At 49.0% G+C, this 115343-nt stretch carries 109 protein-coding genes, 9 tRNA genes and 1 pseudogene (1 of these 119 running past the window's edge); 16 read left to right on the plus strand and 103 right to left on the minus strand.

Features of this window, described 5'->3' with window-relative positions; all coding sequences use genetic code 11:
- Positions 1–463: 463 nt before the first annotated feature.
- From EKM96_RS01555 to EKM96_RS01590, 8 genes are all read right to left on the minus strand, one after another.
- Positions 464–2521 carry an LTA synthase family protein gene (locus EKM96_RS01555; RefSeq protein WP_125638827.1) on the minus strand — a complete coding sequence of 686 codons (2058 nt, stop codon included), beginning with the start codon at positions 2519–2521 and terminating at the stop codon, positions 464–466.
- Positions 2522–2657: 136 nt separating this feature from the next.
- Positions 2658–2894 carry a YkuJ family protein gene (locus EKM96_RS01560; protein WP_011668252.1) on the minus strand — a complete coding sequence of 79 codons (237 nt, stop codon included), beginning with the start codon at positions 2892–2894 and terminating at the stop codon, positions 2658–2660.
- Between the two features lie 75 nt (positions 2895–2969).
- Positions 2970–4004: a lysylphosphatidylglycerol synthase transmembrane domain-containing protein gene (locus EKM96_RS01565; protein ID WP_125638830.1), complete on the minus strand. Its 1035-nt coding sequence runs from the start codon at positions 4002–4004 to the stop codon at positions 2970–2972.
- A 4-nt stretch (positions 4005–4008) separates the two neighbouring features.
- A complete protein-coding gene (locus EKM96_RS01570) occupies positions 4009–5031 on the minus strand; it encodes a glycosyltransferase family 4 protein (protein ID WP_125638832.1) in 1023 nt (340 codons plus the stop codon).
- 12 nt (positions 5032–5043) lie between these two features.
- On the minus strand, positions 5044–6222 hold the full coding sequence (locus tag EKM96_RS01575; RefSeq protein ID WP_125638835.1) for a glycosyltransferase family 4 protein: 1179 nt from the start codon (positions 6220–6222) through the stop codon (positions 5044–5046).
- Between the two features lie 195 nt (positions 6223–6417).
- Positions 6418–8148 (minus strand): phosphoenolpyruvate--protein phosphotransferase, encoded by a 1731-nt coding sequence (gene ptsP, locus EKM96_RS01580; protein ID WP_125638838.1) that lies wholly within the window; start codon positions 8146–8148, stop codon positions 6418–6420.
- On the minus strand, positions 8148–8414 hold the full coding sequence (locus tag EKM96_RS01585; protein ID WP_125638841.1) for a phosphocarrier protein HPr: 267 nt from the start codon (positions 8412–8414) through the stop codon (positions 8148–8150). Before EKM96_RS01585 ends, ptsP begins: the two co-directional genes overlap by 1 nt.
- Positions 8415–8581: 167 nt before the next feature.
- Entirely contained in the window at positions 8582–8782 is a 201-nt protein-coding gene (locus EKM96_RS01590) for a hypothetical protein (protein WP_125638844.1), read from the minus strand.
- A 288-nt stretch (positions 8783–9070) separates the two neighbouring features.
- On the opposite strand from EKM96_RS01590, the gene EKM96_RS01595 reads away from it, so the two are divergent.
- Complete coding sequence (locus EKM96_RS01595; protein WP_125638847.1) at positions 9071–11302, plus strand: ATP-dependent Clp protease ATP-binding subunit; 2232 nt, start codon at positions 9071–9073, stop codon at positions 11300–11302.
- 136 nt (positions 11303–11438) lie between these two features.
- On the plus strand, positions 11439–12533 hold the full coding sequence (locus tag EKM96_RS01600; RefSeq protein ID WP_125638850.1) for a MucBP domain-containing protein: 1095 nt from the start codon (positions 11439–11441) through the stop codon (positions 12531–12533).
- A gap of 64 nt (positions 12534–12597) precedes the next feature.
- Here EKM96_RS01600 and EKM96_RS01605 read toward each other — a convergent pair whose 3' ends face one another.
- Positions 12598–14031: a C69 family dipeptidase gene (locus tag EKM96_RS01605; protein ID WP_125638853.1), complete on the minus strand. Its 1434-nt coding sequence runs from the start codon at positions 14029–14031 to the stop codon at positions 12598–12600.
- A gap of 235 nt (positions 14032–14266) precedes the next feature.
- On the opposite strand from EKM96_RS01605, the gene EKM96_RS01610 reads away from it, so the two are divergent.
- The gene (locus EKM96_RS01610) at positions 14267–15622 is read left to right on the plus strand and encodes an FAD-dependent oxidoreductase (RefSeq protein ID WP_125638856.1); all 1356 of its coding nucleotides are present in this window, start codon (positions 14267–14269) and stop codon (positions 15620–15622) included.
- A 120-nt stretch (positions 15623–15742) separates the two neighbouring features.
- Here the strand turns inward: EKM96_RS01610 and EKM96_RS01615 are convergent, their stop codons facing one another.
- Positions 15743–17872, minus strand: coding sequence for a lectin-like domain-containing protein (locus EKM96_RS01615; RefSeq protein ID WP_125638859.1), 2130 nt, complete (start codon positions 17870–17872; stop codon positions 15743–15745).
- 177 nt (positions 17873–18049) lie between these two features.
- Positions 18050–19627: a peptide chain release factor 3 gene (locus tag EKM96_RS01620; protein WP_125638862.1), complete on the minus strand. Its 1578-nt coding sequence runs from the start codon at positions 19625–19627 to the stop codon at positions 18050–18052.
- Positions 19628–19812: 185 nt separating this feature from the next.
- Here EKM96_RS01620 and EKM96_RS01625 point away from each other — a divergent pair, with 185 nt between their 5' ends.
- A complete protein-coding gene (locus tag EKM96_RS01625; protein WP_125638865.1) occupies positions 19813–20370 on the plus strand; it encodes a hypothetical protein in 558 nt (185 codons plus the stop codon).
- A gap of 23 nt (positions 20371–20393) precedes the next feature.
- Here EKM96_RS01625 and EKM96_RS01630 read toward each other — a convergent pair whose 3' ends face one another.
- The 7 genes from EKM96_RS01630 to recX all read right to left on the minus strand — a co-directional run bounded on the left by EKM96_RS01630 (position 20394) and on the right by recX (position 27972).
- On the minus strand, positions 20394–22418 hold the full coding sequence (locus tag EKM96_RS01630; RefSeq protein WP_125638868.1) for a CDP-glycerol glycerophosphotransferase family protein: 2025 nt from the start codon (positions 22416–22418) through the stop codon (positions 20394–20396).
- Between the two features lie 14 nt (positions 22419–22432).
- A complete protein-coding gene (locus tag EKM96_RS01635) occupies positions 22433–23317 on the minus strand; it encodes a hypothetical protein (protein ID WP_125638872.1) in 885 nt (294 codons plus the stop codon).
- Between the two features lie 66 nt (positions 23318–23383).
- The gene (gene tagD / locus EKM96_RS01640; protein WP_125638875.1) at positions 23384–23800 is read right to left on the minus strand and encodes a glycerol-3-phosphate cytidylyltransferase; all 417 of its coding nucleotides are present in this window, start codon (positions 23798–23800) and stop codon (positions 23384–23386) included.
- 122 nt (positions 23801–23922) lie between these two features.
- Positions 23923–25065: an AI-2E family transporter gene (locus EKM96_RS01645; RefSeq protein WP_125638878.1), complete on the minus strand. Its 1143-nt coding sequence runs from the start codon at positions 25063–25065 to the stop codon at positions 23923–23925.
- Positions 25066–25169: 104 nt separating this feature from the next.
- The gene (gene ntdP, locus EKM96_RS01650; protein ID WP_125638881.1) at positions 25170–25727 is read right to left on the minus strand and encodes a nucleoside tri-diphosphate phosphatase; all 558 of its coding nucleotides are present in this window, start codon (positions 25725–25727) and stop codon (positions 25170–25172) included.
- 252 nt (positions 25728–25979) lie between these two features.
- Complete coding sequence (locus EKM96_RS01655; RefSeq protein WP_125638884.1) at positions 25980–27152, minus strand: serine hydrolase domain-containing protein; 1173 nt, start codon at positions 27150–27152, stop codon at positions 25980–25982.
- Between the two features lie 34 nt (positions 27153–27186).
- Positions 27187–27972, minus strand: a complete 786-nt coding sequence (gene recX / locus EKM96_RS01660) for a recombination regulator RecX (protein WP_164510963.1) — start codon at positions 27970–27972, stop codon at positions 27187–27189.
- Positions 27973–28200: 228 nt separating this feature from the next.
- On the opposite strand from recX, the gene EKM96_RS01665 reads away from it, so the two are divergent.
- On the plus strand, positions 28201–28650 hold the full coding sequence (locus tag EKM96_RS01665; protein WP_125638890.1) for a flavodoxin: 450 nt from the start codon (positions 28201–28203) through the stop codon (positions 28648–28650).
- 35 nt (positions 28651–28685) lie between these two features.
- On the opposite strand, the gene EKM96_RS01670 is transcribed toward EKM96_RS01665, so the two are convergent.
- The 3 genes from EKM96_RS01670 to wecB are packed head-to-tail and all read right to left on the minus strand — an operon-like array spanning position 28686 to position 31605.
- Positions 28686–29606 (minus strand): YihY/virulence factor BrkB family protein, encoded by a 921-nt coding sequence (locus EKM96_RS01670; RefSeq protein WP_225417551.1) that lies wholly within the window; start codon positions 29604–29606, stop codon positions 28686–28688.
- A gap of 21 nt (positions 29607–29627) precedes the next feature.
- Positions 29628–30479: a nuclease-related domain-containing protein gene (locus EKM96_RS01675; protein WP_125638893.1), complete on the minus strand. Its 852-nt coding sequence runs from the start codon at positions 30477–30479 to the stop codon at positions 29628–29630.
- Positions 30472–31605 (minus strand): non-hydrolyzing UDP-N-acetylglucosamine 2-epimerase, encoded by a 1134-nt coding sequence (gene wecB, locus EKM96_RS01680; protein WP_125638896.1) that lies wholly within the window; start codon positions 31603–31605, stop codon positions 30472–30474. The genes EKM96_RS01675 and wecB overlap by 8 nt, the downstream gene beginning before the upstream one ends.
- Positions 31606–31863: 258 nt before the next feature.
- Between wecB and EKM96_RS01685 the strand changes: the two genes are divergently transcribed.
- Positions 31864–32805, plus strand: a complete 942-nt coding sequence (locus EKM96_RS01685) for a glycosyltransferase family 2 protein (protein WP_125638899.1) — start codon at positions 31864–31866, stop codon at positions 32803–32805.
- Positions 32806–32846: 41 nt separating this feature from the next.
- Here the strand turns inward: EKM96_RS01685 and EKM96_RS01690 are convergent, their stop codons facing one another.
- From EKM96_RS01690 to EKM96_RS01710, 5 genes are all read right to left on the minus strand, one after another.
- Positions 32847–33974 (minus strand): glycosyl hydrolase family 8, encoded by a 1128-nt coding sequence (locus EKM96_RS01690; RefSeq protein ID WP_125638902.1) that lies wholly within the window; start codon positions 33972–33974, stop codon positions 32847–32849.
- A 186-nt stretch (positions 33975–34160) separates the two neighbouring features.
- Positions 34161–34613 carry a universal stress protein gene (locus tag EKM96_RS01695; protein WP_125638905.1) on the minus strand — a complete coding sequence of 151 codons (453 nt, stop codon included), beginning with the start codon at positions 34611–34613 and terminating at the stop codon, positions 34161–34163.
- Between the two features lie 164 nt (positions 34614–34777).
- A tRNA-Arg gene (locus EKM96_RS01700) sits at positions 34778–34850 on the minus strand.
- Between the two features lie 46 nt (positions 34851–34896).
- On the minus strand, positions 34897–36267 hold the full coding sequence (locus EKM96_RS01705; protein ID WP_125638908.1) for a DEAD/DEAH box helicase: 1371 nt from the start codon (positions 36265–36267) through the stop codon (positions 34897–34899).
- Positions 36268–36278: 11 nt separating this feature from the next.
- Positions 36279–37283, minus strand: a complete 1005-nt coding sequence (locus EKM96_RS01710) for a Gfo/Idh/MocA family protein (RefSeq protein WP_125638911.1) — start codon at positions 37281–37283, stop codon at positions 36279–36281.
- 169 nt (positions 37284–37452) lie between these two features.
- Between EKM96_RS01710 and EKM96_RS01715 the strand changes: the two genes are divergently transcribed.
- Entirely contained in the window at positions 37453–37821 is a 369-nt protein-coding gene (locus EKM96_RS01715) for a DUF4828 domain-containing protein (RefSeq protein WP_125638914.1), read from the plus strand.
- Between the two features lie 49 nt (positions 37822–37870).
- On the opposite strand, the gene EKM96_RS01720 is transcribed toward EKM96_RS01715, so the two are convergent.
- Positions 37871–38632: a GH25 family lysozyme gene (locus EKM96_RS01720; protein WP_125638917.1), complete on the minus strand. Its 762-nt coding sequence runs from the start codon at positions 38630–38632 to the stop codon at positions 37871–37873.
- 84 nt (positions 38633–38716) lie between these two features.
- On the minus strand, positions 38717–39601 hold the full coding sequence (locus tag EKM96_RS01725; protein ID WP_125638920.1) for a MurR/RpiR family transcriptional regulator: 885 nt from the start codon (positions 39599–39601) through the stop codon (positions 38717–38719).
- Positions 39602–39720: 119 nt separating this feature from the next.
- On the opposite strand from EKM96_RS01725, the gene gnd reads away from it, so the two are divergent.
- The 4 genes from gnd to EKM96_RS01745 all read left to right on the plus strand — a co-directional run bounded on the left by gnd (position 39721) and on the right by EKM96_RS01745 (position 45157).
- Positions 39721–40626 carry a phosphogluconate dehydrogenase (NAD(+)-dependent, decarboxylating) gene (gene gnd, locus EKM96_RS01730; protein WP_125638923.1) on the plus strand — a complete coding sequence of 302 codons (906 nt, stop codon included), beginning with the start codon at positions 39721–39723 and terminating at the stop codon, positions 40624–40626.
- 30 nt (positions 40627–40656) lie between these two features.
- The gene (gene gntK / locus EKM96_RS01735) at positions 40657–42204 is read left to right on the plus strand and encodes a gluconokinase (protein WP_125638926.1); all 1548 of its coding nucleotides are present in this window, start codon (positions 40657–40659) and stop codon (positions 42202–42204) included.
- Positions 42205–42346: 142 nt separating this feature from the next.
- Positions 42347–43705: a gluconate:H+ symporter gene (locus EKM96_RS01740; RefSeq protein WP_125638929.1), complete on the plus strand. Its 1359-nt coding sequence runs from the start codon at positions 42347–42349 to the stop codon at positions 43703–43705.
- Positions 43706–43882: 177 nt separating this feature from the next.
- A complete protein-coding gene (locus EKM96_RS01745; RefSeq protein ID WP_382336199.1) occupies positions 43883–45157 on the plus strand; it encodes an APC family permease in 1275 nt (424 codons plus the stop codon).
- Between the two features lie 39 nt (positions 45158–45196).
- Here the strand turns inward: EKM96_RS01745 and EKM96_RS01750 are convergent, their stop codons facing one another.
- Together EKM96_RS01750 and EKM96_RS01755 are read right to left on the minus strand one after the other, a co-directional pair.
- On the minus strand, positions 45197–46711 hold the full coding sequence (locus EKM96_RS01750; protein WP_125638935.1) for a gamma-glutamylcysteine synthetase: 1515 nt from the start codon (positions 46709–46711) through the stop codon (positions 45197–45199).
- Positions 46712–46957: 246 nt separating this feature from the next.
- Positions 46958–47203 carry a helix-turn-helix transcriptional regulator gene (locus EKM96_RS01755; RefSeq protein ID WP_125638938.1) on the minus strand — a complete coding sequence of 82 codons (246 nt, stop codon included), beginning with the start codon at positions 47201–47203 and terminating at the stop codon, positions 46958–46960.
- 154 nt (positions 47204–47357) lie between these two features.
- Here EKM96_RS01755 and EKM96_RS01760 point away from each other — a divergent pair, with 154 nt between their 5' ends.
- Complete coding sequence (locus tag EKM96_RS01760; RefSeq protein WP_125638941.1) at positions 47358–47726, plus strand: helix-turn-helix domain-containing protein; 369 nt, start codon at positions 47358–47360, stop codon at positions 47724–47726.
- A 107-nt stretch (positions 47727–47833) separates the two neighbouring features.
- On the opposite strand, the gene rlmD is transcribed toward EKM96_RS01760, so the two are convergent.
- The 11 genes from rlmD to EKM96_RS01815 all read right to left on the minus strand — a co-directional run bounded on the left by rlmD (position 47834) and on the right by EKM96_RS01815 (position 62110).
- Entirely contained in the window at positions 47834–49201 is a 1368-nt protein-coding gene (gene rlmD / locus EKM96_RS01765; RefSeq protein WP_125638944.1) for a 23S rRNA (uracil(1939)-C(5))-methyltransferase RlmD, read from the minus strand.
- A 73-nt stretch (positions 49202–49274) separates the two neighbouring features.
- Positions 49275–50291 (minus strand): diacylglycerol kinase, encoded by a 1017-nt coding sequence (locus EKM96_RS01770; RefSeq protein ID WP_125638947.1) that lies wholly within the window; start codon positions 50289–50291, stop codon positions 49275–49277.
- Positions 50292–50306: 15 nt separating this feature from the next.
- A complete protein-coding gene (gene gatB, locus EKM96_RS01775) occupies positions 50307–51728 on the minus strand; it encodes an Asp-tRNA(Asn)/Glu-tRNA(Gln) amidotransferase subunit GatB (RefSeq protein WP_125638950.1) in 1422 nt (473 codons plus the stop codon).
- The gene (gatA, locus tag EKM96_RS01780; protein ID WP_125638953.1) at positions 51728–53197 is read right to left on the minus strand and encodes an Asp-tRNA(Asn)/Glu-tRNA(Gln) amidotransferase subunit GatA; all 1470 of its coding nucleotides are present in this window, start codon (positions 53195–53197) and stop codon (positions 51728–51730) included. The genes gatB and gatA overlap by 1 nt, the downstream gene beginning before the upstream one ends.
- A gap of 3 nt (positions 53198–53200) precedes the next feature.
- Positions 53201–53509 carry an Asp-tRNA(Asn)/Glu-tRNA(Gln) amidotransferase subunit GatC gene (gene gatC, locus EKM96_RS01785; RefSeq protein WP_061776058.1) on the minus strand — a complete coding sequence of 103 codons (309 nt, stop codon included), beginning with the start codon at positions 53507–53509 and terminating at the stop codon, positions 53201–53203.
- A 155-nt stretch (positions 53510–53664) separates the two neighbouring features.
- Positions 53665–54810: a CamS family sex pheromone protein gene (locus tag EKM96_RS01790; protein ID WP_125638954.1), complete on the minus strand. Its 1146-nt coding sequence runs from the start codon at positions 54808–54810 to the stop codon at positions 53665–53667.
- A 22-nt stretch (positions 54811–54832) separates the two neighbouring features.
- On the minus strand, positions 54833–56863 hold the full coding sequence (gene ligA / locus EKM96_RS01795; protein WP_125638958.1) for an NAD-dependent DNA ligase LigA: 2031 nt from the start codon (positions 56861–56863) through the stop codon (positions 54833–54835).
- Between the two features lie 22 nt (positions 56864–56885).
- On the minus strand, positions 56886–59111 hold the full coding sequence (gene pcrA / locus EKM96_RS01800; RefSeq protein WP_263853534.1) for a DNA helicase PcrA: 2226 nt from the start codon (positions 59109–59111) through the stop codon (positions 56886–56888).
- A 172-nt stretch (positions 59112–59283) separates the two neighbouring features.
- Complete coding sequence (locus EKM96_RS01805) at positions 59284–60426, minus strand: ATP-grasp domain-containing protein (RefSeq protein ID WP_125638962.1); 1143 nt, start codon at positions 60424–60426, stop codon at positions 59284–59286.
- A 109-nt stretch (positions 60427–60535) separates the two neighbouring features.
- Positions 60536–61111 (minus strand): xanthine phosphoribosyltransferase, encoded by a 576-nt coding sequence (locus EKM96_RS01810; protein ID WP_125638965.1) that lies wholly within the window; start codon positions 61109–61111, stop codon positions 60536–60538.
- A 90-nt stretch (positions 61112–61201) separates the two neighbouring features.
- Complete coding sequence (locus tag EKM96_RS01815; protein ID WP_125638968.1) at positions 61202–62110, minus strand: 1,4-dihydroxy-2-naphthoate polyprenyltransferase; 909 nt, start codon at positions 62108–62110, stop codon at positions 61202–61204.
- 106 nt (positions 62111–62216) lie between these two features.
- On the opposite strand from EKM96_RS01815, the gene EKM96_RS01820 reads away from it, so the two are divergent.
- Positions 62217–63194: a polyprenyl synthetase family protein gene (locus EKM96_RS01820; protein WP_125638972.1), complete on the plus strand. Its 978-nt coding sequence runs from the start codon at positions 62217–62219 to the stop codon at positions 63192–63194.
- A 77-nt stretch (positions 63195–63271) separates the two neighbouring features.
- On the opposite strand, the gene cydC is transcribed toward EKM96_RS01820, so the two are convergent.
- The 4 genes from cydC to EKM96_RS01840 all read right to left on the minus strand — a co-directional run bounded on the left by cydC (position 63272) and on the right by EKM96_RS01840 (position 69302).
- Complete coding sequence (cydC, locus tag EKM96_RS01825) at positions 63272–65011, minus strand: thiol reductant ABC exporter subunit CydC (protein WP_125638975.1); 1740 nt, start codon at positions 65009–65011, stop codon at positions 63272–63274.
- A complete protein-coding gene (gene cydD, locus EKM96_RS01830) occupies positions 65008–66741 on the minus strand; it encodes a thiol reductant ABC exporter subunit CydD (RefSeq protein WP_125638977.1) in 1734 nt (577 codons plus the stop codon). Before cydD ends, cydC begins: the two co-directional genes overlap by 4 nt.
- 106 nt (positions 66742–66847) lie before the next feature.
- Positions 66848–67858: a cytochrome d ubiquinol oxidase subunit II gene (gene cydB / locus EKM96_RS01835; protein ID WP_125638980.1), complete on the minus strand. Its 1011-nt coding sequence runs from the start codon at positions 67856–67858 to the stop codon at positions 66848–66850.
- A complete protein-coding gene (locus tag EKM96_RS01840; RefSeq protein WP_125638983.1) occupies positions 67851–69302 on the minus strand; it encodes a cytochrome ubiquinol oxidase subunit I in 1452 nt (483 codons plus the stop codon). Before EKM96_RS01840 ends, cydB begins: the two co-directional genes overlap by 8 nt.
- A 284-nt stretch (positions 69303–69586) precedes the next feature.
- Here EKM96_RS01840 and EKM96_RS01845 point away from each other — a divergent pair, with 284 nt between their 5' ends.
- Positions 69587–70534 carry an NAD(P)-dependent oxidoreductase gene (locus tag EKM96_RS01845; RefSeq protein ID WP_125638986.1) on the plus strand — a complete coding sequence of 316 codons (948 nt, stop codon included), beginning with the start codon at positions 69587–69589 and terminating at the stop codon, positions 70532–70534.
- 69 nt (positions 70535–70603) lie between these two features.
- Here EKM96_RS01845 and EKM96_RS01850 read toward each other — a convergent pair whose 3' ends face one another.
- The 44 genes from EKM96_RS01850 to rpsL form a co-directional block, all read right to left on the minus strand.
- Positions 70604–71662, minus strand: a complete 1059-nt coding sequence (locus EKM96_RS01850; protein ID WP_164510952.1) for an LCP family protein — start codon at positions 71660–71662, stop codon at positions 70604–70606.
- Between the two features lie 205 nt (positions 71663–71867).
- Complete coding sequence (locus EKM96_RS01855) at positions 71868–73298, minus strand: APC family permease (protein ID WP_125638991.1); 1431 nt, start codon at positions 73296–73298, stop codon at positions 71868–71870.
- 222 nt (positions 73299–73520) lie between these two features.
- The gene (locus EKM96_RS01860; RefSeq protein ID WP_125638994.1) at positions 73521–74183 is read right to left on the minus strand and encodes a potassium channel family protein; all 663 of its coding nucleotides are present in this window, start codon (positions 74181–74183) and stop codon (positions 73521–73523) included.
- 10 nt (positions 74184–74193) lie between these two features.
- On the minus strand, positions 74194–75543 hold the full coding sequence (locus EKM96_RS01865) for a TrkH family potassium uptake protein (protein ID WP_125638997.1): 1350 nt from the start codon (positions 75541–75543) through the stop codon (positions 74194–74196).
- A 262-nt stretch (positions 75544–75805) separates the two neighbouring features.
- Complete coding sequence (locus tag EKM96_RS01870) at positions 75806–76354, minus strand: hypothetical protein (RefSeq protein WP_125639000.1); 549 nt, start codon at positions 76352–76354, stop codon at positions 75806–75808.
- Between the two features lie 362 nt (positions 76355–76716).
- Entirely contained in the window at positions 76717–77109 is a 393-nt protein-coding gene (gene rpsI, locus EKM96_RS01875; RefSeq protein WP_125639003.1) for a 30S ribosomal protein S9, read from the minus strand.
- A gap of 13 nt (positions 77110–77122) precedes the next feature.
- On the minus strand, positions 77123–77566 hold the full coding sequence (gene rplM / locus EKM96_RS01880) for a 50S ribosomal protein L13 (RefSeq protein ID WP_061776041.1): 444 nt from the start codon (positions 77564–77566) through the stop codon (positions 77123–77125).
- Positions 77567–77703: 137 nt separating this feature from the next.
- On the minus strand, positions 77704–78501 hold the full coding sequence (truA, locus tag EKM96_RS01885) for a tRNA pseudouridine(38-40) synthase TruA (RefSeq protein WP_125639006.1): 798 nt from the start codon (positions 78499–78501) through the stop codon (positions 77704–77706).
- A 9-nt stretch (positions 78502–78510) separates the two neighbouring features.
- Complete coding sequence (locus EKM96_RS01890; RefSeq protein WP_125639009.1) at positions 78511–79311, minus strand: energy-coupling factor transporter transmembrane component T family protein; 801 nt, start codon at positions 79309–79311, stop codon at positions 78511–78513.
- Positions 79304–80125: an energy-coupling factor transporter ATPase gene (locus EKM96_RS01895; RefSeq protein WP_382336202.1), complete on the minus strand. Its 822-nt coding sequence runs from the start codon at positions 80123–80125 to the stop codon at positions 79304–79306. The genes EKM96_RS01890 and EKM96_RS01895 overlap by 8 nt, the downstream gene beginning before the upstream one ends.
- Before the next feature lie 26 nt (positions 80126–80151).
- Positions 80152–80988, minus strand: a complete 837-nt coding sequence (locus EKM96_RS01900) for an energy-coupling factor ABC transporter ATP-binding protein (protein WP_125639015.1) — start codon at positions 80986–80988, stop codon at positions 80152–80154.
- Between the two features lie 477 nt (positions 80989–81465).
- Positions 81466–81849: a 50S ribosomal protein L17 gene (gene rplQ, locus EKM96_RS01905; RefSeq protein WP_125639018.1), complete on the minus strand. Its 384-nt coding sequence runs from the start codon at positions 81847–81849 to the stop codon at positions 81466–81468.
- 31 nt (positions 81850–81880) lie between these two features.
- Positions 81881–82831 (minus strand): DNA-directed RNA polymerase subunit alpha, encoded by a 951-nt coding sequence (locus EKM96_RS01910; protein ID WP_061776035.1) that lies wholly within the window; start codon positions 82829–82831, stop codon positions 81881–81883.
- A gap of 88 nt (positions 82832–82919) precedes the next feature.
- Positions 82920–83309, minus strand: a complete 390-nt coding sequence (gene rpsK, locus EKM96_RS01915; protein ID WP_061776034.1) for a 30S ribosomal protein S11 — start codon at positions 83307–83309, stop codon at positions 82920–82922.
- A 17-nt stretch (positions 83310–83326) separates the two neighbouring features.
- Complete coding sequence (gene rpsM / locus EKM96_RS01920; RefSeq protein WP_061776033.1) at positions 83327–83692, minus strand: 30S ribosomal protein S13; 366 nt, start codon at positions 83690–83692, stop codon at positions 83327–83329.
- A gap of 26 nt (positions 83693–83718) precedes the next feature.
- The gene (gene rpmJ, locus EKM96_RS01925) at positions 83719–83838 is read right to left on the minus strand and encodes a 50S ribosomal protein L36 (RefSeq protein WP_011668476.1); all 120 of its coding nucleotides are present in this window, start codon (positions 83836–83838) and stop codon (positions 83719–83721) included.
- A gap of 30 nt (positions 83839–83868) precedes the next feature.
- Positions 83869–84087: a translation initiation factor IF-1 gene (infA, locus tag EKM96_RS01930; RefSeq protein ID WP_061776032.1), complete on the minus strand. Its 219-nt coding sequence runs from the start codon at positions 84085–84087 to the stop codon at positions 83869–83871.
- Between the two features lie 162 nt (positions 84088–84249).
- Positions 84250–84900, minus strand: a complete 651-nt coding sequence (locus EKM96_RS01935) for an adenylate kinase (protein ID WP_318531038.1) — start codon at positions 84898–84900, stop codon at positions 84250–84252.
- 93 nt (positions 84901–84993) lie between these two features.
- Positions 84994–86304: a preprotein translocase subunit SecY gene (gene secY / locus EKM96_RS01940; RefSeq protein ID WP_125639024.1), complete on the minus strand. Its 1311-nt coding sequence runs from the start codon at positions 86302–86304 to the stop codon at positions 84994–84996.
- Positions 86304–86738, minus strand: coding sequence for a 50S ribosomal protein L15 (gene rplO, locus EKM96_RS01945; protein WP_125639027.1), 435 nt, complete (start codon positions 86736–86738; stop codon positions 86304–86306). Before rplO ends, secY begins: the two co-directional genes overlap by 1 nt.
- Before the next feature lie 35 nt (positions 86739–86773).
- Positions 86774–86956, minus strand: a complete 183-nt coding sequence (gene rpmD / locus EKM96_RS01950) for a 50S ribosomal protein L30 (RefSeq protein WP_061776028.1) — start codon at positions 86954–86956, stop codon at positions 86774–86776.
- 14 nt (positions 86957–86970) lie between these two features.
- Entirely contained in the window at positions 86971–87474 is a 504-nt protein-coding gene (rpsE, locus tag EKM96_RS01955) for a 30S ribosomal protein S5 (RefSeq protein WP_061776027.1), read from the minus strand.
- A gap of 22 nt (positions 87475–87496) precedes the next feature.
- Positions 87497–87862 (minus strand): 50S ribosomal protein L18, encoded by a 366-nt coding sequence (gene rplR, locus EKM96_RS01960; RefSeq protein ID WP_318531036.1) that lies wholly within the window; start codon positions 87860–87862, stop codon positions 87497–87499.
- Positions 87863–87896: 34 nt separating this feature from the next.
- Positions 87897–88433, minus strand: a complete 537-nt coding sequence (rplF, locus tag EKM96_RS01965) for a 50S ribosomal protein L6 (RefSeq protein WP_125639033.1) — start codon at positions 88431–88433, stop codon at positions 87897–87899.
- Positions 88434–88463: 30 nt separating this feature from the next.
- The gene (rpsH, locus tag EKM96_RS01970; RefSeq protein ID WP_061776024.1) at positions 88464–88862 is read right to left on the minus strand and encodes a 30S ribosomal protein S8; all 399 of its coding nucleotides are present in this window, start codon (positions 88860–88862) and stop codon (positions 88464–88466) included.
- Positions 88863–88895: 33 nt separating this feature from the next.
- The gene (locus tag EKM96_RS01975) at positions 88896–89081 is read right to left on the minus strand and encodes a type Z 30S ribosomal protein S14 (RefSeq protein WP_061776023.1); all 186 of its coding nucleotides are present in this window, start codon (positions 89079–89081) and stop codon (positions 88896–88898) included.
- 20 nt (positions 89082–89101) lie between these two features.
- Positions 89102–89644, minus strand: coding sequence for a 50S ribosomal protein L5 (rplE, locus tag EKM96_RS01980; protein ID WP_125639036.1), 543 nt, complete (start codon positions 89642–89644; stop codon positions 89102–89104).
- A gap of 25 nt (positions 89645–89669) precedes the next feature.
- Complete coding sequence (rplX, locus tag EKM96_RS01985) at positions 89670–89981, minus strand: 50S ribosomal protein L24 (protein ID WP_061776021.1); 312 nt, start codon at positions 89979–89981, stop codon at positions 89670–89672.
- Positions 89982–90016: 35 nt separating this feature from the next.
- Positions 90017–90385, minus strand: a complete 369-nt coding sequence (rplN, locus tag EKM96_RS01990; RefSeq protein WP_061776020.1) for a 50S ribosomal protein L14 — start codon at positions 90383–90385, stop codon at positions 90017–90019.
- 50 nt (positions 90386–90435) lie between these two features.
- Positions 90436–90702, minus strand: coding sequence for a 30S ribosomal protein S17 (rpsQ, locus tag EKM96_RS01995; protein ID WP_061776019.1), 267 nt, complete (start codon positions 90700–90702; stop codon positions 90436–90438).
- A gap of 28 nt (positions 90703–90730) precedes the next feature.
- Entirely contained in the window at positions 90731–90925 is a 195-nt protein-coding gene (rpmC, locus tag EKM96_RS02000) for a 50S ribosomal protein L29 (RefSeq protein ID WP_061776018.1), read from the minus strand.
- Positions 90915–91349 carry a 50S ribosomal protein L16 gene (gene rplP / locus EKM96_RS02005; protein ID WP_061776017.1) on the minus strand — a complete coding sequence of 145 codons (435 nt, stop codon included), beginning with the start codon at positions 91347–91349 and terminating at the stop codon, positions 90915–90917. The genes rpmC and rplP overlap by 11 nt, the downstream gene beginning before the upstream one ends.
- Before the next feature lies 1 nt (position 91350).
- Positions 91351–92010 carry a 30S ribosomal protein S3 gene (rpsC, locus tag EKM96_RS02010; protein ID WP_061776016.1) on the minus strand — a complete coding sequence of 220 codons (660 nt, stop codon included), beginning with the start codon at positions 92008–92010 and terminating at the stop codon, positions 91351–91353.
- A 3-nt stretch (positions 92011–92013) separates the two neighbouring features.
- Positions 92014–92370 carry a 50S ribosomal protein L22 gene (rplV, locus tag EKM96_RS02015; protein ID WP_125639039.1) on the minus strand — a complete coding sequence of 119 codons (357 nt, stop codon included), beginning with the start codon at positions 92368–92370 and terminating at the stop codon, positions 92014–92016.
- 16 nt (positions 92371–92386) lie between these two features.
- Entirely contained in the window at positions 92387–92662 is a 276-nt protein-coding gene (rpsS, locus tag EKM96_RS02020) for a 30S ribosomal protein S19 (protein ID WP_125639042.1), read from the minus strand.
- A 79-nt stretch (positions 92663–92741) separates the two neighbouring features.
- A complete protein-coding gene (gene rplB / locus EKM96_RS02025) occupies positions 92742–93590 on the minus strand; it encodes a 50S ribosomal protein L2 (RefSeq protein ID WP_125639045.1) in 849 nt (282 codons plus the stop codon).
- A 26-nt stretch (positions 93591–93616) separates the two neighbouring features.
- Positions 93617–93904, minus strand: coding sequence for a 50S ribosomal protein L23 (gene rplW, locus EKM96_RS02030; protein WP_061776012.1), 288 nt, complete (start codon positions 93902–93904; stop codon positions 93617–93619).
- On the minus strand, positions 93904–94527 hold the full coding sequence (gene rplD, locus EKM96_RS02035) for a 50S ribosomal protein L4 (protein WP_125639048.1): 624 nt from the start codon (positions 94525–94527) through the stop codon (positions 93904–93906). Before rplD ends, rplW begins: the two co-directional genes overlap by 1 nt.
- Before the next feature lie 21 nt (positions 94528–94548).
- Entirely contained in the window at positions 94549–95199 is a 651-nt protein-coding gene (rplC, locus tag EKM96_RS02040) for a 50S ribosomal protein L3 (RefSeq protein ID WP_125639051.1), read from the minus strand.
- A gap of 41 nt (positions 95200–95240) precedes the next feature.
- Entirely contained in the window at positions 95241–95549 is a 309-nt protein-coding gene (gene rpsJ / locus EKM96_RS02045) for a 30S ribosomal protein S10 (protein WP_003638059.1), read from the minus strand.
- A gap of 404 nt (positions 95550–95953) precedes the next feature.
- Positions 95954–97279, minus strand: a complete 1326-nt coding sequence (locus EKM96_RS02050) for an MATE family efflux transporter (RefSeq protein WP_125639054.1) — start codon at positions 97277–97279, stop codon at positions 95954–95956.
- A 156-nt stretch (positions 97280–97435) separates the two neighbouring features.
- Positions 97436–99535, minus strand: a complete 2100-nt coding sequence (gene fusA / locus EKM96_RS02055; RefSeq protein WP_125639058.1) for an elongation factor G — start codon at positions 99533–99535, stop codon at positions 97436–97438.
- 187 nt (positions 99536–99722) lie between these two features.
- A complete protein-coding gene (rpsG, locus tag EKM96_RS02060; protein ID WP_020090150.1) occupies positions 99723–100193 on the minus strand; it encodes a 30S ribosomal protein S7 in 471 nt (156 codons plus the stop codon).
- A 78-nt stretch (positions 100194–100271) separates the two neighbouring features.
- The gene (gene rpsL, locus EKM96_RS02065; RefSeq protein WP_061776007.1) at positions 100272–100685 is read right to left on the minus strand and encodes a 30S ribosomal protein S12; all 414 of its coding nucleotides are present in this window, start codon (positions 100683–100685) and stop codon (positions 100272–100274) included.
- 279 nt (positions 100686–100964) lie between these two features.
- Here rpsL and EKM96_RS10795 point away from each other — a divergent pair.
- Positions 100965–101210, plus strand: a pseudogene (locus tag EKM96_RS10795) (prepilin peptidase); the annotation flags it as partial.
- Complete coding sequence (locus EKM96_RS10745; RefSeq protein ID WP_263853528.1) at positions 101211–101606, plus strand: hypothetical protein; 396 nt, start codon at positions 101211–101213, stop codon at positions 101604–101606.
- A 59-nt stretch (positions 101607–101665) separates the two neighbouring features.
- Here the strand turns inward: EKM96_RS10745 and rpoC are convergent, their stop codons facing one another.
- From rpoC to serS, 14 genes are all read right to left on the minus strand, one after another.
- Entirely contained in the window at positions 101666–105313 is a 3648-nt protein-coding gene (gene rpoC / locus EKM96_RS02075) for a DNA-directed RNA polymerase subunit beta' (RefSeq protein ID WP_125639063.1), read from the minus strand.
- A 21-nt stretch (positions 105314–105334) separates the two neighbouring features.
- A complete protein-coding gene (gene rpoB / locus EKM96_RS02080) occupies positions 105335–108958 on the minus strand; it encodes a DNA-directed RNA polymerase subunit beta (RefSeq protein WP_164510953.1) in 3624 nt (1207 codons plus the stop codon).
- 228 nt (positions 108959–109186) lie between these two features.
- Positions 109187–109792, minus strand: a complete 606-nt coding sequence (locus EKM96_RS02085) for a TetR/AcrR family transcriptional regulator (protein WP_125639069.1) — start codon at positions 109790–109792, stop codon at positions 109187–109189.
- Positions 109793–109927: 135 nt separating this feature from the next.
- Positions 109928–112417, minus strand: a complete 2490-nt coding sequence (locus EKM96_RS02090) for an ATP-dependent Clp protease ATP-binding subunit (protein WP_125639071.1) — start codon at positions 112415–112417, stop codon at positions 109928–109930.
- 18 nt (positions 112418–112435) lie between these two features.
- A complete protein-coding gene (locus EKM96_RS02095) occupies positions 112436–112903 on the minus strand; it encodes a CtsR family transcriptional regulator (RefSeq protein WP_125639073.1) in 468 nt (155 codons plus the stop codon).
- A 198-nt stretch (positions 112904–113101) separates the two neighbouring features.
- Positions 113102–113175: transfer RNA gene (locus EKM96_RS02100), tRNA-Pro, on the minus strand.
- 35 nt (positions 113176–113210) lie between these two features.
- A tRNA-Pro gene (locus tag EKM96_RS02105) sits at positions 113211–113284 on the minus strand.
- A 35-nt stretch (positions 113285–113319) separates the two neighbouring features.
- Positions 113320–113393 (minus strand) — tRNA-Arg (locus EKM96_RS02110).
- Positions 113394–113413: 20 nt separating this feature from the next.
- A tRNA-Leu gene (locus tag EKM96_RS02115) sits at positions 113414–113499 on the minus strand.
- 11 nt (positions 113500–113510) lie between these two features.
- A tRNA-Gly gene (locus EKM96_RS02120) sits at positions 113511–113582 on the minus strand.
- Between the two features lie 27 nt (positions 113583–113609).
- Positions 113610–113682 (minus strand) — tRNA-Thr (locus tag EKM96_RS02125).
- A 38-nt stretch (positions 113683–113720) separates the two neighbouring features.
- Positions 113721–113802, minus strand: a tRNA-Leu gene (locus EKM96_RS02130).
- A gap of 37 nt (positions 113803–113839) precedes the next feature.
- Positions 113840–113912: transfer RNA gene (locus EKM96_RS02135), tRNA-Val, on the minus strand.
- Between the two features lie 293 nt (positions 113913–114205).
- Positions 114206–115343, minus strand: partial view of a serine--tRNA ligase gene (gene serS / locus EKM96_RS02140; RefSeq protein ID WP_125639076.1) — the 3' portion only. Its footprint extends 134 nt past the window's final position; the window shows 1138 of its 1272 coding nt (coding positions 135–1272); its start codon lies off the right edge, out of view — the gene reads right to left on this strand; it ends in the stop codon at positions 114206–114208.

The raw sequence follows: 115343 nt of genomic DNA on the forward strand, positions 1-115343 counted from the left end.
TGGGTTTGATATAAATATCAAACCGCCCTACACATATTTGGTTTGTCGAAACAATGTTCAGTTTTCAAAGGTCTACCTTGCCAACGACTTACTCGCCGTGACAACTTTTAAAGTATAGCATGTCGTCAAAACCCTGTCAACAACTTTTCAAACATCTTTTTGAATAAATATCGACGTTTTGAGAAGCCGGTGAATAAATATTCTTAACAACACATCTAACTATATCAATAATTAATTAGACCGTCAAGCCTTTTATTGAATTATCGGTATGGCGTTGATGCCTCATCATCGACCGTGTTTCCACGAATTGACAACAAAAAATAGTTTACCAATATCTGACCAAATGGTCAAGAACAAAATGAATAATTACTTGAATTTCTTCCACCAGGCCACCAATACCACCTAAAAAAGCGCCAACCCCTGCTATATACAGGAATCGACGCTTCAACCGAACAACAACCACCTATTTCAACTCTGGTGCATCCGTCTTGTAATCAATATTCTTATTACCGTTCTTCGACATGACACTGGTCTTCTCTTTCTCCTGTGCCTCTGCCAATTTCTCCATTGCTGGCTTTAACTTGTACGTAAAGTCAGTCTTATTCACCTTCGTAAAGCCCTTAGGCGTGTAGAACCGTAGTAAGTCACCATAGATAACCCGATCAGACAGAGAGAGTTCAGTTGTCACATGGTTCTGCATCTGATCAACGGCCTGCTTTTGCTTAGCCGTTAACGTCAGGACTTTCCCCGTCTTAGTATCATAGACAGTACTTCCCAACTTGGTATACTTCGGTGAAACGAAATTCCCGTTTCGAAAGGCAACCGTCTGGTTCCTATTCTTAGCCAATAGGTCTTGGCCAAACTGAATCGTATCCGTATTCTTCACACCCAACAAGTCTAGTAACGTTGGCAAGACATCGATCTCCCCACCATAGGTATGACTGATGCCACCCTTGAGCCCCTTAGCATGAATCATGAATGGAACCTTTTGGAATTGCGCAAGATCAAAGCTTGTGACCTTGTCCTTGCCTAATAGTTGAGCAATTGCTGCCCGGTGATTATTAGAAATCCCATAATGGTCCCCATAGGCCACAATCACACTGTTCTTGTCGAGTCCAGCCTTCTTGAGGTAGCTCAGGAACTCAGCGAATGCCTGATCCAAGTAATGGGCTGTCTGGACATAAGGATCCACCGTCTTATCCCCAGTCTTGGTAGCAGGGAAATCCGTGTTCTTCTTGTCCAATTCATATGGATAATGGTTGGTCAACGTAATGAGCTTCGCGTAAAACGGCTGTGGTAATTGATCGATATACTTAGCCGACTGTTTGAAGAAGATCTTGTCCTTCAAGCCATAACCAACACTGTACCCCGGTTTCTCGGTATAGTAACTGGAGCTAAAGAAGTACTGGTACCCCCATGACTTATAGGTATTGTCCCGGTTCCAGAAACTTGGCACATCCCCATGGAAAGCCGCCGTCGTGTACCCCGCCTTCTGACTCAACAACGCTGGTGCCGCCTGGAACGTGTTCTGTGTCCCATAGGTCGTCATCGCTGACCCTTGAGGGAGTCCAAACAGAGAGTTTTCTAGCATCATCTCAGCATCCGAGGTCTTCCCCTGGGCAACTTGATTATAGAAGTTGTCATACGACAACGTGTTCTTACTATGATAGAACTTGTTCAGAGTTGGGGTAACCTCCTTACCGTCCACCTTGTAATCCAGTAGGAACTGCTGGAAACTTTCCAGGTGAATGATGAAGACGTTCTTCCCCTTCTCCTTGCCATAGTAAGAGACATTCGGACTTACCTGATTTTGTTTCAGGTATTTCCGGACACTCTTCATATCACTAGCGTTCGCACTCGCCCGCGTGGCACTTTCCTTCTGCGTTTGATAGGCATTGAACGCTGCATATTCATTGAGACCCAAGTATTTAACAATATAGTTATTATCAAACGTCCGCGTCAACAAACCGGAACGGTCAGCATTGGCCATCCCAAATTCGGCAAACATCAAGCCAAACGACAACACGGTGATCGACAGCGCGTACCGACGTTTGAACGGCCGTGGGTCAATTCGAATCACATGCATCACCAGTAACACGATCAAAATAACGATATCGACGTAAACAAAGAAATCATAGACATGGGTAATCTGAGCCAAACTCTTTCCCAGATTATTGCCAACGTCACTAGACCCCTTCATAATCCCAAAGGACAAGAAGTCAGAAAATTCACGATAATAGAGGATATTGGCAAAAATCCAAGTGGATTCTAATACATTGATGATAAGCATCAGCCAATAAGAGAGTCTGCCCCTAAAGTATAAAGCAATCCCGAAGACCAATAAGGTAGCCGGAATCGGGTTAATGAAGAGCAAGAACTGTTGTACGCTGCCCTTCGCGCCTAAAGAAAATTCAGTTTGATAGGCGATGTAAGTCTTCACCCAGAATAAGACGACAACTAACAGGAAGAACCCCATACGGGTATTCAGCCAATTCGTCTTGTGTTTAAAAAAATTCGCCATGAGACAGCCTCCAGAAAATAATTAACATTACTACAGTATAGCTGATATTGGCGGTGAATCAATTCTTAGAAATAACCTTTGAAAAAATTCAACCTTTAGTCTATAAAAAAACAAAACTATGGAACCCATAGTTTTGTTAGTTATCCGTCAATAAATCAAATAATTCGATGGCTACTAAATCAATGTTATCGAATTCAAAAGTTGTTTCCGGATTGTGTTCAGTTAACGTGTAGGTGTGGGTTGCTTGGTTAAAGACGACCAAGGCTTGTTCCACGCCTTCTTTTTCAAAACGACGGGGCTGTGGCTCGTCGGTGGCATCTTCTTGCATCGCCTTAAGACGATTGATGATACCAATCAGTTGAGATTCTTCCATGGTTAATCCCCTTTCTAGCTTCAAATCAATTTTACCAAACTTAGGTCCCGTTGACACGACCTATTCGATAAAAACTCAGCCATTTGGTAAATTATCTTTCTCGATCACCTTATCAGGACGCATGACCATCGCCACGAGCCCCGCTAACATGCCCAAGTAGTAGGTCAATAGCCGCCAAAGAATCATTGCGAGCACCAATTTACTATTTGAAGAAATATAACTCCTAAAAATCATTTCAAAACTGTATTCCGCGCCACCGGAACCCCCAGGGATTGGAAACAGTGAGATGACCATGACAATTAAGATATGCAGACTGGTCACCATAACAATATTCGCCGAGGTATAGCCCAGTGCCAACATGATGAAGTATGGAATCAGATAGTAAAACATCAGTTGAACAAATGTAATGCCAAAGACTCGTAACATCAGCTTCCATTGGCCACTAATGCGGACACTTTCGGCATAGAACGAATCGATCTTGCCGTTAATGTTGTCTTCCATCCGGCTGAATCGATCAGCCTTCATCACCCAGCGCATAGGGGTCAACACGACCTTCACCATCTTCTTGGTAAAAGCATGCCAGAACATCACCATGAGTAACCCGACGATGACTGCCAAATGAATCGTGAAACCAAAGACAACCAGCCAGGCCAAGGCATGTAACTTGTCCTGAATGCTGTGAAAGCCAATCACCAAGGCAAAAAGAAAGTTGATGACAATCATCGATTGGTAAACCACGAACTTCATCAGCAGGACGGAGCTAGCCTTACCGGCGTCTACCCCAGTCTGCATGAGTGCAATCAGTTGGGCGGGTTGGCCACCCGATGAAAATGGCGTAATCCCATTGAATAGTTGCTCAACCATTGGGATTCGGATGGCATCTTTAAAAGTAAAGCCCTCAATTCGGTCCGAGATAAAGACCTTGACGATAACCCCTTCCAACGCCAGGTAGGCCAGCATACAAAGCACGGCCACCCCGAACCACCAGAAGTTAATATGAACAAAGTCATCGACTAAAATTGAAAATTTAATGTCACGCATTGAAAAAGCCATAATGCCAATGCCTAAGAGTAACATCAACGCTAAAACCCATTTATTTCGTCGTGACATTCAGTTACCCCTCTTTTGCCTGTTGCTGATAAAATTCCCGCCAGATATCGGTCAGGTGCTCCTCGGAATAGCGGTCAGCCGCCTTGATGCTGCGGTCGTGCCAATGGGCCATCGCCGCCGCATCCGTTGGCAATTCATGCAACAAGTCATTCATTTCTGCATAATCTTTGGCCGGTGCGTAATCGCCACTAATAATCGCGTGATAGAGCTCCAGGTCACGAAGCATGACGGGTGTTCCCGTGCTAAATGCCTCCAACACAGACATTGGAAACAATTCATTAAACGAGGGCAATAAAAACAGGTCGGCCAGATTATAATAATCCACTAGTCGATCACGGTCGACAATCCCCGGGAAACTCAAGTTAGCCGGTGGATCGTCCACAACCTTCTTCAATTTTGCATAGCCATCCGTCATTCGACCAAAGGAAAAGCCACCGGCCCAGATAAATTGTAGATCCGGATTCTCACGCGCCAGCTTAATGAAATCAAACAGGCCTTTACGCTCCTGAATCTGACCCGTTCCCAGAATGGTAAACGTCTGCGGATCAACGTGATATTGTTTCCGTAACGCTAGCTTACGTTCCGCATCAACCGGGTAAAATTCTTGGCGGCTGACAAAGTTGGGAATATAGGTCACCTTCTCCTCCGGAATGCCATAAGCCACCAGCTTCGGAATGAAGGTGGGATTAACCACCACGATATGGTCCATCCGCTTGTAAAAGGCAATCACATATCGATAAAAGATCGCCCGAAACGGCTGGGGAATGGTCAAACTTCCCTCTAGTGTCTCTGGCAAAAAGTGAACATAACCAATCTTACGGCCACGTCCCGGAAGAAATGTGGATAAGTAGTAAGAGAAGTTAATGGTATGGTAGTGCGTTAAGTCCGCGCGCCCATACTTGTTAACGGTCACCGAGAACTCCTTGGTCAGGCGCGTACGCAGTAAATTCATCAATTCATTATAGGCACTACCAACACCCTGTCCCTTAACGGAATCAGCTGCGGAAAACATATTGATTTTTAACATCCAATAACTCCTCTAATTACTAAAGTCTGGTGAATCCTCATGCGTCCGTTCATAACTGGTCTGAGCATCCTGATAAAACGCCAGGATATGCTGGCCAAAGGTATCCGCTGAGATCTCTGAAAGCTTTTGGGCCAAGAGATCAGGGTCCTGTTCTTCATCCCCATGAAGGAGATAATCAACGACATTGGTAATCATGGTCTCGGGGTCCTTAAAGGTCACCCCAAGCGCCCGACTAGATAACAATTCATCCGTATAGGGGCTCGTCATCACCACGATCTTGGTCCCGGCCGCCATCGCCTCAATATAGGTTAACCCTTGCGATTCCGAGTCGGACGAGGATAGGAAGACATTCGCCATATGATAGTAACGAAAGACTTCATTGTTATCAACCTCACCCGTAAACGACACGTGGTCATCCAACGCCATCGTCTTCACTTGTTCCTCGAGATCTTCTTTAGCCGGGCCATCCCCAACAATGAGCAGCTGAGCGTTGGGAACCTGTTCCAAGATTTTAGGCATCGCATTGATACTTTCAGAAATGTTCTTTTCATAGGCTAATCGACTGAGGGACAGAATAACTGGCGTCTCGTCATCGAAGCCCAACTGACGTCGTAGGTCAGCAGTGTCCGGTTGTTCGTATTGATGGAGGTTAACCCCCGTTGGAATAACCCGGATTGGTGCCTTAACACCATAATCAGTTAAGGTCGTTAATACCCGGTCACTTGGGGCGACTACACCCGTTAAGTGATAACAGAAGGCCAATGTTCCCTGCTTAACGTGAACGGGCTTCAAGATTTTCCCATTAGCCACGTAATGCAAATAGTCCTCATACATGGTGTGATAAGTATGTAAACAAGGAATCTCCAGATTCCGCGCCACAAACTTCCCGATCCAGCCCATCGAAAACTCGGTTTGCGTATGGACCACATCCAGATTTAATTCCTTAGCGATTTGGTACGCCTGAAACAGTCCCCTAACTGCAATACGGCGTTCTGTAAACGACACGAACGGGATGCTTTGAAAACGAAAGACGTTTCGCTCATAAACATTTCGTTCTACCTGTGGATCGGTGGTAGTAAAGATGTAGACCTGGTTACCCTGCTTCTCCAACTGATCCCGCAACGTTTTAATCGATGTTGCGACCCCACTCACTTGAGGGAAATAGGTGTCCGTAAATATACCAATGTTCATCGCCAATCCCCCTTACTTTTAAACGTTCTTATGACTACTAAATCGGTTCATAGCATACAATCAGTACAATTATATGGGTTTGCCAAGTTGATTGCAAACCTCAACGCCAATCGCTAGGAAAAATAAAAGAGTCGTTAACCAGTCAGTAACGACCGGTCAACGACTCACGTTCGGTTTCATTTATTCACTCATAGACTATGAAACGATGCCAGGAACGGCAGCCTGCACCATCGTCACGACTTCCTGGCTCGTGCTAGCCGAGTTCAAGGCCGTTTCTGCTAAAGCTCCCAGATCGGCAGCGGTCAGCTGACCAATCAGCTCCCGCGTCTTTAGGATTGTTCCAGCACCCATCGAAAACTCGTCCAAGCCCATCCCCAACAACAATGGAACGGCTATGGGGTCTCCAGCCATTTCGCCACACATCGCTACGGGAATTCCCGCAGCATGTCCCGCCGAAATGACTTGGTTAATCAGGCGCAAGACGGCTGGATGATAAGGCTGATAGAGATACGCCACATCCTGGTTAGTCCGGTCTGCGGCCAAGGTATACCCAATCAGGTCATTGGTCCCGATACTCATAAAGTCGGCCTCCTGGGCAAATCGATCGGCCAACATGGCCGCGGCCGGTACCTCGACCATCATCCCAACCTTAATCTCACCCAACGGCACCTGCTTAGTGGTAAGCTTCGATCGCTCATCATCATAGATCGCCTTTGCCTGACGGAACTCGTCAAGCGTGGCAATCATCGGAAACATAATCCGGAGATGGCCGTACGCCGAAGCCCGCAATAACGCCCGCAACTGGCTACGGAAGATTTGCTGGTGCGCCAAGCTCTGACGGATCGCTCGCTCCCCAAGGAATGGATTTGCCTCGGGATGCTGATGCAGATATGGCAACGGCTTGTCGCCACCAATATCCAACGTCCGAATGACCACCGTCTTAGGCGCTAAGGCCTTAACAACCTCGCGATACACATCAAACTGTTCATCTTCGGTTGGCAACTTGTCGCCATTCATATAGAGAAATTCCGTTCGCATCAATCCAACGGCCTCAGCACCATTATGCAAGACGCTAGGTAAATCACTCGCATTCCCAATATTAGCCGCCAGCGTGACGCCGCGACCGTCCTTGGTTGTCGTCTTATGGTTTCTAAACGCCGCTAAGTGGTCCAGATTTGCCTGGCGATCGGCCATGGCCTGTTGTGCCATCTGCCATGTCGCCGCATCCGGTTCGATGGTCACCGTGCCTTGAGTTCCATTAATCACCAGCTGGTCCCCCGATTTAACGGCCTGGGTCACCGTCTGAGTTCCCACCACGGCAGGAATATTCAGCGACCGAGCAAGAATCGATGAATGCGAGGTCCGTCCGCCAACATCCGTCACAAACCCGAGAATGAACTGCGGATTTACTGAGACCGTATCGCTAGGGATGAGATCATGGGTAACAACAATCACCGGTTGGTCGATCAGGGCCAGGTCTGGCAACGACACTCGAAGCAGGTGAGCTAACACACGCTTGTTAATATCATGGAGATCCGTCACCCGTTCCTGCATATACGGATTGTCGGTTAATTTTTCAAGCGCCGTCTCGTATTGGGCGACAGCACTGGCCCAAGCGGACTCCGCATTGACCTCTTCCTTGCGAATGGTCTGGTCGACCGTTCCAATGAGTTCTGGGTCCTGGAGCATCGTTATATGGGTACTAAAAACCTGGGCACCATCAGTACCCAGGCTTTTAGTTGCACGCATTTTGATCGTCTCGACGTCGGAGACTGCTGCCTCAAGGGCCTGATGGAATCGTTCCAATTCGTTATCAAGATTTGATACCTGCTGTCGCTGGAAGCTAAGGTCCGGTTCAACTAGTCGGTAGGCCCGACCACAAACCAAGCCATCACTTGCGGCAATTCCCTTGAGATTCACAGTCATTAGTCAGACAAGCCCTCTTTTTTCAGCGTTTCGGCAACGGCGTTCATCGCATCCGCTTCGTCTTCACCATCAGTCGTGATTGTGATTTCGGCATTTTGACCAACACCTAATGACATAACACCCATGATGGACTTTAAGTTAACGGACTTGTCTTGGTACTGCAAGCTGACTTCTGAGCTGAACTTGCTAGCAGTTTGAACTAACAATGTTGCTGGACGTGCATGAATACCCGTTTCTGCTGTAACATGAAATTCGCGTTTTTCCATAATTGATCGATCTCCTTTAAGCTTAGGTTGAATTCTATCTGGTCGTGATACTCCCTGACCTTGCGCATTGGCCAAACAACCATTCCGAGTATTACGCCTACTCATTAAGAATATCAATCTCACCTCTAAATTACAAGCGCATTGTGAAACGCTTACATCAAAAAAACTTATTGATCGCTGTTTCCGGCTTCATAATCATAATGATAAATAAGTTTACCGCCCTTTTCAGCCTGGCCAATCACCCGTTTACGGGTGTCGAAGGCCATAAAGGCTTTTTGAAACTCGGGAAACTCCTCCGGTGTGACTTCAAATGTTGATAATTGCTTGTCCTTCAGTTGATTCATGAGGGCTGTAAAATCCTTTGCCAAGTCGCCACTTCCTTTTCTATCAATACCTTATTTTACGGTGAAAAACACCAACGGTCAAAAATTTTTAATGTTTCCAAGAAGTCTGTTTAGCATTCTATAGGATAGAGTGCTAAAATAAGGGCGTTCGTGAGTAAAACCCACGTGGCGCCCCGTTTTATTGGGGCAAGCTAAATACTTGCAACCCTGCCGGACCGCGCTATAATGTAATCAATGGTCAAGAAAGGTCAAACTATTCTTGACAGTCGCGGGCAACTGCGATAACTTTCCGGCACGAAAGGAGACGACAAGATGCTATGTCAAAATTGCCACCGCAATGAAGCCACTATTCACCTCTATATGAGTGTTAATGGGCAGCGGCAACAAGTTGACCTGTGCCAAAATTGCTATCAGCTGCTGAAGCAGCAACAATCAAACGATTCTGGAAATGGAGGTGGCCGTATGGCACAAGATCCATTCGGCTTCGGTAACCTGGACGATATCTTCCGGGCCATGCAAGGTGGTCAGGGGTCGCCTAACGATTACCGGCAAGCAGCCGCACAAAATAACCAGCCAACACAGCCTGCGGGCAACCAAGGCTCTGGGAATAATGGCCTGCTCAATCAATATGGGTTGAACCTGACTCAGTTGGCCAAGGACGGTAAAATTGACCCGGTCATTGGCCGGGACAAGGAAACTGCCCAGGTCATTGAAATCCTTAACCGTCGGACCAAGAACAATCCAGTTCTGATTGGTGAAGCCGGGGTCGGTAAGACGGCCGTGGTTGAAGGATTAGCAGAACGTATCGTTGAAGGTAACGTTCCGCAAAAGCTTGAAAATAAACAAATCATCCGTTTGGATGTCGTTTCACTGGTTCAAGGCACCGGTATCCGGGGCCAATTTGAACAACGGATGCAACAATTGATGAAGGAAGTCCAGAGCAATCCGGACATCATTCTGTTCATCGATGAAATCCATGAAATCATGGGCGCAGGTAACGCTGAAGGCGGGATGGACGCTGGTAACGTGTTGAAACCAGCTCTTGCCCGGGGCGACTTTCAATTAATTGGGGCCACCACTTTAAACGAATACAGAGATATTGAAAAGGACCAAGCGTTAGCCCGTCGGTTCCAACCCGTTACGGTTGATGAACCGAGCGCCGATGAAGCCATCAAGATTTTAAAGGGCATCCAAAAGAAGTATGAGGATTACCACCATGTCCACTACGCTGACGATGCGATTGAGGCTGCGGTTCGGTTATCCGACCGCTACATCCAAGACCGCTTCTTACCCGACAAGGCCATCGACTTACTCGATGAGGCCGGGTCACGGAAGAACTTGACCATCAACGTTGCCGATCCAAAGGCCATTGATGAAAAGATCAAGAGCGCCGAGGACCAAAAACAAGCCGCCCTTAAGCAGGAAGACTACGAGAAGGCCGCCTACTACCGCGACCAAGTCACGAAGTTGGAAAAGTCTAAGGAGTCCGCTAAGAACGCCGACGCCACCACTTCGGCCGAGGTCACGGTCAAGGACATGCAAGACATCGTGGAAGAAAAGACCGACATTCCAGTTGGCGAATTACAGGCCAAGGAACAGCATCAACTTAACAGTTTGGCTGGCGACCTGGAGAAACACGTCATCGGTCAAAATGAAGCCGTTGATAAGGTGGCTCGAGCCATTCGGCGTAACCGAATCGGTTTGAACGGTACCGGTCGACCAATTGGTTCCTTCCTCTTCGTTGGCCCTACTGGGGTTGGGAAGACCGAGCTTGCCAAGCGGTTAGCCAATGAACTCTTTGGATCTACCGATGCCATGGTTCGTTTCGACATGTCTGAGTACATGGAGCCACATTCAATTTCCAAGTTGATCGGGTCACCACCTGGCTACGTCGGCTATGAAGAAGCTGGACAACTGACGGAACAAGTTCGCCGGCACCCATACACGTTAATCCTGTTGGACGAAATCGAAAAGGCCCATCCAGACGTTATGAATATGTTCTTACAGATTCTTGACGATGGTCGCCTGACTGACTCGCAGGGCCGGACGGTTTCCTTTAAGGATACGCTGATCATCATGACCAGTAACGCTGGGACCGGTGATGCCGAAGCCAACGTTGGTTTCGGTGCTGCCGCCGAGGGAACAACGCACTCAGTCCTCGGTAACTTAACCAACTACTTCAAGCCTGAATTCTTAAACCGTTTTGACGACATCGTTGAATTTAATTCCTTGTCTAAGGATAACCTGATGCACATCGTCGACCTGATGATCAACGATGTTAACACCATGTTGGCTGGTCAAGGCATTCATATCCATGTCACGGAACCCGTTGAAGAACAACTGGTCACTAAGGGCTACAACCCAGCAATGGGTGCGCGGCCACTGCGGCGAGTTATCCAAGAAGAAATTGAAGACCGCATTGCGGACTACTACCTGGATCACACGGATACCAAGAACCTCGTTGCCCGGATCGAAGATGGCAAGATTGCCATTGCCGCCGACAACGATGCAGCGGCACCCGTTACGGACTCAGATAAAGACTAAACAATTTTTAAAGAGACAGGACGTTGGTCCTGCCTCTTTTTTATTGGTCATTTCTAAATCGCTTTCAGTAAAATTGCCTCGTGGCCGCGGATTGCGGTATACTAAAAATAATAAACTACCTAGGAGGTGAAAGGTCATGGCATTCTTTAACTGGTTACGGCAAATAATTGCCCCACGAAATAACGCCGTGAAGCACCGGCCTCGTCATGCGACGCATCGGCCTAGCCAGCCTGAAGTCCAACCTTCCCCTCTCCCAGCAACACCCGAGCCAGCAGCCATCGTCCAGCCAGTCGAACCCACCGCTCCCCGGCCCGAACCCGTTAAATTAGGGCCAGCGGCCACCCTCGTGGTTCGGCTGGTCGATCAACGCGATCGGCCCTTACAGCCGGCACTCATCTTGACGGGGTATCAATTTGGCCCTGTTCACGGCGAAATTCCAGAGATTGAAGGCTATGTTCTCGTCGATATTCAGGGATTCACCCAGACCTTTCTTGCTGAATATGGCCTCATGACGCTGACGTATGCCAAGGAGCAAGGACAACCGCTGTTAACCTACTTCCTGGATTACGATAATGGTCACCTGCTTAGAAAGCCTGAAATCAAGAAGGGGTTGCTTGGTGCCCCCTACGCTTCGGTTCCGCCAGAATTTCCTTTTTATCGAATCTTTCAGGCCCACGGGGATCATAAGGGCCATTATTCCCGGCAATCTAACCAAATGACCTATTTTTATCGCCGCAACGATTGGGAGACCGTCCAACAGGTTCACCAGTTCATGGAGCTTCTGGTGGATCACGTGATCTACGACGCCCCGGCAGGTGAGCCCTACAGCTATCAATTCCCGGCAACCTCCATCTGGCGGGTCTTCACCATTATCACTCGACAAAATCATGAAAAATGGTTAAATCTGGGTGGTGCGCAGTGGATTCCGATGACCGATGTTGAACGACGCGATGGTCCTATCCGTCCCGAACTCCCTCACCGCACCTGGCAGCCAGAACCCTATGACCGGCTGGGGATTGTCGACTATGTCGCCCATCAGGCCGTCACCGTCTTCGAGGAACCCTATGGGGCATCCAATGGTGAAATTGAAAATGGCGCCACGATCGAAATTCGCGGCCGCATCATTGATGACCAACAACTCATCTGGTATCAGATTGGGCCGGACACCTATATCAACGCCCGGTACACCCGACTGCTACCAACAGCTACCAACAGCTACCATTTAGAATAATTTCTTTAACCTAAAAAACCACCAGCAATCATTTAAAATGATTGCTGGTGGTTTTTAATTGGCCTTAAAGGTTCTTATCCATGTTGAAGGTTAACTTCGACAGGTTCAAGCCCTCTTCGATTAGTTCATTGGTAAACTTAGTGGTATCAGCCTTCATCGCTTTAACGATCGCATAGTTTTGCGCAGTTAAGTAAGCGGTTAGGTCATCCCCAGATAACGTCTTAGCGTGGGCCTGCGTGGCGGCCACGTGAGCCCGGAACGTTTCCTTGGCAGCCGTGATGTAATCCGTATCCCGTTCGATGAAGTTGCGGTAATGAGATTCAACAATCATCGACAGCTTACGGTACATCCAGTAGGCACTCTTGTCATCCAAGTGAACGGGCGTGTCACTATACGATGGGTCTGTATCCGTCGCGTTGGCGAAGAATGGCACGTATGGTGAGAACGCTGGGACACCAAAGCATAACCACATGATGGCAGCACTGGCTGCGGGCACATCGTTACGAATCTGTAAGACGTGGGAATTTTGGGTCCGGTTCATGGAGATTGGCCGGAACTTCTTCCGGTCGGCTTCACTCCCCTGACCGAATGGATCATAGGGCGTTTCGTTGTAGTGTGAGCTCAAGATGTATTCAACATCTTCCACGCTGATCTTGTGACTGGTCCGGCAAATGAATGGCAGGTCACTGGATTGTGGATCTTGGTCGATCTCTGGATTCAAGACCCGTTGGCCAAACCAAACCCGTGGCGTGTTGTAATGCCGATCCTTTTCGTTGCTGGTACCGAAGATATGCCGGAAATTCCAGCCATTCTGATCCGGATTCAAATGGTTAACCTTAACAAAGTCCTCAATGCCTTCAGAAAACATGAAGTTATCGGGATCGTCAAAGGTAACCTGTTGAATGGCAACTTGGTTAGCAGCGATGGCGTAGGCATCGTCTGGAATACGTTGGGCAACCCAGTGGTGGCCAGTGACAATTTCCATATACCACACTTCGTCGTTGTCAGAGAATAAGACCCCATTGCCTTCAGGTGACCCGTACTGCTTGATCAGGTTGCCCAGGTAACGAACACCGTCACGAGCAGAAGTGATGTAAGGCAGAACGAATGTCTGCAGTGAATCTTCGGCCAAGCCATTGGCCACCAAGGGATCACAGGCTAAAGCTGCCGGATTTCCATAAACACTTTCGGTGGCACTCATGGCAACGTTGTGGTCGTTAAAGCCACTTTCGGCATAGACCCCTTCCTTATCGACTTCCACGTTAGGGGTTGCCTGATAACGATAACCGTCATGTGGAATTGGGGCCGTGAACCCATTTTGGTTAGAAACCCAAGTCCGATCTGGCTGATCATGCTCAGCGGGATGCATAACGAATCGTTGAGGTGTCAGGGGTAAGAACGTATCGTCATTTCTGGCAATCAAGGTTGACCCATCAACCGTTGCCTGTTTGCCGACTAATACGGTCGTACAAGCAGATAAATGTTTTGCAGCTTTCATTTATTGACCACTCCTTTTAATTTCCTACATGCAATAGTGTACCTCTTTTACGCGGTTCCGACTAGTTTCGGTTTTTTCATCTATCGGGTGCTAAATGGTTACACATTCAAGAAAGTGTTGACATTAATCCCGAATTGCTTAAAATAGAGTTGTATTCAATTGAAATGGCTTTCATTTGGATCATCTTGTGAAAGAAGCTTCAAAGTCAAAATCTTGTTTTGGGAGGCAACATATTATGAAAGTCACAGTTGTAGGTTGTACGCATGCAGGAACCTTTGCCATCAAGCAAATCCTGGCAGAACACCCAGACGCTGAAGTCACCGTCTACGAACGTAACGATGTCATTTCATTCTTATCCTGTGGTATTGCCCTGTATCTTGGCGGCAAGGTCGCAGACCCTCAAGGCTTATTCTATTCAAGCCCAGAAGAACTTAAGGGCTTAGGGGCCAATGTTCAAATGAACCACAACGTCCTAGACATCGACCCAGATGCTAAGACGGTCACGGTGGAAGACTTAAACAGCCACGAAAAGACGACCGATACTTATGACAAGTTGGTCATGACCTCCGGCTCATGGCCAATTGTTCCTAAGATTCCTGGGATCGACAACGCTAAGGTTAAGCTTTGCAAGAACTGGGCCCACGCTCAGGCCTTGATCGAAGACGCCAAGTCCGCTAAGCACATCACCGTTATTGGTGCTGGATACATTGGTGCTGAATTGGCAGAAGCCTACTCCACGACCGGTCATGACGTGACCTTGATTGATGCCATGGATCGGGTGATGCCAAAATACTTTGACAAGGAATTCACGGATGCCATCGAACAAGACTACCGGGACAATAACGTTCAGTTGGCCCTGGGTGAAACCGTTAAAAGTTTCGATGATGCCGGCAATCGGTTAAAGATCACCACCGACAAGGGCAGCTACGATACTGACCTGGCCATCCTGTGCATCGGATTCCGGCCAAACACCGACCTCTTAAAGGGTAAGGTTGACATGGCTCCTAATGGCGCCATCATTACGGATGATTACATGCGGTCATCCAATACCGACATTTTTGCCGCCGGTGACAGTGCCGCCGTTCATTACAACCCAACTCACAAGAATGCCTATATTCCACTGGCAACCAACGCCGTTCGCCAAGGGATCCTCGTTGGTCAAAACTTGGTTAACCCAACGGTAAAGTACATGGGAACGCAATCAACCTCTGGCTTGGCACTCTACGGCAAGACCATTGTTTCGACTGGACTAACCTTAGCCGCTGCTGAGGACCAAGGAATTAAGGCTGATCAAGTGATTGTTAAGGACAATTACCGGCCTGAATTCATGCCTTCGACAACGCCTGTCCTGATGTCTTTGGTCTTTGACCCAAGTACTCACCGGATCTTAGGTGGTGCCCTGATGAGTGAATACGATGTTTCTCAATCAGCCAACACCCTCTCCGTCTGCATTCAAAACGAAAACACAATTGATGACCTGGCCATGGTTGACATGCTCTTCCAACCTAACTTCGACCGACCATTCAATTACTTAAATATTGTGGCCCAAGCTGCCCAAGCCAAGGTGGCTAAACTCGACGCTGTCGACTAAGCATCTTGACCAACACAAAAAAACCGACCAATTGGTCGGTTTTTTTGTGTCTCAGACTAACAAGCCCTAGTCACTTGCCCAGCTCCGAGGCCTAATGTTTTTTATCGTACATGCCCTAGTCTAGGATGGCACATCGTTTAAAGTCCACGTTAATTTGGCTTCATAGTCGCCGTGAACGGCTGCGCTATTGAGTTCCAGCATCAACCCCTGGTCATCGTCCCAGTTGCCGGCAACATCGGTTAAATCATCACCATCCGTGGCCGTCCCGGTCCCAACGGTCGTGGCAACGTCCGTTATGGGGGTCTGGTCGCCACCATCAAAGTAGAACAGGTTTCCGGCTAACTTAGCCCCATCGGACCGTTTGAAATCCGTCCCGGTCACCTGTAGACTCCACTTGGCACCAGCCTCACGAGTGTCCAACACCTCAACCTGCCACCCCTTTAGGCGACGAACCTTCTGCTTCGTACCGGTCAGGGTGGTGTCGGCAAAGGCACCCGTGCCATCGCCAGTCTGCAATAACAATTGCCGGTTAACATCGATGGTATAAGTCACTTCGTTCGAAACGTTGCCAAACGGGTCTCCAACCACAAAGGTCAGCTGATTGCGCCCCGATTTTAGCTTGGCAGCAGGAACCGTTACCGTAAAAATCCCACTGTCATCGCCCTCGCCTTCAGGAATTTGGAAGCTCGGCAGATCCTCGCCATTAATCTTAGGCTTGACGGTCATGTCAGAGTTTCCCAGACCCAATCCTTCCGGAATCACCACTAGCCCCCGCATGCTAACATCCTTACCCGCTTCGACCGCTGTACCTGAACCGGATAGTGAGAGAGCATACAATTCTAACGTTGGATTTAAGACCAGCGAAGGTGTTGAGGTGGTGACAACCCCGTTCACGGCAGCAAACGTGCTGACACTAGAATCGATCGGCGTGGCGCCCTTAACATCCTCCGCCTTCCCGGTGAAGGAAATCACGGCGGACTTGTTGGTGTCCGAGAGGGCCTCCGTTAGCGTGTAATGCACCTTGTTATCACTGAGATCATCCAGGCTAACATCGGCAGTGGTCCCATCGCTATACGTAATCTTGGCCGACTTGTAGTCGATATGATCGGGTAGTTGAATCTGAGCATCAACGTCCTTCCACGTCTGCTTTCCCTTGAGATAATCCAGTTGATAGTCGACTTGCACTTGATGGGTTCCCATCAGGGATTCCCCGTCGCCGACGGTCTTGCCCGTCGTCGTATCAGTGACCTTGGTCTTAGCCGTCGCGTCGACCAATCCGGGAACCTCTTCAAAGAGCACTAAGTTATTTTCATAACTCTCACCAGTGGCCCCCGTGAACCCCCAGCGAACCTTGTTGGTTCCCTTAGGGTCAATCTTGGCGAGATCTAAAGGCACCGTTTGGGTTGTTCCCGTCTTTTCCTCGCCAGTATTCGGGTCCTTGTCATCAAAGGTGTACGTCATCTCCTGGGCCTTAGCCGACCAGTTCAAGCTTAAATGATGCCACGCCCCGTTGGCTAGCATCGTGTAGTCCCCACTGATAACCCCTTCGTGGGCCTGCGTCGCATAGTAACCAACCCCATAAATAGGAATGTAGGTGACTGTTCGGACCATCTCATAGGTTTCCGGTGCTCCTGGATAATTGCTGGCAATGTGTGGCCCCTTAATCGAAACGTCAAAAGAGTCCGCATCGCCAGAATTACCATAACTGGTCGAGTTGTTTAAATGCGTATCAAACTCCAGTGCCCAGCTATTTTGAATGGCCAATGAGGCAATGGTCCCCGGGTCAGTGTTCTTACGGTTGTTGTCGACGCCCCAAACCCCCAAGGTTTCACCGGAGATGGTCTTGCCGAACTTTGGCGAGGCCGCCAGGCCATTCTCGTCATTTTGGAAAACCAGTGCCATGCCGTCGGCGGCCTTTTTCCCGGTATTCCCAAAATACATCCACATCGAGGCCGAGTGATCCTGGGTTAAGTCGAAAACGTTTTCATTAGTAGACCATAGGGCCCCGAATTGCTTCTTCCCATTGTTCACCCGCGCGGCCTGCGTCCCCTTGACGTTGGGATTGGTCACGTCGACCACTTGGGCCTGGTTGTTACCTGCGGTTCCCGGTGTAAAAACATTCTCGAGGGCAATCCCTTGAGGGGCGGTCTTCAGTGCCTGGTCGTAGTCAGCATCGGCCCTGGCCACAGTGCCTCCTGCGCCCATTACCCCTAAGCTCACTAGAATGCCCAACCATACCTTCAGTTTCATCACAACCACCCCTCTCCGTCCCATAAAATGTTGTGGGACTTAATCAAGTCGTCATCTTTCTCCTACAGGCATAGTAGCATATATTAAACTATCAATTGATAAAACATCATTTTTTGACGTTAATTCTTTGAATTTTGACTACAAAAAAAGCCGCCCCTTATGGGGACGGCTACACTATTATAATTTAGACGTTAGTTCAACATCAGGATACTTGTCCTTGAACCAGCGTTCTGCAAATTGATTTTCGAATAAGAAGAGTGGTTCCCCCTGGTTATCCTTAACCAACAGATTTCGGGACGACGACATCCGTTCGTCGAGCTGGTCGGGATTAATCCACCGAGCCGTCTTCTTACCCATTGGTTCCATAATCACTTCCGAATTGTATTCATTCTGCATCCGGAACTGGAAGACCTCAAACTGCAGTTGACCAACCGCACCCAGGATGTAATCGCCAGTCGAATACGAGGTGTACAGCTGAACAGCCCCCTCTTGAACCAGTTGATTAATCCCTTTGTGGAAGGACTTTTGCTTCATCACGTTCTTCGCCGTGACCCGCACAAAGAGTTCTGGCGTGAATTGTGGTAACTTTTCAAACTTGATCGACTGCTTGCCGGTGTAGATGGCATCGCCAATCTGGAAGTTACCGGTATCATATAGCCCAATAATGTCCCCGGCGACCGCCGTTTCCACATTTTCCCGGGTATCAGCCATGAACTCCGTCACGTTGGACAAACGGAGTTTCTTCCCCGTCCGTTCCTGCATAACATCCATGCCGCGATCGAATTCCCCGGAACAGATCCGCACGAAGGCAATCCGGTCCCGGTGATTAGGGTTCATGTTCGCTTGAATCTTAAACACAAAACCTGAGAATTCTGGATCGGTCGGCTTCACTGTATCTCCAGCCTCGGTCGTGTGTTCGGCTGGCTTAGGCGCGTACTGGAGATAGGTTTCTAGGAATGTCTTGACCCCAAAGTTCGCCAAGGCTGACCCGAAGAACACGGGCGTCTGGTCCCCACTAGCAATCTTGGCCTCGTCAAAGTCGTTACCGGCCTCTTCAATCAATTCCATATTATCACGGGCATCTTGGTACCAGCCGTCGTTTTCCAAGTCGTTGGGTTCGGCGAGATCACCCGCCTCGTCCAAAGGAAGGTATTGTTCGCCATCGGCATCGGCCCGGTACAGGGCAACGCGATGATGATGCCGGTCGTACAGGCCCTTCAATTCCTTACCCATCCCAATGGGCCAGTTCATGGGATAACCCTCGATGCCCAAAACGTCTTCCAATTCGGCAATCAGGTCCATGGGATCACGACCATCACGGTCCAATTTGTTCATGAACGTAAAGATCGGAATGCCCCGCATCTTACAGATTTGGAACAGCTTCTTGGTTTGGGGTTCAATCCCCTTGGCGGAGTCAATAACCATGACCGCAGAGTCCACCGCCATCAACGTCCGGTACGTATCTTCGGAGAAGTCTTCGTGTCCTGGGGTATCCAGGATGTTAATTCGCTTACCTTGATAGTTGAATTGCATCACGGAACTGGTAACGGAGATCCCCCGCTTTTGTTCAATTTCCATCCAGTCGGACTTGGCGAAGTTGCCACTCTTACGAGCCTTCACGGTCCCGGCCTCACGAACCACACCACCAAACAACAATAATTGTTCCGTGATGGTCGTCTTCCCAGCATCGGGGTGAGAAATGATGGCAAAGGTGCGTCGTTTGTCGACCGCTGGTGCTAAAGTTTTTTCACTCATAGTTTATCCTCACAAAAATTTATTTTCGGTTTAATTAATTTTAAGTCTTTTTATTTTTTACACAGCGCTTTGATTTTAACACACTTGACCCAACAATTCACGGTTGCTACTAAGCCCATCCCGTAATTGGTTATTTCGTGGTATGATAGAGGAATGAAGTTTATCAATTAGAAACGGGTGAAAGTATGTCGGCTAGTTCTGAAGCCATCCTGATCGAAAGTTTGTTTGGACTGGGAGCACTGATTGTTATCGGTGGCCTAGTCACCTTGGTTATCGCCCGCAAGCGGCAACAGACGCTGCGTTCGCCGATGACCATTATCATCTGTGGCGCCGGAATCGCCATCATCGCGATCCTGCTCAACGTCTTGATGTTTAAGACTTACGACAACGTGCGGCTTAAAAAAAATCAGTATTATGAAGCCACCAGCCTAACCAGCAACATGCGGCAATCGTTGGCTAGCTCGCGAAGCGCGAACCAACCGGTGGCACCAAACGACAAGAAGGCCAGTAAGAATGTGACCTATCTGGTTAAACATACCAATCAAACGAAAACGGCTCTTAAACGGGCCCAAGATGCCCAACAACAGTTGGAAACCAAGCGTCATCCCGATATTCAACGCATTCATCGGGATTATCGGGTCGTCCTTCAAAGTTACTTCGATAAGATCGTCACCGGCAAGGACGCGGATCGCTTAACCAAACACGCCTATCGGCAAGTGCTTCATTTCAATAAAAACGCCTGAGAGACAATCTCAGGCGTTTTTTGCTAACCATTTTTCTGAATTTGTTGAATCACGTAGTTGACAATCTTCAGGGAACTTAACCCATCATCAATCGAACAGAAGCGCCGATAGAAGGCCATGAACTTCTTATTGTCACTCATGTCTGGCGTAGCAAGCTTGTCGCCGATCAACGATAAGAGTTGATCTTCATTCTGGGCAATCTCACCGGGCAGGTCCTTCTCGTAATCGAGATAGAAGCCCCGTAATTCATCCTTATACATATGATAGTCATAAGGATAGAACAGGATGGGCCGCTTCAAGTAAGCGAAGTCGAAGAAGACGGAAGAGTAATCCGTAATCAACATATCACTAATCAAGTAAAGGTCAGAGATATTGGGGTGGTTGGAGAAGTCGAAGACCACGCCTTCGTACCCACTAATATCCAAGGCATTGGAGATCAGGTAGTGCATCCGTAGGACCAGCACCGTGTCATCCCCATACTGCTTCCGAAACTCATCCAGTGAGAATGGCAATTCGAAGGTATACTTCCCCTTCTCGGCAAACTGGTTATCCCGATAAGTTGGGGCGTACAAGACCACCTTCTTATCCAACGGAATCCCCAACTGTTGCTTCAACGCAGTCACATCATCCGGCGTACTGTTAATCAGTTCGTCGTTCCGTGGATAACCAACCTTCAGGATCTGGTTGTTATAACCAAAGGCCGACCGGAAGATCCGTGTTGAATAGTCGTTAGGTGAAACCAAGGCGTCCCACCGATTGGCCTCACGCACGAAGTTCACGTGATACTTAGCCGTGGTTGTCCCCGGCATCGACACGTTTTCGATGTCCAGCCCCAACTTCTTCAATGGCGTCCCATGCCAAGTCTGGATGTAAGTCAGGTATTGTGGCTTCTTAACCCATGATGGGAACCGGGCGTTACTAATCCAGAAACTGGCCTTCCCAAGAACCCGCACCCACTTAGAGGTCCGCCGAATGACATATGAAATATCATTTTCCTTACAGAAATGTTTCTGCGAGCGGTCAATGGACCAGATAAAGTTAAACCCGGGATACAGTTGTTTAAATAAGAGATAAATCGCATAAGGTGAATCACTGACCTGGCGTCCACCAAAGCTTTCAAAGACAATCGTTGGTTGGTCATATGGCCGATGACCCCGCCTGAATAACCGGCGCATGTAAACCAAGTTGGCCTTATCCATCAACGTGCTCAGGATGCGGGTTACCCCACCGACCTTACCAGGAACGGCAGCAATTCTTTCGGGAACGGTTAGTGCGGCCGTCTCTTGGACGCGAATACCGTTATCATACCGTTTCTCAAGCATGACCAGCCGATGGCCAGCCGTAATGGTTTGCGTGACCTGTCCGGCCAAAGATTGGGACATAACGACTCGTTGCTCAAGGTCCTGACCATTCACGGTCGACCGAATGAAGAGTTGTTGCGTGGTATCCATGGCCAGGTCAGACAAGGGGATGACCCCTAGAAACAGCCCATGTAGGCTCATGTGAGTAATGGGCCATTCTGCCGTGCTGTCGGCCGAGGTGTTCTTTAACACCAGTCGCTGGTTTTCGATCGGCTGATTGTTAATCCGACTGGGACCAGTAATCTGAAGCTGATCGTCCTGCAAGTTAATGGCCTTGATCGTGAATTCATTGTCGGCCTGCTGAGTATGCATATTGAAAACGGCCATCCCGTTGGCATCGCTATTAACTTGATAATAGCTGGTCAACGTCAGTTGATGCCGATCACTCAGGTATTCACTCTCGACCTGAATCAGCCCGCGAGTATGTTGTTGACGAAGGTTCAGATACATTTCCCAACTGAACTCGCTCTGGCTCCCTGCCTGGTACTGCAAATCGTTTGCATCCACCTTGATCCGCACAACGTCCGCACTAACGGCCTTGCTAATCGGAATCGTGAGAGAAGCCTGCGATTGCTTTTCCAGGAAGGTGACGGCTAAATCGTCAAAGGGTTCCGGAACGTCAATGAGTTCCAGTTCCAACTCCTGTATATTCTTTTTATGATGTAATCCAGATAAAATCGCACGCACGATGGAAAAACTCCTTAGTAGTTAAAAATCAGCTGGTTCGGCATTTGCGGTGAAAAGGCCGCGTTGATTCCCAGATCCACGTAAAGACAGGTCTTGGGCGTCATCATTTTGTTCAGGACCTCTTGATAGAAGGCGTACAGGTTATTGAAGCGCCGGTAGTTTGCGTAGACCAACACGCCAAAGTAGGTTTCCGTCGTGGAAACAATCGATGTATGGTCAATCGCCTCTTCATTGGCCTTATCGCGGTCACGTTGCGTCATATTGGCAATGCTGGCATTCTGCTTGGCATCACCGAACTTAGTCGCTAGCATGGCCGAAGTGGTACTCAAATTATAGACCTGTTCCACTGGTCGGTCGTGTCGAACGAACCGCAGCACGGCCTCTCCCTTTTCATTCAGGAGGTAACTCGTTTGTGCGACCTCATCGTGAACCTTTTCGATGCCAATGACCTTGCCATCTAATCCATAGGTATCAATCTGGTCGAGTTGGTCACTGTGATACTGGCGAAGGACCATGGGTGTCTCATTGTCCAATTGCCGTAGCTCGGCCACCAGGTGTCCTGCTTGCAAGTAACGCTTGACCTGTTCCTCACTGTCCGCAAACAACCGCTCGTCAAGCTGGTCGAGTTGCGCCGCATTCCGTTCCTCAGCGGTTAACGCCAGCCCAGATTCCTGGCTGAATAAATCCGCCAGAGTCACCAATTTCACGTTGGCCACGGCCGCATGCTTCTTCACCAATCGGTTCAGGTATTCCCGAACCGTCCAGGTTGCGGCAAAGTCCATGACCGTCACCAGTAGCGTGACGGGGACTTGCTCTTGCAAGGCCTTTAATAGCTGTTTGGAAAAATTAGGCTTGTGAATGCTATCTAAAGACGTCACTAAAAAGATAATCTGCTGCATTGCTTTGCCTCCATCTATGCCGATTACGAAAAAATCCCTAGTCTGCGACTAAGGATTGTTCTCACGCTACTCTTCTTCCTTCCAGTCGTCTTCTTCCGTCAAACCAAGATCATGCTTAATCTTAGTGGTTGAGATACCTTCAGTCCGTGGTAAGTAAACCACTTCACAATAATCTTTCAGGAAATCAAACTTACCCTTCCAGTCGTCGCCCATAACAAAGATGTCGATATCATTGTCTTGAACGTCCTTAATCTTCTGATCCCAAGACTTTTCAGGAATCACGCGATCAACGTATTTAATTGCTTCAAGAATGTACTTCCGGTCTTCGTAAGAGGTGTAAGCCCGCTTACCCTTTTCGACGTTAAATTCATCGGATGACACGCAGACGGTCAAATCATCACCGAGTGCCTTGGCCCGTTCTAACAACCGAATGTGTCCTTTATGTAAAAGGTCGAACGTTCCGTACGTAATTACTTTTTTCATGTAGAATCTCCTACTTTATCTGGTTAGTCTCCCGGCCACTTGGGCAAGGGTGCTCGTAAAAATCCAATAACAAGTTAAATACTAGCATATTCAGCGGTCACGTCAACTTGAAACCACAAACGTTAGTCTTTTCTTGATAACTTTTCTGCCGGAACTGCCACTGGCTTTTCCGGATGTTCCAATTGCCAAATGCTATAGAGGTATTGTACCACCGTCTTCACCACGGCATACAACGGCACAGCCAGGATCATCCCCAACAGGCCGGCAATGTTCCCGGCTGCCAATAAAATGATTATGATCGTTAATGGATGAATTTGTAAAGAACGACCAATGATGTTGGGATAAACCAAGTTACCATCAATCTGTTGGACCACAATGACCACGATGACCACGTAGATGACCATATTAGTACTCATGGTAAAGGCAACAATCATTGCCGGTAAAATACCAATGTACGGCCCGACGTAAGGGATCAGGTTACACAGGCCCCCGAAGACTCCGAGGAGTAACGCATACTTTTCCCCGATTAGGAAGTAGCCAATGGCCGTGAAACTCCCGACGAAGACACACTCCAGAATTTGGCCGCCAACGTAGCGGGCAATCGTGGCGTTCATCTTGCCGAGTAACTCTACCGTCTGATCGGCATGCTTAGCCGGCAGCCACTTTTGGATGGCCGGCATAAAGCGTTCGCCGTCCTTTAACATGTAGAACAACATTACGGGCACGGTAACCACCGTAACGGTCACGGACGTCACAGTGCCAATGATTGTCCCAATACCGTTCGTTAGGCCACTCATGAAGCTCTCAGCGTACTTGGAGAAGGCACTTTGAATCTGAGTAAGATACTTGGAAAAATCAATGTTATGGAACATCGGCCGGTCAATGACCTTGGACAGGACGGATTCACTGGCATGGGCAAAGTCCGGAATGTTGCCAATCAAATTGGTAATCTGATTAACTAACCGGGGAACCACCCACATGCCACCGGCAACCAACACGCCGACTAATAATAGAAAGACGATGGTGACGGCCCCGGTTCGGTTGATCCGAAACTTCTTCCACCGAACCTTTTCCAATAACCGAACGATTGGGTTTAAAAGATAGAAGAGCACCCCTGACAAGAGTAGCGGCGCAAAGATGGTGGAGAGAAAGACCCCAATCGGTGAAAACATGAAGCTAATCTTCGTACAGACCCAGATGATCGTGGTCACAACCAAAATTTCCAATGACCAAAACATCAGCCGCGAATTTGCCACCCATTTCATGGCACTGCCTCCTTTCGCAAAACAAGTTTTTTTATAGACACGTATTTTCTAAAAAAGGAGCCAGCCACGAATGGACTTGCTCCTGGTGATGCGGAAGACAACCCTTACTGATCATTCGAGCGGCGGAGTAACTCTTGGTATCGTTGATACCAAAGGTCGACATAAGCCTGGGAAAAGGGCCCCTTTTGATGATTAATCCAATCGACTAACGTTAAGACATTGGCCTTCAATATCCGGTCGGTCTCCGCGCCATAATGCCACCGTTGACTGAAATCCTCGTACTCATCAACGTCGAGCAGACGCTTCTCCCCATCCGGAAAAACCTTTACGTCGAGATCATAATCAATGTATTTGAGCGCTTCTTTATCCATAACATACGGGGAAGCCAGGTTACAGTAATACGACACCCCGTTGTCCCGAATCATCGCAACAATGTTAAACCAGTAATGCTTGTGAAAATAAACGATTGCGGGCTCACGAGTCACCCACCGGCGGCCATCGTCTTCTGTGACCAAGGTATGGTCATTGACGCCGATGACGGCGTTTTCGCTTGTTTTGAGTACCATGGTGTCGCGCCAAGTTCGATGCAAACTTCCGTCGTGCTTGTAGCTTTTGATCGTAATGAAGTCGCCTTCCTTAGGTCCTCTAGCTTCGCGCGTCATGTATTAACCCTACTTTCTAAGTAACGGGTAACTATAAAAATTCACTCAATATTATACCAGATTCACCCGTATTTGGATAGGCGGCATCCCCTCTCACCCATAAAAATCTTGGGTTCCCATAAGTTACTGCCTAACGATCTCGGCTCCCATGACCTAATCGACCAACTAATGACTGGCAAGATTGGGACGAATGGTTAGCCATCAACACCCAAAAAGGCGTCCCAACAACGTCGGGGCGCCTCACTCATCACTTTATTTTAATTGGCCACTCTCCAGTAGGTTCCAAATATTTTCCGCCGGTACCTGAGACAATTGATTTGCCCGATAATAATTACTGAGCAAGATGACGCCATCTTGACCATCGCGACTCACCAGCGCCGTCGCCTCATAGCCGTAAGCCAGGCCATGCACACGAATGTACCCAGGGTACGCGTAAGCACCGCCACCGTACATCGATGCCGTGCCCGGGTTTAACAGGACTGCGGCATCTGCTTGCGGATAAAGCTTGCCCAATAACATGTTCCGTTCGCCAACAAATAGATCATGAACGGACATGTAGACCTGCCCCGTCCCAAATTGATAGAACATGGACGCCTTAGATTCGCCATATAGCCGATTATAATTAGGCACAACGTCATTGATATCAGTATTTTGATAGCCTTGAGAATAACTGGAACGGTGCCGCATATTGAAGACAAAACCGGTATGGTTTAAATGCCACGGCCGAATAATATTCTCCGTAAAGTATTGGCGATAGCTTTGGCCACTCACTTGTTCAATAATCCCCGCAAGCAACATGAAGTTTACCGGTGAGTAGTTCCATTTGCCAATTTTCTTTGGTTGGCTATTCACGTTCTGTAGGACGAACTTCAGCATCCCATTTTCCGATTCCAACTTATCCGGAAAGGCCGACAGCGTTAACCCACTCTTCATATCCAACATGTCTCGCAGTGTAATGAGCTTGGACCCAGCAATCTGTGGATAATAGGTCGATAAGGGATCGGTTAAGGCCAGCTTGCGACCCGCCGCTAGTTTCATAATCATCCCGGCCGTAAAGGACTTTTGAACGGAAGCCAATTGATAAATCGAATTAGGCCCATTCTTTTTTTGTTGCGTGGCGTCGGCATACCCGTAACCCTGATCAAAGATGACCTTGTTTTGATGCATGACCAGTGCCGTCCCTACAAACCGGTTGGCTCGTAAGATGGCATCAATTTGCCGAGCGGCCGCCGTTTGCTTTGGTTTAGCCACCGGCTTTTTCTTGACTGGTTTAGGCTTCTTAGGCACCACCTTACGCTTGACCACCGACGAGCTAACCGCCGCCGGTTTGGCCTGTGTCTGGCCGTTAAACCACCAGGCTAGGCCCCCGCCAATTCCCAATACAGCTGCCAAGGCAACCACTGTCCCCCAAGTCTTTGGCTTCATTTCTGAGTCCCCCTTACTCTTTTAACGGCTAGGGCTAATCCGCCGATTCCCCTAAATCAGCGAGCCACTGACTGATGTCATCTAGCTTAAACCCTTTCCGATACAACGCCTGTTTCGTTTTATAACGCCGTTCACTATCACGCAATGTCCGATAGCGATGCCACATTTTCTCACCCTGCTTGGCCAGCAAAACCTGTTGCTCGTCGATGTCCGGTGTGAGGTCTAAGGCCGCCAACATTTGTGTGGCCTCATCAACCGCAAACCCCCGGGTGATCAACCCCTGTCGAATCTTTTGTTTCTGGGTGCCAAAGGCCTGGCGTCGATACCGTTTAGCCAGCTTTTCGGCCACCGCCGTCCCAATCTCTAACCGATCCTCGGTTGTGTAGACTTGTAACGCGTCGTCAATCAGCTTCTCCCCAATTCCCTTTTGTCGCAGATGTTGCTGAATGACCCGTGGTCCCTTATCGCCCGTATGCATCATGGTCCGGACGTAACTGACGGCGTAGTGACTGTCATCAACGAGATTCAACTCTCGGAGCCGTTTCATCGTCTTTTCCACGGTTAACGGTTCAATGTCCAGACTGATCAGCTTATCATTAATTTCTTTTTCCGTTCGGAGCTGATGGGACAAATAGTCCAGCGCGCGATTGTAGGCCTTGGAGACGTCATCGGCCGAAACCAACTGCTCCTCTAACGCCTTATCAATCTCCATCCCCTTGAACAATCGGAAATCAATCAAGACATTTTCACTAACGGGGAAGGCATAATGGCCATCCACATAGATGTTAAACCGGCCCTGTCGTTTTTGCGCTTCAATCATGGTAATAATTGCCAATGTTACCGTCACACCTTTCGTTAAGAACAGCAATCGCTGCTCTCAAAATTTATTCTAACAGCTCCGCAGACCCAACGTTTCATTAATGGATAGATTAGTTAGTCGATCATCTTTTCGCCGGCATCATGGTGTGCCCATCTAACGATTCCTAGCCAGGACGACTCTCGCCTGGTATAATGAGGCCGCAATTCAAACTCATTGAGGAGGCGCGCTATGCTCACAGCCCATGTCGTTTATGCCACCATTACCGGCAACAATCGCCAAGTCGCCGACATCGTCACCCAACAGTTAAGCAACCAAGGCTGTCGGGTCACCGAAACCGAGATTTCGCAAACAGATGCCGCAGACCTGAAGCACGTCGACATCTGTGTGGTCTGCGCCTATACCTACGATAACGGTGCCCTGCCCGATGAAGGCCTCGACTTCTACGAAGACCTACAGACCACTCGCCTAACGAAGCAAGTTTACGGCGTGGCAGGTTCCGGTGACACCTACTATGGTGATGACTACAATACCACCGTTGATCACTTCGAGACAGCCTTTCAACTTACGGGTGCGCGCCAAGGTGCTCTGCCGGTCAAGATTGACCTGGCGCCGGACGCAACCGACCGCCAAAGACTCGCCAGCTTTACCACAGCATTAATTCACACCGCTCAGGGTTAATAAAGGCCGGGACACAACTGTCCTGGCCTCTTTTTTTACTTTTCATCATCGTCATCGTCTTTTTCCTTGCCATGACGTTTCAATAACGCCTGCAGGGTCGTTCGTTCCTCAATATTCCCCGTGACCAGCTCTTGGATCGCGGCGTTCAACACGGCCCCAAACATCAAAATGAGACCGGTAAAGTCTAACCAAAACATCAGGACGATAAAGGTTCCGATGGTCTTATAACTATCGATATTGTGGATAAAATATTTAATATAGAGTGTAAATGCTTGGGACAGGAACAACCAACCGATGGTTGCCGTCAATGCCCCGGGCCAGACAAACCGCAGCTTTAACTTAGCACTGGGGACCAAATAAAACAGGATCATCAGCACAAAGAAGACCATGGTAAAGGTCACCGGCCATTTCACTGCGTTGACTGAGGCCAACACCACGTGTGGAATCCGCAGTAACGGTGTCAATTGTTCCAGCACCAGTTGCCCGAAACTAAAGAACAGCATCACCAGGAATAGCAACACAATTAAGGCCACCATCCAGAAGAAGGCCAGCCCCCGATTAATCAATGCATTCTGATCCTGCGCAACCCCATAGGCCCGGTTAACCGTCCGCTGAAACGCCGCAACGGCCTTGGAGGACGACCAGAGGGCCACAATGACCCCGATCGACAAGACGCCGCTACTTCGATTATTTAAGAAGGAGTGAACCGCCGGGGCCAGCATGTCAAAAATACTCTCCGGCACCATGGGTTCAATATTATTGAGCACCGTACTTGTTTCAATATGAAGATACGGTAACAGGCTGGCTAGTACCAGCAACGCCGGAAACAGGGATAACAGAATATAGTAGGCGAGCACAACTGCCGAATCCCCCACGTTTGCCATTTGATAGTGTTTGATGATTGTCTGGAGCACGTGCTTAACCGGCCCCATGAGTTTTCGCCAACGATTATACAAGGCCAGTCGCGCCCCTTTCGCTTAAAACGACCCGTAGTCCTCTGCGAACTTCAACGTACCGATCATTTTTTCTAGAGTTTTTCGGCTGAACCGCACTCGCTTGGCCTCACGGAACGTCTCAATAAACGTTTTTAAGTCGTGATAGTTTCCAACCGCCGTACAGTTGTAAGCATCGTTTGGATTCAGCTTCGTCTTATTCCCAACTACGAGTGAATTGGTTCGGTCGTAGCGGTCATAGTAGTTGTAATACACCAGTGGCTTAACGAAATCAATCGTCCGGTCATTCTTGTTCTCCAGCTTACGGTGCATGGTTAACTCGCTATTGATATAGCGCACCAACAGCTTAGACGATAGTTCAGCCTGAGTTGCCGGATTGCTAATGCCCGTATGGAGTGTAATCGACCGTTGCCCCCGACCCTCTTGTTCCAGGCTCATGGTATACCCCTGCGTTAAGGACTCGTTTTCTTCTGATAGATTCGGCAAGAAGAAACGATCCAGTTGCTTCGTGAGCGTTTCCGCGGTGTCCTTGGACTGACGCTTCAAGTTCACGGCAGAAAATTCGTCAAGACTCGACGAAAAAATTTCATCAGATAAATCGTGAAAAATCATGCCTCGCCAGTATTTACTCTCCACATTGATCACGCCGAATGAGGTCACCAACAGGTTATCAATCTGCATCACCCGCCATGAGTCGCCGTCATTCATTTCCTGCGTAATGGGATTCTTGACCTTATTGGCAAAGTGCACATTTCGCAAGATTTTATAATCAAAGCGTTCATTGTTCTTGCGGGCTGCTTCGTGAATATCCCGCATAATTTCTGATAACTGTTCTGTGGTCTTAATTTCGGCCCGGTCATAAGCCGTCTCAGCCATTCAAATTGCCCCCATTGATTTTGTTGTCGATTGCCGTTAAAATTCGTTCGGCAGCATGGCCATCGCCGTATGGGTTCTTGGCCATTGCCATCTTTTGATAAGCCTGGTCATCATTAAGCAGCGTTTCCATTGCCGTCGTCACCTTGTCTGGATCAGTCCCCACTAACTTCAGGGTCCCATTAGTCACGCCTTCGGGCCGTTCCGTCGTATCCCGCAGAACCAGCACCGGTTTATTCAACGATGGGGCCTCCTCTTGAACCCCACCAGAATCCGTCATAATGAAGTAACTCCGGGCGGAAAGATTGTGGAAGTCAACGACATCCAAGGGATCAATCAGGTGAATCCGGTCCATGCCATCCAGCTCTGCGTGCGCGACCTTTTGAACGGCCGGGCTTAAGTGAACGGGATAGATGACCTCAACGTCCGGATGCTGCTCGACCTCACGACGAACGGCCTTCAACACGGCATGCATGGGTGCCCCCTGATTCTCTCGTCGATGCATGGTCAACAAGATCAGGCGATGCCCCGGTTTAACTTGGTCGAGGACCGCGTGATGATAATCCGGGTCCACCGTTTGGGCCAGGGCATCGATGGCCGTATTCCCGGTAATATAAATATGGTCGTCCGGATGAGCCTGCTTCAACAGGTTTTCCCGTGAGAGCTCCGTGGGGGCAAAATACAGGTCGCTCAGGATGTCCGTCAATTGGCGATTCATTTCCTCGGGATAAGGAGAGTACTTGTCCCACGTCCGTAAGCCGGCCTCCACGTGGCCCAACAGGGTCTGGTGGTAGAAGGCACTGACACTCGCCGCAAACGTGGTTGTGGTATCCCCATGAACCAGCACAATGTCGGGTGCCGCCGTGGTCAAAATGTCATCGAGCTGGTTAAGGACGCGGGTGGTAATGCCACTCAACGTTTGATTGGGCCGCATGATATTCAAATCGTAGTCCGGTTTGATGTGGAAAATGTCGAGCACCTGGTCCAACATTTCTCGATGCTGGGCCGTCACCACCGTGATCGGTGTGAATTTATCGGGTTGTTGTTGCATAGCTAAGATAATTGGGGCCATCTTAATGGCCTCCGGACGGGTTCCAAACACCGTCATTACTTTAATTGGTTTCGTCACAATGTTCCCTCCAACGGAGAATTATTTAAGCTCAATTATAGCAGATGCCATTCACTCATGTTATTATATCCGGCGATTCTTAGGAAATTCACGCCGCTATGAACCGTTTATTTCAGGCTACCACCCGTTCCTTTACCAACCAAATCCCATAAACCCCCGAACATTCGCGAACCTGGTACAGTAATGTAAAATAATTTTAATAGTCAACCACCTGAATTTGAGGTAAAATTAGAACGTTGTGTGAAAGGAATGTCAGTGATGAAAAAGCTTAGTCTGGTCGTTCCTTGCTATAACGAGGAGGAGTCAATTCCACTATTTTACCGAACCGTTAGCAAGGTGATCGAGTCAATGAATACACCTACTCCGACGGTAACGCCGGAATATATTTTCGTAGATGATGGCTCGAGTGACCACACCTTAGACGAAATGAAAGAGTTACACCAGAGTCATCCGGAGACCGTTCACTTTCGGTCGTTCTCCCGAAACTTTGGTAAAGAATCGGCACTTGCTGCTGGCTTACAAGCCACGACCGGGGACATGGTGGCAGTCATGGACGTCGATCTTCAGGATCCACCGGAGTTGTTACCTAAAATGGTCAGCTTAATTGAAAATGATGGTTACGACTGTGTCGGTACCATCCAAAAGGAACGTCGCGGTCAAAGTAAGTTCCGTGCCTTCCTATCTTCAAGTTTTTACAGTGTCATCAATAAGATTTCTGAAGTTCGGATCGAGCCCAACGCTCGTGACTATCGCTTAATGACCCGGCAGTTCGTGGATACTGTCATCTCATTACCCGAATTCAACCGATTCTCCAAGGGAATCTTTAGTTGGGTGGGCTTTAAGACCACCTATCTTGAATACGAGAGTCAACCCCGTGCCGCCGGGACCACGCACTGGAGTATCAGTCAACTGTTTGCCTACTCAATTGAAGGCATCATCGACTTTTCAAACGTGCCCTTACGTCTCGCAACTTGGATCGGGAGTTTGTCTTTCATCCTTTCCATCGTGGGCCTCATCTTCGTCATTGTTCGCGCATTGACGGTTGGCGGGTCCGTTGCAGGTTGGCCGTCACTTGTCGTTATCCTCTTATTGGTTGGTGGCATTCAATTATTCTGTTTAGGAATTTTGGGTCAATACATCAACAAGATTTATCTGGAAACGAAACACCGACCACAATACATCGTCCGCGAAGAAAAATAGGAAAACGCCATCGAGATTTGATCTCGATGGCGTTTTTTGCGCTATTGTAAGGCCGTCACCACTTGTAACGTTGCCGAGAAATAGTTGTTTGTCTCAATCTTCTTTGGCAGTTGCTTGGCCGTCTTCTTAGCTAGACTCGACTTTCTCATGGTGATCGCCGCCACGTGAATCGGCGCGGTGAAGGCGGTATTTGCATAATGGTTGACCGCCTTACCGCCCAGCGTGTACACCGCCGTAATCCGCTTCTGCTTATTGAAGAAGGTCAGTTGCTTATTCAGGGCCCGCTTGGTCACCCCATTGTGGGTGAGCTTGACCGTCTGGGCCAACCGCCATGGCACCCGGCAGGCATTGTACCCCACCTGATTATCCGTCGCCGACTCAATCGAAAATGGTTTGACCGCTCGCAACTTGATGCTCTTACCTGTGGCCAAGATAAAATCCGGGAAGAGACCCGTCTTCTGTCGCGCGCTGAGTTTCTTAACCGCCAACTGACTGCGGCTAGCCACGGTATTCCAACTCTTGTCATGGCTAAAGGCCGCAAACTGGCGAAAATACCCCATGGTTAGATCCGCTGTCCGGAGCTTCTGCTGATCATAAGCCGACGTCGCCCAGTTGCCCATCATAGGGAGCTTCGTCGTTGAATTGATTTCCTTTTGTTTAATGGCCTTGAGGAGTTTTAAGGCAGCCTGATGATAATTTACTTGCCGACTTCCCCACTTCTTATCTGCCAATATCAAGGAGTAGGCAATATCTAAATCCCCATCTGTCGCAGAATTTCTCTGCGATCCAGTACTCTTCAACTTGCCGTTTTGCATCGTCTGTTGCCATTGCATCAAGGGGTATTGACTGGATACCCGGTGCGATCGGTAATACCGATACATTTGATTATAAGTACCATGGGCATTGGCACCTTTCTTGGCCGCCAGAACCGTGGCCAACATCCCATAGCCCTGCCCCTCGGACAACGTCGTTGTGGGGCCTTGACCATTGTTCGACCGCACATACTTCTGGGCCTTCCCGCCAACGTAGGCTCTCTTCCACTGGTTATACCAGGTCATCGACTGACTGGTCTTCGCTGCGGCAGGGACCGGTATACCAAACACCAAGCCACCCAACAAAGCCCCTGCAACGGTCAGGCTCAGCAAACCTTTCCAATCATACTTTTTCATTTTTCCATCATCCTCGTCTATGGCATTCAATCCAATGACTATCCGGTCACTCCCGAATCACTTCAGTTCAATTATAACGCGTGCCAACACCAGTTAATGCCAGGTTCATTGACCACTTCACTCATTGTGCCCCGTAATCGTGATTACCCGTACATAAAAAGGCAGCCTAGGCTGCCTTGACGAGTCTTATCGAACAATCATAACTGAAATGGGCGCATACTTGGCCATGTAGGCCGCTTGGCTACCAAAGTACTTTCGCACGCCACCCTTAGACAATGAGCCAACCACTAGTAGGTCGGGTTTAATCTTGGGAATAATCGTCTTAACAATCGTTTCACCGGGATCACCTTCACCAATGACGATACTGACCTGCTTAATACCAAACCGTTCGGCAAGGTGTTGATATTGAAGTAAATGTTCCTGCAAATCAGCTCGCTGGCCATGAACATAGTCCTTGCTCAGGGCTTGGTAAATGTTCATCGTATCCGATTCCAAAACAGAACAGATCACGAGTTCCGCCTGGTCAAACTTGGCCCGGTTCATGGCATACCGAAAGGCTAACTGGGCATCGGGTGAATCATCCACACCCACCAGAATTCGCGTGAACTTCTTAGGATTCATTGATTCCACGTCGTCCATTGCACATTCCTCCTTGGTCACTATCCCTATTATAAAGGAATTGACCACGTTTAGGTATCGTAAACCATTAAAACCCGGCTTTTTCAATTCCGCCAAGGACCCCCTGGGAAAAATTGCCAATCAAAAAAGCCGAGACCTTCGTCTCGACTAATCAAGAATCATACTGTCCCCACCCGGACTCGAACCGGGATCATTCGCTTAGGAGGCGAGTGCCCTATCCAGTTGTGCTATGGGGACGCAATCCGCTCTTAATTTTGACACGGATTACAATAATTGTAAAGGATCATTCTGATTGTTGGGCATCCCGATCACGCCACTTCTTCCGCATCCCCTTGTTTTTGGAATGACGATTCTTATGTTTCTTCTTTTTACTGGGATTTGGCGTCACTGGCCCCGCGGCTTGAGCCTTGGCGGCCGGCTTGGTCGTGGACTTGGACTGTCCCTTGACCGTGACTGATTTTATGTCGACCTTGGCCGTTGGCTTGCTCGTGGTTTGCGTGCCCGCGTTTGTTCCTGGGGTTGGTGTCTCCTCAGGCTTAACCGTGGCAACCGGCCGTTCCGTCGTTAATTTACGACCATTAAAGTAAAGTGGAACCAAGTCGTAATCCGTCTCCTTCAGGAGTTTCTTCAGATCACGGAGGTCATGGTCATCCCCCAGGCTGATCACCTGCCCGGGTTCACCCATTCGGCCTGTCCGGCCAACCCGGTGAACGTATTCATTCACACCACTAGGGAGGTCGTAATTGATCACGGCCGGCAGCTTAGGAATGTCTAATCCCCGGGCCGCCACATCAGTCGTCAATAGCAGGCGGGTCCGACCGAGGCGAAAGTCCTGTAAGGCCTTCTCCCGTTGCACTTGCCGCAGGTCGCTGGTCAGACTCGTGGCGGAAACGTGGTCATGATAGAACTTCGTGGCCGTATGCTGTAACGCATTGGTCTGCTTAAAGAATACCAGCGCCCGGAAGTTGGGAATCGCCAACAATCGTTTGAGCATCTGGTCCCGTTTGCCCATCCCCACTTGGAGCATGCCGTGGCGAACCTTCCCTTGTGTCTGGTCTTGCTCGCGCACATCAATCCGTTCGACGGTCTGGCCAAACCATTGGTCAAGTTCATGTAGGATGGGGGTGTCGGTTGCGGAGAAGAACCCCAGTTGAACATCAGCCGGCGCTGCCTGGGCAATTTCCCTGACCGTTGCCAAGGTATCCCCATTCAACAGGTCATCCGCCTCATCAATGATCAGCATTGAGACCAGGTGAAGTTTGAGCTTGCGGTCATTAACCAGGTTCAAGACCCGTCCCGGTGTTCCCACCACAATTTCGGGCCGTTTCTTCAGCCGTTCGGTTTGCCGCTTAACATTGGCCCCACCGGTTAGGGCGGCTACCTTCAAATCAAGTAGCTTGGCCCAGTCCCGCATCACCCGACTGGTCTGAATAGCCAGTTCTTGCGAGGGCTCCAACACAATCAACTGAATTCCGTCCCCAGGGAGCAGATTAGCCAAGGCTGGTAACGTAAAGGCCACCGTCTTTCCGGAACCCGTTGGCGCTAAGCCTAACACGTTGTGATCACCCGCCATTGGGCCATACACGGCGTCTTGAATGGCCGTGGGCTCTGAATAACCGAGCGCTTTAAAGTGTGTTTCAAATTGTTTTAACATAGTTTTCCTTCCTATTCGTGGTCATCAGCCGGGAAGCGTAAATTACCGGCTACCCGCAGACCGTATAACACCTGGTTGACCTGTTGACTCCAGAGCAACCACCGGTGATAATCGGCAACATTAGTCTCTGCGACAGGGTCTTCTAGCACCCTGGCAAAGTCTTGGACCTCTGGTAACATTGGGTTGACCAAGGGCTGGGCACTAAGATCCGTCAATTTCTGACCATCTTGACGCAATCCCACCTGCGTTAACTCGCCCGCACTATCCATCTCCACCGTTTCCTTGAGCCCATAAATTTCTGATGGGGCCACTGAGTTACTGGTTTTGCCAAAATTAACGGTAACATCGTAAGTTCCGTAGCGTAAGACGGCGACACCCTTGCCGTCCACCCCCGTTTGAATCAGGGTTGGGAAATAGTTCACCTGGGCCGGCACCCCGAAGAGGGCCACGGCCAGGTAGACAGGATAGACCCCTAAGTCTTGGAGCGCGCCACCCGAGAACTCCCGGGTGAACACATTGGGTTCGCCCCCATCCAGGACCTGGTCATACCGTGAAGAATATTTCATATAGGTCAGACTGGCGCCCTGAACCGCGGGTAACCCACTCAAGGCCCGCGCCACCGCATGAAAGTTTGGCGTGTGGACATTACGTGCGGCCTCGAACAACTTGGCCTGGGGGTGATCGGCTAATGCCGCCATGATGGCAGCCATTTCTTGTGGATTGCTGAATGCCGGTTTCTCGACAATGACCGTGATATTTTGCCGAATGGCCTTCAAGGCTTGGTTGAAATGCAGACTATTGGGTGATGCCAAGTAGACAACATCCAGTCCCTTAAGGTCCAGTAACTCTTGATAATCCGTGACAGCTTGCTCCGCCTGGTTCTTACGGGCAAAGGCCTGGGCCTTCTCGACACTTCGAGAATACACGCCGGCCAGTTCAAAGCGCCCCGACATGGCTGCGGCCTCGACCAATTGCTGGGTAATCCATCCCGTTCCGACCGTTCCTAATCGCAACATCCACGATTCCTCCATTCCAAATTCAATGACTTTTAATCTATTTTAACAGTCGCCATCCCTCCGCGATAGTCTGACCTTAAAATTCCTTTATGAACAGGAAGGTTAGACGAGCAATTTCACAGAAAAATGTTATATTAAAGAAGATAAGCAATTCAAGGGAGGGATTACGGTGAAACGCAAAGAGATGGCATTATTTGGACTCTCGCTTGTTGCCGGACTGACTAGCGGGTTGTCCTTACGAAAATCAAAACCTACCCCCAAGAATGATTCGCCATTATTCTACGTGGGGACCTGGCAATTCATCGATCCAAACAACCAACGTCGGCATCGACTCATCATCAGTCCGAGCCTTGACGTGCAGATCGACAATCATCCCCTCCACGTACAGGTTAAAAATCTCAGTGAACAACAACTCACCTTTCAAGACAAGTTTGGCTATCACTTAACGATTCACGCCAATGAACGGCGACCAATCTCATTCTTCGATGAGGCCGATGACTGTACATACCCCATTGCCGCCTCATCTGACAATGCCTAAAAACAAAACGCTCCTCACGATCTAACGGATCGTGAGGAGCATTTTTATTTTATTGAGAGAACGACTCCCAGTCGGACTTACGACCGTTAAATACCGAGAAGCCCACCGTCTGGCCCTGACCATTCTGATTGATGGTGCCATCGGCCTGGTATTCCACAAACTTCGCGTGATCCGCATGATCGCCCAGCTCCCCATCGGCAATCCAACAGGTTTGCTCGGGCAAGACCGGCTTAACAAATTGGTCGAGAACCGCTTGCTTCGCATAAATCACGACCCCTTGACGGTAATGGGCCTTGAGTAACTGAACTAACCGTTCGAGCTTCTGACCCTGGGCCGCCATCTGCGGGTTTTTACTATTATATTTATCATAATAACCAACATTAATCATAATCGGTAGGGTTCCCGTATCATGCCCCGTTGTCGCGGTGAAATGTTGATACTGTCGTTTCGCGGAACTGGTAAAACTAAAGGTATGGGTCACCCCTACCAGAATATCGGCGCCCTGAGCTCGCGAATAATTGTCGCTATAATCATCATCCGTATAGGTGGCACCGGACGTCGCCTGGAGATACGCAAACTGATAGTGATTGGCCAGCGATTGGTAATCCAAGTAGCCACTATCCTGACTGATGGTGACCCCCCGAACGGGATAGTTTGCCAGCCGCTGTCGTTCGTAATGCTGCCAACGTTGCCAACCGAAGACCCCTAGGCCGACCAATAAGCAGACCAGCAGCCAAATTTCCCAGCGACGAACGCGACGGTTACGCCGGAAGGTATTGTCATATATTGGTTGATAGTCTCGTCGCTTCACCGTCAGTCCCCGTTTCGTCGTCAGCTAGTCTTAAATGCCACGCTTGGTTAGCCGCAAAATTTAATTACCATTATAACATGCCAACTAAGATTCGTGACGGGTCTGTTCAATCACGTCACGAACTCGGGTCAGCACCCGTTCCGTCCGTGATGAAATCCGTAGGACGGTCATCATGAACAGGCTGTCCAGAATCGTCAATTGCGAGAGCAGTGAATACATGCCTTCCGCCCGATACTTGACCTCATCCGTTAAGGAGAGAAAGGTCACATCGGCCGCCTGAGCTAATGGTGACCCACTGTAGCTGGTGATGGCAATGATGGCAACGCCATTGCGTTCCAACTCTGCGACGACCTTTAAGGTTTCCTGATTGCGACCGGAATGTGAAATAACGACGGCACAATCTTCTTCTCCCAACTTGGCGGCCTGCATGAGCTGAATATCAAAGTCCGGGTGATAGATCACGGACAACGAGGTCCGTAAGAATTTATGATACCCGTCCAGGGCAGCAATCGACGAGCCACCAAGGCCGAAGAAGCCCACCGTCTTGGCATTGATTAGTTTTAACACGGCGCGCGCCAAGTCCTTTTCATTTAAGGCCTCATTGGTTGCCTCCAAGGAACTAATGGAGAAATGGAACGTTTTGTTGGCAATCGTTGCCAGCGAGTCGCCTTCGGCTAGCTCTGGAAACGAACTAGGGGCCGCCGGTTCATCCACACTGCTGTGAACCAAGGACATCGTAAATTCCCGATAATTCGCGTAGCCGAGGCGCTTCACCAATCGAGAAACCGTGGCTGTTGAGACGGCCGCAGCCCTTGCCAGTTCCTTAATCGTCATTTCCCCCGTCGTTGCCGGCTGATCCAAGACCAGTTCGGCAACTTTTTTTTCGGTGGGCGATAACTGATCATAACTCCCCCGAATCTGTCCAATCGTCGACCGTGCGATGACCAACGCCTCCCTTTCAACGGTCATTTTGACCGGTTATTTCATGTTTTGTAAATATTTTACATCATCCCACTTGAAATGTGAAACTTTTTTACATATAATAACCTTGTCAGAAAAAATAAGGTCTCGCAAAGGAGAAAGAATTTATGAAACTCGGATTGATTGGTTTAGGTAAGATGGGATTAAGCCTTGCTCAAAACGCAATGGATCACAACCACGAAATCGTCGGTTTTGATTTGAACAAAGACTTCGTCAACAAGGCCGTTGAGGCTGGTGCTGAGGGCGCAACCGACTTAGAAAACATGGTTGCTAAGTTACCTTCACCAAAGATCGTTTGGGTCATGGTACCTGCAGGCAAGCCAACGGATTCAACCATCGAATCCTTAAGCAACCTCTTAGGCAAGGGCGACATCTTAATTGATGGTGGGAACTCTTACTACAAAGACTCACTGCGCCACAACGAACTTCTTAAGGCCAAGGGCATTGACTTCTTTGACTGTGGAACTTCAGGTGGTATGGAAGGCGCTCGTTCACACGGGAACTTCATGATCGGTGGCGACAATGCCGATGCTTTCGAAACTCTGCGTCCCCTTTACGAAGACATTTCCGAAAAGGATGGTTACCTTTACACCGGCCGTGCCGCTTCAGGTCACTACTTGAAGATGGTTCACAACGGGATTGAATATGGTGAAATGCAAGCCATCGCCGAAGGCTTCGAGGTCCTCGAAGCTTCCGACTTTGACTACGACAACGAAGCCGTTGCCAAGGTTTGGAGCCATGGTTCCGTTATCCGCGGCTGGCTCATGGAACTTGCTGAACAAGCCTTTGCCGAAGATCCTGAATTGGAAAAGATTGCTGGTCGGATGCATGCTTCCGGTGAAGGTCAATGGACCGTCCAAGAAGGTTTGGACAGCCACGTACCAACGCCAGTTATCGCCTTATCATTAATGATGCGTTACCGTTCAATGCAAGACGACACCTTCACGGGTAAGGTTGTTTCCGCATTACGGAATGGTTTTGGTGGCCACGCCATGGACAAAGCCGACAAATAATTAAGCGTTAAACAGGAAAGGAAGATCACGATGGATTACATGATTGGTGTCGACATTGGAACGACCAGTGTTAAGACAGTATTGTATGACACGGCAGGGAAAATGCAGGGGTATTCAAATAACCTCTACCCTCTTTACCAGGACGTTCCTGATATGGCCGAAGAAGATCCAGATGAAATCTTTTCTGGCATCATCGATGGCTTGACAACGGTCATGCGGAAGGCTGACTTAAAGAATGGTCAGATCCGCGGGGTTTCCTTTTCCGCTGCCATGCACAGTCTGATTTTGCTTGATGAGAATCACAAGCCATTGACCCGGGCCATTACCTGGGCCGATAACCGGGCGGTCAAGTACGCCGATGAATTACGCGAAAACGGTCTTGGTAAACAACTTTACGAGAAGACCGGGACCCCCATTCATCCAATGACGCCGCTCAGCAAGTTAATCTGGCTGCGCAACGAACAACCCGACCTCTTCAAGCAGGCGCGTTGGTTCGTTGGAATTAAGGAATACGTCTTGTACAAGCTCTTCGGTGTTTTACAAGAAGACTACTCCATTGCCAACGCGACTGGATTGTTTAACATCTTCAACATGGACTGGGATGACCAGGCCTTGGAAGTTGCCGGGGTTACTCGCGACCAGTTACCTAAGCTCGTTGACACGACCGATACCATCTCTGGTATGAACAGTGACTATGCTGGCGTCATTGGCATGGATCCGGAGACGCCATTCATCATGGGCGCTTCCGATGGTCCCCTGGCCAACTTGGGGGTTAACGCCATCAAGCCCGGTGTCGTTGCCGTTACCATTGGGACATCTGGTGCCGTTCGGGTTGTTACCGACAAGCCAAAGATTGACCCTAAGGGCCGTGTATTCTGTTACTACCTTTCCAAAGACCATTGGGTTGTTGGTGGGCCAGTTAACAACGGTGGGATTGTCTTCCGTTGGGTCAGAGACCAACTCTTCGCTCCTGAAAAGCTGACCGCTGAACAACTTCAGATTGATTCCTACGACCTGTTAACTGAAATTGCTGCCAAGGTTCCCGCCGGTTCCGACGGCTTGATCTTCCACCCATTCTTGGGTGGCGAACGTGCCCCTATCTGGGATGCCAACGCTCGCGGGTCATTCTTCGGCCTGACGCGGACACATTCACGGGCTCACATGGTTCGTGCCGCCCTGGAAGGCATTGTTTACAACCTCTACACCGTCATGTTGGCGTTGGAAGAAGTGGTTGGAAAGCCTACCAGCATCCAAGCAACCGGTGGCTTCGCCCGTTCCGAGCTCTGGCGTCAAATGTTGGCTGACATCTTCGAGCAAGATGTTACCATCCCAGAAAGTCCTGAAGGGACCGCTCTGGGGGCGGCCACATTAGGGATGTATGCTTTAGGCATGATTGATGACCTGAGCGCCGTTAAGAACTTTATCGGGGTTGCTAACGTTCACCATCCTAACCCAGAAACCTTTGACGCCTACCGGGCCCTGGTTCCCATCTATATTCGTTTAAGTCGGCAGTTACAATCCGAATACAAGAATATTGCGGAATATCAACGGACCCACGTGCACAAGACAACGAAGTAGTTTCAAGACTTTCTTAGTCAGGCGCGAAACTAAATCGTAGTCAAATGTTATTAATTAAAGTACAATGTGTTTACTTATTCCTGGGAAGCCAGCGCCCGTCGTTGGCTTTTCAAAATTTCATTGATGAAAGGGCTTACTGATTATGGAACTTATAGCTTTACTCATCGGGGTCATTTTCTTATTGGTCTTGATTATTCGCTTCAAGATCAACACGTTTGTTTCCCTGATTTTAACCTCTGTCCTAACGGCTATGCTGTTAGGCATGGACCTCACGAAAATTGCCACCACGATTGAAGCCGGGATCGGGAGCCAATTAGGCGAACTGTCACTGGTCTTCGGTTTCGGTGCCATGCTGGGTCGGTTAGTTGCCGATGCCGGTGGGGCCTACATGATTGCCACGACGCTGATTGACAAATTCGGGAAGAAACGCCTGCAACTTGCTATTATGTTGGCTTCATTTATTCTCGGGATCGCCCTCTTCTTCGAAGTTGGGATGGTTCTGTTAATTCCTATCGTCTTTGCCATCGCGGTTGAAGCCCAAGTGCCAATCCTCTACTTAGGGATTTCCATGGCTGCCGCATTGTCCGTTACGCATGGGTTCTTACCTCCTCACCCCGCACCAGTTGCCATTGCGCAAGTCTTAGGTGCCAACGACGGTAAGGTCCTCCTCTTCGGTTTAGTTGTTGCGATTCCTGCCGCAATTATTGCCGGTCCATTGTTCACCAAGTTGGCCCAAAAGTTTGCGCCTAAGGCCTTTGAACAAAAGGGTAACCTGTCTTCATTGGGTGAAGTTAAAACTTTTAAGCCTTCCGAAGCTCCAAGCTTTGGTCTGTCCGTTTTGACTTCCCTCTTTCCAGTTATCTTGATGGCCATCACGACCATCTACAAGATGACCGTTGATGGTGGGGCAACACCTACCAAGAACGCTTCAATGCTAGACCAAATCGTTGCCTTAATCGGTGACCCAGCCATCGCCATGTTAATCTCTCTGATGGTTGCGATGTTCACCATGGGTTGGGGTCGGAAACGTAAGACCGCTGACATCATGGCAACATTGGAAAACGCCGTTAAATCAATCGCTATGCTGCTGTTAGTTATCGGTGGTGGTGGGGCCTTCAAGCAAGTCCTCATCGACGGTGGTGTTGGTAAGGAAGTCGCTAAGCTCTTCATCGACTCCAACATGTCACCACTTATCTTAGGGTGGTTAGTGGCCGTTGTTCTCCGGGTTGCTTTAGGTTCCGCAACGGTTTCTGCATTGACCGCCGCCGGGATCGTCGCCCCATTGATGGCCGCTTCCGGTGTTGACCCTGCCCTGATGGTTCTGGCTATCGGTGCTGGTTCATTAGCCGCATCTCACGTTAACGATGCTGGTTTCTGGATGTTCCGCGAATACTTTGACTTAACGGTTAAGCAAACGTTGAGCATCTGGACGGTACTTGAAACGGTTATTTCCATTGTCGGGATCCTGATTGTTCTGCTCCTAAACATGGCCTTCCACTAGACAAAATTGAACAAGAAATGAAGCGTCGCACCATTGTTGGTGCGGCGCTTTTTTTGTTCAACTTACCAGTCGCCGTGCTATAATAGTTAAATCAGTTTTAAGAGAGAAAAGAGGATTTACGTTTTGGCAAAAGAACTCCGCCGGGAAATCGGCACCTTTACTGCACTCGCAACCGTCATGGGAACGGTTATCGGTGGTGGGGTCTTCTTCAAGACCGCCAGCGTCGTTGCCGCCAACCATTCGGCCAATATGACCCTACTGGCATGGCTACTCGGTGGTCTATTAACTATTTGTGCTGGTTTGACCAGTGCCGAGCTTGCCGCCGCCATTCCCCGCACAGGGGGCGCGATGCGTTACCTAGAATACGCCTATGGGAAGCCGGTCGGTTTTCTAATGGGCTGGGCCCAAATGTTGGTCTACTATCCGGCCAACATCGCGGCACTATCCATTATCTTCGGCATTCAGTTCGTCAACCTGTTTCGGTTGGGATCCGGCTGGCAGTTACCGATTGCCATCATCTGTGGTGTCAGCATCACCGGTTTGAATTTCCTTGGCGCCCGGGTTGGTGGCGCCGTTCAGACAATCGCCCTGGTGTTCAAACTGATTCCAATTGTGATTATCGTTGGCTTCGGGCTCTTTGCTCCCGCTGCGAATACGCCTATTTCCATTTGGCCCATTGCCACCGGCCATCATCTAGGCTGGGGCGGGGCCTTTGCCTCGAGTCTGCTAGCGACTATGTTCGCCTACGATGGCTGGATTAACATCGGTAACATTGCCGGAGAAATGAAGCATCCTGAACGAGACCTGCCCCGAGCCATCATCCTGGGACTGGCCTTGATCACGGTCATCTACACCCTGGTCAATTTAGTCTTCTTAAAGACCTTGCCGATTGAAGCCATTGCCGGCAACCAAAACACGGCTGCTGATGCCTCGATGCGCCTCTTCGGTCATCTAGGGGGCAAGCTCGTGACAATTGGCATCCTGATCTCCGTCTACGGGGCCATCAATGGCTACACATTGACCGGGATGCGGGTCCCTTACGCCATGGCCAAGGAAGATAGCCTGCCCTTTTCGAAATACCTGAGTCGGCTGTCCAACCGGACCTCCGTTCCCTATGTTGCCGGTCTGGTTCAACTGGGCATTGCCCTAATCATGATGCTGATGGGCAACTTTGACATGTTAACCGACATGTTGGTCTTCGTTATGTGGGTCTTTAACTGCCTGATCTTCTTGGCCGTCTTTCGACTGCGGCGACGGGAACCGGAACTGCTTCGCCCCTATCGCGTGCCCTTCTTCCCTGTCATCCCGGTCATTGCCCTCATCGGTGGTCTCTTCATCCTGATTACCACCCTTGTAACCGAAACCGGATTGGCAACGGCCGGTCTGGCCTTAACCGCCATCGGACTGCCCATCTACCTTTACCATCAGCGACATCTCGCAAACAACAATTAAAAAAATTCCAATCGGCTAATCCGATTGGAATTTTTTTAATTAGCCTTGATGGACCACCAGTGGTGGCAACTCTGGGAATAATTCCCGTAGCCGTTGTTCCGGATGGCGACCACGCATCTCCTTGTCCTGCAGAATCTGCGTGATGCCATCGTAAGTAAACATCAGCAGATCGCCCTCAGACCCATCGCTAATTTCATAGAACCGCACGCCGGCTTGAATGGCCGCCATCACGAATCGCTGGGTGTGATCATTCAACATGGTCAATCGGGGTAAAAGTGGTTTCGTCGTCCGCCGCTCAAGCGTCCACGTATTCGCAACGTCCGCACCAAATGCCATCAGGCTGCCATCTTTCATTTGGGCGACCAATTTGGCCGCCGGCGTCAGCTCGGGACGAACTAGGCGTTGTTCCAAGTCGTCCAGCACGGCCCCATCCACCGGATTACCTAAATGGTCCAACATTTCCCGCATCTCCAGGAATAGTGCCTGACCTTCCGCCAGGAACGCCGTTGGCCGATCCGGTGCCTCCAAAGCGACCAGTTGATTTCGCTCTTGCGCCGCCGTCAACGTGGTCGTTAACCCCTGATTGGATAATGGCTTTGTGAGCAGATAAGCGAGAAAGATTTTCAGAAAACGCAACCCCTGCTGACTCACCCCGTCCGGAGCAAATGGCGAATTATCAAAATTACGCAACTCAAGGTAGCGGACGCCGCCCATCAAGAAATCTCGTTCGTTCGCCTGCCCCCGTAGCCGAACCGGGCCATAAAATTCCTGAGTTGAGGCAAACGTCCCATTATCAATATTCCGCTGCAAGTGTGTCAGATAACTGGCCAGTGAAGCGTAGGTCACCCGCTCCTGGGCGCGATTGACCCGTCCATAGGGGCTATTTAAAATGCTGCGAACTGGCCGGCGTAATGGTGCCGGAACGGTGTCAAAGAACCCCTCTTCGGCAATCGGACTGGCCCCAAACAAGTAGGTAATCAACCATTGGTAGCGCACGTAATTTTGGGCCAGGCGGAAGTATAAGGCATTCTTGAATGCTACTAACGAATGAAACTCCTCGGTATAGTGGAAATAGAGCCGATGAATCACTGGATCGGGCAAGCGAAAGTTCACGTGAACGGCGGTTAAGCAGCCCTGGGTCACGCCATACTTTTCCATTAAATAGGGCTTAATTGCCGCTTCAGCCGACCAATGAGTATCCCCCATAATCTGTTGCCGATCATCCTCAGACAGCCGTGGTGGCATGCTGAGCGGCCAAATACGGTCGGCTGGGTCCAGGGAACGATACAAGACCGTCTGCAAGGTTGCCAGATCATCCAGGTTTTCCGCGACCGTGGCCGCAGAATCGGTACTCACGACCACTTGCATATCGGCGTAACGCGTCTGAAAATACGGGTGCAAAGCGGGCGCGCCCAGCACCTCCGGATGCGGTTCCCGGCTTAGCCGACCAGCCCGATCTACCCGTCGTTCTTCAACGTTAAAACTCATTAAACTATGAAATAATTGTGTCGCTAAATCTTCATCATGAATAATCCCAAGTAAGTTATCTAACATCTCTAGGACCTCCCCCAAAGTCTTGAGTCGCTTAAACTCACCCCAGATTTTACCCACTTTCGCCCCCACTGTCAGGCACTAAGCACAGAATTAGACGAACTTCTGGTCATTATCTGGGGCCGGCTTGGCGCATGAACTAATTAACTAACGGCATAGAAAAAGCCCTGGGAAAATTCCCAGGACTCATGTCGAATAATCTGTTTTATTAGCCGGACCAGCCCGGACCCCATTGACGCGTTATCTTGCTTACTCTTCGGCCGCTCGCTGCCGCAGCAAACGAATAAACTCGTTTTTATTCCCAAAAAAGAGGTTATCTTTAGGAATTTGATAGAGCTGCGATAGCCGTTCGATCGTTTGAAATCCTAAATCAGAACTGTCTTTTTCCCAGGCAGCTAAGGTTTGGTAATGAATGCCTAGATGGGCAGCCGCCTCTTTTTGAGAATAGCCAGCATTGTGGCGAGCGGCGTCAAGTGTAATTTGAAGTCGATCCATGACGCACACCTCCTCATAGCACTTAAGTATCATAAACGAGTTTATTCGTTTTGCCAATAAAGCATTAAGGCGGTGTCCTTTCGTTCGATTTGCTTGTGTCCAATCGATTCGTTATAATGACGACAGCAGGTATCTTTATGAAGGAGTGAGTGTGGTGCCCCGCCATGAATTATCCCCGTTTGAACGTAACATTCGTCGAATCATTGCTCAGAACCTTAAGATTGCTTGCCAAGGCATGACACAGAATGACTTGGCGGTTAGGACTGGAATCCCCAACTCGACGTTATCCGGCTACTTCGCCGAACGGTCGACACCGAGTCCCGGTAATGTCCAAAAGATTGCCAATGCGCTGGGCATTCATAAGTCTGACATTGACCCGCGCTTTGGTCACAGTGAACTCGCTAATGATGCCTGTCTCCAGGCGGCCTTTGGTCAATTAAGCGATAACCGGCAGCTCGCCGTCATTCGCTATGCTGAAAACCAGTTGCAACGACAACGTTCCGACAATCTGCATCAACCTTAACCCAACCAAAAAGGAGCCATGACATCCGTCATGGCTCCTTTCATTTCGACTTATTTTCCGACCACGTGACGTGGACGGCGGTCCTCGTCACATGACTGGTCACTAAATTACTTTTTAACCAGGACCGTCACACTTTCAACGTGTGGCGTTTGTGGGAACTGGTCAACGGGTTGAACTGGGCCGTCAATCTCATAGCCCAATTCATTGAAACGAGCCACGTCACGAACCAAAGTAGATGGGTTGCAACTGACATAGACCACTTTCTTAGGCCCCATCTTAGTGGCACTTTCAATCAGACTGTCAGCCAGACCCTTACGTGGTGGATCGACGACAATGACATCCGGCTTCACGCCGGCAGCTTGCCACGTTGCCATCTGGTCTTCGGCCTTACCAACCTCAAAGGTGACATTGGTCAAATGGTTCTTCTGTGCATTGACCTTAGCATCCTCGATGGCCTCGGGCACGATTTCTACCCCATAGACTTGAGCCGCATGCTTAGCCAAGGCTAAGGAAATGGTCCCAATCCCACAGTAGGCATCGATAACGGTTTCTTTACCAGTCAATTCTGCCTTGTCGATAGCCATTTGGTAAAGCTTTTCGGTTTGTTGAGGGTTCACTTGGTAGAATGACCGTGCCGAAATGGCGAAGGTCAGTCCTAACAGTTCGTCCTCAATCGTTGGCTTACCATAGAGCACCCGCGTCACGTTACCCATGATCACATTGGTCTTCTTGGCGTTAACGTTCAAGATGATGCTGGTAACTTCTGGCAAGGCCTTGTGGATCTGGTCAACCAGTTGTGCCTGACTAGGAATCTTCTGTTGCCGACTGATCAACACAATCATCATCTCATGGCTGTAGTAGCCCCGACGAACCATGACGTTACGGATAACACCCTTGTCATTGATTTCATCATACGCGGGAATTTCAAATTGGCGTAACAGGTCACGAACCTTCACGATGGCCGTATCAATGGCTGGATCCTGAATGTAGAAGTCCGTTAGCGGAATCAATTCGTGGCTGTGTTGCCGGTAAAAACCCGTCTCTAGTTGACCTTTAACCTTGCGGACGGGAACCTGTGCCTTGTTCCGGTATTGCGTTGGGTTGGCCATCCCTAAGGTTGGGGCAACTGTGACGTCTTGATGAGCCTTGTTGAAGAGCTCTTCCAATTGATGTTGTTTAAACTTTAATTGGGCTGGGTAGGCCAAATGTTGCAGAGGGGCAATCCCGGTTTGCCGGTATGTCTTGTCGATATCGACCACCCGATCCGCAGATTCAACGGACCACTTGGTGACCCGAGCGAAACCGTAATGCTTCTGTACCTTAGTGACTTGGACGGTGACTTCTTCACCAGGTAAGGCATTCTCGATGAACAATGGAAAATCGTCCACCTTGGCCACACCTAACCCTTGGTAGGTCAGGTCCATAATCTTAACGTCTAACTGCTCATTCTTTGCTACTGGTGCTTTAATTTTCATAATAACCTCAATTTCTGTGCTTAATGACAAAGGGATTTTGCCGTGAAAAGTCTAAGCAAAATCCCTCTCGTCCTTAATCTTCCGTTGTCTGATCCGCGTCTTCTGGTAACTCTTCAACCTGTTTAACAAACTTTTGTTCCGCTTCCAAGAATTCGGCAGTTTCATTAGTCACCGCTGAATCCGGAATGGCATCCAAGTTGGCAAACATTTCAATGTGCTGCCGAAGGTTATGGAACTTCATTGGTGCATCGCCACCATATTCTCCATCCAGGTTGATCATCATTCGGTCCTCAACGGGACGGGCAATGACCTTACTGGTCTTTTTGTAGATAATATGGGGGTCGTTGATGTGTTTCCCGCCATTCAGGACCAAGCCCATCAGGCGTAAGATCTCCGGCATGCTGGCCGTCTTCACAATAATCATGGTAAATTTACCATCATCTAAGGCAGCATCCGGCACAATCTGTTCGAAGCCGCCGATTGAATTGGTCAAAGCCAATAAGAACATCGAGGCCTTCCCACGGAAATGACCGCCATCGTAGGTCAAATCCATCTCAATCGGTTTAATCCGTGGCAGAATCTCGGCGCCCTTTAACAGGTAAGCCAGGTAACCAAAGATTGACTTCAAGTTAGATGGCACGTCATAGGTTAACTCAGTCAAGAGTCCCCCACCAGCGATATTAATAAAGTACGTATCGCTAGCCTGGCCAATATCCATCTTAATGGTTTGATTCTTTAACACAACTTTAGCGGCCGCCAATGGGTCCTCACGAGGAATGTGCAACGCACGTGCATAGTCATTCGTGGTCCCGGCGGGGATAATCGCCATCATTGGTCGGTGCGGCAAGCCGGCAATCCCATTAACCACTTGGTTAATGGTCCCATCGCCACCGGCCGCCACAAGTAATTCGAACCCGGCCTTGGCTGCGCGAGTTGCCTCATCCTGGGCTGAGTTAGGCGCAGCAGTCGTGGCGTAGGCGCTGGTTTCGTAGCCTGCCTGTTCGAATACCGCTAGTATATCAATTAGGTCCTTCTTCAATGCCTCCCGGCCAGAAGTTGGATTATAAATAACCCGTGCCCGTTTACGCATGTCGTTCCTCCAATGCTAGCCCTTCAGAGAAGCAATCAACAGTTGGTTAACCACCGTTGGGTTTGCTTGTCCATGGGTCTGTTTCATAATTTGTCCCACTAAGAACCCGACGGCCCGTTGCTTACCGTTGTTAAAGTCCTCAATCGATTGTGGGTTGGCAGCCAAAACATCATCGATGATTGGTTGCAGCTTAGCAGGGTCGGACAATTGAACCAACCCATGCGCTTCAACGTACGCCTTAGGTTCCTCACCATCGGTCAGGGCCTTGAAGACCTTCTTGGCCATCTTCGTTGAAATAGTTCCATCGGAAATCAAGTTGATCATTCCAGCCAGGTTCTCAGGCGTTAACTTCGTTTCGCTCAGGTCCACCTGATTGTCGTTTAAGTAAGCATTAACATCCCCTTGCAGGTAGTTAGATGCCATCTTAGGGTCGGCCTTCAAGGCAACAGTCGCATCAAAGAAATCTGACATTTCCTTGGTTTGCGTTAAGACCATGGCATCGTAATCCGTCAGCCCAAGATCGTTAACGTAACGGTCGCGACGCTTACCAGGCATTTCTGGCATGTTGTCGTCCAGTTCCTTAATCCAGTCATCACTGATGTTCAATGCTGGCAGGTCAGGTTCTGGGAAGTAACGATAATCATCGGCACCTTCCTTAACCCGCATCAGAATCGTTTCACCAGTCGTCTCGTCGAACCGACGCGTCTCTTGGCGGACACTGCCACCGGACATGAGAACCTTTTGTTGCCGTTGCTCCTCGAATTCAAGGCCGCGGCGAACGTAGTTAAATGAATTCAAGTTCTTCAATTCGGCCTTCGTCCCAAATTCCTTTTGACCGATTGGCCGAACGGAAATGTTGACGTCAACCCGCATAGAACCCTCTTCCATCTTCACATCAGAGATCCCAGTAAATTGGATCCGTTGGCGCAGGGCTTCAAGGTAGGCATAGGCCTCGGCTGGAGACGCAATGTCTGGCTTCGACACGATTTCGATTAAAGCCGTGCCCTGCCGGTTAAGGTCCACGTAAGAGTAATCCTTTTCGTGGGTGTTCTTCCCAGCATCCTCTTCAATGTGCATTTCTTCAATACCGACTTTTTTCTTGACGCCGTCGACATCGATTTCAATCCAGCCATCATGACCAATTGGCTTTTCCGCCTGAGTAATTTGGTAAGCCTTAGGGTTATCAGGATAGAAGTAGTTTTTCCGGTCAAAATGCGTGTGCTTTTCAACCGTGGCATGAAGAGCCAGCGCTGCAATAATTCCATCGGCGACGACACCCTTGTTGGTCGTTGGTAAGACCCCAGGGTACCCCCAGTCAATGACGTTAGTATTGGCATTAGGGTCAACCCCAAATTCTACTGCTGAGGGACTAAAGATCTTTGAATGAGTCTTCAGTTCCACGTGGACTTCAAGTCCAATCGTTGTTTCAAAGTTCATTAGTTTTGGCCTCCTAACTTGGGTAATTGTGAATGGAAGTCTGTATTTTGTTCAAAGGCATACCCTGCCTTGTACAGCGTCCCCTCATCAAATGGCCGCCCAATCAATTGCATCCCAACCGGCAAATTGTTGCTAAATCCGGCAGGAACTGCCAACCCTGGCAACCCAGCTAAGTTAACGGGAATCGTCAAGACGTCATTCATATACATGGTAATTGGGTCCATCAGTTCATCACCAAGGCCAAATGCTGGCGTAGGGGCGACGGGGCCCATGATGAAGTCGTGGTCCTTTAAGACCGCCTTGAAGTCATTCATGATGACCGTCCGCACCTTGGCAGCCTTCAGGAAGTAAGCATCATAGAATCCAGCGGACAATGAGAACGTCCCCAACATAATCCGACGCTTAACTTCGTCGCCAAAGCCTTCGGAACGAGACTTCACATAGACGTCTTCCAGGTTCTTCACGTCTTGAGCCCGGTAGCCATACCGAATACCATCGAACCGTTGCAGGTTAGATGAGGCTTCGGATGAGGCAATGATGTAGTAAGCCGCCACCCCATACTTGTTATGTGGCAAGGAGACTTCATCAACCGTGGCGCCTAATTGACGATAAGTGTCAGCGGCAGCCAGAATGGCGTTGCGGACGTCATCGTCGACCCCTTCGGCCAGGAATTCCTTAGGCAAGCCAATCCGCATGCCCTTCACGCTGGTACCCTCATTCAGGCCGGCAGCAAAGTCCGGAACGGCCTTATCTGAGCTGGTCAAATCGTGCTTATCATGGCCGGCAATCGCACTCAAGACCGTAGCATTGTCCTTAACGGTCCGTGTCATTGGCCCGATTTGGTCCAAGCTGGACCCAAAGGCAATTAAGCCCCACCGAGAAACCCGACCGTACGTTGGCTTCATCCCAACAATCCCGTTGAATGAGGAGGGTTGGCGAATGGAACCACCCGTATCGGAACCAAAGGCAACGGGCACTTGACCCGAAGCCACGGCAGCCGCAGAACCACCCGATGATCCACCAGGAACCTTCGTCTGGTCCCAAGCGTTTTTAGTCGTCTGGAAGGCAGACGTTTCCGTTGACCCACCCATGGCAAATTCGTCCATGTTCGTCTTCCCAATGGTAATCGTCTTGGCAGCCGTCAACTTTTCAACAACCGTGGCGTCATAGACTGGCGTAAAGTTAGCCAAGATTTTGGAACTAGCAGTCGTCTTCAGGCCCTTGGTGACGATGTTATCCTTCACCCCAATAGCAATCCCTGCCAATGGATCATCGGCAGCAACGCCCTCGGCATCGATAGCATCAGCCTGCTTCAAAGCAGCGTCTTCATTTAACGTCAGGAAGGCCCCAATCTTAGGATCCGTTGCCTTTACATTGGCGAACGTCTCCTGGGTTAATTCCCGGACACTCATCTTTTTATTAACTAAATCATCATGGAGGCTAGCGAGATCTTTGTCAAAATAATTCATCGCTTAATCATCCTCGCTTTCATCAATGATGGCAGGCACCTTAATGTACCCACGTTCGGCGTCTGGCGCGTTGTCTAAGAGAGCCGCACTTTGGCCCCAGTCCTCGGCAACGTCCTCCCGCATAACGTTCAGTTGGTCAGAGACGTTGGTCGTCGCTTCGACGCCCTCCGTATCAACTTCACTCAAGGTTTCAAACAACCCAATAATGTCATCTAATTGTGGCGTAAAGGCATCCAATTGAGTATCCGTAAATTCGAGCTTTGCTAATCCAGCAACGTGTTGAACTTGTTCTCGAGTAATTCGATCAGCCATCAATATCCTTCTTTCCGTATCATTCACTTCTCACCGTTCGACTCCCATTTCGGGAATAAAACATACAAGACCTATTTTACCATATATCCCCCGTACACCAAGGGATCTAACAAAAAAATCGGCGGCCTTCGAGAACGAAAACCACCGACAGAATCTTAGTAACTGTTAAAGACGTGACTGCTAAACTTCTTCTCGCCACTTGCTCGTGATAAGAAGCTTTGAACCCCGTCCGTTGAGGACACCGTAATATCAATTGGCACGCTTGAAGGTAAGTACTTCTGAGCGGCCGTTTGCAGATACTGCGTAAAGTTAATGATTTCAGTCTGACTGTAGAACTGCGTCGTAATGTTGACGTGCATCCCGGTCAGCGTCTTGCCATTGTAGTGAGCTTGAGCCGTCACACCACTTAGGTTAGGGAAGAAGTTTTCAACCTCATTCTTGAAGTTGGTGAATGAACTCTCGTCGTTGCTGTTAGGGCTGCTAGAACCACTTTCGATTGGGAAGACATAGTTCTTCTCATCCAACGCTTTCCAACTGGACACACTCGTCGATCCCGCCTTATTTTCTGAATAAGACAGGAAGCTCCCACCAACCAAGCTATCGTTAGAAGCCTGACGATAGACCGCAATCACAATCGGCACGTTCTTCAGGCCTGATTGCTTACGCAACCGTTGCAGAACCGTATTGGCCGCCTTCTTTGCGTAGGCTTCACCCTCGGCCTTGGTAATCTTGGTCTCGAAGGTAGCCCCGTACTGAGTCTTCTTGTAATAGTCGACCGAGTTCACGGCAATCCCAACGGTAATCCCGCCTAAGGATAACTTGTTGTTCTTTTGGATCATGTAGTCTTGTTCTTCCAAGGCCTGAATGTAAACAGGATTTCGTTTAGTTGGGGAAGTTGACCCATTGCTGGCAGGATTCAAACCATCGGGGTTCGACTTGGACTTACGATCAAGCCAGTTTTGAACTGTCGATGTCTTCAGATACTGCCCTTCTTGGAACACATACTTTTTGGTAGAGAAAACGTTCTTGGAAACGCCTAACATGCCGTTTTCAAAGCTTTTAACGTTATAAGTATTGCCAGAGTCTTGACTATTGGTGACCCCACGCGACTTACTCGTTTGATAATGACCACTCTTAATAACCCCTTCGTAGTCACCATCAGTGCTTTGTCCGGTTAACTGAGTGCCACCAGAATTCGTGGAGCCAGAACCGGAAGACATGCTGGAACTATTCAAGTTCCCACATGCCGCTAAAAATAAGGGGACTGCGGCTAAGGCAATCCAGATTCGTAACCGTTTCACGACTTGTTTCCTCCTAAAGTCTTCATTTCGTTTCGTTCATAGCCGCTTGTAACTGCGTCTCATCCCATATTGGAATGTTCAGTGACTGGGCCTTGGTCAATTTGCTCCCGGCGGCTTCACCAGCAATCAGGAGATCGGTCTTCTTCGAAACACTACCCGTCACCGTTGCACCGTGGTCTTCCAACCATGCCGTGGCCTCTGGTCGCGTCAGTTCTTGCAGCTTACCGGTCAAAACAACCCGTTGCCCGGTGAACTCACTGGGCTCAGCACTCTCAGTGGCGCCACTGGTATAGGTGAGGTTAACCCCCACTGCCGCCAAATCATCCACCAATTGCTGAACATGTTCGTCAGCGAAGTAGGTCACCACGCTATCCGCAATGATGCCCCCAACCGTATCAATCGCCGAGATTTCCTCGTTGCTGGCCGCCATCAAGTGCTCTAAGTCACCAAAGGCCGCCGCCAACGAACGAGCTGCCTTCGCACCGACATGCCGAATACCAAGACCAAATAACAAACGTTCTAATGAATTATTGCGACTATTATCAATGGCTGTCAAGAGGTTTTGGGCCGACTTCTCACCAAATTTATCTAAAGTTAACAATTGGTCCGCCGTCAACCGGTAAAGACTAGCAACATCGTCAACCAATTGGCGTTCAAATAGTTGTGCCACAATCTGGGGGCCTAGGCCCGCGATGTTCATGGCATTCCGCGATGCAAAGTGATTCATGCCCTCGGCCAGCTGTGCTGGACAACGAGGGTTAATGCACCGCAGGGCGACCTCTTCGTCCAGATGGACCAGCTCGGCGCCACAGGATGGACAGGCCGTCGGAATGGGATAGGGCTCAGCGTCGGCAGGCCGCTTGTCGGCGACGAACTGAGAAATCTCGGGGATGATGTCCCCAGCCTTATGCAGCAAGACCGTATCGCCAATCCGAATGTCCTTGGCCTGCAGGTAATCGGGATTGTGCAGAGAGGCCCGCGCAACCGTACTCCCCGCTAAGGCCACCGGTTCCATCACGGCGGTCGGCGTCACGATACCGGTGCGACCCACTGTCCATTCGATGTCTAGGACCGTGGTCTCAACCTCTTCGGGTGGAAATTTGTAGGCGATCGCCCAACGAGGGACCTTCACCGTGGCACCAAGCGACCGCTGCAGTGGCAGCGAATTAGCCTTAATCACAATGCCATCAATCCCATAGGCCAAGTCAGAGCGTTGCCCCTGATAGTCGGCGATGTACGCCGCAACGTCTTGCATGTTGTGTGCCACCCGATAACTCGGGTTCGTGGTAAAACCGAGCGCCGCCAATTCATCCAGCAGACCACTTTGTGTCCGCGTCTCTAGCGGCTCGTAGTCGGCGATGTTGTACATGAAGGTGGCCAACTTTCGGTCTGCCGTCACCTGCGTATCCAACTGCCGGAGGCTTCCGGCGGCGGCATTCCGCGGATTAGCAAACGGCGCCTGACCCGCTGCCTCACGGCGTTCATTTAGAGCTAGGAACGCCGCCTTAGGCATGTAACATTCCCCCCGTACCTCGATGGTTAAGGGGCGACTCAACTTCTTAGGTATCGAGTCAATGGTTTTCAGATTGGCCGTAATGTCTTCCCCAATCTGACCATTGCCCCGCGTTGACCCTTGGACAAAGACGCCGTCCTCATAACGCAAGGAAACCGCCAGTCCGTCAATCTTTAATTCACAATTATAATCAAAGTCTTCTTCAACATTGGCCCGTAAGCGTTCGTCAAATTCCGTCAATTCCTCGATGGAGAACACGTCTCCCAAAGATAACATGGGAATTGGGTGAGCCACCTTGGGCAGATCCCCTCGTGAACTCCCACCAACGTGTTGCGTTGGTGAATCCGACGTCATGACCTCTGGAAAGGCCGTTTCTAGGGCCACCAGCCGGGCATAGGCCCGATCATAGACGTCGTCTTCAACCGACGGCGCATCGGCATCGTAGTACTGCTTCCCCCACTGCGTTAATTGGGGACGCAACTTGGCCGCTTCATCCGCCGCAGCGGCGGCCGTTAAGGATTTAATGGGTTTATCAGTCATTAATATTCCCTCCCACAAGAACCTAGTCGACTCGTTTGATTGGTGCAAAGGCTGCTAACAATCGCTTAACCCCTTGTTCAGGGAAGGCAATATCCAGTTCAGCATCCTCACCGGTGCCGTTGACCTTGACAACGGTCCCAATACCCCATTTCTTATGACTGGCCTTATCGCCAACCGTCCAGCTGACGGAACCGGCACCGGTCCCTGTATTCGTGGTCACGCGGCCGGTCTTACCCGTGTAAGGCTTGGCAACGGCACTCGCCGTCCGCCGGGCAAACGGCACATCCCGCCGTCCGGGCGTCAATCCGGATTGGGTTTCGCTATAGTCTAGATGTAACAAGTCCGGCGCAATCTCAGTGACAAATCGAGATTCGGGATTGTTTTGCCGACGACCATAGAGCATCCGTGAATAGGCATTTGTCAGGTAAAGTTTCTCTTGAGCACGGGTGATCCCAACGTAGGCCAACCGCCGTTCTTCTTCCAATTCGTCCTCTTCCAGCATGGCACGCGAGAGTGGGAAGATCCCCTCTTCTAGTCCCATCAGAAAAATAACGGGAAACTCGAGTCCCTTGGCGGCGTGTAAGGTCATCAAGGTCACCTCTGCCGGTTCTTCATCCACATCGTCTTGAGCGGAAACCAGTGCCAAATCTGCTAGGAACTCAACCAGTCGGTCTTCGTCCTCATCGTGATCGGCATTATCCCAGTCCGTATCAAACTTTTGGGTTACGGACAAGAATTCCTCGATGTTCTCGACCCGTGTCTCGGCCTCTAGGCTCTTGGAGGCCTTAAGGGTGGACAAGTACCCTGTCTTATCTAGCAGCGCCTCAGTGATGTCTGAGACACTCATGGTTGGGGCATCCGTGGTCACACTCTGAATCGTTAGGCCAAACTTCTCCATCGCATTACGAATCCGGGTGCCCAGGTTATTGGCCAGGCTAACATTTTGGGTGGCCTCGAGTTCCGACCAGCCGTTAAATTCTGCAAACTCACGCAGCTTCTCAACACTGGTGGCCCCGATGCCTCGCTTAGGCTCGTTGATAACCCGTTCCAGGCTCAACGAATCGGCCGGATTGGCCACCAGCGTCAGGTAAGCGAGGACATCCCGAATTTCTTTACGATCGTAGAACTTGTGACCCCCAACCATCGTATAAGGAATGTTGGCCTTAACCAAGGTTTCTTCGATCACCCGTGATTGGGCATTGGTCCGATAAAGTACCGCGAAGTCACCGTAGCCCCGGTGATGTTGCTCGCGCTCCTCTTGAATCTTGGCCACAACGTAATGGGCCTCATCGTTTTCATTTTGCCCCCGGTAATAAGAAATCTTTTCCCCGTCGGGATTTTCCGTCCACAGGTCCTTTTTCTTCCGGTTAACATTCTTTTGAATCACGTCATTGGCCGCCTGCAGAATAGTCTTGGTCGACCGATAGTTCTGCTCCAACAGTGTCACGTGGGCATCTGGATAATCATGCTCAAAATTCAAGATGTTTTCCATGTTAGCCCCACGCCAACCATAGATACTTTGGTCACCATCCCCAACAACACAGAGATTGCCATGCTTTTTTGCCAGCATGTTGACCAGCGTGTACTGGGCATCGTTGGTATCTTGGTATTCATCGACGTGAATGTATTGGAACTTTTCTTGATAATGTTCCAGCACATCGGGTTCTTGATTTAACAATTTGATGGTCAACATGATCAGATCATCGAAGTCCATCGCTTGATTGGACTTCAGCTCACGTTGGTAGCTTTCATAGACCGTTGCAACCGTTTCTTCAAACGGATTGCCGGCAGCCTCACGCATCATGGCCGGCGTCTGCAACGCATTCTTGGCATTCGAAATGGCGCCCAGAACGGCGCGGGGATCAAACTTTTTGGTATCCAAGTTTTGCTGTTGCAGCACCCGCTTAACCAAGGTCCGTTGTTCACCTGAATCGGCGATAGTGAAGGCCCGGGTATAGCCTAATTTGTCTGCATCCCGCCGTAGAATCCGCACACAGAGGGCATGGAACGTTGAAACCCAGACGTCACTGCCATCCGGTCCCAACAACTTGATCACCCGTTCGCGCATTTCCTTGGCGGCCTTATTCGTAAAGGTAATGGCCAAGATCCGCCATGGCATCACACGTTCATGCTCGATCAGGTACGCTACCCGGTGGGTTAGCACCCGGGTCTTGCCACTACCGGCACCTGCCAAAACGAGCAGCGGCCCTTCCGTCTGTAGAACGGCCTCCGTTTGTTTATCATTCATACCTGTCAACAATTCTTCTCCTGCCACCGTGAACTCAATCCTCTCTGTCATTAGTCTTGACCATTATAGCAAAAAAACATACGTTCCGCTGAGATGACTCCGCCAATTTTTTTGAACCCTTTTCATAGAAAAAGCGATTCTCGTTAATCGAAAATCGCTCCCTGTCGCTACTCTATTCAGTATCCGTCGTTGCCGTCCAGATACCGGTATCATCCAATTGGTCTAATAATAATTTAGTCGTATTGCCTTGAACGGTGATGTGACCCATCGTCTCGTCATCGGCTTGTTTCCGCAAATGGTAGAAGGTGAAATGCCAATCCGGCTTCAACTGCCACTGGGTGCGAATGGCACTCAGCTGGACCGTCGTAAAGGACGCCGTGACGGCCGGCGTCATCAGCTTAGGCTCGGCTAGAGGTAACCCGGCAATGGCTCGCAGATGCTCCTCAAATTCATCAACGGTCGTGGCATCCGCGAAGATATACCCCGTTTCACTCGGTGCGGGCACAATCTTTTTAACGTAAAGGGCCCCGCTCGCCGTGAGGTAGAACGACACTTCAAAGACCCCAACGTAGTTAACATGCTTGGCAACCTCGCCAGCGATTCGCCGCATCTCACCAGCAACCGCATCGTCAACCTGGGCGGGTACCCAAGTCATCTGCGGACGATCGTCGACGGACTGAACCTCGGTAATTGGGAAAGCCTGTTGGTCGCCCGCTTGATCTCTGGCAACCAGAATTGAGTATTCGCGTTCGTAAGCAATCTGTGACTCAAGGATATAAGTTCCCCAGTCCAGTAGACCAGCCGCCTTGGCAATATCGGTTTGCGTCCGAATCACGAGTTCACGGCCATGGGACCATTCCTTTTGAATTGGCTTCAAGACACAAGGATACCCAATGGAGTTGACCGACTGATAGACATCGTCAAGGTTAATAATCGTTGCATAGGGCGCAATGTTGACGTTGAGCTGTTCGAAGAAGGCCCGTTCAAGCAAGCGGTCTTGCATCATTTCCAGCATATCGCCACCCTGTGGGACCTGCGTGTAACCACTCAGAAAGTTCACCACACTGGTACTAACCTGTTCTGAGTCATAGACCACGGCCGAACAGCTTTCAGCAAAGTGCTGTAGCTTGTCGCGATCTTTATTGCTACCAACGGCTTTGAAGTCTGCCAATTGCAGCGCTTCACTGGTTTCATCGGCACCATAAGCCCCAACACGAAGCCCCATTTTCCGGGCCGTTGTCACTAACATTGCGGCGTTGGCACTACTACCAATCACGCCAATCGTATCTCCAGGATATAAGACTGTGTTCGCCAATTTGCTCCCTACTTTCTCGCTTTAATAAATGTCGTCAATAAATGATTAACAACTGTCTTTATGATTAATTCTAAAGTTAAATAACGGTTTAGACAAGGCGTGCTGTCAACTAATTCTCTGAAAAGACAACCTGACCATCTTCGAATGCCGCGATACTGGCCAACGCCACCAATGGGACGCCGGCTGCCTTAACCAATTCGTGACCCTTTTGGAATCGTTTCTCAATGACGACGCCCACCCCAGCAACGGGAATTTGAGCGGCATTCGTGATGTCCAACAAGCCCTGTACGGCTTGACCATTGGCCAAAAAGTCATCGATGATGAGCACCTTATCAGTCGTCGATATGAACCGCCGATCGATAGAAATATCATTCGTCACGCGCTTTGTATAGGAATAAACCTTCGCCGTGTACAGGTTATCCGTTAACGTTAAGCTCTTGTGCTTACGGGCAAAGATCACGGGCACCTTCAAGTGCAATCCCGCCATCACGGCCGGGGCAATCCCAGACGACTCAACCGTCAGAATCTTGGTCACGCCGGCATCTTCAAAGTATCGGGCAAACTCGGCACCGAGCTCATCCATCAATTGGGGATCAATCTGATGATTCAAAAAATTATCAACCTTTAAAACATCTCCGGGTAATACCGTTCCATCACGACGAATCCGTTCTTCCAATATTTTCATACTGTCATTGACCCTCCAGTTTGGTTTAATCCTATTTTACCCGATTGACCCTTAAAAAAACAATGTGAACCCCCTGACATTTACCAATGCTTAACCGAACCAGAGTCCTAAGGCCTCGGCGATCACCGTTGTCAGTGCCAGGATCGCTAGGTTACGAACGGCCAGGATGAAGGTCTCGCGCTTCACTTGCCGTTGAAAGAATCGTCGAATATTCTGGGCTACCGGCAAAATGCTAATCAGTGCCAGGTAACTCCAGCGTGGCAAATCCCCTCGCCAAATACTTAAGATCAACAGGACATAGCCGACAATATAAAACCCGGCAAAGAGCCATAGTGAACGTTGCTTCCCCAGATAATAGACGATCGTCCGCCGGGCCAATTGACGGTCCTCACCCTCATCGCAGATATTATTGGCCAGCAACAAGGCGGCGATGGCCATCACGGCCACACCGGCTGCCAAGAAGACGCGACCGGCCAGCGACCAGGAGAGGCCACCCCGATTATATATATTCAAGTATACCGTGATTAACATAATCATATAACCCATCGTGAATCCGGCAAAGAATTCCCCTGTCGGGGTGCTCGACAAGGGTCTCGGGCCGCCAGCATAGGCGTACCCGACGGCGAAGCAGAAGATCCCCATTGTCAGGAGCGGCCAGCCGGTCATCCAAACAAGTCCTAGGCCAATCACGGCGGCAACCCCGGCAAACGTCACCATCAGGCCGCCAACCAGGCGCATAGACAGGCCATGCACACCGATGATGTTGGTCCGCTTCTTCCAATCTGCCGCTTGCGTTCCGGCCCGCCGATAATCTTGAAAGTTATCATTGATGTCTACGGCCATGTTAAACAGGACCATTGCCAAGAAGAACCAGCCCGAGGTCGCCCAATCAATCCGTCCCAAATTGGCTTGGACGAAGATGAGTCCAAGGAGAAACGGCCAGATCGACGCAATTTTCGCCTTAATCTCGACCAACTCCAAAAAGGTTTGCCATGTCATGTTACTTCCCCCTAATAACGAATTCTAAATGAATCATAACCTTTATTTGACAACGTTTCCACTTGTCGGTAAGATGAATTTTATCGGGGATACAGGGAGGTAGCGTATGGATCGACAACTTTGGCAACAATTTCCAATTGTGGCACCCCAACTAACCGCCTTACAAGGTTACTTGTTGGATGCGATCCAGTTGGATAACCCACCAATCCATCATAAAATACTCGCACTACTGGAATCCGGCGGAAAGTTTCTCCGCCCGGGTTACTTTTACCTGTTCGCCAGTCTCGGCACAGGGGCCACGCCAGGCCAACTTCAGGCGGGCGCCGCGGCACTAGAGATTCTGCACGTCGGGACGTTGATTCATGACGATGTGATCGATGACTCGTCTACGCGACGTGGCGTACGGACCATTCAGATGAAGTACGGCCAACGAAATGCCATCTATGCGGGTGACTTCATGTTCACGGTCTACTTCAACCAGGTTCTGAAGTCCACTAGTGACCTCAAACTCGTCCAGATCCACATCGATGCCATGCATCGCATCCTTCAGGGAGAGCTGGCACAAATGGCCCTCAACTACCAGGAAAAGACGACCCTCGCCGAGTATCTCCGTGAAGTTGCCGGCAAGACCGCCGAACTCTTCTCACTGAGTTGTTTCCAGGGTGCGGCCCTGGCAAAGACCAGTCCCGAGGTTCAACAATTAGCCAAAAAAATCGGTGAGGCCATTGGTATCGCCTATCAAATTTTGGATGACATCTTGGACTATGCCGGCGACCCGGCCAAGACCCGAAAACCCGTGCTGGAAGATCTACGATCCGGGGTCTATTCGTTGCCACTCATTTTGGCTATCCCGGAAGCTCCCAAGGACTTCCATCGCCTATTGAAAAAGAAACATGACCTCACGGCGGCCGACATCACCACCATTCAGGAAATGGTCCTTGCCCATCACGGTGTCGCCGCGAGTCATCAGCTGGCCAAGGAAAAGACTGAAGAGGCTCTTAGCCTCATCGACCGCCTCCCCGCTGGTGACCCGCAAACCGCGTTACGCCAGCTAACAACGAAACTGCTTAACCGCGACCATTAGCCGCACCGCATTTCATCTCACTAACCCCAAAGCGCCAACCTGAAGTTAATCAGGCTGGCGCTTTTTATATATATCGTTTATTTCTGTCCGCGATCAAGGTTATACAACGCTTGGAATCGGGTGTTATCCCGATACAATTCTGCTGGCGACCCTTGCATATCAAAATGGCCGTCCTCGATGAACCGGACTTGGTCGACATGGTCAATCCCAGCCAAATGGTGGGTTACCCAGATAATCGTCTTGTCCTTTAGAACCCGAAAAACCGTATCAAGCAGATCTCTTTCCGTAATCGGATCGAGACTCACCGTTGGCTCATCCAGAATGATAATCGGTGCGTCTTGCAAAAGGATCCGGGCCAACGACAACCGTTGCCGTTCACCACCGGAGAAACGGCTACCCGCCTCATGGACCTGCGTGTCCAGGCCCGCCGGCAACCGTTCAATCAACTCATCTAACGCAACGGCCTTTAACGCCGCACGCACCTGGTCATCCGTGGCCGTTAGATTACCTAGGCGCACATTGTTCATCACCGTGGTATCGAAAAGATAAGGTTGTTGGTCTAACACCCCAAAGAGTTGCGACCGCTGTTCCTGCAAGTGCTCAATGCCGACACCATTCAGGCTAATGCTACCGGCATCCGGCGTTTCATCCCCCAGTATTAGCTTCAACAAGGTGCTCTTCCCGGTCCCACTGGGCCCAAGGAGCGCGAGCTTTTCCCCCGGCTTCAGGCGTAACGACAGGTCATCGATCACCTGTCGCTCGGCGCCAGGATAAGTAAACGCGACGTGATCCACGGTCAGATCCGTCAGTTGCCCAATCTTCTGTTGGTCAACCTCTTTAACCGGCTGGCCGTCCAAATGATTGACCCGGCGAATAGAGTCGCGGTAAACCGGCCATTCACTGACGCCTTGACTCATGTCGGCGAAGGGTTCAATCGTGGGAAACAGTGCCAGCCCAAAGGCGGCCACCCAGTTGGCCTGGGCCTGACTGTGCGTAAAGGTCAGACCGGCCCACCAAACGATCAGAATAATGGCGGCGCCAAAGACCAATTGAATGGCCAAGTTACGCCACCATTGAAAGTGGTGGTCCGCTCGCCGCAGGTCGGCAATCTTGTCGATGGGCTGATCCTGTTGAGCCAGAAAATCCTGACGCCGACCGGAGATTAACCAGTCACCGAGCCCCAAAACGGCGTCGGTCAGCTGCGTATAAAAGGTCCGTTGAACCTGCCGCGCCTGAAACTCACGGCGGCCATTCGCGGCGACCGAAATTAAAGGCATCACAATGACGATAACCCCCAGCAGTAACAGCATTAGGAGACCAAAGGCCCAGTTAAAGTAGCCAATGCCTAACACCACGAAGAGGTAGAGAAGCCAGCCAATAACCAGTGGAAAGACGGTCCGCAAATATAAATTTTCGATGTGATCAATATCCTCCGCCAGAATACTCAAGACATCCCCCGTCTGGTGATTTTGCCGGATCGCAACCGCCTGCCGCTCAACCGATTGGTAGAGCCGCTTACGAAAATCCGAAACAATCCGTAGCACCCAGTTATGACTCGTTAGCCTTTCGGCATAGCGGAAGGCTGGCCGGCCAATCCCAAAGGCTCGAGCTAAGACGATCGGGACGTATATCATCAAGATATTATAGGGATGCGTCGCCGCTCGACTGATCAGGTAACCGGAATTAAACATCAGTGCCGCCCCACAAAAGAAGGTCATGAACCCCAGGAACAAGACCAAAACCAATAAACGACGGTACCGCCGTAAATACGGCATAACCCAATGATCATGCTTGAATGTTTCTAAGAAACCCTTCATGGTTCGACACCTCCTCCCATTTCGGCCCGTAACCGAACGTAGGCCCCATTTTGTTGGGCCAGTTCCGCCGGCGTCCCTTGCTCGATAATCTTACCGTGGTCCAGGACCAGGATATAATCCATCTCATTCATCCAATGTAGTCGGTGGGTTGCAAAAAAGACCAGGTGATCATCGAAGACCGGCATCATCGCCTGCTTCAATTCAATTTCAGTTTCAATATCCAAATGGGCTGTGGGTTCGTCGAACAGCAAGACCCGCCGACTGTCGTCGAGAAAGGCCCGGGCCAGGGCAATTCTTTGCGCCTGCCCGCCACTGACGCCACGGGCGCCTTCGCCAATGGCAGTATCTAGGCCCTCCGGCAAGGTCGCAATCCAGTCACTCAACCCCGCTCGTTTGGCCGCCGTTTGAATCTCGGCCAGGTCGGCTTGCGGATGGTAAAATGCCAGATTATCGCGGAGGGATGCATGAAACAGATATGGGGCCTGTGGTATGTAGACAAAGCTCTTACGCCAAGCTGCTTGGTCCAAGTGTGGCAGCTGCGTTCCGCGGGCCTGAATAGTCCCCGATGCGGGGCTCAAGAAGCCGCCCAGCGTATTGATCAGGGTCGACTTACCAGAACCGGAAGCCCCAATAATACCGACCTTTTGAAATCCTTTGACGCTGAAGTTCAGATCCGTTAATGTCGCGTCACCATCGCCATAGGCCACGGAGACATGGTCGAAACGTAACTCGTCATCTCCTGTCCACACTGGAGCCTTTTCGGGCAAACGGTTACGATCCTTAGGAACCGGTTGCTGCAGGATGTCCAGAACCGCCGTCAAGGCATTCTTACCGTTTAGTGTTGCGTGATAATCATTGGCAAAGTTGCGGATCGGTGCAAAATAATCCGGTGCCAGGGTCAAAATGATTAGGGCTGGCAACAGCTGCAAGGTGTTGTTCATCAACCCAAAGCCAAGGAACACGGCAATAATGGCGATCGACAACGTGGTAAAAAAGTCCAGGGCAAACGTCGACGTCATGGCGATGGTTAGCGTGGCCATGGTCTTCTTGCGGTAGTCCTCGCTGACATGATAAACATTATCCGCGTATCGTTTATTTAAACCTAACTGCTTCAGCGTCGGCAGCCCACGTAAGGTATCAACAAAGTGATTCGACAGGCGTTGGTACCCCGCATATTGCCGATCGGCCTTGGCCTGAGCCGCCAGTCCTAAAATCACCATGAACAAGATAATGAGTGGATAGATGGCCAACAGGAAGACGGCCGCCTGCCAACGAATCGTGGCGATATAAATCAAAACGATCCATGGCGTCAGGCTGAGATCCAAAACCTTGCCGACGATCATCATGAGATAGGTTTGAATCTTGTCGATACCCTCCAAGCCCATCGTCACCACATTACCCGTGCCGTTTTCGGCGACGACCTGTGGGCCCAAATCAAATAGCTTGCCCATAAATTGCTGCCGTAAGGTTTTGGTCGTTTGTTCGACGAATGGGTACAGCGTTCGACTCTTCATAATGGTCAGCAGGTGGCGGGCCAGAAAGGTTATCGCAAATAGCGCCAAGGGCTGAACAATCGTGCCGATGGCTTGTTGATGCCAAAGATGAACAATCGCTTCTGATAAATATTTGGCCTGTAAGATAATCATTATTGCTTGAATCAGGGTCAGGACCGCCACAATTGCGGCCGTCGGCTTAACTCCTGGAAACTTAAACACTCGTTGATCGATCAAAAAAAGCGCCCCCCTCGAACCGTGATAACTCTTAATGCCATAATACTGCTTTTCTAGGCATATATCGAGTATCGACAGCCGCGGCTGACGCTTTCATAACGCGGGTTTAGGCCTCTTGCTTCGGCGATGACAACCGCTTATAAAAGACCCAGTAACTCCAGATGAAGTAGATTAACACAATTGGTAAAATACTAAAGGCTAAAATCGTCATCAGGTGCAGTGTATATGGTGAGTTAGAAGAATTCTTAATTAATAACGAATTGACTGGATTGTTGGCAATCATGACCCGTGGGAAGAGCCCATTGAAGATGAGCACCACGACACTGACCAAGGAAAGCCCACTACCAATGAATGATAGCCACTCGTGGTTCTTCAATACACCCCAGTAAGCCAAGGCCGTGAAGATAACCAGTGCGACAACAATTCCGGTCGTGCTGACAGGCTTCTTGGCGAAGAAGTCCGTGGAGAAGAATAACAGGACAGCGAACAACACTTCGCCAGCAAATAATACTGGATACAAAACCTTGTTCCACGTTCTCGCCCGGTCGCGCAGTTCGCCTTCCGTCTTCAACCGAATGAAGTTCAGACCATGGACGAGACAGAGAACCGTCACCGCAATCCCGCCAACTAAGGAGAATAGGTTAACGTAGTCAAAGAAGTGCGCCGTCATATCGCCATTCTTGTCGATAGGCATCCCGGCAATCATCGAGGTAAACAGCATCCCGAATAGGAACGCCGCCCCAAGACTGGCAATTGTTGCTGCCCATTCCCAGAATGTCCGCCAGCGAGCTGTTTCCATGTTGGCCCGGAATTCAAACGAGACCCCCCGGAAGATGAGCGCCGCTAGGATAAGGAACAAGACCAAGTAGTACCCAGAGAATAAGGTGGCATACCACATTGGAAATGAGGCGAACATCGCCCCACCGGCGGTAATCAGCCAGACTTCGTTGCCATCCCAGTGAGGACCGATCGTCCGAATAACCACATCACGTTCAGCATCTGTCTTGGCAAAACTCTTAATCAACATGCCAACCCCAAAGTCAAAGCCATCGAGGAAGAAGAAGCCACTGAACAAGACGCCAATCAAAATAAACCAAATAAATTGTAAATTAGTCATGGTTGAACGCCCCCTTTGAATATGGATCGAGGTCGGTATCACTAGATGCGTAACCATCCGTGTTGTCTGAATCTGGTCCGGCCTTCAACGTCCGGTGACACAACACAATCATAATGAAGCCCATCGTGGCAAACATCAAGAAGTAAACAATGTTGGTCGTGAGTAAGGACGCCACGGAAACGTTTGGCGAAACCGCATCGGCAATCGTTAATAGCCCATAAACAATCCATGGGTAACGACCGAATTCAGTCACAAACCAACCGGCGGTGTTCACAACGAATGGTAACCAGAGACACAGCCCCAAGATGTATAGGAACCAGCGTTGCCGCATGATCGCTTGCGACCGCTTGCGATTCATAATCAGCCCAACCACGGCTAATAGGGCGAATAAGGCCCCTGCCCCGGCCATGATCCGGAAGCTCCAGAACAAGGTGTTGGTCGGTACGTAGTAATTCATGTCCTTGCCAAACTTCTTGTCATACTTGGCATGCATTTCCTTGTTAATGGGATTCATCCCTTTAACGGTCCCAGACATCTTGTGATAGCTCAATAAATTCAAGACATATGGCACGTCAACGGACCAAGTGGTCTTATGATTCTTGGTATCGAAACCAGAAACAACCGCCCATTCACCCTTGTTAGTGGAATTCTTATACAGGCCTTCCATCGCGGCAAACTTCATGGGTTGATTGTTGATTAAGTAACGAGTTTGTAAGTCCCCACTGGCAATGGAGCCCACTGAGAAGATTAAGCCAATCACTAAGGCCACGTTCAATGACTTCCGGTAGAAGGTCACATGGTCGCGCTTCAGCAACCGCCATGCCGAGCAACCGGCAATGACGAACGCCGCCGTCACGAAGGCGCCGAAGATCACGTGAGGAAATTCATTCCACAGTTGGGGATTGCCCACAACCTTGGCGAAGCTGACCATTTGGACATGCCCCGTCTTAGAGTTGATGATGTAACCCAGTGGATTTTGCATAAAACTATTGGCCGCCAAAATCCATAGCGCAGAAAGTGAAGAGCCGAACATAACCAGCCAAATAAAAAGTGTGTGGACCCACTTATTAAACCGGTCCCAGGTAAACATCCACATCCCAATAAACGTGGATTCCAGGAAAAAGGCCGCCAACGCTTCGATGGCCAGTGGGGCCCCGAAGATGTCTCCCATGAATCGAGAATATTCAGACCAGTTCATCCCAAATTGGAATTCTTGGATGATCCCAGTCACAACACCAACTGCGAAGCTATACAGAAACATTTTGCCCCAAAATTGGGCCATACGCTTGTAATCCTTGTCACCCTTGATGGCATACATGGTTTCCATCACAGCAACAACAAAGGCCAAACCGATTGAAAACGGCACGAAGAAGAAGTGAAAGACCGTTGTCATACCAAATTGAAATCGTGCGAGGCCAAGGATATCCAGACCAAGATTTATCATTATTCTAACCTCCCCGAACGTCACTAGTGTAAATAAATAATTGCTAACTTGACCCCATTATATCGAGTGATAAGTCAACATTCAATGATTGGGCGCCAAAATTGTAAACTTCCTGAATAAACTTGCGTCCAGCCACTAAAATGGGTCGCTTAATTTGGTAACACATTTTAAAATGTGTGCAGTTTATTTGGTAGCGATTTCAAGTTACCACTGAATTTGACGGTCATTTCCGCGAATGACGTGATAAAATAAGGGTGACAGAAATGTCGAAGGAGGTCTTTCACATGACAGAACGGATACTTGCATTTCAACCTTTAACTTCGGACCAATCTCAGCAACTCACGACCCTTGGTGCCGAGGTTATTCCAGCCGACGACTGGGAAACGGCCACCGGGATCACCACCATTTTCGGGTGGGACCGGGAACATGGCCTGAAAGTCTTACAGAATCCTGCCAATACGATCCATTGGATTCAAACCGCAAGTGCGGGGGTTGACTACCTTCCTCTCGATTGGATTAAGGCACACCAGATTCAGGTGACCAATGCCAGTGGCGCCTACTCGGACGCTATCGCAGAATCCACCATCGGTTATCTCCTTTACTTTCTTCGCGGCTTCAACGAATCCGTGAAGAATCAGGCCGGCCACTTCTGGCAACGACCGGCGCGTAGCGATCTGGGCATGCTCGGTAACCAAAAGATTGTCATCTACGGCACCGGTAGTATTGGCCAGGCCATCGCGAACCTACTGAACGGCTTTGGCAACTACCCATTTGGCGTTAACCGAACGGGCCATGGTGTGACTGGTTTTCAAGGCGCCGTTGCCTTGGCCGATGACGCTGACCTCGTCAAAGATGCCGACATTGTCATCAACGCCATGCCGGCTACCTCGGCCACCGATCACTACTTTGATCAGGCCTATTTTAAGCGACTGAACGGCCTACGCATCTTCGTCAATGTTGGCCGTGGCAAGTCGGTGGACGAGGCCGCGCTGATGGACGCCCTTCTCTACCAAAACGTCTTACACGCCGCATTGGACGTTTTCGAAACAGAACCCCTACCAAAGACCTCGCGGCTATGGGACTACCCTAACGTCATCATCACGCCACACCAAACCGGTTTCGCCGCTGAGAATACCATCCCAATCTTCGGCTACCTCAAAGATAATTTAACCAGTTGGACAACCGACCATGAACTGACCGTTAATCTCGTTGATGTCAGTCGTGGCTATTAAACCGATTCATAAAAAAACTAGGCCCTCTCTGCTGAGAAGGCCTAGTTTTTTGTTAGTTAAGTGTCAAATCTAATAACCGGAGTCCGGTGCGGCGTTGCCCCCGTTACCATTGTCAGTACTTGTGGAACTACTCGTGTCATCACTGGATGAACCAGCCATTTGGGCAATCGTTCCCGTGGTGGCCTCGTTTAGTCCTAGACCCTTGCGAATATAATCCGTCACCCGTTGTAATTCGGTCTTCGAGGCAACCTCCATGCTTTGACCATCGATGGTCGATCCGGTCCCCTGCAAATGAGTGGTCGTGATGTGTTTCGTGGCCGCCCGGTAGTTTTGCGCCAGGGCCGTCAGATCATTGAAGGTCAAGTCGGTCTGCGTTGTCTTCGATAACGAGCTGATGAAGGATTCATTCAACAACGTTGAGACGGAACCGGACTTGTTCAATAGGGCCATGATCACCTTCCGTTGCCGCGTCTGCCGACCGTAGTCTCCCTTAGGGTCATCGTCACGCATCCGTGAGTAGGCCAAGGCCCGCTTCCCGTTCATGTGGGTCTTAACCCCCTTCTTAAAGGTATAACCACCATAGCTGAAGCTTAACGTTGGCGTCACATCGACCCCACCAACTTCATTGATAATTTTCTCCATTCCACCCATGTTGATGATGGCATAGAAGTCAATTGGGATGTTCAACATTTGTTGGACGGTCGTAATGGCCGTCTTCGACTTGCCATAGGCGTATGCGGCATTAATCTTCGAGACACCGTAGTCCTCATAGCCCGGAATCTTGACCGCCGTATCCCGGGGAAGACTGGTAATGGTGGTCTTTTTTGTTGACGGATTGATCGTCACTACCATCATACTATCGGTCCGGCCGGTAAAGCTGCGACCCAGCGCCCCGGTATCGGTTCCCATCAAGAGAATGGACACGGGTTTCTTATTTGATAGCTGTGCGTCGACGTTCCGCAGTTTTTTAACCCCGGAGGCCTTGTAGGAGCTCTTCACTGAATTTTTTAGGCTTTGATATTTTTGCATGCCGTAGGCTGTTCCCCCGACGAGTAATGCCAGGATTAGAAATAGTATTGTGTTCCGAATGGGATGTCGTTTCCGTCTCGGTCGTTGTCGCTTCTCCATGTTTTGGTTAGCCACCCTTTCATCCGCCACCTCATTTGCGGCGGGATTACTTAAATTTATCCATTGTTAATCGACTTGTCTATTATAGAGGCTGAGACTTAACGTTTTCTGTTTTTTACGCAACCTTTACCAAAAAACAAAGCGTTACTGCAAAAGACAGTAACGCCAACGTTTCAAGACGGACACATTTCTTAAATTCGCTTGTTTAAGAAGCCTCACCATCGTCTAACACCGCGTTGTTACGGACCCGACTGTGACGATAACCATAGGTGGCGTACACAATCAATCCAAGCACGACCCAAATGCCAAAGGCCTCCCACGTAAAGGCTTGTAGCTGTGTCATCAGGTAGACACAGGCCAAAAACGAGATAATAGGTAGGTAAGGATAGCCCGGCACCTTAAAGGCTGTATCCAGGTCACGGAACCGTTCATCATGACGAAGAAAGACGATACCTAGAGAAACCATAGCAAAGGCCGATAGCGTCCCAATGTTAACCAGCTCGGCAATCTTATCGATTGGGATAAAGGCCGCAAAGGCACTGGCAACAAGCCCAAAGATCCAGGTGTTGATGACGGGAACCTTCGTCTTAGGATTCAATTTCTTCAAGGGGGCTGGCAACAGGCCATCGCGACTAATAGCAAACAGTAAGCGCGTGCCCCCATAAGACATAACAATCAGGACCGTGGTCATCCCCACGATGGCCCCCAAGGAAATCACCCCGGCTGCCCAGTTTTGATGAATCAGGCTTAAGGCCAAGGCAACTGGGTCGGCAACGTTCAACTTGGTGTAGTGAACGACCCCCACTAGAACCGCAGATAGGCTCACGTATAATACGGCCGCCACCAGCAGCGAAGAGATAATCCCGATGGGCATGTTGCGCTTCGGATTCTTAACTTCTTCACTGGCGGTTGAAACGGCATCAAAGCCAATGTAGGCATAGAATGCCACCGCGGCGCCCTTAACGATTCCCTTCGCCCCGAATGGCAGGAAGGGATTGTAATTGGCCGGTTTAACGTAGAAGATGGCAATCCCAATGAAGAGGAGGATGACCAGGATCTTGACGATAACCATGATGTTATTGATCCGGGCGGATTCACGAATCCCCTTGGACAATAACCAGGCAACGAGCATCGTCACCACCAAGGCCACAATATCGACGCCCCCGCCTTTGACGCCGGCGGTCCCAGCCGCGGCCGAAAGAAATGCCGGCAGCTTAATGCCAAAACCCTGCAGCAGGTTCTGGAAGTACGACGACCAACTAACGGCCACCGATGAAACGGCAAATAAATATTCAGAAATTAAAGCCCAGCCTAGCAACCAGGCAATCAATTCACCAAAGATAGCATAAACATAGGTATAGGCACTCCCTGCTAAGGGAATCGTCGACGAGAACTCGGAGTAGCACAGTGCCGCCATGGCACAAACGACCACCGCCAATAAGTAGGACAACATCACGCCGGGACCCGTGTAGTTGGCCGCAATTAACCCAGGGGTGATAAAAATCCCTGACCCAACAATGGCCCCGATACCCATGGTCGTCAGACTAAAGGCCGTTAAGGTCTTTTCCAGCCCGGTCCTTTTCTTCAATTCTTGTTGAACAGGCTTTTTAATTAGAAGTTGTCGCGGTTGACGCATAACAACTCCTCCTTCCACGAATAATGAGAATACGATGAAACAACTTATTATAGTTTAATGATCACTTGTGAAAATGTCAATAGAAATCTTAACAGATCACGGTTTATCCATTGATAATACGCCTCTCATTGTGATTTTCTATCGCATAACTTGCCATTTAACTCTCATTAGTTGCGGACCGATCAAAAAAGCCATCCCCAAATTTAGGGGATGGCCAATCATTTAAGCCTTGAGCGTTTCATCCAGGGCCGCAACGCCTTTAACGGGACCCACGACCGTTAGAATGTCGTGTTGCCGAATGGTCACGGTTGGTTCGGGCGAGATATTAATCTCGGGCCCGTGTTGAATCGCAATCACCGTCAGGTCAAACCGTTGGCGGAGTGCCAGGTCCACCAAACTCTGATCGACAAAGTGCGGATCGGTAATTTCCAGTTCGGCGAGCGTGTAGTCATCACTCAGGTCAATGAACTTGAGAATATGATTGGACAGCAGCTTGCGCACAATGCCCTGGCCCATGTCACGTTCGGGGAAAATCACCTGATCGGCCCCCACCCGTTCGAGAACGCGGCCATGGTCACTGGTTTCCGCCTTGGCAATCACCTTCTTGGCACCCAGCTCCTTCGTTAACATGGTGGTCAGAATGCTAGCCTCCATGTTATTGCCAATACCAACAATCACGTAGTCAAAGGTGTCGATGTTGAGGCCCTTCAGCACATTCTCATCGCGCGTGTCGGCAATTAACGTTTGCGTGGCAATCTCCATCATTTCGTTGACGGGTTCCTCTCTGACATCAACCGCAAGAACGTCCTGCTTCATTTTGGCCAGGGTCTGAACGACACTCTGACCGAAACGCCCCAACCCTAGTACTGCAAAACTTTTCTTCATGTCCGCACTCCTAACCGATTAAAATATTTTCTTCTGGGTAACGTATCTGGTTCACCTTGGCCTGTCGCTTCGATAACGAGTAGAGCGAGGTGAAGATACCGACTCGACCGATAAACATTAAGAGCATAATGACAAGTTTACCGATCACCGTTAGATGCGGCGTTAGCCCGAGGCTAAGTCCGACCGTACCAAACGCCGACAACACCTCGAAGACAATATACTCCAGGCCAAACTCACGCGGGATATTTTCCGTTTGCGTCAGGATTAATGTCGCCGTCGCAATGACCACGCTGGCCAGGAACACCAGCATGAGTGCCCGATTGATGTTCGCCTGACTGAACCGCCGATGACTGAACTCGACGTCCTTCTTGCCCCGCAATTGGGCAATACTCTGGAGCATTAAAACGCCAAACGTCGTGGTTTTAATCCCCCCGGCCGTCGAACCGGGTGTCCCACCAACAAACATCAGAATCATGAGAATAAACAGTGTTCCGGCGTGCAAGCTGGTCGTTGGGAAGGTCATGAGTCCCGCCGTTCGCGGCGTCACGCTCAGGAACAACGTGTTAATGGTCCGTTCCAACCAGGAACTGTCCTGAAAGATGGCCAGATTGTGTTCGGTAACGAAGAGCACGAGGAACCCGGCAACGAATAACGACCCGGTCGTCACCAAAGTTAGCCGGGAGTTCAAACTTAATCGCTTTCGATCATGATAGAGTAACAGATCGCGCCAGACCAGAAAACCAAGTCCCCCGGCAACAATCAAAACCATCGTCACAATCAACAGGTAACTGTCTCGCCGAAATCCCATCAGACTGTTGCCGAAGACATCGAAGCCGGCGTTACAAAAGGACATGACCGCATGGTAGAGCGAGACGTATAGCCCACGTTGCCAGCCGAACCGTGGGACGAAATCGAAGGCAAGCAAGACGGCACCACCAAATTGAAAAATGGCGGACAGCCGAACCACGTACTTCATCACACTCTTCGTGTCGCTCAAATTTTCAAGATTCAAGGACTCCTTAACCATCAGTTGTGTCGACAAATCAAGATTGCGCCGCATAATATTAAAGAGTAACACGGCAAAAGTCATGTAGCCCAACGCCCCAACCTCGGCCAGGCCCAGGATAACCACCTGGCCAAAGACGGTCCAATGCGCGGCCGTATTAACCACGGTTAGGCCGGTGATACAGGTCGCCGAGGTTGCCGTAAAGATCACGTTAATAAAGGATGTGTGCATCCCCGTTGCCGTGGCCATTGGCAAACTAAGTAAGATGGTCCCAATCGTGATCAGCAGAAGAAAGCCCGCCACCATTTTCTTTGAGAGCGTGTCAAAAAGTTTTAATTGTCCTAGTCTTTTCATCAAATTCCCGTCCTTATGTCTCATCATATCTTCAGCTTAAAACAACCCTTCGGGGAACACAACCGAAATCCAGTCGACCCGTCAACAATCACCGATTATCGCTCCCCTCAGACCTGCCCGATTAAAAAGGACCCTCACGATGATGTGAGGGCCTTCAGAAGATCTACTTAAAAACTTGTCCATTCCAATATGATTGGCGCTGTCGACTTATGGCCATGCCGTCTCGCTAATCACCAGCCGGCAGCGACCTCTCTTCATGAGGCTAGTTAAATCCACCATAAGGGGCAAACGCGATAAAAATCTGGGTAACCCAGAACAAGGAAACAGCCGCCCACACGAAGAAGAAATAAATGGCCACAAGATGGCCTAACGTCACACGCACGCTACGCTCGCTAATACCGCGAGTGATGGCTTCAATCGCCATCACTAGGCCGATTGCCAGTCCCAAATAAACGCTAATCGTGCCTAATTGGTCCGCGCGGTGTTTGGTCAATTGGTCCATCATCCCCCCGCAAATAATTAAAACGTAAATGGTCCACGCCGAATACAGCCAGGACGTCCAGAAGATGAGCTTCCGAGCGCGGTCTCGAATATTAAACATCTGGCGCTGATTGATGAAATGAATCGCCAACGGATTATAGACCATGGCGGGAAAGAACAACGCGATGCCGAACACCACTAAGAGTGGCAATCCCATTCCATCACCGAAATCCGCCGTATTACCAACGGGCCCATTAACCAATCGTGCACCACAATTTTGGCAGTGATCCAGTCCTGGTACTAATGTTGCCCCACAATTTGAACATGTCATAAAACTCGCTTACTCCATTCCCTATGCCGATTTATAGGCGTATTCACGTCCCTTTTCATTGACGAAATGCACCCATCATCATGCTAACTCACAACTAAAAAGTCCTTAATTCCCCGCACGACGCTTTCTAGCGTCAACTCTTGTTGATCCTAAATATGTATATGGTTGATACTTCACCTGAACAATATTATCAGAAACTAATCGATTCATCAATATTTCACCGGACCAATCGCCAAAAAATTTAATTTGATTGCGCTCATGCACAGCGTCTTGTCCATAACGGCACGCCCGCCATTCTCCAGACAAACAAAAAAGCCCCCACCATAACGGTGAGAGCTCTCCCAAATTGTAATATCGAAATATTAACGCTTTGAGAATTGTGAAGCCTTACGAGCCTTCTTCAGACCTGGCTTCTTACGTTCCTTCATCCGTGCGTCACGGGTCAAGAGACCTGCACGCTTAAGCGGACCACGGAAATCTGGGTCGACTTCGAGCAATGCCCGAGCGATCCCATGACGAGTTGCGCCGGCTTGACCGGAGAAACCGCCACCACGCACAGTAACTAATGCATCATAGTTACCAAGAGTTTCCGTAACGTTGAATGGTTGTAAAACAACTTCACGAATACTTGCGAATGGGATGTAATCTTCAATAGACTTGTTGTTCATAACAATTTTACCTGAGCCTGGTACTAAACGTACCCGTGCAGAGGAGTTTTTACGACGGCCAGTGCCGCGATATTGAACTTGTGCCAATTTGGTTTCCTCCTTAGATTAGGTTAGTAATGTCTAATACTTCTGGCTTTTGTGCTTCGTGCTTGTGGTCTTCACCAGCGTACACGTGAAGCTTCAATGCCATTTGGTGACCTAAGGAGTTCTTAGGGAGCATACCTTGTACAGAAGTTTCGATCAACTTTTCTGGGTTTTGATCCCGGAAGTTACCAGCAGTCCGTGACTTCAAGCCACCGGCGAAGCCGGTATGGTGGTAGTAAATCTTGTTAGTTGCCTTACGGCCAGTTAAAGCGACCTTTTCAGCGTTGATGACGATTACGTTGTCACCAGTGTCCACGTTAGGGGTGAACGTTGGCTTGTTCTTACCACGTAATACAGAAGCAACGACCGAAGCAAGCCGACCTAAACTAACGTCAGTTGCGTCGACGATGTACCATTTGCGGTCAACATCGTTTGGTTTTGCAATATAAGTTGTACGCACGTTAAATTCCTCCATAAATCTGTGTTTGTCTGACACCAAGTAAACTTTCCGGGGCTTATCGTGGGGCAAACAATACCAACAACCATAATACAAAGTTTTACCCATAAAGTCAATGATTGTTTGTCCCCAGAACCAAATTACCGCTGTCGTTGGGGCAATTTCGTTGGGTGTTCCGGATCCTCACCTTGGTAATAGACATGTTTCAAATACAGCCCCGCAGCAGGAACGGTTCGCCGAGCCTGCTTACGGTCCTTAACCTCATATAGCCGCGGAATATCATGAACGGGACGCGTGCCCGAGCCAATCTCAACCAGCACCCCAACCATAATTCGTACCTGATTGTACATAAAGCCATTCCCATAGAATTCAAAGACCAGTTCGTTATTGGCCTTATCAATCCAGCAACTGGCTTCATAGATCGTCCGCACAAATGTCCTGGTCTGCGCACCAGAGGCCACGAAGCTCGTAAAATCATGCTCTCCCACTAGATCCGCACAGGCCTGATTAATCTTATCCAAATCAACCGGAAATTTCCACTGACCCGTATAATGCCGTTTAAAGGGATTGCGAAACTCACCCATGTCCATCCGGTAAAGATACCGCTTGCCAGAGACATCATACCTGGCATGAAAGGTATCGGCAACCTCCTCGACCTTCAGTACCTCCATATCCATGGATAACATGCTGTTTAAGCCCTTGCGCATGTTTTCTGCAGGAATGACAAATGGAAAGTCAAAGTGGACCACCTGGGCCAATGCATGGACACCTGCGTCCGTGCGGCCAGAGCCATATATTTTGATTGCCGGCTGTGGATTCTTAGCCATTTTGTTCACGACTTTAGTCAGGACGCTCTCGACCGTTCGCTTATCAGGCTGCCGCTGGAATCCGGCAAAGTCTGTCCCATCATACATTAAAGTGACTTTGTAGCGTTGCATAGGTTCCTCCTACCAACGACGAAATACCAGAATCGCCGCAAATCCAATTAAGAAAATTAACCAGGTCACCGTGTCACGGTGATGCCAAGTTAAAATTCGATACTGACTACGATGCTCGCTGTCCTGGTAACCGCGGGCCTCCATCGCAATCGATAAATCTTCTGCCCGATTAAACGCGCTCATAAACAAAGGAATCATTAGTGGAATCAGTGAATGCGCCTGCTTAAACAGATTACCTTCACCAAAGTCCACCCCCCGTGCACGTTGGGCGTTCATAATCTTTACCGCCTCGTCCATTAGCGTGGGCACGAACCGTAAGGCAATTGACAACATCATCGCCAGAGTATCCACTGGCACCTTGACCCACCTTAAGGGGGCCATCAATGAGGCCAGTCCCGTGGCAATATCCAGGGGCTGCGTGGTCAGCGTCAATAAGGTTGAGGTCATAATAATCAATAAGAACCTAATAGCAATGACTCCGGAGGTGATAATTCCCAGCGTCGTCACCCGCAAGAAGGCCCAATGGAAGTAGGTGTGGCCCCCCACGGGGCTAAATAACATCTGCACGACCACCGTGAAAATAATCAGCCACAGCAGGGGCCGAATCCCCTTTAAGAAGAATCCCAGGTTAATCTTGGAGGCCAAGATGGCCCCCAAAGTCATCACGATCAGGATCACGTAACTCCACAGGCTGTTGGCCATAAAGACCAAGACGATGTAAAAGAAACTCAGAAGTAGTTTAGCCCGGGGGTCAAGCCGGTGAACGATGGAATTCAGTGGTAAATAGCGACCAAAAAGAATACTAGACATCAGCCTGTCCCCCTTTGGGCCACCGACTGGCTAGTTGATCAGCCAACTCTTCCGCGGTCAACGGCAGTGACGCCCAGGTCATTCCCCGTCGACTAAGGCCTTGAGCAAATTGAGCGGCAATGGGTTCTTCAAGCTGATTTTCGAACAGCCACTGGGGATCGCTGAAAATCTCACGGGTCGATCCATACTTCACTAGTCGCCCTTGCCGCATAACCGCAACCTGTTCTGCATACTGGGCCACGTCTTCCATTTGATGGGTCACCAAGATAATACTCAGGCCTTGTTCTCGATGCAGACGACCAAAGAGACTCATCATCTCTTGGCGTCCCTGTGGGTCCAGGCCGGCCGTGGGTTCATCTAAGATGAGCACCTGTGGTTGCATCGCCAAAACCCCGGCAATTGCCACCCGCCGCATTTGCCCTCCTGAGAGCTCAAATGGCGACCGATCGGCATATTCAGCCTTTAAGCCGACCGTCTCAAGCATCTGATCCGCTAATGCTAATGCATCGGTCTCACTCATACCAAAGTTCTGCGGACCAAAGGCAATGTCCTGCCGAACTGTTTCGGCAAATAGCTGACTTTCCGGAAACTGGAAAACCATGCCAACGTGGCGTCGCAATGGCTTCAAGTCGGCATTGGTCGTCTTGGGCGTAATGGTAAAATCATCAATTGTGATTTTACCGGCCGTGGGCTTCAACAACGCATTTATTTGTTGGATTAGCGTCGACTTCCCACTCCCCGTATGGCCAATAAGCGCCAAAAAACAATTGTCGGGCGCAGAGAATGAAATGTCGGTCAAGGCGGGATTGGCCATCGGCGTCCCCGCCTGATAGGTAAAGTCTACGTGTTCGAAAGTGATCGCCACAACCAGTCCTCCATTTCCGCCGTTGTCTGATAATCTGTCGGAGGTACGATACCTCTGGCCTTCAACGCTGCTTTAAGTTTCGCTATGAAAGGAATATCCAATCCCAAGGCAATCAGTTGATCCCCCTTGGAGAAGATTTCCTCAGGCGACGCCTCTTCAACCAATTTGCCGTCATCAATCACCAAGACCCGGTCGGCACCGGCAGCCTCATTGATGTCATGGGTAATGGAAATCACGGTCAAATGCTGATTTTCCCGCAATTGACGAACCAATTTTAACATGGCCGTCCGTCCCTGCGGATCCAGCATGCTGGTTGCTTCATCTAGGATTAAAATATCGGGGGTAATGGCCACGATTCCAGCCAAAGCGACCCGTTGCTTCTGTCCCCCAGAGAGTGAACTCGGTTGGCGTTGGGCAAAGTCGCCCATGCCGACCTCTTCCAAGGCAGCCCGAACCCGCGGGATCATCTTATCTCGTGGGACCTGCCGATTTTCGAGTCCAAAGGCCACATCATCTTCAACCGTTGCGCCAACGAATTGGTTATCCGGATTTTGAAAAATCATGCCGATCTGCTCCCGAACAGTCCAAACCGTGTCCTCAGTTAGCTCAGTGCCCCCAACGGTGATGGTCCCTTCCGTAAACGGCAATAAGCCATCCAAACACTTTGCTAACGTTGATTTACCACTACCGTTATGACCAACAATCGCCAACCATTCACCGGGCCGCACGGTAAAGCTAATGTCACTGAGTGCCGGCCGCTCATGATCGCTATAACTATAGGTAAGCTGCTTAACTTCAATGATATTATCCATCCGTCGTCAACGCTCCTCATAATTTAAAAGTCACTCGTTATTATACCAAATGTTCCGCATGTGGCGTAGTGGTTGGACGACATTGCGCCGAATTGGCTGGAAATTTACCGGCCAATTATCAAGCATACTAACCCACGTCGTCAAACGACCTCTCAGCCACTCTCAAGCAGTGTCACCTATTCACGGACCAGACCTGCCAATCTCACTAAAAAAGGCCCACCAGTCCTAACAAGTCCCCTCTGTGGCCAACTAGCCAGTTAGTCACAGTCAACGCTTGTTAAATCCGATGAGCCTTAATTTTATGTACAAAAAAAATCACTAACAAACCAGCGGCGCTGAGGCAAAAGCCCCCATTCAAGCTAGACTCGGAAATTCCATCATCATAGCGCTCTATACCACATGGTCCTAGTGATTAATTTGAAAATCGTTGACCGCGTTTAAGGACGCGATTACTCCCGAAACGTTAACTAATCAAGATTAGTCGACGAATTCTAAGATAGCCATTGCGGCACCATCACCACGACGAGGCATCGTCTTCAAGATACGCGTGTAACCACCTTTACGGTCTGCGTACTTAGGTGCTAAGTCGCTAAATACCTTTTGTAATGCGCTGGTAACAACAACATCGTCGCCATCTTCTTTAACATCTGCAACCACGTTACGGATGAAAGCAGCAGCTTGCCGACGAGCATGTAAGTCGCCTTGCTTACCTAAAGTAATCATTTGGTCAGCCGTCTTCCGAACTTCCTTAGCGCGTGCTTCAGTCGTTTCGATGCGGCCGTTCAAGATTAAACTAGTGGTCAAATCGCGTAACAAGGCACGACGTTGAGAACTAGTCCGTTGTAATTTACGGTAACTCATAACCAGAAACCCTCCTTTGAGTGTCTAAAAATTAGTCTTCCTTCCGAAGTGATAAACCTAAGTCAGCTAACTTAGCTTTGACTTCTTCAAGGGACTTGCGACCCAAGTTACGAACCTTCATCATGTCTGCTTCGGTCTTGTTGTTCAATTCTTGAACCGTATTGATACCAGCACGCTTCAAGCAGTTGTAAGAACGGACGGACAAGTCAAGCTCTTCGATAGTCATCTCAAGCATCTTTTCCTTGTGAGTCTCTTCCTTTTCAACCATGATTTCCGCATTCTTAGCTTCGTCAGTCAAATCGACAAACATAGCCAGATGTTCGGTCAAGATCTTAGCAGCCAATGCAATGGCTTCGCTTGGATTAATTGAACCGTTTGTCCAAACATCCAGGGTCAATTTATCGTAGTCAGCCCGCTGGCCAACCCGTGCATTCTCTACTTGGTAGTTAACCCGTTCGATTGGGGTATAAATGGAATCAACAGCCAAAACGCCGATAGGCATGTCTGTGTTGCGAGCTTTATTCTCGTCAGCAGAAACATAGCCACGACCCTTGTCCGCCGTCATCCGCATATGGAACGTTGCCCCATCGGCAACCGTAGCAATGTACAGATCTGGGTTCAGAACATCAACATCAGCACCCGTTACAATGTCACCGGCAGTGACTTGTGCAGGACCCTTAACGTTAATCTCCATTGTTTCTTCCTGATCGTCAGAACCGTTCAACTTCAACGCAATCTTCTTAACATTTAAGATGATTTGCGTGACGTCTTCAACGACTCCTTCTACAGTTGAAAACTCATGCAGAACCCCGTCGATTTGAATGCTGGTAACAGCTGCACCAGGTAATGAAGAAAGTAAGATCCGCCGTAAGGAGTTGCCAAGCGTTGTCCCGTAACCACGTTCCAACGGTTCAACAACAATCTTACCGTAGTTGTTACTCTCGTCAATTTTATGAATGTTAGGCTTTTCAAATTCAATCATTCTTATCGTTTACCCCTTTCAAACCGCGTTGAGCTTCTATAAGTCAATCCCATCATGAAGGTTGCCCTCATTAATGAAACGCTCACGACTAAACCCGACGGCGCTTTGGAGGACGAGTACCATTATGAGGAACTGGCGTAACATCTCGAATAGCTGAGATTTCAATACCAGCAGCCTGGATGGCCCGAATTGCAGCTTCACGTCCTGAACCAGGACCCTTGACAGCAACTTCAACGGACTTGATACCGTGTTCTTGTGATGCCTTAGCAGCGGCTTCAGCAGCCATTTGAGCAGCAAATGGCGTTGACTTCCGACTACCCTTGAAACCTAATGCACCGGCTGATGACCAGGCAATAGCGTTCCCTTGAACGTCAGTAATCATGACCAATGTGTTGTTAAACGTAGCATGGATATGTGCAACACCGGCTTCAATATTTTTCTTGACCCGACGCTTGCGACTAGTTTTTCTAGTAGCCATAAAGTGATAAACCTCCCTTACTTCTTCTTACCGGCAATCGAAACGGCTTTACCCTTCCGAGTGCGGGCATTGTTTTTGGTGTGTTGACCGCGAACAGGCAGTCCACGACGGTGACGCATCCCACGATAAGAACCAATTTCCTGTAAGTTCTTAATGTTCAGACTAACTTCACGCCGTAAATCCCCTTCGACCTTGTACTTGTCGACTTCAGCACGAACCTTGTCTTCTTGGTCAGGCGTTAAATCACGAACCCGAACGTCTTCAGAAACTCCGGCATCAGCAATGATCTTGTGTGCCGTGTTAATACCAATTCCAAAAATGTAAGTCAAACCATAAGCGATTCGCTTATCACGTGGTAAATCCACTCCAGCAATACGTGGCATTTAATTGCACCTCCTATAAATTGAAATTACTTACCCTGGCGTTGTTTATGCTTAGGGTTAGCTGAGCAAATAACCATTACTCGGCCCTTACGCTTGATAACCTTGCAGTGTTCGCACATTGGCTTAACTGATGGTCTTACCTTCATGAGTATCCCTCCTACATCCAGTCCTAACCGTTACTTAAAGCGATAAGTAATCCGGCCTTTGGACAAGTCATACGGTGACATTTCAACAGTTACTCGATCACCAGGCAAAATGCGGATGTAGTGCATCCGGATCTTACCAGAAACGTGAGCGAGAATTTCATGACCGTTCTCTAATTCGACCCGAAACGTTGCGTTAGGTAATGTTTCGGTAACTTTACCTTCGACTTCGATGACATCGCTCTTCGCCACGAAAGTACCTCCTTTAAATTGCGTGTAAAATACACGTAAAAGCGGTAGGAACAAGGATCTTGTTCCCACCCAGCGCCTATAGACAGCACAAAAGTGCCATTTACAGGCTAAACCTGAATAAGTCTACCACATTTCTCACGCGGACGCAAGAACGAGAGATTCCTACAGGTTCTTCAGGATCTTTTCAATGTCGACGTAAACATCATCAATGTCCCGGTCACCATCAACAGTGAACAGTAAGTTCTTCTTGGTATAGTAATCAACTAGCGGTGTATTCATCTTTAAATTAACCGCCAACCGATTCTTAACCGTTTCCGGCTTATCGTCCTCACGTTGATAGAAATCATGACCGCCACATACATCACAGGTGCCTTCAACCTTAGGTTGCTTGTAGAGCTTGTGGTAAGTTGCACCACAAGTACGGCAGATGTAACGACCTGAAAGCCGTTCAACCAAGACATCTGGTTCGACGTGAATATTAATCACGGCGTTGATGGTCCGCCCAAGTTCAGGCCCAAACGTATCGAGCGCTTCAGCTTGAACAATGGAACGAGGAAAGCCATCCAACATGAACCCATCTTGAGTATCGTCCTTGGCCAACCGATCACGAACGATGCCATTAGTGACTTCGTCCGGTACCAATTCACCCTTGTCGATAAATTTTTTCGCAGCTAAGCCCATTTCAGTTTCGTCCTTCATTGCCGCGCGGAAGATGTCCCCCGTTGAAATATGTGGCAAATTAAACTCCTTGATAATCTTTTCAGCTTGCGTTCCTTTACCGGCACCCGGCAGACCCATGAGAATTAAATTCATTGCTGTCATGTTCATTCTCCTTACTTCGAAATTATTCGCCTGAAAAACACAAGCAGGTGTGCTAAAAGAATCAACACACCCGCTGGAAACTCATTAAGCTGGTTCTGGATCTTGGATAAAGCCAACGTATTCGCGCTTCATCATTAATCCGTCAACTTGGCGCATAGTTTCAATGGCAACCCCAACCACGATTAAGAGGCTGGTACCACCTAAACCAATTGATTCGTTTAAGTCCCAAAGGTTTTGGGCAACTAACGGAAGTAAGGATACGAATCCAAGGAAGAGAGCCCCAACAGTGCTGAGACGCATCAACAAACTGGAAACGTATGATTGTGTTTCGTGACCTGGCCAAACGCCTGGGATATAACTCCCTTGCTTTTGCAGGTTCTCGGCTAACTTTTCAGGGTTAACCTGAACGAACGCATAGAAGAACGTGAACACAACGATCAGAACTGTGTACAAAGTAGCACCATCTGGCGTTTGCATATTAAAGATGTTGGTCAGCGTCTGGTACCAGGCATCTTGGGAGTGGGTGTTTTGAAAGGCCATCAAAATAGTTTGAGGCGTTGCAATAAACGAACTAGCAAAGATAACTGGAATAACACCGGCAACGTTAACCTTCAGAGGTAAGTAACTGTTATCAGCTGAACCTGATACTCGACGGGTGTATTGAATTGGCACCCGACGTTCGGCTTGTTGAACCCACGTTACGAAGGTCACAACGATAAGCACTAGAACCAGCAAAGCAACTAAGAACAGAACACTCTTCCAAATAGTTCCCGTAGCAGCATCTACGAAATAAGTCTTGTAAAGTTGGTAAACGGATTGCGGTGTCCGGGCAATAATCCCGGCAAAGATAATCATCGAAACCCCGTTACCCAAGCCCCGGTCGGTGATCATATCACCCATCCAGGTTGTCAACATGGTCCCACCAGTCAGGATTAACCCGATGGCAAAATATGTTTGGATACTTGGATTTTGAACCAGTTTTAATGAACTTAAGGCACTAAAACCAGCCGTAATCCCGATTGATTGAACGAATGCCAATACAATCGCTAAGTACCGTGTTGCTTGGTTCAGCTTGCGCCGACCAACATCACCCTGCTTACTCCATTCAACGAAGCGCGGAACGATGTCCATTTGTAGCAATTGAATAACGATTTGTGCGGTGATGTAGGGCGAAACCCCCATCGCAAAGATAGAATAGTTAGACAGTCCACCACCACTAAAGGTATCTAAAATACTAACCAATCCAGAAGACGCAACGCTTTGAAGTGCCTTTGCGTTAATGCCGGGGACAGTAATATAGGTACCCAACCGAAAGACAATCAAAACCATTAGAGTAAAGAGAATCTTATTACGGATATCTTTAATCTTAAAGGCGTTTTTCAAGCTTGATAGCATTAGATCACCTCTGTCTTACCACCAGCAGCTTCGATAGCTTCGGCAGCTGACTTGGAGAACTTGGCAGCCTTGACCGTCAACTTCTTCGTTAACTCACCGTTACCTAAGATCTTGATGCCAGCCTTTTCGTTTTTAACGATACCGGCTTCAACCAAGGCAGCTGGAGTCACTTCAGCACCATCATCAAAGACGTTCAAAGCAACTAAGTTTACGACAGCAAATTCCTTACGGTTAATGTTGGTAAACCCACGCTTTGGGATCCGACGATATAATGGCATTTGGCCCCCTTCAAAACCCAAACGAGTTTTGCTACGAGCTTTTTGACCCTTTTGGCCACGACCAGAGGTCTTACCATTACCAGATGAATCACCACGACCTACCCGGTTACGAACCTTTCGTGAGCCTTCAGCAGGTTTTAATTCATTCAACTTCATGCTATTGCGCACCTCCTTATTTAATGATTTGAGAATTACTTAACTTCTTCAACCTTAATCAAGTGAGCGATTTGGAAAAGAGCACCACGTGTAGCGGCGTTATCTGGTTGGATAACGGTGCTGTTAATCCGATTCAAGCCCATTGCTTCCACAATCTTACGCTGTTTAGGGAGGCGGTGAGCAACACTATGAATTAAAGTAACTTTTAATTGAGCCATTTTAATACCCCTCCTTATTCAGCTAAGTGTTGAAGAGAGACACCACGGAGAGCGGCAACTTCTTCAGCCCGCTTCAACTCAGCTAAGCCAGCAAAAGTGGCCCGAACTGCGTTGACCGGTGTGTTAGAACCTAAACGCTTTGAAGTAACGTCGGCAACCCCAGCTAATTCCATGACGGAACGAACTGAACCACCAGCGGTAACTCCAGAACCTTCAGCGGCAGGCTTCAACATGATCTTGCCCCCACCATATTCACCAAGTACTTCGTGAGGAATGGTCGTTCCCACGATTGGAACTTCGATCAGGTTCTTACGTGCGGCTTCAACAGCCTTACGAATAGCTTCTGGGACTTCTTGAGCTTTACCAGTACCAAAGCCAACGTGACCGTTCTTATCGCCGACAATTACAAGCGCAGAAAACCGTAAACGACGGCCACCTTTTACAACCTTAGTAATCCGGTTGATAGCAACAACGTTGTCTTCAAGTTCTAACTTGTCGGGATCAATAAATTTTGCCATGTGTGGTTATTCCTCCTTACTGTTAAAATTTAAGCCCGTTTTCGCGAGCAGCTTCTGCCAATGCTTGGACACGGCCGTGGTATAAGTAACCGCCACGATCGAATACAACATCGGTAATTTTCTTTTCGACAGCACGCTTTGCAATCAAAGCACCAACAGCCTTAGCTTCGTCAGTCTTGTTTGCATCGCTTACTTCGCTATCTAACGTCGAGGCACTAACAAGCGTGACACCCGCTACGTCATCAATGACTTGAGCGTAGATGTTTTTGTTAGAGCGGAAAACGTTTAAGCGTGGGCGTTCAGCATTCCCAGAAATTTTGTTACGAACACGCATATGACGCTTTTGACGTGTTTTGTTTTTATCTGGTTTAGTAATCAAAATAGTCACCTCTTTGTAAAATTATCAGCATTAAGCTGCGAAACTACTTACCAGTCTTACCTTCACGAATACGAACATATTCGTTTTCGTAACGGATACCCTTACCCTTGTAAGGTTCTGGTGAACGAACGGCACGAATTTCAGCAGCGAAGTCACCGACTTCTTGCTTACTAATACCGGAAATGTTGATAGTGGTATTATCTGGAACCTTGATGTCCAAGGATTCAGGAATAGCCATTTCAACAGGGTTAGAATAACCAACGCTCAATACCAAGGTCTTACCCTTAGCTTGAACACGGTAACCAACACCGACTAACTTCAAGGTCTTTGCGAAGCCCTTAGCAACACCTTCAACCATGTTGTTTAAGTTGGCACGCATCGTCCCATGAAGTGCACGGGTCTTGTTGTTGTTGTCAGGACGGTCGAAATCAACGGCACCGTCACTAATCTTCATTGAAATAACGTTAGAGAACGTCCGGGTTAATTCACCCTTAGGACCTTTAACAGTTACTTGATCGCCGTCGCGTTTAACTTCAACGCCTTCAGGAACATTAACAGTCTTATAACCAATACGACTCACTGAAAGGCACCTCCTATCTTTTAAAAGTTATTACCAAACGTAAGCGAGTACTTCGCCACCGATTTTCTTTGCTCGAGCTTCTTTGTCGGTTACAACACCTTCAGAAGTTGAGATGATGGCGATACCCAAACCGTTTAATACCTTTGGAACAGAGTCGGCCTTAACGTATGAACGTAAGCCGGGCTTTGAAATACGCTTTAAACCACTGATAACGCGTTGGTTATCCTTACCGTACTTAAGGAAAACACGGATGATGCCTTGCTTGTCATCATCGATGTATTCAACATTACGGATGAAACCTTCGCGCTTCAGGATTTCAGCGATGTCACGTTTAATTTTAGATGCAGGTACTTCGAGTGATTCGTGACGAACCATGTTGGCGTTACGAATACGAGTCAAGAAGTCTGCAATAGGATCAGTCATGGACATTAACGTTTACCCTCCCTTTGTTTAAAATTCGTGTTACCAGCTAGCCTTCTTCATGCCAGGGATTTGACCCTTGTGGGCAAGATCGCGCATGCAGATACGGCAAAGATGGAACTTTTGATAAACAGAGTGTGGACGTCCACAACGTTCGCAACGAGTGTAATTCTGAGTAGAGAACTTCGCAGGACGCTTGTTCTTAGCAATTTGAGATTTCTTAGCCAATTTGTGTGAACCTCCTTGTATTAGTGTGCGAACGGCATACCGAATTGAGTCAATAATTCACGTGACTCTTCATCGGTGTTAGCCGTCGTAACGATAACGATGTCCAAACCACGGACACGGTTAACATTATCAAAGTTAATTTCTGGGAAAATCAATTGTTCCTTAACACCCAGAGTGTAGTTCCCACGGCCATCAAAGGCACGAGAACTAACACCATGGAAGTCACGAACACGTGGTAATGACACGTTTACCAATTTATCCAGGAATTCGTACATACGGTCGCCACGAAGGGTGACCTTAGCACCGATTGACATGCCTTCACGAAGACGGAAGGTTGCGATTGACTTCTTGGCCTTAGTAACCAAAGGCTTTTGACCAGAAATCAAACCAAGTTCTTCAACGGCTTCGTCAAGGTTCTTAGCGTTGGCAACAGCGTCACCAACACCCATGTTCAATACGATCTTTTCAATCTTTGGCGTCTGCATAACAGAGCTGTAACTGAATTTTTCCACCAATGCTGGTGTAACTTCACTAACGTATTTATCTTTTAAACGAGCTGACATGAAATGAGGTTCCTCCTTTCAATGATTATTTGTCGATGGTTTCGCCGGACTTTTTAGAGAACCGGACTTTGTGACCATCTTCAACTCGAACGCCAAGCCGGGTTGGTTCGTTGTTCGAAGGATCGACGAGCATTACATTAGATGCGTGAATTGGTGCTTCAATATCAATAATTCCGCCTTGGGGATTAGTTTGAGAAGCTTTTTGGTGCTTCTTAATCATATTGACGCCTTTAACGATCACGCGGTTCTTAGCGTTCAGAACTTTAGAAACAGTTCCTTCTTTGCCTTTATCTTTGCCAGCGATCACGCGGACCTTGTCACCAGTTTTAATAAGCATTCCTGTGGGCACCTCCTTGTTAAAACAATTCTTGATTACAGTACTTCGGGTGCTAATGAGATAATCTTCATGTAGTCGTTGTCACGTAATTCACGTGCAACTGGCCCAAAGATCCGAGTCCCTTGTGGGCTCTTGTCGTCTTTGATCAGCACTGCAGCATTTTCATCGAAGCTGATGTAAGTCCCATCGTTACGACGTACACGAGACTTCGTACGTACAACAACAGCCTTTACAACATCACCTTTTTTGACAACGCCACCTGGTGTTGCTTGTTTGACAGTAGCAACGATAATATCACCAATTCCGGCGTAGCGACGCTTGGAGCCACCCAGAACCTTGATCGTCAGGATTTCCCGGGCGCCGGAGTTGTCGGCAACCTTTAATCGACTTTCTTGTTGGATCACAGCTAGTGTCCTCCCTTCAGTTCTAGTTCAGAATACGATAAAAACGACACCTAAATGATTACTGCTTTTTCAACAATGTCGACTAAGCGGAACCGCTTGGTAGCAGACATTGGCCGCGTTTCCATGATCGTAACAACGTCGCCCGTGTGAGCTTCATTGTTTTCATCATGTGCCTTGTACTTCTTGGAGTACTTGACACGCTTGCCATATCTTGCATCCGTCTTCGTCGTTTCTACGACGACAGTGATCGTTTTGTCCATTTTATCGGAAACAACACGACCCCGATATACCTTACGGTGATTACGTGCATCACTCATGTATTAGTGACCTCCTTTTTATCGTATTCTACTTGTTCAGTTCTTGTTGGCGAAGAGCGGTTTTAATCCGCGCAATGTTCTTACGAACTTGCTTCAACCGTGCAGTGTTTTCCAACTGGCCAGTTGCTAATTGGAAACGCAGATTGAATAATTCGTCCTTGTAGCTCTTTTCTTTATCGAGCATTTCAGCAGTGGTTAAGTCGTTGATTTCTTTAGTCTTCATTAGATTCGCCACCTACTTCCTCTCGAGTTAATACCTTGGTACGAACGGGAAGCTTCATGGCAGCCAAACGTAAGGCTTCGCGAGCAGTTTCTTCTGAAACGCCACCCACTTCAAACATAACCTTACCGCGCTTAACTGGGGCAACCCAGCCAGCTGGCGTACCTTTACCATTACCCATCCGGACCCCAACACCTTTTTCAGTGTAGGATTTGTGAGGGAAAATCTTGATCCAGACCTTCCCGCCACGTTTCATATAACGAGTGATTGCAACACGGGCTGCTTCGATTTGACGGTTCGTGATCCAATGAGAATCAAGAGCTTGTAAACCAAAGTCACCGAAAGCGACACTCTTACCACCCTTGGCTTCGCCACGAAGCTTACCACGGTGGACACGACGGAACTTTACTCGCTTAGGTACCAGCATGCTATTTCCCTCCTTGTCCGTTAGTTTGTTTCTTTTCAGGTAAAATTTCACCACGGTAGATCCAAGTCTTAACACCCAGAGAACCGTAAGTTGTATGAGCTTCTACCCATGCATAATCGATGTCAGCACGTAACGTGTGCAGAGGAACCGTACCTTCAGCATAGCTTTCGACACGGGACATATCAGCACCGTTCAAACGACCGGCAACCTGCGTCTTGATACCCTTGGCACCAGAACGCATAGTCCGTTGCATCGTCCCACGCATAGCGCGACGGAAAGCAACACGGCCTTCCAATTGACGAGCGATGTTTTCGCCGACCAACTTGGCATCCAAATCTGGCTTCTTGATTTCCACAATGTTGATGTGAACACGTTTGCCAGTTAAGTCGTTTAACTCCTTACGGAGATTTTCAACTTCGGAACCACCCTTACCAATAACCATACCTGGCTTGGCAGTGTGAATTGAGATGTTGACGCGGTTTGCAGCCCGTTCAATCTCAACAGTTGATACTGAAGCATCTTCAAGACGCTTTTCGATGAATTTACGGATTTGAAGGTCTTCCTTCAGGTAAGCAGCGAAATCCTTTTCAGCATACCACTTTGCTTCCCAGTCGCGAATGATACCGACCCGTAATCCAGTTGGATTTACTTTTTGACCCACGCGTTATCCCTCCTCTTTTTCAGATACAACAACCGTAATGTGACTCGTACGCTTGTTGATTGGTGAAGCAGAGCCTTTGGCACGAGGACGGAACCGCTTAAGGGTTGGTCCTTCGTTCACATAGGCTTCGCTAACAACTAAGTCTTGACGATCTAAGTCAAAATTGTTTTCTGCGTTAGCAATTGCAGAGTTTAAAACCTTTGCCACAACCGGTGATGCTCCACGGGGTGTGAACTGTAAGATAGCTAGCGCTTCTGCGACGCTCTTGCCGCGGATAAGATCGATGACAAGGCGGATTTTGCGAGCAGCAATCCGAACCGTCTTGGCAGTCGCTTGCGCTGATGTAACTTGTTCAGCCATTAGTTAATCCTCCTTATCAACGAGTTTTTTTGTCGTCGCCACCATGACCACGGAAAGTCCGGGTTGGTACGAATTCGCCAAGCTTGTGTCCTACCATGTCTTCTTGAACGTAAACTGGTACATGCTTCCGTCCATCATAAACAGCAATGGTATAACCAATGAAGCTTGGGAAAATAGTAGACCGACGGGACCAGGTCTTGATGACGGTCTTCTTGTCAGAATCTTTTTGTGCGTCAATCTTGTTTAACAAGTGCGCATCGGCAAAAGGTCCTTTTTTCAAACTACGACCCATTATGAAACCTCCTCTACTTGTGGCGCATCGTTTATAACGATGAACACCAGGTCTCTTGACATCCGGATAACCGGATTAATTACATCTTGGAACCTTTACGGTGACGAACAATGAACTTCTCAGTCTTGTTCTTCTTAGAACGCGTCTTCTTACCAACAGTCTTCTTACCCCATGGAGAAAGAGGAGATGGTAAACCAACAGGAGCCTTACCTTCACCACCACCATGAGGGTGATCGTTAGGGTTCATAACTGACCCACGAACGTGAGGACGTTGACCTGACCAACGAGTACGGCCGGCTTTACCAACGTTAACTAATTCATGTTCTTCGTTACCTACGGCACCGATAGTAGCACGGTTAACCTTCAGAACCATCCGAACTTCACCAGATGATAACCGAACTAACACGTACTTGTCGTCGTTAGCTTTACCTAACAATTGAGCTGAAGTCCCAGCGGAACGGACCAATTGGCCACCCTTACCAGGCTTCAATTCGATGTTGTGAATAACAGTCCCAAATGGGATGTTAGCTAATGGCAAAGTGTTACCAATCTTGATATCAGCTTCTGGACCAGATTGAACTTTGTCGCCAACCTTTAAGCCCTTAGGAGCAATGATGTAAGACTTGATACCATCGGCGTAAACAAGTAAAGCAATGTTAGCGGTCCGGTTAGGGTCGTATTCGATTGCCTTAACAGTTGCTGGAACATCATCTTTAATACGCTTGAAGTCGATGATCCGGTATTGACGCTTGTTACCACCGCCACGATGACGGACAGTCATCTTACCAGCATTGTTACGGCCGGCAGAGTGACTTTGTGAATCAAGCAATGACTTTTCAGGAGTCGTCTTAGTGATGACGTCTTTGTAAACCAAACCCGTCATATTACGACGACCATTGCTTGTTGGTTTGTATTTCTTAATCGCCACGTTATTTCCCTCCTATAATTGAAATTCTAGTCTTCGTTGAAGAACTTGATTTCTTTTGAGTCGGCAGATAAGCTGACAATAGCCTTACGACGCTTCTTAGTGAAGCCTTCGTAACGACCTTGACGCTTCTTCTTGCCTTTTAAGTTCATGATGTTGACCTTAACGACCTTAACGTCAAAGATGTCTTCAATGGCATGCTTGACTTGTGTCTTGGTTGCTCGTAAATCAACGTCAAAGGTGTAACGCTTTTCATCCATAGTTGCCATCGTTGCTTCAGTGACAACTGGACGTAAAATAATGTCGCGTGATTCCATTATGCGAGCACCTCCTCTACTTGAGAAAGAGCTGGTTGGGTGATCACTAACTTATCGGCATCAGCAACATCGAGGACATTCAAGCCTTTGGCAGGAATTACCTTAACGTTAGCTAAGTTCCGGGCTGCTAATGCAGCAGCAACGTTATCGTCTTCAAGGACAACTAACGTCTTGGTCGTGACATTCAAACCAGCCAACACTGCAGCAAATTCTTTCGTCTTAGGAGCGTCAAAAGCTAATGCGTCAACAACGACGAAGCTTTCGTCAAGAACCTTTTGAGAAAGAACTGACTTCAATGCTAAACGGCTAACCTTCTTAGGAAGGCGGTAACTGTATGAGCGAGGGGTTGGTCCGAAGACGACACCACCACCGACCCATTGTGGGGAACGAATGGAACCTTGACGTGCCCGACCAGTACCTTTTTGACGCCATGGCTTCTTACCACCACCACGAACGGCACTCCGGTTTTTAACGGCGTGAGTCCCTTGGCGCATGGAAGCCCGTTGCATCAAAATCGTGTCGAATACGACGTTTTCGTTAGGTTCGATACCGAATACATCGGCGTTCAAATCAACGTTGCCGTTTTGGCTACCATCTTGTTTGTATAATGCTACGCTTGTCATTTAATTATCCTCCCTTCCTAATTATTTTTCAGATTGCTTAGGACGTGGTGGGCGAACAGCACTCTTAACAGTAACGAGTGACTTGTTGGCACCAGGCACATTACCCTTAATCAACAGAACGTTGTTATCAACATCTGCTTTAACAACGACAAGGTTCTGGATAGTAACTTGCTTGTTACCCATCCGGCCTGGAAGCTTCATACCAGGGAATACCCGGTTAATGATGGCACCCAGAGAACCTGGACGACGGTGGTAACGAGAACCATGGGCCATAGGGCCACGGCTTTGGCCGTCCTTGTGAATGTTACCTTGGTATCCATGACCTTTAGTGATACCAGTGACATCAACGATGTCTCCTGCTTGGAAGGTATCAACTTTAACTTCGTCTGCTACCTTGTAATCTCCCAGCTCAACATCTTTGAATTCACGAATGAAGCGCTTAGGAGTCGTGTTTGCTTTTGCTACATGACCTTGTTCGGGCTTGTTGCTGAGTACTTCACGCTTGTCTTGGTAACCAAGTTGGATAGCATTGTAACCGTCGTTTTCCATCGTCTTAACTTGCAACACAACGTTTGGCGTTGCTTCGACAACAGTAACTGGGATTAATTCACCTGCTTCTGTGAAGACTTGCGTCATCCCGACCTTTTTCCCTAAGATTCCTTTTGTGGTCATGAGTACACCTCCGATTTTAATGTATTAGTAACTTTTGAAAATTATAACTTGATTTCGATGTCAACACCGCTAGGCAAGTCGAGCTTCATTAATGAGTCAACTGTCTTTGGCGTTGGGTTAACGATATCAATCAAACGCTTGTGCGTCCGCATTTCGAATTGTTCACGTGAGTCCTTAAACTTATGTGGTGAACGTAATACGGTGTAAATCGTCCGTTCAGTTGGTAATGGAATTGGACCAGAAATAGTGGCACCAGTTCTCTTAGCTGTTTCAACGATCTTGTCCGCTGATTGGTCAAGAATACGATGTTCGTATGCCTTCAACCGAATCCGAATTTTTTGTTTTGCCATTGTGTTCCCTCCTTCGTCTATTTTAAAAATAAGACTAACTCCGTGGAAATTCCCGCCACACCCTCATGGCAAAGCGGCCGGGTGTGTCGCAATCTCCCACATCATCGCTTAAACTTTTGAGCTTACCCCAGGGGCACAAAAATACCCTCAGAAATTCAGCACTTGACTATCATACTAAATAAAGTGCCGCATGACAAGGGTTTTCGAGGAATTTCCCAAATATTTTTGTGAAATAAGCGTCGGCTTCATCAGTCATAACTTCTCCCAACAAATATAAATTTACTTATTTCCCCTTTTTGCTCTTTTCATCAACTCTTAAGCAAGCTTTACCTATATTATAGAAGCTTTTTGCTGTAACTGTCGGTCAACTTACTCTGTAACTGGTGTCCCATGGGCATTACGGCCTATTCGACGGCCTTCTTAAAGATTGACCGTGCTAGCCCCCACCCGAGCAGACACGTCCCTATATCGGCAACTGGCTGTGCCCAGATGATGCCATTGTACCCGAAAAACCGCGATCCAATAACGATCATCAGATAAAAGATGAGTCCTTGTCTGGCAATCGACATGATAAATGCCCCGCCAGCCTTGCCAGCGCTTTGAAACACCGTCGTGTAGACCAGGATGGCCCCAACAAATGGTGTCGTAGACAGAAGCGCCCGCAACATCGTGGTCCCAGCCGTAATCACGGCCGAATTTCTCAAGAAGAGGCCAATGATTTGTGGGGCGAGCAGGATCATGATGACCGCCACCACTAAGGCATAACCGACCTCAACCAGTAGATCGAACCGTAAGACCTGTCTAAAGCGTTTCATCGCCCTGGCCCCATAGGTATAGCCGATCAAAGGTTGCGCCCCGAAGGCAAAACCAATCATGACCAGCATGACAATCAGGTACACCTTAAGAACAATCCCCATGGCAGCCACACGCGTAGGACCATAACTGACCAAGTATCGGTTCAACACGGTGGTACCGAACGCTTGCATAATATTGGTCAATGCCCCTGGGATACCGATAAACAAAATCTGTCTGATCAATGCCCAATTAAGTCGACTCTCACGAATATCAATCGAAATCACCTGACAATAGTGTTTCGTTTGGCCAACCAACACGATCGCCGAGACACTATACCCAATCACTGTGGCTAACGCGGCCCCTGCAGCTCCCATACCCATCGGAAAAATTAAGATGGGGTCAAGGACAATCGTGACTCCGGTACCGATCATGGTCCCCACCATCGACTGGGTAGCAAACCCCTCTGTTCGAATGAGATTCCCTGGCACTAACGATACCATGATTGGGACCGCGCCAAAGGCCATGATCTGATAAAACTGACTAGCATACGGCGCCGTTGCAGACGTTGCCCCAAATACCCTCAGTATCGGACCCATGAGTGTGAGCAAGGCGATGGTTACCACGACACCAGCAATCAAAGCACCGTACAGGCAAAAGCTGCTAACCCGCCGCCCCGTGGCGTACGCCTTTTCTCCCAGCAGGCGAGAAATCAGCGAACTTCCTCCTAAACCGAAGACGTCCCCCAAGGCTAAAAGGATTGAAAACAAGGGCGTACACAACGCCACTCCGGCAACCAAATCCGTATTCTGCGTCTGAGACACGAAATACGTATCTGCCAGGTTATATACCATACTGGCAACCATCCCAAGAACAACCGGCAACGCTAGTTTAAAATATGCCTTAGGAATTGGTGTACTTTCAAATAACTCTTCCATGAGACTAAAACCACCTCAATGACTTTCGTTGCGATACGTACCAGGACTTCTCCTCATTATACCGCACAACAACCACACGCCGTTGTGACGGTTTTTGTCGACAAAAAAAGTACGTTCTACCGAAGTAGAAACGTACTTTCTTAAAGAATGACAGGTCTAGTCTTCGACTGGAGTGCCGCCGTTCTTCTTGATAATGTCAGCTTGAACACTCTTAGGCGTTGGTTCGTAGTGGTCAAACGTCATGGTAAAGGTACCACGACCTTGAGATGCAGAACGTAACGTCGTAGCGTAACCGAACATTTCGGATAACGGAACGAATGAATGAATCATTTGTGCGTTACCACGTGCTTCCATACCATCAACCTTACCACGACGTGCGGTAACTTGGCCCATGATATCACCCATGTATTCTTCAGGAACCATGATATCAACCTTCATGATTGGTTCAAGAATAACGGGACCAGCAGATTGAACGGCCTCACGTAAAGCCAATGATGCAGCAACCTTAAAGGCAGCTTCACTAGAATCGACTTCATGGTAACTACCATCGTATAACTTAGCCTTAACATCGACCAATGGGTAACCGGCTAACACACCGTTTGCCATGGCTTCTTGCAGACCTTGGTCAACTGAAGGGATAAATTCACGAGGAACAACCCCACCAACGATAGCGTCTTCGAATTCGTAACCCTTACCACGTTCGTTAGGGGTAAATTCGATCCAAACGTCACCATATTGACCTTTACCACCAGATTGACGAACAAACTTACCTTGAACCTTAGTTGGCTTCGTGAAGGCTTCACGGTAGGCAACTTGAGGTGCACCAATGTTTGCTTCAACCTTGAATTCACGCTTCATACGGTCGATGATGATGTCCAAGTGAAGTTCACCCATCCCAGCGATCAAAGTTTCACCAGTTTCAGGGTTAGTTTCAGCCTTGAAAGTTGGGTCTTCTTCAGAAAGTTTTTGAAGGGCAGTGTTCATCTTGTCTTGGTCAGCCTTAGTCTTTGGTTCTACGGCAACCTGGATAACTGGATCTGGGAAGTCCATAGATTCCAAATGTAATGGGTGATCTGGGTCGGTCAAAGAGTCACCAGTAGTGGTGTTCTTCAAACCAATGGCACCAGCGATGTCACCAGAGAAGACTTCTGGAATTTCTTGACGGTGATTAGAATGCATTTGCAGCAAACGACCAACCCGTTCACGCTTGTCCTTAGTGGAGTTAAGCACGTAAGAACCAGCTTCCAGAGTACCGGAGTAAACCCGGATGTAAGTCAAACGACCAACGAATGGGTCAGTTGCAACCTTGAAAGCCAAGGCAGCAAATGGCGCATCATCATCGGCACGTAATTCAACGGCTTCATCAGTATCAGGAACAGTGGCGTTGTATGGCTTAACATCCAATGGAGATGGTAAGTAGTCCACAACGGCGTCCATCAACATTTGAACACCCTTATCCTTAAATGCAGAACCAGCAAAGACTGGGAATAATTCCAGCTTCAAGGTTGCACGACGGATAGCGGCCTTCAATTCTTCCTTGGAGATTTCTTCACCTTCAAGGTACTTTTCCATGATTTCATCGTCAACGTCAGCAACGCTTTCGATCATAGCTTCATGGCGCTTTTCGGCTTCTTCCTTCATGTCATCAGGAATTTCAACCGTATCCCAATCGGCACCCAACGTATCCTTATCGTAGATGTAGGCCTTCATTTCAATAAGGTCAACAACCCCGGTAAAGTCGTCTTCGGCACCAATGGTCATTTGCAATGCAAGTGCATTAGCTTGTAAACGTTCATGGATAGAGTTAACTGAGAAGTCGAAGTCGGCACCCAGCTTGTCCATCTTGTTTACGAAAACGATACGTGGAACGTCGAAGTCAGATGCTTGACGCCAAACAGTTTCAGTTTGGGGTTCAACACCGGCTTGGGCATCCAACACAGCAACGGCACCATCTAAGACACGGAGGGAACGTTCAACTTCAACAGTGAAGTCAACGTGTCCTGGGGTGTCAATGATGTTGATCCGGTGCTTCTTCCATTCCGCAGTCGTAGCGGCAGAAGTGATGGTAATCCCACGTTCTTGTTCTTGGGCCATCCAGTCCATTTGTGAAGCCCCATCATGGGTTTCACCAATCTTATGGATTTTACCAGTATAATACAGGATACGCTCAGTAGTCGTCGTCTTCCCGGCATCGATGTGGGCCATGATACCGATGTTACGCGTCTTCTCAAGCGGAAATTCACGAGTATTAGCCATGATTAATGTGTAACTCCTCTCAAAATTGATCGTAGATTGTGCCAAAAGGTGGCTACCATCATCATATTGATTTAGTAGCCACCTCTCGATTAAAGGATTACTCCCTTAAGCCAGAGACGAGAATGTTAACAACATTCTGCTCCAACATTTTATCACACTGTTGGCAACGCAGTGCAACAGGTGCTTCCTACCAACGGTAGTGAGCGAAGGCACGGTTGGCATCAGCCATCCGGTGAGTGTCTTCACGCTTCTTAACAGCTGCACCCGTATTGTTAGCAGCATCCATGATTTCACGAGCAAGTCGTTCAACCATCGTATGTTCGCCACGAAGACGAGAATACTGCACCATCCACCGAAGACCTAAAGTGGTCCGACGGTCTGGACGAACTTCGATTGGAACTTGGTAGTTTGACCCACCAACACGCCGAGCCTTAACTTCCAAGACTGGCATAACGTTCTTCATTGCTTCTTCGAAGACTTCCACTGGATCGTTACCGGTTTCGTTCTTAATGATGTCAAATGCACCATAAATGATTTTAGTTGAAGTACCACGTTTCCCATCCATCATCGTGTGGTTGATCAGACGAGTGACCAACTTTGAATTGTAAATTGGATCAGGAAGGACTTCACGCTTTTGTACGTTTCCTTTTCTAGGCATTGTTAATATCCTCCTTGAAATGCTGTTACAGACCGTTTGACGGGAACCGTGCAAACGGTCTTAAATTTCGATCTCGGTCTAGCCCTTAGGCTTCTTAGTCCCATACTTGGAACGACCTTGACGACGGTCAGTAACCCCGGCAGTATCGAGGGCCCCACGAATAACGTGGTAACGAACCCCAGGTAAATCCTTTACCCGGCCGCCCCGGATAAGCACAACACTATGTTCTTGTAGGTTGTGACCAATACCAGGAATGTAAGCAGTCACTTCAATTAAGTTTGACAACCGTACACGTGCATATTTCCGTAAAGCAGAGTTAGGCTTCTTTGGCGTCATGGTACCGACACGAGTAGCAACCCCACGCTTTTGTGGAGCTGGATTCTTAACTTGAGCTTTCTTGAAACTGTTATACCCGAAGTTTAAAGCTGGGGCATCTGATTTAGAACTTTTAGATTTACGACCTTTACGCACCAATTGGTTGATAGTAGGCATCTAAATAGTCCTCCTTTCTTTAGTCATTCTAGAGTGTAAGTCCACACATCCAGGTGGTTCATTTTTCTTGAAAGAAAAAAGCCATCCAGTGGAGGATTCAATTGAAGTGTCCTTCTCACCGTCAGTCAGCATGTCTGGTAGTGAATACCCGAGACCTGTCTGCGAAAAGCACCTTTAATAGAATACCATGCCAGAAATGCCCTGTCAACAAACCTTGTAGCAAATACCCGCAAAGAATTCCGAATCGTTGACGGAGGTACCCTTGAGGTGATTCCGATAATGACTTTTTTCTTATTTATTTATGGTGCCTGCCTCGGCTCAGGCCTGGTAGCATTGGCTACGCGCTATTCACGAGGAGAATCTGGCTGGTGGCCGCGGTCGCATTGTGACAATTGTGGTCAGTCCCTCCCCTATTGGCAATTATGGCCAGTCCTAAGCTTCCTGATGTTGCGGGGACGCTGCTTCTACTGCCGAACCAGCCTTCCTTTGACATACCTTGGCCTAGAATTTAGTGTTGGGGTATTGGTGACCACCATCACTGACCAGAAAAGCTTATTAGTCGTCATGTGGTTACTCACCTGGACCTACGCCGCCCTCTGTGATCACCTGACACTCACCTTTCCCAGTTGGGTCAGCTATCTCGGGCTGGGAATAGTTCTCGGCGCCCAACCCATCGCGCTACTACTTGTGGCCGGAACGATGGTTGTTTATCACTGGGCATGGGCTCAGTGGCGGAAGCCCGGCCTCGGTGACGGCGATATCGACCTGATGGTTCAATACGCCTTGCTCTTCGGCGTGGAAACCACCAGTCGCTGGCTTATTCTAGCCTGTGGCCTGGCCCTAGTCGCCCACAACCGGGGCAACGCCCCCCAGGCCTTCATTCCCTGGTTGGCCATAAGTGCCGGCCTTTTCTGGATTTAGCGCCATCAAAAAAGAACCCGCCAGTGGCGGGTTCTCTTTTGGATTAAAGACCGAAGTCATTAAAGTTGTGAGTCTTCTTGCATTTGCTTCTCTAAATCGCTGATGGAGTAAACGCCTTCGGTTGACGTACCGCCAACTTCCTTGGGCTTGATCTGACGGTAATCTGGCATCCCAGTCCCGGCAGGAATAATCTTCCCAATAATAACGTTTTCCTTCAAACCAACCAACGGATCGTTCTTGCCCCGAATAGCAGCATCGGTCAAGACACGGGTTGTTTCTTGGAAGGATGCAGCTGATAAGAAACTGTTCGTTTCCAGGGCAGCCTTGGTGATCCCCAAGATAACAGGACGTGCGGTAGCAGCAATGCCACCATCGATCAACGTCTGGTAGTTGGCACGACGGAAGTCCTGAATATCCATCAAGGTACCAGGCAGAACGTCGGTATCGCCCGGATCCATGATCCGAACTTTACGTAACATTTGCCGAACCATGATTTCAACGTGCTTATCACTGATCGCAACACCTTGCATCCGGTAAACTCGTTGAACTTCACCTAAGATGTAAGTTTCAGTAGACAAGACATCGCGAACACGGAGAAGTTCCTTAGGATCAACAGACCCATAGTTCAAGGCAGCACCACGGTGGATAAAGTCGCCTTCAGTGACCCGCATGCGGGCAGTGATTGGTAACGTGTAGCTCCGAGTGTCAGCCTCCCCCTTGATCGTAACTTCCTTCGTCCGTTCAGCTGGGTTTTCTTCGATTGATTCAACCGTCCCAGTAACTTCAGTAATTTCAGCTTTACCTTTAGGGTTCCGAGATTCAAATAATTCTTGAACACGAGGAAGCCCTTGAGTAATATCTTCGTTCCCGGCAACACCACCGGTATGGAAGTTCCGCATGGTCAATTGCGTACCTGGTTCACCGATAGATTGAGCGGCAACAGTACCAACAGCTTCACCAACTTCAACTTCGTCACCAGTAGCCATGTTCCGACCGTAACAATGCTCACAAACACCATGTTCAGTGTTGCAAGTAAAGGCGGAACGAATCGTAACTTCTTCAACACCAGCATCAACGATTTGTTGAGCAGTGTCTTCCACAATCATTTGGTTTCTAGGAACAATCACATCGCCAGTTTGTGGGTCAACCACAGACTTTTGCGTGTAACGGCCCAAGATCCGGTCGTAGAGTGGTTCAATCATTTCGTTACCATCAGTGATGGCCCGAATCGTCAAACCACGGTCAGTGCCACAATCCTTCTCACGAATAATAACATCTTGCGCAACATCGACCAACCGCCGAGTCAGGTAACCTGAGTTGGCAGTCTTCAGCGCCGTATCGGTCATCCCTTTACGAGCACCGTGGGTCGAAATGAACATTTCCATAACCGTTAGCCCTTCACGGAAGTTAGACGTGATAGGTAGTTCCATGATGTCACCACTAGGAGCGGCCATCAAACCACGCATACCGGCAAGTTGCGTAAAGTTAGAAATGTTCCCCCGGGCACCAGAATCACTCATCATAAAGATTGGGTTCTGTTGCTCGAAACTGTGAATCAAGGCGTTTTGAATGTCGTCCTTGGCATCATTCCAGATACCGATAACACGTTCGTAACGTTCGTGGTCGGTAATCAAACCACGACGGAACTGCTTCGTAACGGTCTTAACTTGCTTATGGGCTTCGTCGATGATTTCTGGCTTTTCTTTCAAGTCAGTCACATCGGAAATCCCAACCGTCAAACCAGACTTCGTGGACTCGTTGTAACCCAAGTCCTTGATCCGGTCCAGGAGTTCTGAAGTAGCCGTAACCTTGTATTGTTGGTAAACGGCGGCAATGATATCACTCAAGAAACCCTTCTTGAATGGTCCAATCAACGTTGCATTCTGCAAGTAATCATGGATATCTTCACCGGCATCCAAGAAGTACTTGTCTGGAACGTAACCGTTCAGGTTTGTACTGGTTGGTTCATTCAGGTATGGGAATGATTTTGGCAGAATGTTGTTGAAGATTAACTTCCCAACAGTCGTGACCATAATCTTACCGCGTTGTTCATCGGTGAAAGGCTTGTCAGGCATTGAGGATACTTGAACCCCAACCCGTGAGTGCCAGTGAACTAAACCATTCCGGTAAGCGATAACCGCTTCGTCGAGGTCGGTGAAGATCATGCCTTCCCCTTCACGAGCAGTTTCTTCCATCGTCAGGTAGTAGTTCCCGATAACCATATCTTGAGAAGGTGCAACCACTGGCTTACCACTGGCAGGAGCCAGGATATGGTGAGCGGCCAGCATCAGCAAACGTGCTTCAGCTTGGGCTTCGTCAGATAGCGGAACGTGGATGGCCATTTGGTCCCCATCGAAATCGGCGTTGTAGGCTTCACAGGCCAATGGGTGAAGACGCATAGCTTTACCACTAACCAGAACGGGTTCAAAGGCTTGAATCCCTAAACGGTGAAGCGTAGGTGCCCGGTTCAACAGAACAGGGTGTTCCTTGATGACGTCTTCCAAAACATTAAAGACATCGTCATCTTCACGGTCGATCTGGCGCTTGGCATTCTTAATGTTAGAAGCCAAGCCACGAGCAACCAATTCCTTCATGATGAATGGCCGGAATAATTCCAAGGCCATTGGAACTGGCAAGCCCATTTGATTGAACTTGAGGGAAGGACCGACGTCAATAACGGAACGACCTGAGTAGTCAACCCGCTTCCCTAACAAGTTTTGACGGAACCGACCTTGCTTCCCCTTCAACATGTGTGAAAGAGACTTCAAAGGACGGTTACCAGGACCAGCAACTGGACGGCCACGACGACCGTTATCGATTAAGGCATCAACGGCTTCTTGTAACATCCGCTTTTCGTTTTGAACGATAATCCCAGGTGCATTTAAGTCCAACAAACGCTTCAACCGGCTATTCCGGTTGATAACCCGCCGGTACAAGTCGTTCAAGTCAGACGTTGCGAAACGTCCACCTTCGAGTTGTACCATTGGCCGTAAGTCAGGTGGAATAACCGGAATAGCATCCATGACCATCCATTCAGGACGGTTACCAGATGTCACGAAGGCTTCCAAGATGTCCAAACGACGAACGGCACGCGTCCGCTTTTGGCCAGTAGCTTCCTTCAATTCTTCCTTTAATTCCGTGACTTCTTTATCTAGGTCTACGGCCATCAATAACTTCTTGATAGCTTCGGCACCCATTTCAGCCTTGAAGGCATCACTACCGTATTCCACGAGCTTGTCACGGTAATCACGTTCGGAAAGCAATTGCTTCTTTTCGAGTGGCGTGTTACCTGGATCCAAGACAACGTAGGAAGCAAAGTAAATGATTTCTTCCAAAGCCCGTGGGCTCATGTCGAGAACCAAGCCCATCCGGCTTGGGATTCCCTTGAAGTACCAGATGTGAGTTACTGGAGCAGCCAATTCGATATGGCCCATCCGTTCACGACGAACCTTAGAACGGGTAACTTCAACCCCACAACGGTCACAAACGACACCCTTGTAACGGATCCGCTTGTACTTACCACAAGCACATTCCCAGTCCTTGGTAGGACCGAAGATCCGCTCGTCGAACAGCCCATCTTTTTCAGGCTTTAACGTCCGGTAGTTGATGGTTTCGGGTTTCTTGACTTCACCATAAGACCAACTACGGATCTTATCTGGTGAAGCAAGCCCGATCTGCATGCTTTCGAACTTATTGACATCGACCAAAGAAGCGACCTCCCTTATTAATTAGTCTTGTGTGTTCGGTTGACTTTCATTTTTAACTGGCTTTGCTGCGGCGGCGCTATCATCAGTCTGAGCTTGTGCTTCACGTTGCTCTTCCTGTTGTTGAGCATACTTGCTCAAGGCATCCACGTTAACAACATCGTCATCATCGTCATCCATATCGCGGAGTTCGATTTCTTCTTTATTACCATTTAAGACCTTCATGTCCAGACCCAAGGATTGTAATTCCTTAACCAGAACACGGAAGGATTCTGGAACACCAGGCTTTGGAATTGGGTCGCCCTTAACGATGGCTTCGTAGGTCTTAACCCGACCAACCACGTCATCAGACTTGTACGTTAAGATTTCTTGTAACGTATAAGCGGCACCATAAGCTTCCAAGGCCCAAACTTCCATTTCACCAAACCGTTGGCCACCAAATTGTGCTTTCCCACCAAGGGGTTGTTGGGTAACCAATGAGTAAGGTCCAATTGAACGGGCATGCATCTTGTCGTCGACCATGTGGGCCAGCTTCAAGTAGTTCATGACACCAACAGCAACCCGCTTGTCGAATGGTTCACCAGTCCGGCCATCGTAAAGAACCGTCTTAGCATCTGAAGCCATCCCAGCTTCCTTAACGGCGTCCCAGATATCAGTATCTTGGGCACCATCAAAGACTGGCGTTGCCATGTGAATGCCTAACTTACGTGCAGCCATCCCCAAGTGAAGTTCGAGCACTTGCCCGATGTTCATCCGGGAAGGCACACCCATTGGACTCAGCATGATGTCGATTGGCGTCCCGTCTGGCATGTATGGCATATCTTCTTCAGGGATAACAACGGAAACCGTCCCCTTGTTACCATGCCGCCCGGACATCTTGTCACCAACTTGGAGCTTACGCTTTTGTGCAATGTAAACTCGAACCATCATGTTAACACCAGGAGAAAGTTCATCACCGTTTTCACGCGTGAAGATCTTAACATCCTGGATAATCCCGCCACCACCATGTGGAACCTTCAGAGAAGTATCCCGTACTTCACGGGCCTTTTCACCAAAGATAGCATGGAGTAAACGTTCTTCAGCAGATAATTCCGTAACACCCTTAGGCGTTACCTTACCTACCAAGATGTCGCCGTCTTGAACTTCGGCACCAATTCGGATAATTCCGTCTTCGTCCAAGTTCTTCAAGGCGTCTTCACCAACGTTAGGGATTTCACGAGTCATTTCTTCAGGCCCTAACTTCGTGTCACGTGCTTCTGATTCGTATTCTTCAATATGAATAGACGTGTAGACATCGTCACGAACCAAACGTTCGTTAATGGCGATGGCATCTTCGAAGTTATAACCTTGCCAAGTCATGAAGGCAACTAATGGGTTTTGACCTAAGGCCAATTCACCATTTTCCATTGAAGGACCATCAGCCAAGACTTCGTCATTGTCGACGTGGTCGCCAACCTTAACGATTGGACGTTGGTTGTAGTTCTTACCACCGTTAGAACGGCGGAACTTCATCAGCTTGTAAGTGTCTAAGGCACCGTCTTCACGACGAACGCGGATTTCACGAGCGTCGACGTATTCAACAGAACCTTCATGTTGACTGATCAAAGCAACCCCAGAGTCATGGGCAGCCTTGTATTCAATCCCAGTCCCGATTAATGGGGCGTGTGGGTCCAACAAAGGCACGGCTTGACGTTGCATGTTCGCACCCATCAAGGCCCGGTTAGAGTCATCGTTTTCCAAGAAAGGAATACATGCAGTGGCCACGGCAACAACTTGCTTAGGCGAAACGTCCATGTAGTCAATTCGGTCAGCACTAGTTTCAATGTTATCTGCTTCAGCACGAGCCATGATGGTGTCGGTTGCAAATGAGCCGTCATCATTCAGTGGCGTGTTGGCTTGGGCAACAACATAGTTATCTTCTTCATCAGCCGTCAGGTAATCGATCTTGTCGGTAACCTTGTGGGTGTCCCATGAAACACGACGGTATGGCGTTTCGATGAAGCCATACTTGTTAACCCGGGCGTAACTGGAAAGACTGTTAATCAAACCAATGTTAGGACCTTCAGGCGTTTCAATTGGGCACATCCGACCGTAATGAGTATAGTGAACGTCCCGGACTTCATAACCGGCACGGTCACGAGTCAAACCACCAGGCCCAAGGGCAGATAACCGACGCTTATGCGTTAATTCACCCAATGGGTTGGTTTGATCCATGAATTGTGACAGTTGTGAAGAACCAAAGAATTCCTTGATTGAAGCAACCACTGGACGAATGTTAATCAGTTGTTGTGGCGTTACCGTCGCAGCATCCTGAATGGACATCCGTTCACGCACAACCCGTTCCATCCGAGATAACCCGATCCGGAATTGGTTCTGCAGAAGTTCACCCACGGAACGAATCCGCCGGTTACCCAAGTGGTCAATGTCATCGGTATTGCCAATGCCAATTTGTAAATCAAAGAAGTAGTTCATGGAAGCGATGATGTCGGCTGGGCGAATATGCTTCAGCTTGATATCAATGTTGCCGTTCCCAATCACTGGGACTTCTTGTTCAGGATCGTCAGGTGATTCCACCTTGATAATCTGTAACTTTAAGGGTTCCGTTACAACGGCTTCATCTGAAGGTTGAAAAGTCACCATCTTGAAGTCTTCTTGGTCCAGGTATGGTGCCAAGGTCTTCATAACGTCCTTGTCAACGACCGTGCCCTTTTGAGCAATAACTTCACCAGTATCTGGATCAGCTAAGGTTTCAGCCAAAGTCAAGCCCAACAAACGCGTCTTCAAACTCAGCTTCTTGTTAGTCTTGTAACGACCAACAGGTGCCATGTCGTAACGCTTTGGATCGAAGAACCGAGCCGTCAACAGACTCCGTGAAGAGTCGGCCGTCTTAGGTTCACCTGGACGTAGACGTTCGTAAATGTCCTTCAAAGATTCTTCAACCCGGGAGTCATCGGTATTCTTGTGAATATCCTTTTCCAAGGTTTGGGAAAGACTTTCGTTATCCCCTAAGATATCTAAGATTTCATCGTCGGAACCGAAACCTAATGCCCGAACTAATTCAGTCATTGGGATCTTACGGGTCCGGTCAATCCGAACGTAGGAAACGTTCTTGGCGTCGGTTTCAAATTCTAGCCAAGCCCCACGGTTAGGAATAACCGTTGCGCCAAAGACCGTCCGACCATTTTTATCAGTATCTTCATTAAAGTAAACACCTGGTGACCGGACTAATTGAGAAACAATTACCCGTTCTGCCCCGTTGATGATGAAGGTCCCTTGGGCCGTCATCAGTGGGAAGTCACCAAAGAAAACATCTTGCGATTTAATTTCGCCCGTTTCATGGTTCGTGAGGCGTAAGGTCACGTGCAGTGGTGCTGAATAGTTAGCATCGTGTTCCCGTGCTTCATCGACCGAATATTTGGGTTCTAGTAGTTGATAATCAACGAATTCTAACGAAAGGTTTCCTTGAAAATCTTCGATTGGCATGATGTCGTCGAACATGTCGCGTAAACCTTCATCGAGGAACCAGTTGTAGGAATTGGTTTGAATCTCGATCAAGTTAGGTAAGTCAAGAACTTCCTTGATCCGCGAATAGCTCCGGCGTGTACGGTGTTTCCCGTATTTAACTAAGTGTCCTGCCAAGTTGTTCACCTCTCCTATTTATTCTGTGACTGGCTAGAAATTCAATGTTACAATTTGATTACAAATTGGACAAATCCCGAATTTTTAGCAAAAAAAATCCAAAAACAAACAAGTTGTTTGCTTTTGGCATCTTATAACGGTCGCGGCGGACAATAGATCGTCGCGGCCAATTTCAGTTCACAGTTGCATACGAATAATATAGTACTAAATTGCCAAGCCAAAGTCAATAGGAACGACCTATTTTTCCACGGCTACACCAAATAAAATTAACCGGACCAGTGCCTGGGTCTGTTCGTGCTGATCGGCATCTGCCGGTCCGACATGGTGGAATGTGTTGAACAGTGGGCTCAGACTAGTCAGATAGAAGGAAGCGGCATCCTTCGCCGCCATCCCCCCACGCAGCGGAATGGCCGGTAATTCGAATGCCTGTTGTAAGGGCTGCAGATAATCCTGTGCAAAGACCTGGCCCAAAGCGTGTTGATTCTCGGGCTTTAGATGCTTGAAGCTCCCATGAATGACCGTGAAGACATCTCGTGGATGAGCAGCCGTTAGGACCTCCGTAACCGCCGTTAAGGCCGCCACTGGGTCCGACTCCCCCGACGTTTTAATCTGCGCGACAGCCTCGTTAATGCCGTCACGAACCGTGGCGCCGACCTGCTTAATCACCTCAAGATAAATAACCTCTTTATCGCTGAAATGGTGATACAAAGCCGGTTGAGTAATACCGACCTCCTTAGCAATATCTCGAGTTGAGGTTCCTTGATACCCCTGTGCTAAGAATTGCTGACTGGCCGCATCCAATATGGCCGCATGCGTCTGAGATAGTTGTTCTTCACGCTTCATAGTTGCCGTCCTTTCAAACTGTTTGTAGATCAAGTCTACCATAGTCGTTTATCACCAGCTAGACCACTGCACTGATCTTTACTGAAAACACAAAAACGAGCCCGGATAAATCCGAACTCGTTGGTTTAACCTGTTTTAATGACTGGCAACCGTTTCAGGTTCCTTGGCATCCTTCACGCTAATCGTGATTTCACCCTTGGAGGCCCCAACCGTGACAGAATCATTGGCCTTGACGTGGCCACCTAACATTTCTTCACTCAACTTATCCTCAACTTGCGTTTGTAGCGCCCGCCGGATTGGCCGTGCCCCGTATTCGGGGTCGAAGCCCGCCTTAGCCACCACATCAATGGCGGCCGGCGTAATCTTCAAGTGAATGTCTTGATCGGCAACCCGGGTGACGATGTCCTTAGCCATCAACTTCACGATTTCATGAAGTTCATCCTTCTTCAAGGAGTGGAAGATGACCGTTTCATCAATCCGGTTCAGGAATTCTGGCCGGAAGGATTGCTTCAGGGTTTCCCGAATCGTGGCCGACATTGCTCGGTAACTGTTAGCCAGGTCTTCGGCACCAAAACCAACCGTCTTTTCATCCCGGAGTTTCGTTGCGCCCAGGTTAGACGTCATGATTAAGATGGTGTTTCTGAAATCGACCTTACGACCCTTAGAGTCGGTCAGGTACCCATCATCCAAGACCTGCAATAGAATGTTGAAGACATCTGGATGGGCTTTTTCAACTTCATCAAAGAGGACAACCGAGTACGGCTTGTTCCGAACCTTTTCGGTCAATTGGCCCCCTTCTTCATAGCCCACGTAACCTGGCGCTGACCCAATCAAACGACTGGTGGAGTACTTCTCCATGTATTCACTCATGTCCACCCGAATCATGTTGTCTTCGGAACCAAACATCGCTTCAGCGAGGGCCTTAGCTAATTCGGTCTTCCCAACCCCAGTAGGGCCGAGGAACATGAAAGAACCAATTGGCCGGTTCGGATCCTTAAGACCCGACCGTGCCCGCCGAATGGCCCGAGAAACCGCGGAAACGGCCTCTTCTTGACCAATGACCCGTTGATGCAAGATCTTTTCCAAGTTAACCAGACGATCGGCATCCGTTTGCTTCAACTGGGTTAAGGGTACCCCAGTCCATTCGGCAACGACCTCAGCCACATCTTCACCAGTAACATCAATCGTGTAATGATGATCTGGTTCCTTCTCGGCTGCGGCTGCTTGCCGGGCCTTGCGTGCCTCAATCTTCTCGCGCAACTTCATTTCTTCCGTGCGTAACTCAGCGGCCCGTTCAAAGTCTTGGGAATCGATGGCCGCTTCCTTAGCGGCGGCCAATTGGTCCAGCTCATCACTTTGCTTCGAGGCAGCCGTTGGCTTATCCATTTGATCGATCCGTACCTTGGCTGAGGCTTCGTCCATCAGGTCAATGGCCTTGTCAGGCAGGTACCGTTCGCTAATGTAACGTGCAGACAGCTTCACGGCCTGGTTCAAGGCTTCATCCGTGATGTTCACGTGATGATGGTCCTCATAGCGTGACCGCAGACCCTTCAGGATTTCAAGGGCCTCGTCCGGCGTTGGTTCATCGACTTGAACCGTGGCAAACCGCCGTTCCAACGCTGCGTCGGATTCAATATACTTTTGGTATTCATCCAGGGTCGTCGCCCCAATGGTTTGGAGTTCACCACGAGCCAACGCTGGCTTCAAGATGTTCGAGGCATCGATCGCCCCTTCGGCACCACCGGCACCAATCAGGGTATGCAATTCATCAATGAAGAGAATCACGTGGCCATCGTTATAAATTTCTTCGATAACCTTCTTCAGTCGATCTTCAAATTCGCCACGATACTTCGTCCCAGCAACTAGGGACCCCATATCAAGCATCATTAGCCGCTTGTTCTGCATGTCTTCAGGAACGTCGCCATTCACAATTCGCTGGGCAAGGCCCTCGGCGATAGCCGTCTTCCCAACACCCGGTTCACCGATTAGGACTGGGTTGTTCTTGGTCCGCCGGCTCAGAATTTGAATCACCCGCTTAACTTCCTTGTCACGACCAACGGTTGGGTCCATCCGGCCTTCCTTAGCAGAGTCCGTTAAGTTACGGGCCAAGGAATCCAAGGTTGGCGTGCCGCCAGCAGCAGCGCGGCGTGAGCGAGGGTCATTACGACGCTTTGGCGTATCGGTGATGCCTAGCTTACGCAAGACCACCTTGCGCGCATCGGTCAATTCAACGTTTAAGTTCTTCAGGATGCGGGAAGACAACACAGTTTCATCACTTAATAATGCCAGTAATAAGTGTTCCGTCCCAATCTTAGTGGCGCCCAATCTTTTGGCCTCATCACCAGCTAAGGCTAACATGGACTTAGCCTTTGGCGAATAAGGGAGGTAGCTATCCTTGGTCGTCCCGGTCAAGGTGCCATACCCCGTGAAGCGTTCGATTTCTTCACGCACATCGTCATCACTAACTGAGAATTGCTGTAAGACTTTATTAGCGATGCCATTTTCTTCAATGGTGAGGGCTAGCAGTAAATGTTCCGTGCCGACCGCTTGGTGCTTGAAATACTTTGCCTGTTCCTGTGCCAGTTCGAGGACATTCTTGGCGCTAGGCGTAAATAAGTTATCCATCTGCAACTCCTCACTTTCTTAGCTCTCGTAACGAAGATGATTCAAAATTGAAATCAAAATCTGCGCTCTTAAGCGTTCATCAACTTCTACATTACCGGTATTAATTGCCGTCTTATCAATCGCTGCAAGAATAATATTGCTCTCGCGGCGGTTAATGGCACCGGCTTCAAACAAGCTACGAACAATCGCCAGGCCATCATGACGCGTAATCTGGTCTCCAACTGCTGCTACCAGTGAATCAATAAAGTCCAAATTATCTAGGAGTTTAACCTTTTCGATTCTAATATAACCGCCACCACCACGCTTACTTTCCACGACGTAACCGTCCTGAATCGTAAAACGGGTCTTAATCACGTAATTAATCTGTGAAGGCACGACGTTAAACTGGTTAGCAATTTCTGCCCGGCGAATTTCGACTTGCTGAGAATCAGCCAAAATCTGCTTCAGGTAAGACTCAATAATATCCGAAATATTTTGATTTTCCATTATCGTCCCCCCTTCAGTCCAGTTTCTTGACTAATGTTGACTAATATTATACGAACTTCCCAGGAAAATGCAACGGATTAGGTTGCGAACGCTTGAGAAGGTCCGGTTAACTATCATAACAAAAAAAATACCGTCCTCCAAACAATAAGTAAGGAGAGACGGTATATCCGAATTTGTCTGTCATTAGGGATTAAAAAATCGGGAAGACAAGATTTGAACTTGCGACCCCCACGTCCCGAACGTGGTGCTCTACCAAGCTGAGCTACTTCCCGAGAAAGCTAATCACCGATCACTGACAGATCAGTAATCGGGAAGACAGGATTCGAACCTGCGACCCCCTGGTCCCAAACCAGGTGCTCTACCAAGCTGAGCTACTTCCCGAAAATATTGCCCATAGAAACTATAAGCAACAAAAATGCACCCAGTAGGAGTCGAACCTACAACCTTCTGATTCGTAGTCAGACACTCTATCCAGTTGCGCTATGGGTGCATAATTATTATTAAATTAAATGCCGAGGACCGGGATCGAACCGGTACGGTCATCACTGACCGCAGGATTTTAAGTCCTGTGCGTCTGCCAATTCCGCCACCCCGGCAAAAGGGCAAAAGCGGAAGACGGGATTCGAACCCGCGACCCCCACCATGGCAAGGTGATGTTCTACCACTGAACTACTTCCGCAAATTGGCTATTTGGTTATTGGAACCATGCCGACTAGAGGATTCGAACCTCCGACCTCCTCATTACTAGTGAGATGCTCTGCCAACTGAGCTAAGTCGGCAAAATATATTTTTGAATATATTTTGCAATATTCGGTTATGCAGGTGAAGGGACTCGAACCCCCACGTCATAAGACACTAGAACCTAAATCTAGCGCGTCTGCCAGTTCCGCCACACCTGCAACGTTGGCGAACTAACGCCAGGGACCTAGGTCCCAATGGAGGATACAGGGCTCGAACCTGTGACCCTCTGCTTGTAAGGCAGACGCTCTCCCAACTGAGCTAATCCTCCATAAACTTCCGTGCGTTGTCGTAACACCGCTCGAAACAACTATTATAATTTACCATGCTGAGAAAAAGTTGTCAACTAGTTTTTTTGAATATTTTGAATAAATATCCGCGAACTGAATAACTACTCTTTCAGCAACATTTAATATTGTAGCGTACCTTTTGTTAAATTGCTAGACCTTTTTAGAAAAAAGTTTATTAAATCGCTAATTTATTGCCCCGGTCCCCCGTCGAAGCCCATTCGGCGACCAAAAAAGGCTGTCGGCACCTGCCGACAGCCTTTGAAAGGTGATTGAATTATTTGGTAATCTTGGTCACGCCGCCCATGTAGGGAACCAAGACATCGGGAACGGTAACAGAACCATCGGCATTTTGGTAGTTTTCCAAAATTGCGGCAACGGCCCGACCAACGGCCAAACCGGACCCATTCAACGCGTGAACGTATTGTAACTTGCCGTTTTCGTCACGATATTGGATGTGTGCCCGTCGTGCTTGGAAGTCGGTGGTGTTCGAGCAACTGGAGATTTCCCGGTACGTGTTTTGTTCTGGGAACCAGACCTCGAGGTCATGCGTCATGGCGGCCGTGAAGCTCATGTCGCTGGTCGTCAGCGTAATGACATGGTAAGCCAGCCCAAGCTTCTGTAATAAGCTCTCAGCGTGCTTAGTTAAGGCCTCTAACTCATCCCATGAGTTTTCCGGCTTACAGAACTTCACCATTTCGACTTTGTTGAACTGATGTAACCGAATCAAGCCACGGGTATCGCGACCAGCACTCCCGGCCTCAGAACGGAAGGCTGGGGTCAAAGCGGTGAACCACACCGGTAGCTTTTCTTCTGGAATGACTTCGTCACGGTAGTAGTTGACCAAAGGCACTTCGGCCGTTGGGATCAGGGTCATGGCTTCGTCCTTCAGTTGGTAAACGTCTTCCTTAAACTTAGGGAATTGCCCCGTGCCGTACATGGAATCATCGTTCACGATGTATGGTGGCAAGACTTCGGTGAAGCCCGCCTTGGTATTTTCATCCAAGAAGAAGTTGTAGACGGCCCGTTCCAAACGAGCCCCCATCCCCAGGTAGTACAAGTAACGGCTACCGGAAACCTTGGCCCCGGCTTCGAAGTCCAAGATGCCGAGGTCTTCCCCTAGTTCGTAGTGTGCCTTAGGCGTGAAGTCTAAATTAGGCTTCTCACCCCACTGGCGAATTTCTACACTACCGTCTTCGGTCAACCCAACCGGCACGTTGTCATTAGGAATGTTAGGCAGATGCGCCGCAGCGTCGTGAACCTGCTCCTTCAAGGTATCCAATTGGGCATCGATATCCTTGATCTCGGTGCTAACCTGCCGCATTTCCGTAATCTTGTCATCGGCATTTTCCTTGTTGCGCTTTAACTGAGAAATTTCATCCGACACCGTGTTACGCTGGGCCTTCATGGTTTCA

Source organism: Levilactobacillus tangyuanensis (assembly GCF_003946545.1).
Taxonomy (GTDB): domain Bacteria; phylum Bacillota; class Bacilli; order Lactobacillales; family Lactobacillaceae; genus Levilactobacillus; species Levilactobacillus tangyuanensis.

What these genes read in the sequence shown, in the direction of transcription:
- ntdP (WP_125638881.1), bottom strand. Translation starts at nt 25,727, where the DNA reads ATGACGCGCGAAGCTAGAGGACCTAAGGAAGGCGACTTCATTACGATC.
- EKM96_RS01935 (WP_318531038.1), bottom strand. Translation starts at nt 84,900, where the DNA reads ATGAATTTAATTCTCATGGGTCTGCCGGGTGCCGGTAAAGGAACGCAA.
- rplX (WP_061776021.1), bottom strand. Translation starts at nt 89,981, where the DNA reads ATGCTTATTAAAACTGGTGACAAGGTCCGCGTGATCGCTGGCAAAGAT.
- EKM96_RS01860 (WP_125638994.1), bottom strand. Translation starts at nt 74,183, where the DNA reads ATGAAGAAAAGTTTTGCAGTACTAGGGTTGGGGCGTTTCGGTCAGAGT.
- rplD (WP_125639048.1), bottom strand. Translation starts at nt 94,527, where the DNA reads ATGACAAGCGTAGCATTATACAAACAAGATGGTAGCCAAAACGGCAAC.
- EKM96_RS01675 (WP_125638893.1), bottom strand. Translation starts at nt 30,479, where the DNA reads ATGGCTGAGACGGCTTATGACCGGGCCGAAATTAAGACCACAGAACAG.
- gatC (WP_061776058.1), bottom strand. Translation starts at nt 53,509, where the DNA reads ATGGCTGATCGAATTACTCGAGAACAAGTTCAACACGTTGCTGGATTA.
- ptsP (WP_125638838.1), bottom strand. Translation starts at nt 8,148, where the DNA reads ATGACTGTGAATCTCAAGGGAATTGCCGCAAGTGATGGCTTGGTTTGT.
- EKM96_RS01770 (WP_125638947.1), bottom strand. Translation starts at nt 50,291, where the DNA reads ATGCGTAAACGGGCACGGGTTATTTATAATCCAACTTCTGGCCGGGAG.
- EKM96_RS01625 (WP_125638865.1), top strand. Translation starts at nt 19,813, where the DNA reads ATGTCGGCTAGTTCTGAAGCCATCCTGATCGAAAGTTTGTTTGGACTG.
- cydC (WP_125638975.1), bottom strand. Translation starts at nt 65,011, where the DNA reads ATGAAGGGTTTCTTAGAAACATTCAAGCATGATCATTGGGTTATGCCG.
- EKM96_RS01745 (WP_382336199.1), top strand. Translation starts at nt 43,883, where the DNA reads ATGGGAACGGTTATCGGTGGTGGGGTCTTCTTCAAGACCGCCAGCGTC.
- rplP (WP_061776017.1), bottom strand. Translation starts at nt 91,349, where the DNA reads ATGCTGGTACCTAAGCGAGTAAAGTTCCGTCGTGTCCACCGTGGTAAG.
- EKM96_RS01755 (WP_125638938.1), bottom strand. Translation starts at nt 47,203, where the DNA reads ATGGATCGACTTCAAATTACACTTGACGCCGCTCGCCACAATGCTGGC.
- EKM96_RS02050 (WP_125639054.1), bottom strand. Translation starts at nt 97,279, where the DNA reads ATGGAAGAGTTATTTGAAAGTACACCAATTCCTAAGGCATATTTTAAA.
- rpsE (WP_061776027.1), bottom strand. Translation starts at nt 87,474, where the DNA reads ATGGCAAAATTTATTGATCCCGACAAGTTAGAACTTGAAGACAACGTT.
- EKM96_RS01810 (WP_125638965.1), bottom strand. Translation starts at nt 61,111, where the DNA reads ATGAAAATATTGGAAGAACGGATTCGTCGTGATGGAACGGTATTACCC.
- EKM96_RS01605 (WP_125638853.1), bottom strand. Translation starts at nt 14,031, where the DNA reads ATGAAAGCTGCAAAACATTTATCTGCTTGTACGACCGTATTAGTCGGC.
- rplW (WP_061776012.1), bottom strand. Translation starts at nt 93,904, where the DNA reads ATGGAATCACGCGACATTATTTTACGTCCAGTTGTCACTGAAGCAACG.
- EKM96_RS01865 (WP_125638997.1), bottom strand. Translation starts at nt 75,543, where the DNA reads ATGAAAAGACTAGGACAATTAAAACTTTTTGACACGCTCTCAAAGAAA.
- ligA (WP_125638958.1), bottom strand. Translation starts at nt 56,863, where the DNA reads ATGACTGATAAACCCATTAAATCCTTAACGGCCGCCGCTGCGGCGGAT.
- secY (WP_125639024.1), bottom strand. Translation starts at nt 86,304, where the DNA reads ATGCTATCAAGCTTGAAAAACGCCTTTAAGATTAAAGATATCCGTAAT.
- EKM96_RS01595 (WP_125638847.1), top strand. Translation starts at nt 9,071, where the DNA reads ATGCTATGTCAAAATTGCCACCGCAATGAAGCCACTATTCACCTCTAT.
- EKM96_RS01845 (WP_125638986.1), top strand. Translation starts at nt 69,587, where the DNA reads ATGACAGAACGGATACTTGCATTTCAACCTTTAACTTCGGACCAATCT.
- EKM96_RS01575 (WP_125638835.1), bottom strand. Translation starts at nt 6,222, where the DNA reads ATGAACATTGGTATATTTACGGACACCTATTTCCCTCAAGTGAGTGGG.
- recX (WP_164510963.1), bottom strand. Translation starts at nt 27,972, where the DNA reads ATGATTGAAGCGCAAAAACGACAGGGCCGGTTTAACATCTATGTGGAT.
- rpsS (WP_125639042.1), bottom strand. Translation starts at nt 92,662, where the DNA reads ATGGGTCGTAGTTTGAAAAAAGGACCTTTTGCCGATGCGCACTTGTTA.
- cydB (WP_125638980.1), bottom strand. Translation starts at nt 67,858, where the DNA reads ATGACTAATTTACAATTTATTTGGTTTATTTTGATTGGCGTCTTGTTC.
- EKM96_RS02090 (WP_125639071.1), bottom strand. Translation starts at nt 112,417, where the DNA reads ATGGATAACTTATTTACGCCTAGCGCCAAGAATGTCCTCGAACTGGCA.
- rpsM (WP_061776033.1), bottom strand. Translation starts at nt 83,692, where the DNA reads ATGCCACGTATTGCTGGAGTGGATTTACCACGTGATAAGCGAATCGCT.
- rplQ (WP_125639018.1), bottom strand. Translation starts at nt 81,849, where the DNA reads ATGAGTTACCGTAAATTACAACGGACTAGTTCTCAACGTCGTGCCTTG.
- EKM96_RS01710 (WP_125638911.1), bottom strand. Translation starts at nt 37,283, where the DNA reads ATGTTGCGATTAGGAACGGTCGGAACGGGATGGATTACCCAGCAATTG.
- rpmC (WP_061776018.1), bottom strand. Translation starts at nt 90,925, where the DNA reads ATGAAGACTAAAGAAATCAACGACTTAACCACTGCTGAAATGCTCGAT.
- EKM96_RS01600 (WP_125638850.1), top strand. Translation starts at nt 11,439, where the DNA reads ATGGCATTCTTTAACTGGTTACGGCAAATAATTGCCCCACGAAATAAC.
- rpmD (WP_061776028.1), bottom strand. Translation starts at nt 86,956, where the DNA reads ATGGCTCAATTAAAAGTTACTTTAATTCATAGTGTTGCTCACCGCCTC.
- EKM96_RS01850 (WP_164510952.1), bottom strand. Translation starts at nt 71,662, where the DNA reads ATGGAGAAGCGACAACGACCGAGACGGAAACGACATCCCATTCGGAAC.
- rpsJ (WP_003638059.1), bottom strand. Translation starts at nt 95,549, where the DNA reads ATGGCAAAACAAAAAATTCGGATTCGGTTGAAGGCATACGAACATCGT.
- EKM96_RS01840 (WP_125638983.1), bottom strand. Translation starts at nt 69,302, where the DNA reads ATGATAAATCTTGGTCTGGATATCCTTGGCCTCGCACGATTTCAATTT.
- rplV (WP_125639039.1), bottom strand. Translation starts at nt 92,370, where the DNA reads ATGGCTGAACAAGTTACATCAGCGCAAGCGACTGCCAAGACGGTTCGG.
- EKM96_RS01705 (WP_125638908.1), bottom strand. Translation starts at nt 36,267, where the DNA reads ATGTTAAAACAATTTGAAACACACTTTAAAGCGCTCGGTTATTCAGAG.
- EKM96_RS01895 (WP_382336202.1), bottom strand. Translation starts at nt 80,125, where the DNA reads ATGGCCAATCCCGCCTTGACCGACATTTCATTCTCTGCGCCCGACAAT.
- EKM96_RS01555 (WP_125638827.1), bottom strand. Translation starts at nt 2,521, where the DNA reads ATGGCGAATTTTTTTAAACACAAGACGAATTGGCTGAATACCCGTATG.
- EKM96_RS01820 (WP_125638972.1), top strand. Translation starts at nt 62,217, where the DNA reads ATGGATCGACAACTTTGGCAACAATTTCCAATTGTGGCACCCCAACTA.
- rlmD (WP_125638944.1), bottom strand. Translation starts at nt 49,201, where the DNA reads ATGAAAATTAAAGCACCAGTAGCAAAGAATGAGCAGTTAGACGTTAAG.
- EKM96_RS01615 (WP_125638859.1), bottom strand. Translation starts at nt 17,872, where the DNA reads ATGAAACTGAAGGTATGGTTGGGCATTCTAGTGAGCTTAGGGGTAATG.
- EKM96_RS01645 (WP_125638878.1), bottom strand. Translation starts at nt 25,065, where the DNA reads ATGAAATGGGTGGCAAATTCGCGGCTGATGTTTTGGTCATTGGAAATT.
- EKM96_RS01585 (WP_125638841.1), bottom strand. Translation starts at nt 8,414, where the DNA reads ATGGAAAAACGCGAATTTCATGTTACAGCAGAAACGGGTATTCATGCA.
- EKM96_RS01750 (WP_125638935.1), bottom strand. Translation starts at nt 46,711, where the DNA reads ATGTTAGATAACTTACTTGGGATTATTCATGATGAAGATTTAGCGACA.
- rplE (WP_125639036.1), bottom strand. Translation starts at nt 89,644, where the DNA reads ATGTCAGCTCGTTTAAAAGATAAATACGTTAGTGAAGTTACACCAGCA.
- EKM96_RS01900 (WP_125639015.1), bottom strand. Translation starts at nt 80,988, where the DNA reads ATGGATAATATCATTGAAGTTAAGCAGCTTACCTATAGTTATAGCGAT.
- EKM96_RS01695 (WP_125638905.1), bottom strand. Translation starts at nt 34,613, where the DNA reads ATGGACGACGTGGAATCAATGAATCCTAAGAAGTTCACGCGAATTCTG.
- EKM96_RS01620 (WP_125638862.1), bottom strand. Translation starts at nt 19,627, where the DNA reads ATGAGTGAAAAAACTTTAGCACCAGCGGTCGACAAACGACGCACCTTT.
- EKM96_RS01685 (WP_125638899.1), top strand. Translation starts at nt 31,864, where the DNA reads ATGAAAAAGCTTAGTCTGGTCGTTCCTTGCTATAACGAGGAGGAGTCA.
- fusA (WP_125639058.1), bottom strand. Translation starts at nt 99,535, where the DNA reads ATGGCTAATACTCGTGAATTTCCGCTTGAGAAGACGCGTAACATCGGT.
- gnd (WP_125638923.1), top strand. Translation starts at nt 39,721, where the DNA reads ATGAAACTCGGATTGATTGGTTTAGGTAAGATGGGATTAAGCCTTGCT.
- rplC (WP_125639051.1), bottom strand. Translation starts at nt 95,199, where the DNA reads ATGACCACAAAAGGAATCTTAGGGAAAAAGGTCGGGATGACGCAAGTC.
- EKM96_RS01725 (WP_125638920.1), bottom strand. Translation starts at nt 39,601, where the DNA reads ATGACCGTTGAAAGGGAGGCGTTGGTCATCGCACGGTCGACGATTGGA.
- EKM96_RS01740 (WP_125638929.1), top strand. Translation starts at nt 42,347, where the DNA reads ATGGAACTTATAGCTTTACTCATCGGGGTCATTTTCTTATTGGTCTTG.
- EKM96_RS01565 (WP_125638830.1), bottom strand. Translation starts at nt 4,004, where the DNA reads ATGTCACGACGAAATAAATGGGTTTTAGCGTTGATGTTACTCTTAGGC.
- EKM96_RS02095 (WP_125639073.1), bottom strand. Translation starts at nt 112,903, where the DNA reads ATGGAAAATCAAAATATTTCGGATATTATTGAGTCTTACCTGAAGCAG.
- gntK (WP_125638926.1), top strand. Translation starts at nt 40,657, where the DNA reads ATGGATTACATGATTGGTGTCGACATTGGAACGACCAGTGTTAAGACA.
- rplO (WP_125639027.1), bottom strand. Translation starts at nt 86,738, where the DNA reads ATGAAGTTGAATGAATTAAAACCTGCTGAAGGCTCACGAAAGGTTCGT.
- rpsH (WP_061776024.1), bottom strand. Translation starts at nt 88,862, where the DNA reads ATGTCCATGACTGATCCTATTGCAGACTTCTTGACTCGTATTCGTAAC.
- EKM96_RS01635 (WP_125638872.1), bottom strand. Translation starts at nt 23,317, where the DNA reads ATGCAGCAGATTATCTTTTTAGTGACGTCTTTAGATAGCATTCACAAG.
- EKM96_RS01570 (WP_125638832.1), bottom strand. Translation starts at nt 5,031, where the DNA reads ATGTTAAAAATCAATATGTTTTCCGCAGCTGATTCCGTTAAGGGACAG.
- EKM96_RS01910 (WP_061776035.1), bottom strand. Translation starts at nt 82,831, where the DNA reads ATGATTGAATTTGAAAAGCCTAACATTCATAAAATTGACGAGAGTAAC.
- rpsK (WP_061776034.1), bottom strand. Translation starts at nt 83,309, where the DNA reads ATGGCTACTAGAAAAACTAGTCGCAAGCGTCGGGTCAAGAAAAATATT.
- EKM96_RS01815 (WP_125638968.1), bottom strand. Translation starts at nt 62,110, where the DNA reads ATGACATGGCAAACCTTTTTGGAGTTGGTCGAGATTAAGGCGAAAATT.
- rpsL (WP_061776007.1), bottom strand. Translation starts at nt 100,685, where the DNA reads ATGCCTACTATCAACCAATTGGTGCGTAAAGGTCGTAAATCTAAAAGT.
- rpsG (WP_020090150.1), bottom strand. Translation starts at nt 100,193, where the DNA reads ATGCCTAGAAAAGGAAACGTACAAAAGCGTGAAGTCCTTCCTGATCCA.
- gatA (WP_125638953.1), bottom strand. Translation starts at nt 53,197, where the DNA reads ATGAATTATTTTGACAAAGATCTCGCTAGCCTCCATGATGATTTAGTT.
- rpsQ (WP_061776019.1), bottom strand. Translation starts at nt 90,702, where the DNA reads ATGAGTGATGCACGTAATCACCGTAAGGTATATCGGGGTCGTGTTGTT.
- EKM96_RS01890 (WP_125639009.1), bottom strand. Translation starts at nt 79,311, where the DNA reads ATGTCTAGTATTCTTTTTGGTCGCTATTTACCACTGAATTCCATCGTT.
- pcrA (WP_263853534.1), bottom strand. Translation starts at nt 59,111, where the DNA reads ATGAATGATAAACAAACGGAGGCCGTTCTACAGACGGAAGGGCCGCTG.
- EKM96_RS01610 (WP_125638856.1), top strand. Translation starts at nt 14,267, where the DNA reads ATGAAAGTCACAGTTGTAGGTTGTACGCATGCAGGAACCTTTGCCATC.
- rpmJ (WP_011668476.1), bottom strand. Translation starts at nt 83,838, where the DNA reads ATGAAGGTAAGACCATCAGTTAAGCCAATGTGCGAACACTGCAAGGTT.
- EKM96_RS01855 (WP_125638991.1), bottom strand. Translation starts at nt 73,298, where the DNA reads ATGCGTCAACCGCGACAACTTCTAATTAAAAAGCCTGTTCAACAAGAA.
- truA (WP_125639006.1), bottom strand. Translation starts at nt 78,501, where the DNA reads ATGCAACGCTACAAAGTCACTTTAATGTATGATGGGACAGACTTTGCC.
- EKM96_RS01665 (WP_125638890.1), top strand. Translation starts at nt 28,201, where the DNA reads ATGCTCACAGCCCATGTCGTTTATGCCACCATTACCGGCAACAATCGC.
- EKM96_RS01560 (WP_011668252.1), bottom strand. Translation starts at nt 2,894, where the DNA reads ATGGAAGAATCTCAACTGATTGGTATCATCAATCGTCTTAAGGCGATG.
- EKM96_RS01690 (WP_125638902.1), bottom strand. Translation starts at nt 33,974, where the DNA reads ATGAAAAAGTATGATTGGAAAGGTTTGCTGAGCCTGACCGTTGCAGGG.
- gatB (WP_125638950.1), bottom strand. Translation starts at nt 51,728, where the DNA reads ATGAACTTTGAAACAACGATTGGACTTGAAGTCCACGTGGAACTGAAG.
- tagD (WP_125638875.1), bottom strand. Translation starts at nt 23,800, where the DNA reads ATGAAAAAAGTAATTACGTACGGAACGTTCGACCTTTTACATAAAGGA.
- EKM96_RS01655 (WP_125638884.1), bottom strand. Translation starts at nt 27,152, where the DNA reads ATGAAGCCAAAGACTTGGGGGACAGTGGTTGCCTTGGCAGCTGTATTG.
- EKM96_RS02085 (WP_125639069.1), bottom strand. Translation starts at nt 109,792, where the DNA reads ATGAAGCGTGAAGAACAACTATCTCAGACGCATGCGGCCATATTGGAT.
- EKM96_RS01870 (WP_125639000.1), bottom strand. Translation starts at nt 76,354, where the DNA reads ATGACATGTTCAAATTGTGGGGCAACATTAGTACCAGGACTGGATCAC.